Origin of the sequence: Rathayibacter sp. AY1C1, from assembly GCF_002932105.1 — a bacterium.
Lineage (GTDB): Bacteria > Actinomycetota > Actinomycetes > Actinomycetales > Microbacteriaceae > Rathayibacter.
The window spans coordinates 1-115,343 of record NZ_PSWH01000008.1 but is presented as its reverse complement, the minus strand read 5'-3'; the positions used below and the strand labels follow the sequence as shown (position 1 = coordinate 115,343).

The window sequence follows — 115,343 nt, the reverse complement described above, 5'->3', positions numbered from 1 at the left end:
AGGATCGCCTTGAAGTCGGAGACGTCGTAGCCGCCGTCGCGCAGAGGCGACATGTAGAACGGCGGGAGCCAGAGGGCGTCGATCCCGAGCCACTGCAGGTAGTCGAGCTTGGAGGCGAGCCCGTTGATGTCGCCGGCGCCGTCGCCGTTGGAGTCGTAGTACGACCGGATCATCACCTCGTAGAACACCGCCCGGCGGTACCACTGGGGGTCGAGGGCGAGTCCGGGGAGTTGGATCGGCGACGTGAAGCTCACGGTGCTCCTTCTGCTGCTGCCTGAGCGGATGACCGTCTCGCGAGACGGGTGGGCGGTGCGCCGTGTTGCGAGCGCGTGATCATGCTCCCGGCTCGGATCGAGGCCACGCAAGGCGTTGCGGCCAGATCTTCGACGGGCTTTCCCTACGATAAGGAACGCGATGACCACTCCCTCCCCCTACGCCTCCGATCTCGGCCGTGTCCCCGTCCGCGAGGCCGCGGTGGACGTCGCCGGATCCCGCACCGCCTACTGGACCTACGGCGCTCCGGACGCCTCGAGCGTCCTCGTGCTGGTGCACGGGTTCCGCGGCGAGCACCACGGCCTCGAGCCCGTCGTCGCCCGTCTGCTCGCCGGGGGAGCGGACGTGCGGGTCGTCGCTCCCGACCTGCCCGGCTTCGGCGCCTCGACCCCCATGACGCGCCTGCCGCACGACGTGGACGGCTACGCCTCCTGGCTCGGCTCCTTCCTCGACGCGCTGGGGCTCCGCGGTGAGGCGGCCGTCCTCGGCCACTCCTTCGGCTCGATAGTCGCGGCCGCGGCCGTCGCGGACGGGCTGCCCGCTCCGCTCCTGGTGCTGGTCAACCCGATCGGCGCGCCCGCCCTGCAGGGTCCCCGCGGCGTCCTGACCAGGCTCGCCGTCCTCTACTACCGGCTCGGCGCGCTCCTGCCGGGGCCCCTCGGACGCCGCCTGCTCAGCGACCCGTTGATCGTGCGGGTGATGAGCCTGGCGATGGTGAAGACGAAGGAGCCGGCGCTGCGACGCTTCGTGCACGACCAGCACGACCGCTACTTCAGCGCCTTCGCCTCCCGCGACACGGTCCTCGAGGCGTTCCGCGCCTCCGTCTCGCACGACGTCGGCGAGTACGCCTCCCGGATCGGCGTGCCGACCCAGCTGATCGCCGCGGCGCAGGACGACATCACTCCGCTCCCGGCGCAGTACCGCCTGCTCGAGAGGCTGCCGCACGCCCGCCTGCACGTCATCGACGGAGTCGGCCACCTGATCCACTACGAGACGCCGGACGAGGCCGCCGCCGTGCTGCGGACGGCCCTCGAGGAGGGGATCGACCGATGAGGATCGTCGTCGACTGCCGGTACACCCGGCTCGAGCGGCACGACGGGATCAGCCGCTACACCGCGGAGCTCGTCCGCGAGCTCGCGAAGCTGCACGACGTGACCATGCTGATCAGCGACCGCCGCCAGCTCGCGATGCTCCCGTCGCTCCCGTGGGAGCGCGTGACCGGGCCGACCAGCCCGTTCGAGCCGTTCGTCGCGCTGCTGGTGAACCGGCTGCGGCCCGACGTGGTCTTCTCGCCGATGCAGACCATGGGCTCGCTCGGCCGCCGCTACCGGCTCGTCCTGACCGTGCACGACCTCATCTACTACCGCCACCGCACTCCGCCGCGCGACCTGGCCGCTCCCGTGCGCGCGCTCTGGCGGCTCTACCACCTCGCCTGGTGGCCGCAGCGGAGGCTCCTCCAGCGCGCCGACGCGGTCGTCACCGTTTCGGAGACGACCCGCCACTTGATCCGCTCCCACCGCCTCACCACCCGGCCGGTGGTCGTCGTCCCGAACGCGGCGACCGAGCCCGACGAGGCGAGCGCCGCTCTGGCGGGATCGCTGCCCGACCGGTCGGCCGCGCGCTCGCTCGTCTACATGGGCTCGTTCATGCCCTACAAGAACGTCGAGACGCTCGCGCGCGCGATGCGGCTGCTGCCCGACTACGAGCTGCACCTGATGAGTCGGGCGAGCGACGAGACCGTCGAGACGCTCCGGGCCCTGGCGCCGACCGCGAAGCTGGTGTTCCACCAGGGGGCGCCGGACGCGGAGTACCGCGCGGTGCTCGCGCGGGCGACCGCTCTCGTGACGGCGAGCAGGGACGAGGGCTTCGGGATCCCGCTGGTCGAGGCGATGGCGCTCGGGACGCCGGTCGTGGTGAGCGACATCCCGATCTTCCGCGAGATCGCCCAGGACGCCGCCGTGTACGTCGACCCGTCGAGCGCGAAGGGCATCGCGGACGGTGTGCGGTCGCTCGAGGACGGCGCCGTGTGGCGGACGCACTCGGCCCGGGCGAGGGAGCGGGCCGCGGCCTTCTCCTGGCGCGACTCCGCCCGGGTGCTCTTCGGGCTCCTGCAGGACCTCGGCCGGCGCTGACGCGGTCCGGCGATCGGACCGCCTCCGGGAGGCGGGCCGTCAGGCTCCCGGGGCCGGGCTGAGCACGTCGTCGAGGTCGACGTCCGCCACGACCACGTCGCCGGAGTCGTCGACGCCGACGATGCGCAGTGCCCCGTCGACGATCGCGAAGTCGTGCCGGGAGCCGTTGCCGACCGAGACGCCGTGCACGGGGAGGTCCTCGCTGCTGAGCGCGCGGATCAGGCTGCCGATGACCGCACCGTGCGTGGCGACGACGACGGACGCGTCGGGGAAGCGCTCGGCCACCTCGAGCAGCGCGGCGGTCGCCCGCTCGACGACCTCGGCGCGGGTCTCGCAGCCGGGGATCGGCGCGCGCTCGATGCCTCCGGGGAAGCGCTCGGCGAGCTCGGGACCGGTCATCCCCTCCGCCTCGCCGTAGGCGCGCTCGGCCAGGCCCGGCACCGCCAGCGGCTCGTCGAGGCCGAGACCGCGCGCGATGATCGCTCCGGTGTCGAAGGCGCGCTGCAGCGGACTGGCGACCACCGCGTCGAAGCGCCGGTCGGCGAGCAGCCGCGCCGCCGCCCGCGCCTGGGCGCGCCCGGTCGCGTTGAGCGGGATGTCGCTCCTGCCCTGGATGCGCCGGGCGGCGTTCCAGTCGGTCTGGCCGTGGCGGACGAGGGTGAGCTGGGTCACAGGGGCCTCTCGGGAGGTCGGGTGCGGAGCGGGCGGGAGCTCAGAGGGCGGCGGTGCGGCGCGCGGGCAGGCGCTCGGCGAGCTCGCGGAGCACCTCGCTGGTGCCGCCGTCGATCTTGATGCTCGCGCGCGAGTCGCCCTTGGTGGTGCCGCGGTTGACGATCACGATCGGCATCCGGGCGCGACGGGCGATCTCGAGGAAGCGGATGCCGGAGTTGACCACGAGCGACGAGCCGGCGACGAGCAGGGCGTCGGCGCCCGCGACGATGGCGCGCGCCTCCTCGAACCGCTCGGTCGGGATGAACTCGCCGAAGAAGACGATGTCCGGCTTCAGGATCCCGCCGCAGACCGTGCACTCGGGGACGGTCATCGCCGAGACGTCGTGGACCTCGGCGTCGCCGTCGGGGTTGAGGGAGGAGACGTCGGGGTCGTCGAGCCAGGGGTTGAGCGCCTCGATCCGCTCGGCCACCGCGTCGCGGGCGAAGTACTGGCCGCAGGTCATGCAGCGCACACGGTCCGCCGAGCCGTGCAGATCCACCACGCGGCGCGAACCGGCTCGGACGTGCAGGCCGTCGACGTTCTGCGTGACGACGCCCGTGAGCAGGCCGCGCTCCTCGAGCCGGGCCAGGGCCCGGTGGCCGTCGTTGGGGCGCGTGCTGGTGAAGCGGCGCCAGCCGAGCTGGCTGCCGGCCCAGTACCGGCGGCGGTAGTCGGGATCGGCGACGAACTGGGAGTAGGTCATCGGGCTGCGCACCGGTGCCCCGGCTCCGCGGTAGTCGGGGATGCCCGAGTCGGTGCTCATGCCCGCGCCGGTGACGGCGGCGATGCGGCGCCCGCTGAGGAGTTCGACGGCCTGCTCGACCGCGAGCGCCTCGGGGCCCTCGGCGACCGGTGTCGGACTCGACTCCATCCGCGCCTCCTTCGAGGGCCGTTCGAGCGGCCCCTGGACGAGTTTAGTCCGCGCCGTGCCCTAGATTGCCGGGATGCCGATCGTGCACATCACCGACCTCGACCACCCGCTCCTCGCCGACTACCACCGCCTCACCGACGTGGCGCTGCGGCGGGTGCTGGAGCCGGAGGGCGGTCTGTACATCGCCGAGTCGGCCAAGGTGATCGAGCGGGCGCTAGACGCCGGGCACCGTCCCCGCTCGGTCCTGGTGCAGGAGAAGCGGCTGCCGGACGCGGCCGGGGTGCTCGAGCGTCATTCCGAGGTGCCGGTCTTCGTGGCGCCGGATCCGCTGATCGAGGAGCTGACCGGGTTCCACCTCCACCGCGGAGCGCTCGCCTCGATGCACCGTCCGCCGCTGCGGCCGATGGCCGAGCTGCTGGAGGGCGCGCGCCTCGTCGTGATCCTGGAGGACCTGGTCGACCACACCAACGTCGGCGCCGTCTTCCGCGCCGCGGCCGGCATGGGCGCGGACGCGGTCCTCGTGACGCCGCGCTGCGCGGACCCCCTGTACCGTCGCAGCGTCCGGGTGAGCATGGGCACGGTCCTGCAGGTGCCGTGGACGCGCACCCCTGAGTGGGCACCGGCTCGCCGCGCTCTGGAGGAGGCCGGGTTCTCGGTCGCCGCGCTGGCGCTCGCTCCGGACGCGGTGCCGCTCGACGAGTACGCGGCGGCTCGCCCCGAGCGCGTCGCGATCGTCCTGGGCGCCGAGGGGGACGGCCTCAGCCGCGCGGCGCTGGACGCATCGGACACCGTCGTCACCATCCCGATGCTGCACGGCGTCGACTCGCTCAACGTGGCCTCGGCGAGCGCCGTCGCACTGTGGGCGCTGACCCGCGGGCGTTGACCGCCCGGCTCCGGCGCTCGGCGGCCCCGCGGTGACCTGCTGCTGACGCTCCCGCCGCTGGATCGGGGTCGGTGCCGCGCGTCACCCGCCGCGTCCGACGACGGGGCGGCGTCCGGGACGGGGGAGAGGCCCGCCCGTACGATGACGGGGTGACCTCCCCGACCCGATCCGACGACGCCCTCGACCTGTTCGGGGAGCCCGCCGCGCCGGAGCCGCGACCGCGTCGACGGCGCGGGGCAGTCGTCGCCGGTCTCGTCGCCGCGACCGTGCTGGTCGGTGGAGGCGGTGCCTACGCGACCAACGCGGCGACCGCGGAGCTGCCGACGGCGAGCGCCGTCGCGGTGGACCCCGTCTCGAGCACCGTCGACGCGCCCGCTCTGGCCTGGCCGGCCTACGGCTCCGGCGCCGTGGCGGCCGTGGGCATCGACGGGACGGAGGAGGACGGGCTGCTCGCCCGCTACGGCTCCACCGGAACCGTGCCGACGGGGAGCATCGCCAAGGTCGTCACCGCTCTCGTCGTCCTCGCGGCGAAGCCGATCGCAGAGGGGACGGACGGGGAGACCATCACCTTCACGAGCGCGGACGTGCAGTACTACAACGACACCCTGGCCGAGAACGGCTCGAACGCTCCGGTCACCGCGGGTCTGCAGCTGACCGAGCGGGAGGCGCTGACCGCCATGATGCTCCCGTCCGCGAACAACTACGCGAAGTCCCTCGCGATCTGGGCGTACGGCTCGGAGGACGCCTTCCTCGCCGCGGCGCGCGGCTGGCTCGACGGGCAGGGGCTCGAGCGGACCTCCCTCGCCGACACCAGCGGGCTCTCGCCGGCGACGGTCAGCACGACGGCCGAGATGGTGCGCCTGGGCGAGCTGCTGATCGCGGACCCGGTGCTCGCTCCGATCGTCGCGATGCCGACCGCGGTCATCCCGGGGGTCGGCGAGGTCGACAACACCAACTCGCTCCTCGGCCGCTCGGGAGTGGACGGGATCAAGACGGGGACGACCGACGAGGCGGGGTCGTGCCTGCTGTTCTCGCTCGACTCGACCGTCGAGGGCCGGCCGGTCACCCTGGTCGGCGTGGTGGTGGGCGCGCGTACGCACCCGCAGCTCGCCGCGGACGTGCTGACCCTCGTCCCGACCGTCGAGGCGGGCTTCCGGACCGTCCCGCTGACCGTCGAGGGCCAGGACTACGGCACCCTCACGAGCGCCTGGGGGGAGACGGCGACGGCCGAGACCGCGGAGGCGCGGTCCGTGCTGGTGTGGGGCGCGGTCTCGACGACGACCACGGTCGCCCTCGATCCGCTCGAGACCGTCGCCGACGGCGAGCGCGTGGGGACCGCGACCGTCGACGTCAACGGCACCCCGTACGAGCTTCCCCTCGTCGCCGACGGGTCGATCGAGGACCCGGGCTTCGCCTGGCGCCTCGGCCACCCGGCCGAGCTGTTCGGCTGAGCGCGGGGCGAGCCGCCGCCTCCCGGGAGCGGATCAGGCCAGGGGATCCGCGGCCCGGTCGCCGACGATCCGCACGCCGGCGGTCGCGATGTCCTCGGCGACCTCCTCCGGCGTCGCGTTACCCGGCACGACCGAGCCCGGCTCCGAGGCCCCGGGATCGGTGCTCCAGCGCTCGGCGGAGGGCCGCTTGGCGGTGATGAAGTCGCCGGAGGACTGGTGGCGGACTCGGCGCAGCACCCACGGCACGAGGTACTCCCGCGCCCACTGGATGTCCTCCGTGCGGGCGGCACGCCAGGTGCGGGCGTGCAGCGGCTCCGGGGCGAGGGGGCGCAGGTCGTTCTCGACGTTCAGCGACTCGAGGACCATGCGCGCGACCTCGTGGTGGCCGTGCGGGTTGAGGTGCAGGCGGTCCGGCGCCCACATCCGCACGTCCTGGATCTCCTGGAGGGACCACTGGTCGGCGACGATGCAGTCGTACCGCTTGGCCAGCGCCCGCAGGTTCTCGTTGTAGATCGCGACCTTCCCGCGGATCCGCCCGAACACGGGGGAGAAGCCCACGTCCACTCCGGTGAAGAGGACGACGGTCGCCCCGTCGGAGCGGAGCCGGGCGAGGCCCGACTCGAAGCGGGACGCGATGTCGTCGGGGTCGGTCCCCGGGCGGATGACGTCGTTCCCGCCCGCGGAGATGGTGATGAGATCGGGGCGCAGCTCCAGGGCGGGCTCGACCTGCTCGTCGACGATCTGCTGCAGGAGGCGGCCGCGCACCGCCAGGTTGGCGTAGGCGAAGTCCTCGTTCTGGCTGCCCAGGACCTCCGCCACGCGGTCCGCCCAGCCGCGGTGCCCGCCGGGGCTGCCGGGCTCCGGATCGCCGATCCCCTCGGTGAAGGAGTCGCCCAGGGCGACGTAGCGGGACCACGGATGACGCTGCTCGACCATCCCTCCATCATGCTCCGCACCCGGCCGTCGGTGGCACGGCGCGACACGCCGTGCGCCTCCCGGCGGGCCGCGGAGACCGAGCCGCTGTCGGAGGCGTCGGCTAGATTCGGTCCACGTGAACAGTCCCTCGAGCTTCGGTCATCAGGTCGGCACCTCCGCCGCTGAGCACCTGTCCCCGTCCTTCCCGGGCAGGGCACCGTGGGGTACCGCGAACAAGCTCCGCGCCTGGCAGGCGGAGGCGCTCGAGGCCTACTTCCAGCACGAGCCGCGCGACTTCCTGGCCGCCGCGACCCCGGGCGCGGGCAAGACCACCTTCGCGCTGCGGCTGGCCGCCGAGCTGCTGCACAACCGCACGGTCGACCGGATCACCGTGGTCGCACCGACGGAGCACCTCAAGCGCCAGTGGGCCGAGGCCGCGCACCGCGTCGGCATCCGCCTGGACCCGACCTTCACCAACCGCATGGGCCGCCACGCCCGCCACTACCACGGCGTCGCCGTCACCTACGCGCAGGTCGCCGTCCGCGCCGAGCTCCACCGCGAGCTCACCCTGTCCGGCCGCACCCTCGTCATCCTCGACGAGGTGCACCACGCCGGCGACGCCCTCAGCTGGGGCGACGCGGTGCGCGAGGCCTTCGAGCCCGCCGTCCGCCGGCTCTCGCTGACCGGGACGCCGTTCCGCTCGGACACGGCGGCGATCCCGTTCGTCAGCTACCTGCCGGACGAGGAGGGCATCCGCACCTCGCTCACCGACTACGCCTACGGCTACGGCCGCGCGCTCGCGGACGGCGTCGTCCGGCCGGTGCTGTTCATGGTCTACGCCGGGCAGATGCGCTGGAAGTCGAAGGCCGGCGACGAGATGGAGGCGCGGCTCGGCGAGGGCAACACCAAGGACATCACCTCGCAGGCCTGGCGGACCGCGCTGGACCCGAAGGGCGACTGGATCCCCTCGGTCCTCCGCGCCGCCAACACCCGCCTCACCGAGGTGCGGCGCGCCGTGCCCGACGCCGGCGGCCTGGTCATCGCGACCGACCACTACACCGCGCGCGCCTACGCCGCCATGCTCCGCGAGATCAGCGGCGAGACCGTCACCGTCGTGCTCTCCGACGAGAAGGAGGCGAGCGACCGGATCGAGGAGTTCGCGAAGGACACCAGTCGCTGGATGGTCGCGGTCCGCATGGTCTCCGAGGGCGTCGACGTGCCGAGGCTCGCCGTCGGCGTGTACGCGACATCGGCGTCGACTCCTCTGTTCTTCGCCCAGGCGATCGGCCGCTTCGTGCGCGCGCGGCGCCGCGGCGAGACCGCCTCGGTGTTCCTCCCGAACGTGCCCGGCCTGCTCGCGCTGGCGGGCTCGATGGAGCTGCAGCGCGATCACGCGCTCGACCGCAGGACCTCCGACGACGAGGAGTACCCCGAGGCCGATCTGATGGCCGACGCCGAGCGCAGCGAGAAGGCGTCCTCGGATCTCCTGGAGGAGGGCCGCTTCGAGTCGATCGGCTCGGCCGCCACCTTCGACCGCGTCGTCTACGAGGGCGCCGAGTTCGGGATGGAGGTCGAGGTCGAGAGCGAGGAGGAGCTCGACTTCATCGGACTGCCGGGGCTCCTGGAGCCCGACCAGGTGCGGGAGCTGCTCCAGCACCGGCAGCAGCGGCAGGCCAAGCGCGCCGGCAGCCGCGCGGGCGCGGCGGCCCCGGCCGAGCCGGCGAGCGAGATCCCGGCGCCGCTCTACCGCACGCTCAAGGAGCAGCGCAGCCTGCTCAACTCCCTGGTCGGCCTGTGGGCACGGGGGACGGGCGAGTCGCACGGCCAGGTGCACACCGAGCTGCGCCGGCTCTGCGGCGGACCCGCGGTGGCGCAGGCGAGCGTGACCCAGCTGCAGGCGCGGATCGACCTCCTGCGGCGCAGGCTCGGCTCGCACTGATCGCGGTGCGGCGCCCCGGTCCGTGGTGACGTGGCCCTGACGACGGGGCCGATCGCTGCTCCCGCCCAGCCCGGCCGGCCCCTCCGCGTGGGCCGGACAGCCCCTCCGGCGCGTTCTAGCCGATGCACCCGGCGCGGCGCCAGCCCTCCCCGGCGGACCGGGCGCGACCGTACTGTTCGAGCGTGACCCACCGGAACGACCTGCCCGCTCACGCGCCCGCAGGACGAACCGGACGGCGGTTCCGGCCGCCGGTCGTGACCACCGGAGGAGGACCGCGCGATGAGCGCTGACCGTCAGGGGAATGCTCGAGACACGCTCGCTAAGCTGAGCAGTCGGTCCGTCGCGGAAGTGACGGACCATCACCCCCGACGTCGGGCATCCGCAGACCGCACATCGGCGTCTCCCGGACTGCCCGAGAACAATCCCCTGAGGAGTCTCGTGGAGACCTGGCCCGGAACCGCCTACCCGTTGGGCGCGACGTTCGACGGAAGCGGCACGAACTTCGCCCTGTTCAGTGAGATCGCCGAGCGCGTCGAGCTGTGCCTCTTCGAGGAGGACGGCACCGAGACGCGCGTCGAGATCCAGGAGTCGGACGCCTACGTCTGGCACTGCTACCTTCCGCAGGTCCAGCCGGGCCAGCGCTACGGCTTCCGCATCCACGGACCGTACGACCCCGATGCCGGCCACCGCTGCAACCCGAACAAGCTGCTGCTGGACCCCTACGCGAAGGCGATCTCGGGGGAGATCGACTGGGACCAGTCCCTCTTCTCGTACACCTTCGGCGACCCGGACTCGACGAACGACGAGGACTCGGCGCCGCACATGATGATGGGCGTCGTCATCAACCCCTTCTTCGACTGGGCCGGTGACCGCCGCCCGCGCACCTCCTACGACAGCACCGTGATCTACGAGGCGCACGTGAAGGGGCTCACCAAGACGCATCCCGACGTGCCGGAGGAGCTCCGCGGCACCTACGCCGGAGTCGCCCACCCCGCGGTGATCGACCACCTCAAGCACCTGGGCGTCTCGGCGATCGAGCTCATGCCCGTGCACCAGTTCGTGAACGATTCGACGCTGATGGACAAGGGCCTCTCGAACTACTGGGGCTACAACACGATCGGCTTCTTCGCACCGCAGAACACCTACTCCTCCACGGGCGACCAGGGCCAGCAGGTCCAGGAGTTCAAGAGCATGGTGAAGGCGCTCCACGCGGCCGGCATCGAGGTCATCCTCGACGTGGTCTACAACCACACGGCGGAGGGCAACCACCTCGGCCCCACCCTGTCGTTCCGCGGCATCGACAACGAGGCGTACTACCGCCTCGTCGACGACGACAAGCGCTACTACATGGACTACACCGGCACCGGGAACACCCTGAACGTGCGACACCCGCACTCGCTCCAGCTGATCATGGACTCGCTGCGCTACTGGGTGACGGAGATGCGCGTCGACGGCTTCCGCTTCGACCTCGCCTCGGCGCTGGCACGCGAGTTCTACGACGTCGACCGGCTCTCCACCTTCTTCGAGCTCGTCCAGCAGGACCCGGTGGTCTCGCAGGTGAAGCTGATCGCCGAGCCGTGGGACGTCGGGCCCGGCGGCTACCAGGTGGGAAACTTCCCGCCCCAGTGGACGGAGTGGAACGGCAAGTACCGCGACACGGTCCGCGACTTCTGGCGCGGCGAGCCGTCGACGCTGGGGGAGTTCGCCTCGCGCCTCACCGGCTCGGCCGACCTCTACGCGCACTCGGGCCGCTACCCGGTCGCCTCGATCAACTTCGTCACGGCGCACGACGGCTTCACCCTCCGGGACCTGGTCTCGTACAACGAGAAGCACAACGACGCCAACGGCGAGGACGGCAACGACGGGGAGTCGCACAACCGCTCCTGGAACCACGGCGTGGAGGGGCCCACGGACGACCCGCGGGTGCTCGCGCTCCGGGCACGCCAGCAGCGGAACTTCCTCGCGACGATGCTGATCTCCCAGGGCGTCCCGATGATCCTCCACGGCGACGAGCTGGGCCGGACCCAGAACGGCAACAACAACACCTACGCCCAGGACAGCGAGCTGACCTGGATCGACTGGGCGCACGCCGACCGGCCGCTGCTCGAGTTCACCGCGGCGCTCATCCGCCTGCGCGCCGAGCATCCGACCTTCCGACGCATGCGCTTCTTCGACGGCCGCCCCGTCCTGCGCGGCGACGGCGAGCCCCTGCCCGACATCGTCTGGTTCACCGCTGCCGGCACCGAGATGTCCCCGTCCGACTGGGACTCCGGTCTCGGCCGATCGGTGGGCATCTACCTCAACGGCAACGGGATCCGCGAGCGCGACCAGCGCGGGCGCCCCGTCACCGACGACAGCTTCCTCCTGTACTTCAACGCCGACGACGTCGACGTCGAGTTCGCGATCCCGAGCGACGAGTACGCGCTCGAGTGGAGCGTCCTCGTCGACACCGCCGGCGCCGAGGCGGACTCGATCCCGCGTCCGGCGGGGGCGATGCTCACCGTCCAGGCGAAGTCGCTCGTCATCCTCCAGGAGCACAGCACGCCCGAGCCCGAGGTCGACCACTCGGTCGCCGCTTCGCTCGCGTCCCTGGCCGCCACCTCGGCCATCCCGATCGTCTCCTCGACGGGACCCACCAGCCCCCACGCCGAGTCGACCGACTCCGCGACCGCACCCTCGACAGGAGCCTGACGTGCGTCTGCCCGCCTCCACCTACCGCCTCCAGATCCGGTCGGCGTTCGACCTCGACGACGCCGCCCGGGTCGCCGACTACGTGCGCGCGCTCGGAGCGGACTGGCTGTACTTCTCGCCGCTGCTGAAGGCCGAGCCCGGCTCGGACCACGGCTACGACGTGGTGGACCACACCGAGGTCGATCCCGACCGCGGTGGCGCGGCCGGCCTGGCGAACGCCTCGGCCGCGGCGCGGGCGGAGGGCCTCGGCGTCCTCATCGACATCGTCCCCAACCACATGGGCGTCGCGACCCCGAGCGAGAACTCGTGGTGGTGGGACCTGCTGAGGAACGGGAAGTCCTCCCGCTACGCCACCGCCTTCGACATCGACTGGGAGGCGGGGGGCGGGAAGCTGCGCGTGCCGATCCTCGGCGACGGTGCGAGCGAGGGCGACAGCGACAGCGAACTCGACGCGCTCGAGGTCGTCGGCGACGAGCTGCACTACTACGAGAACCGCCTGCCGATCGCGCCCGGCACCGCCGAGCCCGGCGACTCCGGCCGCACGGTGCACGCGCGCCAGAGCTACGAGCTCGTGAACTGGCGCCGCGCCGACGCCGAGCTGAACTACCGCCGCTTCTTCGCGGTGAACACCCTCGCCGCCATCACGGTCGAGCGGCCCGAGGTGTTCGACGCCTCGCACGCCGAGATCGTCCGCTGGTTCACCGAGGGGCTCGCTGACGGCCTGCGCGTCGACCACCCGGACGGCCTGGCCGACCCGGGCGGATACCTCGACGACCTGGCCCGCGCGATCGGCGGCGCCCCGGTCTGGGTCGAGAAGATCCTCGAGGGCGACGAGGAGCTCCCGCCGCACTGGGCGACCGTCGGCACCACGGGCTACGACGCCCTGGCCGACGTCGACCGCATCCTGGTCGACCCCGACGCCCGCCCCGTGTTGGAGGGCCTCGACGCCGAGCTCACGGGGAAGGGCTCCCCGCTGCAGTGGGCCGACCTCATCCACGACACCAAGCGCGGCATCGCCGACGGCATCCTCCGCTCCGAGGTCCTGCGGCTGGCCCGCCTGATCCCCGGTATCGAGGGAGCGGACGACGCGCTGGCGGAGCTCCTGGCGACCTACCCGGTCTACCGCAGCTACCTCCCCTACGGAGCGGAGCACCTCGAGCACGCCCGCGTCGACGCCGTGCGCCGCCGTCCCGAGATCCGCGCGACCATCGACGAGGTCGCCGCGGCGCTCGGCGAGACCGGCACTCCGGTGTCCGTGCGCTTCCAGCAGACCTCCGGCATGGTGATGGCGAAGGGCGTCGAGGACACGGCGTTCTACCGCTTCAGCCGCCTCACCTCGCTGAACGAGGTCGGAGCGGACCCGGACGAGTTCGCGATCGACCTGGTCGAGTTCCACCGCCGCCAGGCCGTGCGCCAGGCCTCGTTCCCCGCCTCGCTCACCACGCTTTCGACCCACGACACGAAGCGCGGCGAGGACACCCGTGCCCGCATCACCGCACTGGCCGAGGACCCGGAGGCGTGGGCGGCGACGCTCCGCGAGCTCCACGCCCTCGTCGGCTTCGGCGACGGCCCGATCGAGCACCTGCTCTGGGAGGCCGTCGTGGGGACCTGGCCCGCGAGCCGCGAGCGCCTGCACGCCTACGCCGAGAAGGCGTCGCGCGAGGCCGACGACTCGACGCACTGGACCGCTCCTGACGAGCAGTTCGAGAAGCGGATGCACGCGGCGATCGACGCGGCGTTCGACGAGCCCGCCGTCCGCCGGCTGGTCGAGCAGACCGTCGAGCGGGTGTCGGTTGCCGGCTGGTCGAACGGTCTCGCCGCGAAGCTCGTGCAGATCACCGCCCCGGGCATCCCGGACGTCTACCAGGGCAGCGAGCTCTGGGAGACCTCCCTCGTCGACCCGGACAACCGCCGCGAGGTCGACTTCGGGCAGCGTCGAGCGCTGCTGGAGCGGATCGACGGCGGCTGGAAGCCCGCGATCGACGCCGAGGGAGCCGCGAAGCTCCTCGTCACCTCGCGCGCCCTCCGGCTCCGCCGCGACCGCCCCGAGCTGTTCACCCGCTACGCCGCCGTCCCTGCGATCGGGCCCGCCGCCGAGCACGCGATCGCCTTCGACCGCGGCGGCGCGCTGACCGTCGCGACCCGGCTCCCCGAGGGCCTCGCCGCTTCGGGCGGGTGGAACGGCACGGTCGTGGTCCTGCCCGGGCACCCGATGGAGGACGTCCTCACCGGCCGCACCTTCGCGGGAGGAGTGACTCCGGTCGCCGAGATCCTCGCCGACTACCCCGTGGCACTGCTCGCCCCGGTCTCCTGACCGGTTCCGCACCGCACCGCAGACCGATCCGACCCCTCCTGGAGACAGCAGTGATCAGCACGACTCCCTACCGCTACGCACTCCCGACGACCGGGCCCGAGCGGTTCGACGTCTGGGCCCCCGAGGCCTCGACGGTCGAGCTCCTTCTCGGCGACGACTCGTCGCTGACGATGACCCGCCACGGAGACGACGGATGGTGGCGGGCGCCCGCGTCGGCCCCGGCCACCGGCGGGGTCGACTACGGGTACCGGGTGGACGGCAGTGGTCCGCTGCCGGATCCCCGCTCGCGCCGCCAGCCGAAGGGCGTGCACGAGCTCTCGCGCACGTTCGACCCCTCGGCGCACGAGTGGGGCGACTCCGCCTGGACCGGGCGCGAGCTCGCCGGCGCCGTCATCTACGAGCTGCACCTCGGCACGTTCACACCCGAGGGCACCCTGGACGCGGCGGCGGAGCGCTTCGAGCACCTGCGCTCGATCGGCGTGGACTTCATCGAGCTGCTGCCGGTCAACGCGGTGAACGGAACGCACAACTGGGGCTACGACGGCGTCCTCTGGTACGCCGTGCACGAGCCGTACGGCGGACCCGAGGCGTACCAGCGCTTCGTGGACGCCGCCCACCGTGCCGGCCTCGGCGTGGTCCAGGACGTCGTCTACAACCACCTCGGCCCGAGCGGCAACTACCTGCCGGAGTTCGGCCCGTACCTCAAGAACGAGAAGGCCAACACCTGGGGCAGCTCGATCAACCTGGACGGCGAGGGTTCGGACACCGTCCGCGGGTACATCATCGACAACGCTCTGATGTGGCTGCGCGACTACCACGTCGACGCCCTGCGCCTGGACGCGGTGCACGCCCTCTCGGACGAGCGGGCCGTGCACGTGCTCGAGGAGATGGCGAGCGAGGTGGCCGTGCTGTCGGCCCACGTCGGGCGCCCTCTGACGCTGATCGCCGAGTCCGACCTCAACGACCCGACGCTGATCACTCCGCGGGAGGCGCACGGCTACGGGCTCGACGCGCAGTGGAGCGACGACTTCCACCACGCGGTCCACGTCGCGCTGACCGGGGAGACCACGGGCTACTACGAGGACTTCGCGCCGCTCGGCGCCCTCGCGAAGGTGCTGACGCGGGGCTTCTTCCACGACGGCACCCTCTCGACTTTCCGCGCCCGCCACCACGGCCGTCCGGTGGACACCGAGCACATGCCGACCTGGCGCCTGGTGGTCTGCAGCCAGAACCACGACCAGATCGGCAACCGGGCGGTCGGCGACCGTCTGACGGCGACCCTCGACGAGGGGCGCCTCGCGATCGCCGCGGCTCTGACGCTGCTGGGCCCTTTCACTCCCATGCTGTTCATGGGCGAGGAGTGGGCGGCGTCGACCCCGTGGCAGTTCTTCACCTCGCACCCGGAGAAGGATCTGGGCGAGGCGACGGCGAAGGGCCGCATCGAGGAGTTCGCGAAGATGGGCTGGGACCCGGAGGTCGTGCCCGATCCGCAGGACCCGGAGACGTTCCTGCGCTCGCGGCTCGACTGGTCCGAGGTCGGGGAGGGGCGTCACGCCCGCACCCTCGAGGTGTACCGCGAGCTGGCGGCGATCCGCCGCCGCTACCCCGAGCTGACGGACCCGCGCTTCGGTTCGCTCCGCGTGGAGTTCGACGAGGATGCCCGCTGGCTGACTCTCGGCCGCGGTCGGGTGACCGTGGCGATCAACGTCGGCGAGTCCGCCGCCCGCATCGCCCTGCCGGAGGTGGCGGAGACGCTGCTCGGCGTCGGGGAGTACGCGGTGCAGCCCGGGGACACCGAGGTGGATCTCGGCGCCTCCTCGCTGCTGGTGACGCTGAGCGCCTGAGCTCCGTGGCGGCCGGCTGTTCAGGTGGCCGGCCGCCGCTGTCCTGAACGGCCGCCTCGGGCCCGAGCGCTCAGAGCGCGACCGCGGCGTACTCCGTCGCCGTCACGACCCGCACTCCCTCGTCGTGGACGAGCAGGAGCGCGCGGAGGGGGATGGCCCGCTTGTGGCACGCCGCCGCCAGGTGACGGGCGAGGACCCGATCGGTCTCGCCGAGGAAGGCGCGCCCGGGACGTTCCAGGGCGAAGGCGAGCGAGCCCACGTCCTGGTGCGCCACGGCCTTGGCGAGGGTGGCGACGATCCGCTCGGTCTTCTCCTCGTCGGGGTGCACGGGGAGCCCGTCCACCGGGTAGAGGATCGGCAGCTGCACGCCGTCGCGGTCGAGGAAGATCGGCCACAGGGCCCGGCGGTAGGCCGGTCCGATCAGCGAGGAGACGCGCTCGCGCAGCTCGCGGTCGTTCAGGAGCGGCGCATCGAGGTGCGGAGCGGGAGCGGCGTGGTCGAGAGTGGTCATGGTGTCGCTTTCTCGTGGGGCGAGCGGGCGGTGCCGCTGAGGGGTCATCGGAAGTTGCGGGAGGTGGTGCGAGCGCCGACCGTGAGGGTCTCGAACCTGTCGGCGAGGAGGTTCGTCACCCCCTCGTCGGAGCGCTCGAGGATCCCCCTGACCAGCAGGGCGGGTGCCTCGCGGGCCACGCGGCGGTAGCGGTTCCATACTCCGACGGAGCAGATCACGTTGAGGATCCCGTGCTCGTCCTCGAGGTTGAGGAAGGTCACTCCACCGGCTGTGGAGGGACGTTGGCGGTGGATCACGACCCCGCCGACCTCGATCCGGGTCCCCGAGGGGATGGCGGGGAGATCGGCCGAGGAGCGGGCGCCGCGGCGAGCGAGTCCCTCGCGGAGGTGGCGCAGCGGATGGTCGTCGGGCGAGATGCCGGTGGCCCAGAAGTCGAAGACCACGCGCTCCTGAGGGGAGAGCATCGGCAGGAGCGGGGGCTGCACGACGACCGTGGAGCCGGCGAGGAACTCCTCGCGGTCGCCTGCGGCGGTGCCGGCCTCCCAGAGCGCCTGCCGACGCTGCAGACCGAGCGAGTCGAAGGCGCCCGCGGCGCCGAGGGCCTCCAGCTGAGCCGCGGTCGTGCCGACCCGACGCGAGAGGTCGGCCATGCTCGCGTAGGGTCCGCCGCGTTCGCGCTCGGCGACGATGTGCTCGGCGAGCGCGGTGCCGATGCCCTTCACCCCTGCCAGCCCGAGCCGGATCAGGAAGCCGCTGTCGCGCCTGTGGTCGTCCGTGTGGAAGTGCTCCGTGCGGTCGAACAGTCCCGTGGGCGGCTGATCGGCGCGGAGGCAGTCGTCGCTCCCGTAGGCGGCGCCGCCCCTCCGGCGTGCGGGGGCGTCCTCCTTCGCCTCGAGCCCGGGAGGCGCCAGGGAGCGGTTGACGTCGGGCGAGACGACCTCCACTCCGTGACGCCGGGCATCGGCGACCAGGGTGTGCGGGGCGTAGAAGCCCATGGGCTGCGCCCTCAGCAGCGCGGCGGTGAACGCGGCGGGGTAGTGCAGGCGGAGCCAGGCGCTCGCGTAGACCAGCAGGGCGAAGCTGATCGCATGGCTCTCGGCGAAGCCGAAGTTCGCGAAGGCCTGGATCCGGAGGTAGATGTCGTCCGCGACCTCGCCCGTGATGCCGTTGCGGGCCATCCCCTGGTAGAGCCGCTCGCGGAGGGTCTCGATCTTCTCGGTCCCGCGCTTGGACCCCATCGCCCGGCGCAGCAGGTCGGCGTCCTCCGCGTTGCAGTCGCCGACGGCCACGGCCACCTGCATGAGCTGCTCCTGGAAGAGCGGCACGCCGAGGGTGCGCTTGAGCGGCGTCACGAGGAGGGGGTGCTGGTACGTCACCGGCTCCTCGCCGAGCTTGCGGCGGATGTAGGGGTGGACCGCACCGCCCTGGATGGGGCCGGGGCGGATGAGCGCTACCTCGATCACCAGATCGTAGAAGCGGCGCGGCTGCAGCCGGGGGAGGGTGCCCATCTGCGCCCGGCTCTCGACCTGGAACACCCCGATCGAATCGGCGCGGCAGAGCTGGTCGTAGACGCCCTTCTCCTCCCGGGGGAGGGTGGAGAGGTCCCACTGCTCGCCGACGTGCTCGGCGACGAGGTCGAACGTGTACTGCAGGGCAGCGAGCATCCCGAGCCCGAGGAGGTCGAACTTGACCAGGCCCATCCAGGCGCAGTCGTCCTTGTCCCACTGCAGGACGGTGCGGTCCTCCATCCGGGCGGGCTCGATCGGGCAGACCTCGCCCACGGGCCGGTCTGTCAGCACCATGCCGCCGGAGTGGATGCCCAGGTGCCGGGGCGTGCCCAGCACTCGGGTGGTCAGGGCGACCACGTCCTCGGGGATGTCGTGGTCGGTGCTCTCGGTGACGGACCCCCACCGCTCGACCTGCTTCGACCAGCCGTCCTGCTGCCCGGCGCTGTATCCGAGGGCCTTGGCCATGTCGCGCACGGCGAACTTGGGCCGGTAGGTGATGACGTTGGCGACCTGGGCCGCGTTCAGACGTCCGTACTTCCGGTAGACGTACTGGATCACCTCCTCGCGTCGCTCCGAGTCGAAGTCGACGTCGATGTCGGGCTCCTCGTCGCGGATGCTGGAGAGGAACCGCTCGAACGGCAGGTCGTAGAAGATCGAGTCGACCGCCGTGATGCCCAGGACGTAGCAGACCGCCGAGTTGGCGGCCGAGCCGCGTCCCTGGCAGAGGATGCCGTTCCGCTTGGCGTAGTGGACGATGTCGTGGACGATCAGGAAGTAGCCCGGGAAGTCCTTCTGCTCGATCACCGCGAGCTCCTTCTCGAGGCGCGCGAGGACGTCGGCGTCGGCGCGGGGGTACTTGGCCGGCACGGCCTCGCGCACGAGCTCGCGCAGCCAGCTCATCGGGGTGTGCCCCTCGGGGACCTCCTGGCGCGGCAGCCGGGGCCGGACTCGGCCGAGCTCGAAGGCGATCTCGTCGGCGACGCGTACCGTGTTCTCCACGGAGCCGGGGTAGCGGCCGAAGCGCTCGGCCATCTCGGCGCCGGAGCGCAGGTGGGCGCCGCCCGCTGCGGGGAGCCAGCCGTCCATCTCGTCGAGGCTCCGGCGTGCTCTGACCGCGGCGAGGGCCGTCTGGAGGGGGCGCTCCTCCGGCCGGGCGTAGTGCACGTTCCCGGTGGCGACCGTCCGCAGCCGGAGCTTCTCGGCGATCGCCGCCAGCTGGTCGTTGGCGCGCGAGGCTAGGGGATCCCCGTGGTCGTACAGCTCCACGAGGACGTTGGCGGGACCGAAGAGCCGGACGAGCTCGCGGACCTCCTGCTCGGCCGCGGCCACTCCTGCGGCGGCGAGCGCTTGACGGACCGCTCCCTTGCGGCAGCCCGTCAGCACGATCCAGTGGCCGTCGGCGGCGCGCGCGAGCTTCTCGAGGTCGTAGCTCGGCTTGCCCTTCTCGGCTCCGGCGAGCTGAGCAGTGGTGATCGCACGGGCGAGGCGGTGGTAGCCCTCCTCGCGGCGCGCGAGGACGAGCAGGTGGGTCCCCTCCGGATCGGCGACCCCGTTCTGAGGCGAGGTGAGCCCGATCGAGAGCTCGGCTCCGAAGGCCGTGCGGACGGCGTGCCCCTGCGCGGCCTCGGCCATCCTCACGATGCCGTAGAGGCCGTCGTGGTCGGTGAGCGCGAGAGTGTCGATGCCGAGCCGGACCGCCTCCTCGACCAGCTGCTCCGGCTTGCTCGCCCCGTCGAGGAAGCTGAAGTGGGAGTGGGCGTGCAGCTCGGCGTAGGGCACCGGATGAGCCGGCGGCCGGACGTCGTCCCCTGCCACGTAGGCGGGGCGCTTGTGCGACCAGGCCGGACTGTCGCCGCCGTCGCCCCGGACGACCGTGCCGTCGGCGCGCTTGCCGCTGGAGAGGCGGCGCTCGAACTCCGACCAGGGGATCGGCGGGTTGTTCCAGCCCATCGGGGCTCCTTCGGTGCTCGTTCGCGGTGGTGGAGGGATGCTCCGGTTCAGTCGTAGCGGGCCTCTGCGGCCCAGACCCCGTCGAGGCAGAGCAGCAGCCAGGCGACACCGGCGGCGTCGACCACCTGGAAGCGGTCGTAGCGGACGGCGGTGCTCGGATCCCACCAGCGCTCGTCGATCGGCCAGGGACCCGCCCATCCGGCGAGGGGCTCCAGGCGTGCCTGAGAGGTCCCGGGGGTGAAGTAGGCGGGCACGGAGCTGAGGGCGCCGCGCTTGTCGACCGCGACGGGTTCGCCCCTCGGTCCGCGGACCAGCACGGCCGCGGGCTCCGCGAAGACCGTCGGCGGGAGGGGCGGCGGCAGGGAGCCGGGCCAGGGCAGGGTCCTCGGCCGTGCGTCGCCCGGCTCCCGGTCGCCCCAGGGGATCAGGTGCTGGCGGTCGCGGAGGGATCGACCCCCTCCGATCGACGCGGTCATCACGGCCTCGTGCCCGAGCATGCTCTGCACGCGGCTCAGCCCGTGGTGGACGCGCTCCTCCGGAGCGGTGCCCCAGAGACCCTGCTCATGGTTGCCGATCGCGTCGACCGCCTCGGGCTCGACGCACAGCCGCGAGATCGGAGCTCCGAGACCGGTGTCGATCTCCCCGCTGCCCTGCAGCTGCCAGCGGACCCGGTCGAGCACGTCGCCCGGGGTGAACCATCTCGGGTGCAGCCAGCTCCTGGAGGAGACCTCACCGCGCTCGCTGACGACCTCGATGCGGATAGCGGTCGCGACCAGCTGTGCGCGGGTGAGCCCGGCGACGAACTGCTCCGCGGGGACGCGGAAGGCGAAGGCGGCCTGGTCGATGCGGTCCAGAGGGGGCTCGAACTCCATCGCCCGGTCGAGACGCTCCGGGGGGAGCCGGGGCACCACCGTCTCCGACTCCGCACCGGCGGCGAGGAGGTGCGCGTGGGCGCCCTCCGGTCCGAACCGGGCGGCGACGTCCTCGCGAGGGAGGGCGGCGAAGGCGCCGAGGGTGCGGACGCCGAGTCTGAGCAGGAGCGCCACCAGGTCGTCCCCCCGGCGGGGAGCACGGGCAGGGGCTGCGACGGACTCGGTCTCGAGGGCGTCGAGCGGGAGAGGAGCGAGGAAGCCTGCCGCTGCTCCTGGGGGCACGACGGCGACGAGGCGGCCGGAGTGCTTCGCGGCGAGCTCGGAGGCGAAGAGCCCGTCGGCGATCCCGATGCGGGCGTCGGGGAGACCCAGCTCGGCCAGCCGCTGCAGGATCGCCTCGGCCGCGCTCTGCTCGCTCCCGTAGTAGCGGCGCGGACCGCGGGCGCGGATCGCGCACAGACCGGGCCTGATCAGCTGGACGCCCGGGGTGATCTCCTCGAGCGCCTGGATGATCGGCTCGAACGCCCGGTGGTCGAGCACCGGGTCGTACGGGAGGACGGCGAGACCCGTGCAACGGGACTGCGCCTCGCGCACGCGCATGCCCCGCCGGACCCCCTCCGCCCGGGCAGCGGGGGAGGAGGCGAAGACCAGGCTCTTCTCCGTGAGGGCCAGGGGGTGCTCGTCGCCGAGGCCGGCGTCGGCGGCGGCCGCGAGGAGGGGCCAGTCGGGGCACCAGACGAGGATCGTCCGCCGCAGCTCGGGTGCGCTCGCCATCTCAGACCGCCCGCTCGTGCAGGCGGCCGTGCTCGACCCGGGAGCCGAAGGCGCTCTCGACGCCGGGCATGCTCATCCGCACCGTGCGCACCCGGGTGCCGGCCCGGCCGACCACATCGACCATCGCCTCCCGGGAGCGCAGGTAGCCGTGGCCGTCGCCGAGCCCCTCCCAGCGGCTGCTGCGGATTCTGAGCCGCGCCTCGGCCTGGGGCCACTCGCCGAGGACCACGAGCGCGGCACCCCGCTGGCGCAGTCGTGCTCCCAGACGCGAGACGTCGGCCGAGGAGACGGAGGCGGGCGGACGGGTGAGCACGACGGTCAGCACATCGACCAGAGCTGCGGTGACGGTGAGCCAGTGCTCGGCCGGTGCGGGCACGAGCACCAGGCGCTCGAGGTCGATCCCCATGCCGGCCGCGGCCTCGGCCCCGAACTCCGGGACGCCCACCACGCCGCACCACGAGCCCTCGGCGGACGGGCCGGCGAGCAGCCCCATCGCCAGACTCATCGAGCCCTCCACCGAGTAGGCGGCACCCTGCTTGAGCGAGCCGCCCGGGAGCACGGAGGAGAAGGCCGGCAGGGTGGCGAGGCTCCTGGTCTCGAGAGTGGTCGCCTGCATGTCCCGGATGCGGGACTGCAGCTCCTTCACCGACGCGAGCTGCCGCAGAAGGGGCTCTGTGGCCTCGGCCGTCTCCGCGGAGACGAGGGGTGAAGGGGGGCTCATCTGCCCATGTTCGAACATGTGTTCGAGTATGTCAATCGCCACCGACATCCACCGGCGAGCCGCTCGGACCCTTCCGCGACCGCCCGGCGAGGCGCACTGAGGAGGAGGTTCCAGACGTCCCGGGCAGTCTCGCATCCGCCTCCGACATCCCCGTCCGGGGGCGTTCTCCACCGGGTCTCGGCGAGGGAGGGCCTCCTGCCGCGCCTCTACCATGGGAGCCATGTCCGACGCCCTGCTCGACCCCGCCGACTCCGACGCCACCGCCCCGGCCGCCCCGCGCAGAAGGACCCTCGTGGTCAAGATGGGGTCCAGCTCGGTCACCAAGCAGTCGGGTCCGGATCCCGTTCTCCTGGCCAGCGCGCTCGAGAGCGCCTTCGCCGCCCGCGCGCTGGGCTGGGACGTCGTGCTGGTCTCCTCCGGCGCCGTCTCCTCGGGCCGGGCGCTCTTCGCCCGCTCGCAGGAGGAGCCGATCAGCGCCCGCCTGGCGGCAGCGGTGGGCCAGACCGTCCTGATGGGCTTCTACCGCTCGGTGGCCGAGCTCTCGGGCGCCCTGGTCGCGCAGATCCTCATCGGCGAGTCCGACCTCGCCTCTCCCCGGCAGATGGCGCACGTGGCCGAGGCGATCCGCCACGCCCTCGACGCCGGAGTCGTGCCCGTGGTCAACGGCAACGACACGATCGACTCCGCCGGCTCGGACAACGACGGCGTCGCCGGCGGACTAGCGATGCTCCTCGGGGCGGACCTTCTGCTGCTGCTCACCGACGTCCCCGGCGTCTTCGCCGGCAGCATCGCCGAGGGCGTGCACCTCGAGGAGCTGGGCATCTCGGAGCTGCGCCGCATCGGCGTGCAGAAGGGCGGTACCGGCCGAGGGGGCATCCGCTCCAAGCTGCGGGCCGCCGAGCTCGCCGCGCACAACGGCGTCTCGACCAGGATCGCCGGGGCGCGCACCCCCGAGGTCATCCTGGGCGCCCTGGGAGGGCCGGGCCCGGGCACCCTCGTCCGCGCCGTGCACGCGCATCCGCCCGTGGAGCAGCGCTGGATCTCCGGAGTGGCCACCGGCCGCGGCCGCGTCGAGATCAACCTCGAGGCCGAGCGGAGCATCGGAGCCGGCTCGAGCCTGTTCGCCTCGGGCATCAAGCGCGTCTCCGGCGAGTTCGGCGGCGGCGACGTGATCGAGGTGCGCGCCCTCAGCGGAGAGCTCCTCGCGCGCGGCGTCTCCCGCGTCTCCTCGCGTCTGCTGACCCTGGTCCGCGCACTCCGGGTCGACGAGATCGCCCGCGTCTTCGTGGCGGTCCTCGGCCATGCCGCCACGACGGCGCCGTCGGCGAGTCCGGAGGGGGAGGAGAGGCCGCAGCTGACCCGCGCTCTGGAGTACGCGCGCACTCTCTCCTCCGAGCACGCGCGGGCCGTCGCGATGGAGATCGTCTCCCTCTTCCCCGCCGAGAGCATCTCGGCCCTGCTGGGGCAGGGCGCGGGGGAGGGCGAGCTCGTCGAGCGCTACACCCGCCTCGTCCGCACCCTCGCCATCGTGGAGAACGAGAACCTGGCCGTCTTCCGCTCCTGACCGCCGGTGGCGCGCCACGTCTCAGTGCATTTCGCGCCTTCGCGTCATGATCGCCGTTCTCCGGTGTCTTCCTGGTGATGGCGCCGCTCCTGGGCGCCCCCGACGGAACGGATCATCGATGAGCGTCCCCACTTCCACAGCCGGCCACTTCCGCGAGTCCGACATCACGCCCGAGAGCTTCGAGATCGAGCGGCTCGAGCGGCGGCTCGCCCTGCTCGAGGCCTCGATCGCCCAGGGGGAGCGGGCACTGCTGGGCCGGGTCGACCCGAGCACCGGAGATCCCCTCCCAGGCGCCTGCGGGGGGCACCGAGCCCAGCTGGTCAGCAACCTGACGACGGAGCGGGCCCTCGCCGACCGCATCCGGGAGATGCTCGCCGCTCGGAGCTGACGGGGTGCGTACGGCACCATGGGGCCATGGTCACCATCACCGTCGCCGGTCTCGCCCAGCACTTCCACCCCGCCGAGCGGGGCACCGTCCGCCTCGAGATCCGGCGCGAGTCGCGATCCCGACCCCAGGCGCTCGCCGAGGTCACCGCCCTGCACGCGCGGGTCCGTGAGGAGGCGGCCGCCGAGCAGGCGTCCGGCGCCGCCACCTGGTGGTCCTCCGATCAGATCTCGGTCTCCTCGATCCGCCGGTACATCAAGGACTCGGACGTCACGCAGCTGTTCCATGTCGCTGCCGCCGGGGTCCGGGTGAAGTACCGGGACTTCGCGGCTCTCGGGCGCTGGGTCGGCTCGATCTCGGAGGTGCCGGGGATCCAGATCTCGGGGGTCGACTGGGACGTGACGGCGGCACGACGTGCGGGCATCGAGCGCGAGGTCCGCACCGCTGCCGTCCGCGACGCGCGCGAGCGGGCCGAGGCCTATGCTGCGGCCCTCGGCCTGACCGAGGTGCGGGTGCTGACCCTCTTCGAGCCGGGACTGCGGCCGCACACGCGCATCGAGGGCGGCTCGGCGATGATGAGCCGCGCCAAGGCGTTCTCCTCTCCTGAGGAGCCGTTGGCCCTCAAGCCGGAGGACATCGAGGTCACCGCCTCGGTCTCCGCCGACTTCGAGGCGCACTGACGCGGAGACGCGACCGGGCGACCGTTTCCGCTGCGGACGGAGAGCGCCTGCCTGCACCTGCGACCCGCTTATCGTCTGCATGGCAACCCCGAGAGTCGCCCCGAGGCGACCGACCATCGGCTCCACGACGACCCCTCTCCGCCCCGATCAGCGGGCACGCGACCACCATACGTGTATTGAGTACTCCTCGGGAGCGCTGTCGCGGTTCGGCGACCGCCGTGCACACCCTCGGGGAATAGCGGGGGACCCCCGGGCGCTGAGGCAGGCATGGTCTCGCGCATCGGCTTCCTCTCCTTCGGCCACTACCAGTCCGTCCCCGGGTCTCAGACCCGCTCTGCTCGCGACGTCCTCCTCCAGACGATCGAGCTCGCGGAGGCGGCGGAGGAGATCGGCATCGACGGCGCCTACGTCCGCGTGCACCACTTCGCGCCGCAGCTCGCCTCGCCGTTCCCGCTGCTGGCGGCGATCGCCGCGCGCACCCGCCGCATCGAGATCGGCACCGGGGTCATCGACATGCGCTACGAGAACCCGCTCTACATGGCGGAGGAGGCGGCCGCCACCGACCTGATCTCCGACGGCCGGCTCGAGCTCGGGGTCAGCCGGGGATCGCCCGAGACCGCCCTGCGCGGGTCCGAGGCGTTCGGCTTCGTCCCCCCGGAGGGGATGACCGAGGCCGACCTCGCCCGGCAGAAGGTGCGCATCCTCCGGGAGGCGCTCGCCGGAGCGCCGGTCGCGCAGTCGGATCCGGCGATGACGCGCCAGTCGCTCCCGCTCTCGATCGAGCCGCGCTCGCCCGGCCTCGAGGACCGGATCTGGTGGGGTGCCGGCAGCTTCGCGACCGCGCGCTGGGCGGCCGAGCAGGGCATGAACCTGCAGTCGTCGACCCTGCTCCTGGAGGAGGAGGGCGTGCCCTTCGACGAGCTGCAGGCCCGCCAGATCCGCGAGTACCGCGCCGCGTGGAGCGAGGCGGGCTGGGAGCGCACCCCGCGCGTCTCCGTCTCGCGCAGCGTCCTCCCGATCACGAGCGATCTCGACCGCCTGTACTTCGGCGGCCGCGGTGAGCAGGACCAGGTCGCCACCCTCGAGGGCGTCCGCGCCCGCTTCGGCCGCAGCTACACGGGCGAGCCGGACGCCGTCGCCGCCGAGCTCGCTGCGGACGCCGCCGTGCAGGAGGCGGACACGCTGCTGCTCACCGTTCCCAACCAGCTCGGGGTCGAGTACAACGCGCGGCTCCTGCGCACTGTCGTGGAATCGATCGCTCCGGCTCTCGGCTGGTCTCCGGCAGCAGTGGGCGTCTGACACCGAGGCTCGGTCCGTGCGGGAGGGCCCTGCGGTGCAGGAGCGCCCGTCCGCTGCAGAAGCGCCGTCCGATGCAGCAGCCGCCCCGTCTCCTCGTGAGGAGCCGGGGCGTCTGCACTCTCCGCCCACAGCATCCCTCCCGCCGGCGCGAGGAGCGGACGGTGCCGGGAACGACGGAACCCCCCGCCTCTCCGAGGAGAGACGAGGGGTTCCGATCAGTGTGTCCGAGGGGGGACTTGAACCCCCACGCCCTATACGGGCACTAGCACCTCAAGCTAGCGCGTCTGCCATTTCCGCCACCCGGACGAGTGTTTCCTTCGACCTGCGTTTCCGCGGCCGAAGAAGACATTAGCACGGTTCCGGAGCCTCTCACGCCACCTCGTGGCCCACCGGCCTCCGCGCGCCGTCGAGCCCGCGCCGGTACCGTTGCCCGCATGTCCGACAGCATCGACAGCGCGCCCGTGACCGACAGCACCCTCGATGAGACGGCGCTCATCGCGCGCGATCTCATCCGCTTCGACACCAGCAACTACGGCGACGGGAAGGCGGAGCCGGAGCGCCCGGCCGCGGAGTACGTCGCGGCGAAGCTGCGTGACCTCGGCCTCGAGCCGGAGCTGATCGACTCCGACCCGGGACGCACGAGCGTCGTGGCGCGGGTTGCGGGGGAGGACCGCGAGCGCGGCGCCCTCGTCGTCCACGGGCACCTCGACGTGGTGCCCGCCATCGCCGACAACTGGAGCGTCGACCCGTTCGGCGGCGAGATCAAGGACGGCATGCTCTGGGGCCGCGGCGCGGTCGACATGAAGAACATGGACGCGATGATCCTCGCCTCGCTCGGCGACATCCTCCGCGAGGGGAGGCGCCCCTCCCGCGACCTCGTCATCGCCTTCTTCGCCGACGAGGAGGCGGGCGGCGTGCGGGGGTCGGGATTCCTGGCCCGTGAGCGGCCCGAGCTGTTCGCCGGAGCGACCGAGGCGATCAGCGAGGTCGGCGGCTACTCGATCGAGCTGGCCGGCAAGCGCGCCTATCTCGTGCAGACGGGCGAGAAGGCGCTGATGTGGCTGACCCTCCGCGCGCACGGCACGGCGGGGCACGGCTCGCAGGTCAACTCCGAGAACGCCGTCACCCGGCTGGCGCAGGCGATCGCCCGCATCGGAAGCGAGGAGTGGCCCACCCGCCTCACCGACACCACGCGCGAGCTGCTCGACGAGGTCGCCCGCCTGCTCGGCCACGACCCCCAGCGCAGCACTCCGGAGGAGCTGGCACTCGCCACCGGCACCGCCTCGCGCTTCATCGCCGCGACGCTGCGCACCACCGCCAATCCGTCGATGCTGTCGGCCGGCTACAAGGCCAACGTCATCCCGGACACCGCGGACGCCACCATCGACGTGCGCGTCCTCCCCGGCGAGGAGGATGCGGTGCTCGAGCGCCTGAAGGTCCTCGCGGGCGAGCACGTCGAGATCCTCGTCCAGCACCGCGACATCGGACTCGAGGTGCCCTTCGCCGGCCCCCTCGTCGAGAGCATGGCCGCCTCGATCCGCCGGTTCGATCCGGGCGCCGAGGTCCTCCCGTACCTGCTCTCCGGAGGCACCGACAACAAGGCGCTCTCGACGCTCGGCATCACCGGATACGGGTTCGCGCCGCTCCAGCTGCCGTCGTCTCTGGACTTCCCGGCGCTGTTCCACGGGGTCGACGAGCGCGTTCCACTGGACGCACTAGTGTTTGGCAGGAAGGTCCTGACCGATCTCCTGCTGAGCTCCTGACGGCGCCGCGGACCGGGTCAGCACCGACCGATCCCGACCGACTGCTGGCCGACGACGCCCCAGCCCTCCTCGAAAGTGACGCATGGGCCTGCTCGACGCGCTGATCCTGGGACTCGTCCAGGGTCTGACCGAATTCCTCCCCATCTCCTCCAGCGCCCACCTCCGGATCGTCAGCGAGCTGCTGCCCGGTCTCGGCGGCCGCGACACCGGAGCCGCTTTCACCGCGATCACGCAGCTGGGCACCGAGACCGCCGTCATCATCTACTTCTGGCGCGACATCGTGCGGATCGTGTCGCACTGGGCGCGCTCCCTCGTCGGCCGGATCCCGCGCTCGGACCCGGACGCACGGATGGGCTGGCTCATCATCCTGGGCAGCCTTCCGATCATCGTCCTCGGCCTCGTCTTCCAGGACGCGATCGAGACGACCCTCCGCTCTCTGTGGGTGGTGGCCACCACCCTCATCCTCTTCGGCATCCTGCTCGGCATCGCCGACGCGGTCGGCGCGAAGAAGCGCCGCCTGCGCGACCTGGGCGTCCGCGACGGCCTGATCTTCGGAGGCGCGCAGGCACTCGCCCTGATCCCCGGCGTCTCGCGCTCGGGAGGCACCATCACCGCGGGCCTCTTCCTCGGCTACGAGCGCAAGGCGGCGGCGCGCTACTCCTTCCTCCTCGCGATCCCCGCGGTGTTCGGCAGCGGTCTCTACCAGCTGTACAAGAGCATCAGCGACCCGGTCGTGCTCCCGAACCAGGTCCAGGTCGGCGGGCTCGAGACTCTCGTGGCGACCATCGTCGCGTTCGTGGTCGGCTTCGTCGTGATCGCGTTCTTCATGAGCTACATCTCCCGCCGCAGCTTCCTCCCGTTCGTCGTGTACCGCATCGTCCTCGGCGTCGTCCTCATGGTCGCGCTCGCCACCGGCCTGATCGCCGCCTAGATGCGCGCCTGGACCGCCGCCGACGTCCCCGCCCTGCCCGGCCGGGGGAGCGCACCGCGCCTGCACGACACCGCGACCGCCGGCCCCGTCGAGCTCGACGCGCCCAGCGGAGTCGCGAGCCTCTACGTCTGCGGCATCACGCCCTACGACGCCACCCACCTCGGGCACGCGTCGACCTACCTCGCCTTCGACACGGTCCAGCGCGTCTGGCTCGACGCGGGCTACACGGTCGAGTACGCCCAGAACGTGACCGACGTCGACGACCCGCTGCTCGAGCGTGCGACGGCCACCGGTGTCGACTGGCGCGACCTCGCCGAGGAGCAGGTCGAGCTGTTCCGCGGCGACATGGCCGCCCTGCGCGTCCTGCCTCCGCAGCACTACGTCGGAGTCACCGAGACCGTGGATCCCATCGCGGAGGCGGTCGCCCGCCTGGAGCGCGACGGCGTCGCCTACCGCGTCGCTGCTCCGGACGCGGCGGAGGAGGGCGCGAGCGACCTCTACTACGACATCGCCGCGGCCGAGAGCGCCGTCTGGCACCTGGGCAGCGAGAGCCGGCTCGACGCGGAGTCGATGGCCCGCTTCTCGGCGCTGCGCGGGGGCGACCCGGAGCGCGCCGGCAAGCGCGACCCCCTCGATCCGCTGCTCTGGCGGGCCGAGCGCGCCGGCGAGCCCGCCTGGGACGCCGAGGTCGGCCGCGGCCGTCCGGGCTGGCACATCGAGTGCTCGGTGATCGCCCTCGACCGGCTCGGACCCGAGTTCACCCTGCAGGGCGGCGGGAGCGACCTGGTCTTCCCGCACCACGAGTTCAGCGCCGGCCACGCCGCGTCGCTGTCCGGCCGTCCTCTGGCCCGCGCCTACGCGCACGCCGGGATGGTCGCCTACCAGGGCGAGAAGATGAGCAAGTCGCTCGGGAACCTGGTGCTGGTCTCACGTCTGCGGAGCGAGGGCGCGGACCCGCGGGCGATCCGCCTCGCGCTCCTCGCGCACCACTACCGCTCCGACTGGGAGTGGCTGCCCGAGGACCTGCCGTCGGCCGAGGCGCGCCTGGCGCGCTGGGAGGCGGCCCTCGCCGCCGTCGGACCGCGCTCGGCGCTCGAGGTGCTGGCGCAGCTGCGCGAGGCGCTGGCCGACGACCTCGGCACTCCGGCCGCCCTCGCCGTCGTCGACGCCGCACTGACCGAGGGCGTGGACGACCCGTCGCTCCTGCGCGACGCGGTCGACGCCCTGCTCGGGGTGCGCCCGGCCTGAACCCCGTCAGGCTCGAGTCCCGTAAGGCTCGAGTCCCGTCGTGGGCGAGTCCCGTCAGGGCGGCCGGGAGCGGTCCCGTGATCGACGACCGTCTCGGACGAGCGGGCGCCGGCGGAGGCTACGGGCGCCAGGGCTCCTCGCCGGAGCGGCCGTCGCCGCGGCGGCGCAGGTAGCGCTCGAACTCCTGGGCGATCGCCTCGCCGCTCGCCTCGGGCGAGTCGACGGTGTCGCGCGCCTGCTCGAGCTGGGCGATGTACGACGCCATCTCCTCGTCCTCGGCGGCGAGGGCGTCGATGCCGCGCTCCCACTCCTCCGCCTCCTCGACGAGGTCGCCGCGGGGGATCGCCAGGCCGACGACCTCCTCGAGCTTCTCGAGCAGCGCCAGCATCGCCTTGGGCGAGGGCGCGTTGTGCACGTAGTGCGGGACGGAGGCCCAGATCGAGACGGCGGGGATGCCGACCTTCTGTGCGGCCTCGCCGATCACGCTGAGGATGCCGACCGGCCCCTCGTAGCTGGAGCGCTCGAGCTCGAACGAGCTCCGCAGCTCCGCGTTCTCGCTCGAGGCGAAGATGGAGATCGGCCGGGTGTGCGGGACGTCGGCGAGCATCGCGCCGAGGAAGACGACGGCGGAGATGTCTATCGCGAGCATGGCGTCGACGACCTCGGCCGCGAAGCTCTTCCAGCTGCGCGAGGGCTCGGTGCCGATCATGAGGTACAGCGCGCTCTCGGCGTCGACCGAGGTGTCGGCCGGGCCGAAGATCTGGGTGCCGGGCCAGGCGAGGTTGCGGCGGCCGTCCTCGCCGATCGAGAGCATGGGGCGGGTGTACTGGAAGTCGTAGTACTGCTCGGCGTCGACGGCGAAGAGGGGCACGTACTCCCCGGCGTCCTTGACCAGCCGCAGCGCGCCGCTGGCGGCGTCCCCGGCGTCGTTCCAGCCCTCGAAGGCCACGACCAGGACGTTCCCCGTGATCACGTTCATAGGCAGGATCTCCGCGTTCGGCTCGATGTGCGGGGAGCGCACACCGCGCCTGTCCCTCCGTCCAGGATAGGACCGCCCCCGGCCCCGCCCGTCCCGTCCGGCGGGATCGGCCGCGCTGTTCGCTCTCGGCCCGCGGCCGGGGAGGGGCGCGGCCCTGCCGGTACCATGGTCGCTCGTGACTCCCGAGACCTCCGCCCGGCCGCTGTCCTCCGAGCCGCTCGGAGGAGCGTCCGCCCCCGCCGCCGTCCTCTGGGACATGGACGGGACGCTCGTCGACACCGAGCCGTACTGGATGGCGTCGGAGCACGCGCTCGTCTCCTCCTTCGGCGGAGTGTGGACCCACGAGGACGCGATGGGACTCGTCGGCTCGGGCCTGCCCGCCGCCGCCCGCATCCTGCAGGGCAAGGGCGTCGACCTCTCCGTCGACGCGATCATCGACCGGATGACCGACGAGGTCGTCGACCAGCTGGCCGTGAGCATCCCGTGGCGACCGGGCGCGCTCGAGCTGCTGCGCGCGGTGTCCGAGGCGGGAGTGCCGCAGGCGCTGGTCACGATGTCGATCTCGCGGATGGCCGCGGCCGTCGTGGACCGGATCCCGTTCCCCGCCTTCGCCGCCGTCGTCAGCGGCGACATGGTCGAACGCAGCAAGCCCCACCCCGAGGCGTACCTCCTCGCCGCGAGCACCCTCGGCGTCGACATCGCCGCCTGCGTCGCGATCGAGGACTCCCTCACGGGCCTCGGCGCGGCCGTCGCCTCCGGAGCCGCGGCGATCGGCGTCCCGCACCAGCTGGAGCTGGACCCCGCCGCCCCCTACGCCCTCTGGCCCACTCTCGCGGGCCGCACCGTCGCGGACCTCGCGACGGTGTCCTCCGAGCACCGCGGCTCCGGCCCGGCCACGACCGAGACGGAGGCCCGCCGATGACCGGTGAGGCACTGCAGCATTCCGGACCCTTCCGCGCGGGGGACCGCGTCCAGCTGACGGGACCCAAGGGGCGGATGAACACCATCACGCTCGTTCCCGGCAAGGTGTTCCACACGCACCGGGGCGGCATCGAGCACGACACGGTGATCGGGCTGCCCGACGGCTCGGTGGTGACCAACACCGTCGGCGTCGAGCACCTCGCGCTGCGCCCTCTCCTCGCCGACTTCGTGATGTCGATGCCCCGCGGCGCGGCGATCGTGTACCCGAAGGACGCGGCCCAGATCCTCGCCCTCGCCGACGTCTTCCCCGGCGCCCGCGTGGTCGAGGCCGGTGTCGGCTCCGGCGCGCTCTCGCTCTGGCTGCTGCGGGCGGTCGGTCCGACCGGCCGGCTGTCGTCGTTCGAGCGGCGCGAGGAGTTCGCGGATGTCGCACGGGCGAACATCGAGACCTTCCTCGGCTACACGCCCGACAACTGGAGCGTCACCGTCGGCGACCTCGTCGAGGCGCTGCCCGGCACGGTCCCGTCCGGCGAGGCCGACCGCGTCGTGCTCGACATGCTCGCGCCCTGGGAGTGCCTCGACGTCGCCGCCGAGGCTCTCACGCCCGGGGGAGTGCTCCTCTGCTACGTGGCCACCGTCACGCAGCTCTCGCGGACGGCGGAGGCGATCCGCGCCTCGGGCCTGTTCACGAACCCGTCGTCGAACGAGACCATGGTCCGCGGCTGGCACGTCGAGGGCCTCGCGGTCCGGCCGGACCACCGGATGATCGGCCACACCGGCTTCCTCATCACCGCTCGCCGGCTCGCTCCGGACACCGTGCTCCCCGAGCTCAAGCGTCGCCCGTCGAAGACGGACTTCAGCGACGAGGACGTGGAGGCCTGGACCCCCGGCGCGCTCGGCGAGCGCGCCGTGAGCCCCAAGAGCCTGCGCAAGCGGGTCCGCGAGTCCGCCACCAGCGCCGAGCTCTCCCGGGCCCGCGGGTTCGGCGAGGAGACCGCGGAGCCCGACGACGAGGGCATCCTCTAAGCTGTTCCCGGCCTCCGGGCCGTCTCCACCTCGGGCGTCACCGCTCCCCTTCTCTCGAATCGAGGACCCGTGCGCAGGACCACCGCGCTCATCGCCGGCATCGGCATCGTCGCCGCTCTCACCGGATGCACCGCGTCCTCCTCGCAGGCGGACTGCGACGCTCCGTTCTCCTCCGGCGACTCCTCGGCGGCGGTCAGCGCCACGGGCGACTTCGGAGCGAAGCCGGACGTCAGCGTCCCGACGCCGCTGAAGGCGGACGGCACGCAGGTCAGCACCCTCATCGAGGGCTCGGGCGCACCGCTCGAGAAGGGCCAGCTCGTCACCATCGACTACACCCTGGTCAACGGAGCGGACGGCACGGTCCTCGAGACCTCGCCCTACGACGGGTCGAGCACCGCCCGCTTCGGCGTCGGCGGAGCCGGGCTCGTGGGCCTGAACGAGGGCCTCCTCTGCACGCAGGTCGGCTCGCGCGTCGCCATCGCGATCGCCCCCGAGGACGGCTTCGGCCAGTCCTCGTCGCAGCTCGGCATCTCGGAGGACGACACGCTCGTGCTCGTCGCGGACGTCCGCGAGGCCTCGCTGGCCCGCGCGAACGGCGCCGCCCAGCCCGCGCCCGACGGCTTCCCGACGGTGACGCTCGGCGACGACGGACGCCCGGGGCTCGCGAAGCCCTCCGGTGACGCGCCGACCGACCTCCGCATCGCCCAGCTCAAGAAGGGCGACGGCGACGTCGTCGCCGAGGGCGACCAGGTCGTCGTGGCCTACACAGGCTGGCAGTGGAGCGACGGGAAGGTGTTCGACTCCAGCTGGGAGAAGGGCGCTCCCGCCGTCTTCACGGCCGCCGACGGCTCGACCACCCAGGGCGGAGTCATCGCCGGATTCGCCGACGCCCTCATCGGCCAGCCCGTCGGATCCCAGGTCATCGCGGTCATCCCGCCGGACCAGGGCTACGGCGACCAGGGCTCCCCTCAGGGCGGGATCCCCGGCGGCGCGACGCTGATCTTCGTCGCCGACATCCTCGGAAAGGTCTGACCGGGCCCGGCCCTAGACTGGAGGGCGTGCCTTCCGACGCCCCGTCCTCGAGCCGCGTCCCGGCCGAGGAGCGTCTGTTCAACCTCGTGCTCGCGCTCGTCGCGGCCGAGAACGGACTGACGAAGGCCGATGTCCTCTCCACGGTGCAGGGCTACCGGCAGCGGGTCGGCCGAGGCGACCGGACCTCGCTCGAGCGCCAGTTCGAGCGCGACAAGGACGACCTGCGCGAGCTGGGCATCCCGATCGAGACGGTCGACGCCCCGGGCGACCCGGGCAACACCCAGACCGTCCGGTACCGCATCGCGAAGCGCAGCTACGACCTCCCTGCCGACCTGACCTTCGATCCGGAGGAGCTCGCGCTGCTCCGCCTGGCCGGGGCGGTCTGGCGCGAGGGGACGCTCTCGGCGGAGTCGCGGCGCGCGCTGATCAAGCTGCGCTCGATCGGGGTCGAGTCCGTCGACCCCGTCATCGGCATCAGCCCCTCGATCCGGGTCCGCGAGGCCTCGTTCGAGCCGCTCAACGCCGCGCTCGACCGCGGCCAGGTCGTCCGCTTCCCCTACCTGAAGCCCGGCGGCGAGGAGCCGCGCGTGCGCACCGTGCAGCCCCGCGCCCTGGTGAACCACCAGGGGCGCTGGCACCTCCACGGCTGGGACGAGGGCGCCGAGGGCACGCGGACCTTCCTCCTGTCGCGGATCGTCGGGCCGGTCGCGTCCACCGGCCGCACCGCGCCTCCCGCGGAGGGGGACCACGCGGCGACCGCTCTCGCCCAGCTCGACGAGATCCTGCAGCGCAACAGCGCGCTCCTGCGCGTCGCCCCCGACTCCGACGCCGCCCTCCGTCTCGGCGGGCGTGCCGAGGCCGAGGGCGAGGGCCAGGGCCTGCTGCGCCTGCACTACACCGACCCGGACGTGCTCGCGGACGAGCTCGCCGGTCACGGTCCCGAGGTGCGGGTGCTCGAGCCGGAGGAGCTCCGCCGACGCGTCCTCGACCGCCTCCGCCGCACCCTCGACGACCATGGAGGGGATTCTCGTGGCTAGACCCCGCTCCCTGCAGGCGCGCGACCGCCTGGCCGTCCTCCTCTCCCTCGTTCCCTACCTCCTCGACCGGGGCCGCGTCTCCGTCGCCGAGGTCGCCGCGCACTTCGAGATCCCGGAGGAGGAGGTGCGCCGCGCGGTGCGCCTCATCGCCGTCTCGGGCATCCCCGGCGAGACCGCGCAGTACCAGGCGAACGACCTCTTCGACATCGGCTGGGACGACTTCGAGGAGAACGACCACGTCGTCCTCACCCACCAGGTCGCGATCGACGAGTCGCCGAGGTTCTCGGCGCGGGAGGCCGCCGCCCTCATCGCCGGCATGCAGTACCTCGCAGCGCTGCCCGAGAACCAGGGCAACGACCGGATCGCCTCGCTGATGGGGAAGCTCGCGCGCGGCGCCTCCTCGGCCCCGAGCGCGGTCGCGGTCTCGCGCGGCACGGGCGCGGACAGCGCTGTGGCGCTCCTGCGGACAGCGATGGGCTCGGCGACGCAGGTCGCTTTCGACTACCGCAGCGCCCGCGGCGAGACCGAGTCCCGGCTCGTCGACCCCTTCGTGCTCGAATCGGTCGACCGGGACTGGTACCTGCGCGGATGGGACCACCTCCGCGAGGGCGTCAGGACGTTCCGGGTCGACAGGATGCGCTCCCTCCGCGACACGGGGACGCCGATCGTCCGGCGCCGCAACGAGGTGACCCTCTCGGAACGGCTCTTCGAGGCCTCCGCCTCCGATCTCGTCGTGGACCTGCGCGTCGCTCCCAGCGCCGTCGTGCTGCTGGGCGACTACGCGGCCGACGCCGAGTTCCCCGATCCCGTGCCGGGGGAGGAGGACCACGGTGTCCTCGTCCGTCTCCGCGTCGCCCATCTGGAGGGACTGACGCGCCTGGTGGCGTCGTTGGCGGGTCTCGTCACCGTGGTGGCACCCCCCGAGGCGCGCACCGCGGTCGCGCACTGGGCGGCCTCCGCGCTCGCCGCGAACGAGGGGGAGCCGTCGTGACCTGGTGGTCGTGGATCCTGATCTGGCTCGGCCTCGCGCTGGGCGCTCTGGCGATGCTGGTCCTCTTCGCCCTCTCCTACTGGCGCAAGGGGAAGATGCTCCTCGGACAGCTGTCCGAGGTCACCGCGAAACTCGAGACACTGAGTCCTGGAGTGACGGACGACCTGCCGCCCCGGCCGTCCTCGTCGCTGTTCGCCGATCGCGACGACGTGAGGCGTGCGCACGAGGGCCGGCGTGACACACGTCGCGACAGGATCGATCTCCGCCGGTCAGAACGGGTCGAACGGGGTAAGCTCCTCGTACACCGCAACCGACAAGTGAAGTGAGTCTGCAATGTTCGCTGGCCTCCAGGGGTGGCACCTCCTCATCATCCTCGCCGTGATCCTCCTCCTGTTCGGTGCGCCCAAGCTCCCGCAGCTGGCCCGCAGTGTCGGGCAGTCGATGCGGATCTTCAAGAGCGAGGTCAAGACCATGAAGGACGAGGACGGCACCGAGCGCCGTGAGTCGACCGAGGGGACCACCGGCACCGTCGCCGGATCCACCGGCACGACCACCGGCACCGGCACCACCACGCCGCCCGAGTCCCCGCTCAAGTAATGACGTCCGTGGCACCGAAGAAGCCACGGACGAAGCGGACGAAGAACCCCGACGGGCGCATGTCGCTCGGGGCGCACCTCGTCGAGCTTCGCAACAGGCTCTTCAAGTCGGCGATCGCGATCGTCATCGCGTGCGTCGCGGGGTGGTTCGTCTCGGAGTGGGTCTTCGAGGCCCTCAAGGCTCCGATCTCCGAGGTGGCCTCCACCCAGGGCAAGGAGGCGATCCTCAACTTCCCGACGATCGCCGGTGCCTTCGACCTGCGGCTGCAGATCGCCATCACGGTGGGCATCGTCCTGGCGAGCCCGGTCTGGCTCTACCAGATCTGGGCGTTCCTCGTCCCGGGCCTGACCCGCAAGGAGATGCGGTACGGCCTCGGCTTCATCCTCACCGCCATCCCGCTGTTCTTCGCGGGCTGCGCGGCCGGCTGGTTCGTGTTCCCGCACATCGTGGAGCTCCTGACGAGCTTCACCGGCAGCAACGCGGCGAGCTTCCTCGACGCCAAGATCTACTACGAGTTCGTTCTCAAGCTCGTGCTGGTCGTCGGCATCGCGTTCGTGCTGCCCGTCTTCCTGGTGCTCCTCAACTTCCTCGGCGTCCTCCCCGGCATGCTGATCCTCAAGTCGTGGCGCATCGCGATCATGGCGATCGTGCTCTTCACGGCGATCGCGACCCCCGCGGCCGACCCGATCTCGATGTTCCTCCTGGCCATCCCGATCATCTTCCTGTTCTTCCTCGCCTGCGGGATCGCGATCCTGCACGACCGGCGCGCCGCCAAGCGCCAGCTGGTGTTCGACGGCAGCCCCTCCGACCTGCCCGCGTGACCGGACCGTCTCCCGCCGAGCGGTTCGCCGCGTTCCGGACGCGCCAGGGCCACGCGAGGGTCGAGGCGTTCCGCTCGACCCTCGCGTTCGACCTCGACCCCTTCCAGTACGAGGCCTGCAGCGCGCTCGACGACGGCCACAGCGTCCTCGTCGCCGCGCCCACCGGTGCCGGCAAGACCGCGGTGGCCGAGTTCGCGATCCACCTGGCCATGCAGGACCCGACGGCCAAGGTCTTCTACACGACGCCGATGAAGGCGCTGAGCAACCAGAAGTTCCAGGAGTTCGTCGAGGACTACGGAGCCTCCGAGGTCGGCCTGCTGACCGGCGACTCCAACGTCAACGCGCGCGCCCGCATCGTCGTGATGACGACCGAGGTGCTGCGCAACATGCTGTACGCCGACTCGGACCTCCTGCGCGACCTCGCCTACGTCGTGATGGACGAGGTGCACTACCTCGCCGACCGCTTCCGCGGCGCCGTCTGGGAGGAGGTCATCATCCACCTCCCGCAGCGCGTGCGGCTGGTCTCGCTCAGCGCGACCGTGTCGAACGCCGAGGAGTTCGGCGACTGGCTCCAGACCGTCCGGGGCGAGACCGAGGTCATCGTCTCCGAGGAGCGCCCCGTCCCGCTCGACCAGCACGTCCTGGTGGGCGGCAAGCTGGTCGACCTCTTCGACTCCTCCGGTCGGGCGGCGACGAACCGGGTGAACCCCGAGCTCGCCCGCATGGCCCAGGGCGGCTCCCGGGTCGAGCGCGGCGGCAGGGGCGGCCGCAACGGCCGAGGCGGTCGCGGCCGCTACCCGGAGCAGCGCACCGAGGAGCTCGTGCTGCGCTCGGAGGTCGTCGAGATCCTCCGCGGCAAGAACCTCCTCCCCGCGATCTTCTTCGTCTTCAGCCGTGCGGGCTGCGACCAGGCCGTGCGCCAGGTGCTGCGGTCGGGCGTGCGCCTCACCGAGCGCCACGAGCGCGACGAGATCCGCGCGATCGTCGAGGAGCGGTGCCGGACGATCCGCGACGAGGACCTCGCGGTGCTCGGCTACTGGGAGTGGCTCGACGGACTCCAGCGGGGCGTCGCCGCGCACCATGCCGGGATGCTCCCCGCCTTCAAGGAGGTCGTGGAGGAGCTGTTCCTGCGCCGGCTCGTGCGCGTGGTCTTCGCGACCGAGACGCTCGCGCTCGGCATCAACATGCCCGCCCGCACGGTCGTCCTCGAGAAGCTCGAGAAGTTCAACGGCGAGGCGCGCGTCCCGATCACACCGGGGGAGTACACCCAGCTCACCGGCCGGGCGGGCCGACGCGGCATCGACGTGGAGGGCCACTCGGTGATCCAGTGGCGCGGCGGGATGGACCCCCAGGCGGTCGCGTCCCTCGCCTCCCGGCGGACCTACCCGCTCAATTCCAGCTTCCGCCCCAGCTACAACATGGCCGCGAACCTGATCGAGCAGTTCGGGCGGGTGCGCACGCGCGAGATCCTCGAGTCGTCGTTCGCGCAGTTCCAGGCCGACCGGTCCGTCGTCGATCTCGCCCGCCGGGTCCGCCAGCAGGAGGAGTCGATGGCGGGCTACGTCACGGCGATGCAGTGCCACCTGGGCGACTTCGAGCAGTACGCGGCGATCCGCCGTGAGATCGGCGACCTCGAGCGCCGGGGCGCGGTGCGCGGCGAGTCGGCCTCCCACGCCGAGCGCGAGAAGCGCCAGGGACAGCTCACGAGCCTGCGGCGTCGGATGAAGGCGCACCCGTGCCACGCCTGCTCCGACCGCGAGCAGCACGCGCGCTGGGCCGAGCGCTGGTGGAAGCTGCGCCGCGAGACCGACGAGATCGAGCGCCAGATCCGCTCGCGCACCGGCGCCGTCGCCCGCATCTTCGACCACATCACGGACGTGCTGCTCGAGCTCGGCTACTTCCGCCGGGACGAGGTCGGCGAGCTCTCGCTGACGCCCAACGGTCGCACGCTCCGCCGGATCTACGGGGAGCGGGACCTGCTCGTCGCCGAGTGCCTCCGGAAGCAGGCGTGGACGGAGCTCGATCCGGCCGGCCTCGCGGCGATGGCGTGCTGCCTGGTCTTCGAGCCGCGACGCGAGGAGGGGACGCTCGGCGAGCAGTTCCTGCCCCGCGGCGCGTTCCCCGAGGCGCTGGAGAGGACCCAGCTTCTGTGGGCCCGGCTCGACGACGTCGAGCGGGAGCACCGCCTGCCGGGCAGCAACCCGATCTCGACGAGCCTGGCGCTGTCGATGAACATGTGGGCCAAGGGCATGCCGCTCGACATGGTGCTCCGCGAGTCCGACATGGCCGCCGGCGACTTCGTGCGCTGGGCGAAGCAGACCATCGACCTCCTCGACCAGCTCTCCGTCGTCGCCGAGGGCAAGGTCGGCCGCGCGGCCCGGACCGCCCTCGACCTGGTCCGCCGCGGCATCGTCGCGTACTCGACGGTCGCATGACGCCGATCGCTCCTCCGCCCGACGGGCGGACCGTTCCGCTGTGGGTGGCGCTGCCCCTCGCCGCCCTCGGCGGCGCCGTGCTCGACCGCGGCTTCCCCGACTCCGACGTCTGGCCGCTGGCGATCGTGGGCGCCGCGGCGATCCTGTTCGCGCTGGCGGGGCGCGGCTTCTGGAGCGGGAGCCTCGTCGGCCTCGTCGGCGGAGCGGTCTTCTGGGGCGTCCACATCGAGTGGCTGACCCTCTACCTCGGCCCGGTCCCGTGGGCGGCCCTCGCCGGCCTGCAGGCGATCTTCTTCGCGCTCTCCGCGGGGCTGATGGCGGTCGTCTCCACGCGCGGCCACCGCGTCTGGACGGGACCGCTCGGCCGGATGGTCGGCCTCCCCGCCCTCCTGGGGGCGCTCTGGATCGGGCGCGAGTCGATCACCAGCGTCTGGCCCTACGGCGGTTTCGCCTGGGGCCGCCTCGCGATCTCGCAGTCCCTCGGCCCGCTCGCCGGTCTCGCGGCGTGGATCGGCTTCGCCGGCCTCGGCTTCGTGGTGGCGTTCCTCGCGGCCGTGCTCGCGCAGGCCGTCCGCGAGATGTCCGTCACGGCCTCCTCTCGCGTCAGCGCTCTCGCGGGCTTCGCGATCGTGGCGCTGGTGTTCCCCGCCTGGCCGGCACCGACGGAGGGCACGACCCGGATCGCCGCCGTCCAGGGCGACTCCGATGCGGGCCTGTTCTCACAGAGCTACCGCGGGCAGATCCTCGAGGACCACACCTCGGCGACGCTGCCGATCCTCGACCAGGACGTCGACATGGTGGTGTGGCCCGAGAACGGCGTCGACATCGATCCGACCCGGAACGCCCAGTCGGCCGCCGTCCTCGACTACCTCAGCCGGACGATGGACGCGCCGTTCGTCGTGGGCACGATCACGAACCCCTCGGATGACGTCTTCTACAACAGCTCGCTGCTCTGGAAGGCGGGGGAGGGAGCGACGCAGGTCTACGACAAGGTGCATCCCGTCCCGTTCGCCGAGTACATGCCGGACCGGGCGTTCTGGCGGATGTTCGCTCCGGACCTGGTCGACCTGGTGAGCCGCGACTACTCGATCGGCACCCGTCCCAACGTCTTCGACGTGAACGGCGTGCTCGCAGGCATCGCGATCTGCTTCGACATCTCGGACGACGCGCTGACGAACGCGATGGTCGACGGGGGTGCCCAGGTCATCCTCGGGCAGACCAACAACGCCGACTTCGGCCGGACCGACGAGAGCGTCCAGCAGCTCGCGATCGCTCGCCTGCGGGCGATCGAGACCGGGCGCAGCGTGGTCAACATCTCGACCGTCGGGACGAGTGCGATCATCGGGCCGGACGGCGCGACGATCGACTCCCTGACATGGTTCGAGCCGGGTGCCATGGTGGACGAGGTCCCCCTCAGCTCCACCACGACCCCGGCTCTGGTGTGGGCGCGAGACCTCGGCTGGTACTTCCTGGCCGCCGGTCTCATCGGCATGGTCTCGTTCGTCCTCAGGACGCGCGAGCCGCGACGCCGTTACCGCTGACCGGCGCTACGCGCCGATCTTGTGCTCGCCGCGCCTGGCGCGCAGATAGGCGAGCCGCTCCTCGAGCAGCTCCTCCAGCTCCGCGCGGGTCCGACGCTCGAGCAGCATGTCCCAGTGGGTGCGCGGAGCCTTCTGCTCGCCCTTGTCCACGACGACCGGCTTCGAGTCCACCATCAGAGTGGCCTCGTGACCGCAGGAGCGGCACTCCCAGGTCTCCGGTGCTTCCGCATCGGCCGAGAACACCATGTCGGTGTCGTGGCCGCAGTTCGCGCAGTGGTACTCGTACGTCGATCGCGGGGAGAAGACGACGCCTTCTTCGCTCTGCAGGCTCTGGGATCCGAGCCGCATTCCTCGCAAGCTTCGATCTGCCATTGTGTGGTCTCCTCTCGCTGTGCTTCCCCAGTGTCAACGTCGTACCTGGAGGTGGTCTTCCCGTCCCTGCCATTGCCAGAGAATCCTCAGGTCGGAGGCGTATTCCGCGGTTCCTGAGGGCGTGGCTGACGGGCGCTGAGGAAGGCGTCGACGGCCGCTCGGGCGAGGTCGGTGCGGTCGGTCACGAGTCCGTCGATCCCGAGCGCGAGGAGCTGCTCCATCCGCTCCGGATCGTCGATGGTCCAGAGGTGGATCTCGCAGCCGGTCACCCGCAGCCGGGCGAGGATCCGCGGCTCGGCGACGCGGAGGCCGAGCGCGCGCTCGGGCACCTGGAGCGCGTCGATGCCGCGGAGAGCGAGACGCACGGGGAGGGCGGCGCCGAGGTGGGCGGCGACCAGGGCGACGACGAAGCGGACCGCCGACGCCGAGGTCGCGGCGCCGGGAAGACGGCGGAGGGCCGCTGCTCGACGGATCTCGGAGAACGAGGTGATCAGGACGCGCTCCGCGGCGGCGGCGCCGGACACCGCCGCGACGACCGGGTCGATCGCGTCCCGCGACTTCACGTCGATGTTGAAGCGCGCGCGGGGGAGTGCGGCGAGGGCCTGCTCGAGAGAGGCGAGCCGGGCGCCGCCCGCCAGTCGAAGGTCGGCGAGCTCCTCCCACCGGGTGGCGGCGACGACGTGGCGGCGGCCGGAGCGGTCGATCACCTCGGCGTCGTGGACGAGCACGGCGACCCCGTCGAGGGAGGCGCGCGCGTCCGTCTCGAGGAGGTCCGCACCCGCGGCGAGGGCGCGCTCGAAGGCGGCGAGCGCGTTGCCCTCGGCCTGCGGGCCGAACCCGCGATGCGCGATCACCCGGGGGGTCGGCCCGCTCAGGGCGAGGGGGCGCTCAGGGGTGCGCATCGCGGGCCGGGTCCGCGGCTAGACGGCCAGCGGCGGGGGAGTGGGCGCCGAGCCGGGGGCTCCATCGGTCGTCGCGGGCGCCACGGGGGCGGACGTGTCGGATCCGGGCTCGACAGGAGTGGAGCCGACGGACCCGGATGCGGCAGGCGCGGACGCCGCAGGCGCCGACGGGGGTGCCGCGTCCTGCGGGCGGACCGCCGGGGCGGACTGGCCGCGCTGGCCGAGCGCGCCTCCGATGCCCTTCAGCGCCTCGGTGAGCTCGCTCGGAATGACCCAGAGCTTGTTCGCGCTGCCCTCAGCGATCTTGGGGAGTGTCTGGAGGTACTGGTAGGCGAGGAGCTCGCTGTCGGGGCGGCCCTCGTGGATGGCGTGGAAGACGGTGGTGATCGCCTTGGCCTCACCCTCGGCCCGCAGGACCGCCGCCTTCGCCTGGCCCTCCGCAGCGAGGATCGCGGCCTGGCGCTGACCCTCGGCGTTCAGGATCTGGGACTGCTTGGTGCCCTCGGCGGTGAGGATCACGGCTCGACGGTCGCGCTCGGCGCGCATCTGCTTCTCCATCGAGTCCTGGATGGAGAGGGGCGGGTCGATGGCCTTGAGCTCCACGCGTCCGACGCGGATGCCCCACTTGCCGGTGGCCTCGTCGAGGACGATGCGCAGCTGCCCGTTGATGTTGTCGCGGGAGGTCAGCGCCTCCTCGAGGTTCAGGCCGCCGACGACGTTGCGGAGCGTGGTGGTGGTCAGCTGCTCGACCGCGCCGAGGTAGTTGGCGATCTCGTAGGTCGCCGCGCGGGCGTCCGTCACCTGGAAGTAGACGACCGTGTCGATCGAGACGACGAGGTTGTCCTCCGTGATCACGGGCTGGGGCGGGAACGAGACGACCTGCTCGCGCAGATCGATCAGCGGGCGGACCCGGTCGATGAACGGCACGACGAGATTGAGGCCCGGCAGCAGGGTCTTGTGGTACTTGCCGAGGCGCTCCACGACCCCGGCGGTGGCCTGGGGGATGATGCGGACCGCTCGGAAGAGGACGACCAGGGCGAAGAGGACGACGGCGGCGACGACGACGATCGTCACGACGGAGGACGGTGTCACGGTGTGCTCCTTTCGGCGGGGACGACGACCGCGGTCGCGCCCTCGATGGCGGTGACGACGACTCTCTCGCCGACTCCGAGTGTGCGGTCCTCGACGAGCGGGGACAGGCGGACGGTCCAGGTCTCGCCGTTGGCGAGCCTGACCTGGCCGGCTCCGGGGCCGGCGAGGACGACGCTGCCGGAGAGCCCGAGGAGAGCGTCCGCTCCGGTGGGGGTGGGATCGCCGCCCCGTTTCAGCAGCCGCAGCAGCGGCGGCCGGACGGTGAACAGCAGGAGGGCGGCGAGGACGGCCGCTACGGGGACCTGGACCCAGAAGGGAGCCCCGACCAGCCCGGTCAGCAGTCCGCCGATGCTGCCGACGGCGAGCATCAGGAACGTGAACTCGAGAGTGATCATCTCGACGATCACGAAGATGAGGATCAGCGCGAGCCAGAGGATCCACGCGTACTGGGTGACAGCGTCCATGCTGTGTGCTCCTTCCCCTCGACGAGCATTCCCAGGCTATCAACGCCCCCCGGACGAGGGCTGGGAGAGGGGGTGCGCCGACGGTCTCGAGGCCCTTGGTAGACTCCTCCGTCGGGCCGTGGCCCGTCATCGTGCCCGATCCGGTCTCCGAGCCGGCGTTCTGGAGGAATACCCGTGTCCAATCCCCTCGCCCCCGGCTCCTTCGACGGCAAGCGCGCTCTCGTCACCGGGTCGTCCCGCGGCATCGGCGCCGACACGGTCCGCTACCTGGCCGAGGCCGGAGCCCGCGTCGTCGTCAACTACCGCTCGAAGGCGCCGCGCGCCGACAAGCTCGTCGCGCAGATCGTCGAGGCCGGCGGCACCGCCGTCGCCGTCGGCGCCGATCTCACCGACGCCGACTCGCGCGCCGAGCTCTTCTCCCGCATCGAGAAGGAGTACGGAGGACTGGACGTGCTCGTCCTGAACGCCTCCGGCGGCATGGAGAGCAACATGGGGGAGGACTACGCGATGGTCCTCAACCGCGACTCGCAGGTCGCCGTGCTCGACGCGGCGCTGCCGCTGCTCTCCGAGGGCTCCCGTGTCGTGTTCGTCACGAGCCACCAGGCGCACTTCATCCGGACCACGCCCACGATGCCCGAGTACGAGCCCGTCGCGCTCTCCAAGCGCGCCGGCGAGGACGCCCTGCGCGAGCGGATCGGTGAGCTCGCCGAGCGCGGGATCGAGTTCGTCGTCGTCTCGGGCGACATGATCGAGGGCACCATCACCGCGACCCTGCTGGAGCGCGCGAACCCGGGCGCGATCAGCTCGCGTCGCGAGTCGGCCGGCAAGCTCTACAACGTGCAGGAGTTCGCGGCCGAGGTCGCTCTGGCGGCCGTCGAGCCGATCCCCGCGGACAACACCCGCCTCGTCGGCGACATCTCCGACTTCGCCTGATCCTCGCCAGGGGCTGACGCCGGCGCACGGGTCTGGGCTCCTCGACGGATGGCCCCGGTGGACGGCAATGGACCGGCATCGGGGGAGTCCGACGCCGTCGTGGGCGCAGTCCGTTCGTCGCCGGATGCCGGGCGGCGTGAGCATCCTTCTCGTGCCGTCGCGGTGATGGTGAACCGGCGGGAGCGCTCGCAGGAAAGCTGACGCGCGTTGCGGCGGGCGCCCGGGAGGATCGAGGCGACGGCCGCGTCCGCGGCACGATGACCGTCGATCCGCGGCTGCGGCTGGTCACGCGCTTCGACACTCCGACCGAGACGTGCGGGTACGAGGACGTCGAGTGGGTGGAGCATTCGCCTCCGCTGATGACGTGCCGGACCGTCGGGCGGCCTCGGTCCCGGTTCGTCCGGCCCTTCCGCCGTTATCCGATAATGCACATTATGTCAGTTCGACCGAAGTCCCGTTCTGCAGGGATGGCGATCGGCTCCCCTCAACGCTCCTGCGACAGGACGTCATCGATCGCCGCCGCGCTCCGATGGCAGACCGGGCGCTTCGACGGTGAGGCCTCGGATCACCGCGGCGACGACCATGCGCTGCGTGAGTTCGGCGCTGGTGTCCACGGGCCACTGGCTCACCGACCCGACGTGCGCCGCGACGACCGCCTTCGCCAGGACAGCGGACTCGACGGCGGGGACGCGGCCGTGCACGGCGGCGAGGGCGGCGAAGCGCTCGCCCAGCTCGCGCGAGACGCGGTCGTCGTCGATCATCATCCGCTCGGCGAACTCCGGGTCCGCGGCAGCGCGTGCCAGGAGCACCGACCGCAGGGAGAACCACTCGCGGCTGGACGGGAGCGCGTCGAGGAGAGAGCGTACGGCGCCGTCGAGGGTCGCCGCGCGGTGCTCCTCCTGCAGCTGGACGTCGAGGGCCTCCTGCAGGCTCCCCCACACTCTCGCGGCCTGCTCCTCGTGGAGTGCGAGGAAGAGCTGGTCGACACCGGCGAAGTTCGAGTAGAACGCGCCGCGGGTGAAGCCCGCCTGCGCGCAGATGTCCTCGACGCGCTGGCCGATGGTGCCCGTGCTCTCGAAGAGCTCGGCGGCCGCGGCGAGGAGACGTCGTCGCGTCTCGCTCCTCCGCCGGACCGGAGCCTGCTCGCCTGTGACCACGCCCCCAGCCTATTCGGATCCTTGCGCTGGATGGGCCTTTTCAGTACGTTTCGTTTCCAATGCATACCGTATCGAGAACTGGAACGCCCGAACCTCGACGGCGACGGTCCCCGTGGCTGCCGGCCGCGACCGTCGTGCTCATCGGGGCGGTCCTCGCCTGGCTGAACCGGCTGGAGTGGTGGGGGTGGCTCGTCGTCGCGGCGGCCGCGGTCCTGATCGCGGCCGTCTCGAGGAGCTGGCGGCACCGGCACTGGATGCTGCGTACGGCGGCCTGGGTCGCGTCCGCAGGGCTCGTCGGAGCCGTCGCCCTCGCCGCGGGTCCTCTCCCGGCGACGCGGACGCTCGCCGGTCCGCACACCGCCCCGGTCACGACCCGGCAGGGCGACGTCGTCGGTGTGCACGACGCCGCGGCCGGGGTCGACGCCTTCGCGGGGATCCCCTACGCCGCTCCCCCGGTCGGCCCGCTGCGCTGGGAGGCGCCCCGCCCGGCCCCGCAGCGGTCGGCGACCCTCGTGGCCGACGACTTCGGCCCCTCCGCCGTTCAGCCGGAGCCGACGTTCCTCTCCCGAGCGGCGACCCGCGTGCTCGACCTGCCGCTGGAGGAGACGCTCCTCGGCGGGTACGCGACGGACGAGGACAGCCTCCGCCTGAACATCTGGACGCCGGCCGGCGGGGCGGGCGACTCCAGCCCGGTCCTCGTCTACCTCCACGGCGGCGCGTTCGTCTCGGGGTCCGGCGCCCTCCCCGCCTACGACGGCGCGGCGCTCGCCTCCCGGGGCGCGGTGGTCGTCACCGTCGCCTACCGTCTGGGGGTCCTCGGTTTCCTCGCCGGTGATGTGCTCGGCGGCGGCACCCCGGGGAATCAGGGACTGCTCGACCAGGTCGCCGCTCTGCAGTGGGTGCAGGACAACATCGCCGCTTTCGGCGGGGACCCGGGGCGGGTGACGGTCGCCGGCCAGTCCGCCGGCTCCGGCAGCGCCTGCATCCTCGGGGCCTCGCCCCTCGCGGCCGGCCTCCTCCACGGGATCATCGGGGAGAGCGGAGGATGCCTGGGGTCGGCGGGAGACCGCGAGGCCGGCGACCTCTACGACGACGCCGCCACCGCACGGGAGGCGGCTGCGCGCCTGAGCGAGGCCCTCGGCGGGGCGAGCCTCGCCGAGATGAGAGCCCTGCCGGCCGAGCGCGTCGTCGCGGCCGCCGCGGGCCTCTCGCAGCACTGGTGGCCCTCGATCGACGGCGTCGTCCTCCCCGACACGCCGCTCGCCGTCTACGAGGCCGGTCGGCAGAACGACGTCCCCCTCCTGCTCGGCAGCAACTCCGACGAGACCTCGCTCGATCTGCTGGGAGGCGTCGACCCGGATCCGAACGCCTACGAGCAGGAGGTGCGCCGGGAGCACGGAGACGACGCGGACCGATTCCTCGCGCTGTACCCGGGTGCCGTCGAGGACCAGGTCGTCGACTCCCGGCTGCGCGCCGGCAGCGACCGGACGATGACCGCCCCGATGCGGCTCTGGGCGCTGACGGCCGCCCGGACCGGGCGGGCGGGCGTCCACGCCTACATCTTCACGCGCACTCCCCCGGAGAGCGGACTCGAGCGGTTCGGCGCGTACCACGGCGCCGAGGTGATGTACGCGTACGGGAACCTCGGGGCGGACGGCGACGCCGACTACACGGACGTCGACCGCCGGCTCGAGCAGGAGATGACCGCGCGCTGGCTCGCATTCGTCTCCCACGGCGATCCGGACGCCGCCGGCCGCGAGCGGTGGCCGGCCGTCCAGGAGGATCCGGACAGCGTGCTCGAGTTTGGCGACGTCGTCCGGGTCGCCGAACGCCCGTCCCCCGACGCGGTCGACTTCTGGCTCGAGGGGACGGGCTGACGCGGGGGAGCTCCTCGCGGCGGAACCTCCGGACAGCGGGGAGCCTTCGCTCAGAGCTGCCCGACGAGGTGCGCCTGCCGACCGTCGCGCGCGAAGACCGGGATGACGGCCAGGGGCGCGTCGGCGACGATCCACTGCCCGCCCTCGTGCTCGGCGCCCGTCGAGAGCTCCGTCCACCGCGCCCCGGCGGGCAGGTAGACCCGACGGGAGACGGCTCCGGCGTGCGTGACCGGAGCTACGAGCAGGTCCGAGCCGAAGAGGTACTGGTCGGCCAGATCCCAGGCCTCCGGGTCCCCCGGGAACTCGTGGAACACCGCTCGCAGCACCGGCTGGCCCAGCTCGTGCGCCTCCCGCATCGCCGCGCGCGTGTACGGGCGCAGGGTCTCGCGAAGATGCAGCAGGCGGGTGAGGATCGGCGTGGCCTCCTCGCCGAAGCTCCACACCTCGTTCCCGGCTCCGGTCGCGGCGCGGCGGCTCCCGTCGGCGGCCGTGACCGGGGCCGACGGCGCGCGGTCGCCGTGCAAGCGCATCACGGGGCTGAACGCGCCGAACTGGAACCAGCGCACGAGGAGCTCACGGAACTCCGGATCCGACGGGTCTCCCCCGGCGAATCCTCCGATGTCGGTCGTGAACCACGGGATCCCCGCGACGCCCATGTGGATGCCGGCCGTGATCTGGTGGCGCAGGTCCGCGAAGGTCGAGTGGATGTCGCCCGACCACACGAGCGCGCCGTAGCGCTGACTGCCCGCCCACGCGGTGCGGACGAGGTTGACGATCGCGGTCTCCCCGCCCTCGCTCTGCCCCTCGAAGAAGCCGCGGGAGAACGCCTGCGGGTAGAGGTTGCCGACTTGGACGGCGGGGCCGGCGGCGTAGCGGTAGTTGTCGAAGTCGTAGACGCCGTACTCGGGCTCGGCCTCGTCGAGCCAGAAGAGCCGGATCCCGTGCTCGCCGTAGTTGCGCCGGCACGCCTCCCAGACGAACCTCCGGGCGGCGGGGCTCGTCGCGTCGTAGAACGCGCTCGGACCCTCGAACTGCATGTGCAGGTCCAGGCCCCGCTCGGCCTTGACGAGGAGGTTCCCCTTCTTCATCGCGATGTAGTTCTCGGACTCGACCGACACCTGCGGCCAGACCGAGACCATCAGCTCGATCCCGAGCTCGCGCAGCTCGGCGACCATGGCGGACGGATCCGGCCAGAACTCCTCCTCGAAGCGGAAGTCGCCCATGTGCGGCCAGTGGAAGAAGTCGGCCACGATGACGTCCATCGGCAGGCCGCGGCGCCGGTGCTCGCGGGCGACCTCGAGCAGCTGCTCCTGGTTCCAGTAGCGCAGCTTGCACTGCCAGAAGCCGAGGCCGTGCTCGGGCATCATCGGGACGTGCCCGGTCGCGTCGGCGTAGGCCCGGGTGATGTCGGCCGGGGTCTCCCCCGCGGTCACCCAGTAGTCGAGCTGCTGGGAGGACTCGGCGGACCACTCCGTGCGGTTGGCTGCGAAAGTCGCGCGGCCGATCGCGGGGTTGTGCCAGAGGAACCCGTAGCCGCGGCTCGACAGCACGAACGGGACGCTCGACTGGGAGTTGCGGTGCGCGAGCTCGAGCGTGCAGCCCTTCAGATCGAGGATGTCCTGCTGGTACTGCCCCATCCCGTACAGCTTCTCGTCGGGGGACGTCTCGAACAGCGCGGTCAGCCGGAAGTCGCCGCCCAGGTGCGGACGCTGCTCGCGGGCGCGCAGCTTGAGCGCTCCCCCGCTCCCGAGCTCTCGGAAGAGCAGCTCCCCCCGACGGTCGTAGAAGGAGAGGGAGCAGGAGAGCTCGTGGTAGCCGGTCTGGTACCCGTAGCCCTCCTGCTGCTCGAGGACGACGGTGATGCCGCCGGCGCGCAGCGTCGCCCGCGGTCCCTCGATCGAGACCTCCGGCGCGTGGCGCTCGGGGGCGATCAGCGCCCAGTCGGTGTCGAGGACCTCCCCGGACCGGCGGGCGCGGACCCGGACGCTGTCCCTCCCCCACGGCTCGACGACGACGGTCTCGCCGTCGCCGCGCCAGACGAGGCGGTCCCCCTCGAGCGCGAACGCGTCGGTGTCCATGTGCTCCTGCTTCCTCGAGTCGGGCACGGCGCTCAGTCCTTGACCGCGCCGGCGGTGACCCCGGCGGCGACGTAGCGCTGGGCCACGATCAGCAGCACGGCGGCCGGGATGGAGGCGATCACGGCGGTCGCCATGATCCCGTTCCAGTTGGTGGTGGTCGATCCGATGTAGCGGTAGAGGCCGAGGGTGAACGGCACGATGCTGTTGCCCGAGGTGAGCGAGTTCGCGTTGAGGAAGTCGGCCCAGGCGAACAGGAACGAGAACAGGCCCGCGGTCACGATCGAGTTCCGGCTCAGCGGGATGACGATCGAGACGAAGGAGCGCCAGTTGCTCGCACCGTCGATCCGCGCGGCCTCGATCAGCTCGTCGGGGATGCCGAGCATGAAGGCCCGGAGGATGATCACCGCGAACGGCACGGAGGCGGTCGCGTCGGCGAGGATCAGGCCCGGATAGGTGTTGAGCAGCCCCAGCGCGTTGTAGATCGCGAACAGCGCGGTGACCAGGACGATCCCGGGGATCATCTGGGCGAGGAGGAACACGAACATCACGACGCCGGTCCCCCGCACCCGGAACTTCGCCATCGCGAAAGCGGCGGGCAGAGCGATCGCCAGGGTCAGGATCACGCAGCCGATCGAGATCACGAGGCTCGTGATGAGGTTCGGCAGCTGCGTCGAGAACGCCTGCACGTACCCGTCGAGCGTCGGGTCGCCGGGGAACAGGCTCGGCGGGGTCTGGATCAGGTTCTGCGGCTTGGTCAGCGAGACGTTGACCATCCAGTAGAGCGGGAAGAGGAGGAAGCCGCAGAGCACGATCGCGATGACCACGTCGATCCCGCGGCGCAGCCCTGTGGTGTGCCGGTTCATCCGAGGTCCTCCTTGCGCTGGGCGCGGATGTAGATCACGCCGAAGACGAGGGCGACGATCACGAGGATCTGGCCGGCCGCCGCTCCGACTCCGAACTGCAGGTCGGTGAAGGACTGCTCGTAGGCCCAGGTCGCGAGGGTGTGCGAGCTGTTGGCCGGGCCTCCCTTGGTGAGGATCCAGATGACGTCGAACACCTTGATCGTGTAGACGAGGCCGAGGAGGAGCGTGACGGAGGTCACCGGTCGCAGCAGCGGCCAGGTGATGCTCCAGAAGGACCGCCAGCGCGAGGCGCCGTCCAGTGCCGCGGCCTCGTAGAGGCTCTCGGGGATGCCCTGCAGGCCTCCGTGCAGCAGCACCATGTTGAACGGGATGCCCAGCCAGATGTTGGCGATGATGATTGCCCACAGCGAGACGGACGGATCGGTCAGCCAGCCGACCGGCGTGCCGATTGCGGCGTTCAGGATGCCGAACTGCTGGTCGAAGATCCAGCGCCAGGCCGTCGCCGAGACGATCAGCGGCAGGAGCCACGGCAGCAGGATGAGGGAGCGGAACGTCGCCGAGAGCGGGAACCGGCGGCTGAAGAACAGCGCCAGGGCCATGCCGATCGTGAACTGGCCCACCAGCGAGACCACGGTGAAGACCACGGTGTGCCAGGCGATGCTCGCGAAGATCGGATCGGTGACGACCGTGACGTAGTTGTCGAAGCCGACGAAGGGGGCGATCCCGGTCACGAAGGACGACGGTCCGAAGTCCTGGAGGCTGAGGACGACGCCGCGGATGATCGGGTAGACGAAGAAGACGGCGAGGAAGATCACCACGGGCGCCATGAAGGCGGCGGCGGCGGGCGGGCGGCCTGGTGGCCGCCCCGCCCGCGACCGGCGCCGTGAGCACGGCGGGGTCGGTCATGCGGCCGCTACTTCAGGCTCGCCGCGGCGTCGTCGAGGGCCGCCTGCGGCGTCTTTGAGCCGGTCAGCGACTCCTGGATCGCGGTCCAGAGCGCCTTCGAGGTGTCGGGGTAGGCGACGCCGAGGTCGCTGGTGCGTCCCTGCGCGACCGAGATGGCCTCCACCCACGGCTGGAGCGCGGGGTCCTCGGTCGCCTGTTCGGCGGCCGCGTCGGCGTACGGCATGATGTACGACTGGCCGGCCGCCCAGGCCTTCAGGCTGTCGGGCTGGATGACGCACTGCGCGAACTCCGTGGCGAGGGTCTGCTTCGCGGCGTCGGAGGCGACCACCTCGACGAACTCGCCGCCGAGCGGGCTCGGTGCCGCTCCCCCGTCCTTCGCCGGGATCGGCACGACGCCGTAGTCGATGCCCGCCTCGTCGAGGGCGGAGAGCTGCCAGGTGCCGTTGACCATCATCCCGAGCTTGCCCGCGAGGAACTGGTCGCGGACGTCCTGCTGGTTGGCGTTGACGTTCGCCTGCGAGGCCGAGCCGCTCTTCACCAGGTCGGTCCAGAGCGCGAGCGCCGAGACGGCGTCGTCGGAGGAGATGTCCTCGAGGGTCGCACCGGAGCCCCAGAAGAAGGGCAGGAACTGGAAGGTGCCCTCCTCGGTGCCGACCGCGGAGAAGCCGAGCCCGGTGACGTCGCCCGCGGTGAGGGCCTTCGCGGCGGTGGTCAGCTCGTCCCAGGTCGTCGGCGGAGTGACGCCGGCTGCCTCGAAGAGCGCCTTGTTGTAGAAGAGCGCGAGGGTGTTCGAGCCGATCGACGAGCCGTAGGTCTTCCCGTCCAGCTGGCCGGCGGCGAGCACGTTCGGGAGGACGTCGCTGGTGTCGAGCCCGGAGGCGGCGTTGTCGACGAGCAGGCCGGTGTCGGCGAACTTCGCGACGTTGGGGTTGTCGAGGACGACCAGGTTCGGCGTGGTCTTCGACGCGGCCGACTGCAGGAGCTTGGTGGTGAGGTCGGGGTCGGAGGTGCGCTCGAGGGTGATCCCGGTCGAGGCCTCGCAGCCGGCCAGGAGCTGGCCGTAGGGGGAGGACGCGTCGTACTGGGTGAAGCTGTCCCAGAGGGTGAGCGACTTCGACGAGTCGTCGCCCGCTCCCTGTGCGCTGCACGCGCTGAGGGCGACTCCGGCGATGAGGACGAGGGAGGCGGCGCCTGCGGCTCGTCGGATGCTGTTCTTCACGGTATTCCTCTCTGAATACGGTCGGAACGAGCGGAGCGCTCGCGCCGGGAAGACCCTCCGGGGGCGCCCGCTGGGGCGGTCCGTCCGGAAGTCGTGGCGAGCCTAACCGAGTCGGAGAACCGGTTCAATAGATTTCGGAGAACCGGTTCACCGATCGCCCGGGGAACGCTCCGGACGACCCGGCGACGTCAGCCGCGCGCCCGCCGCCACGAGGGGACGACGCCCCGGCTGGTGCCCGGCGAGAAGGGCGCGGTGGTGCCGAGTTCCACGACCACCGCGGGCAGCAGCTCCGTCACTCCCGGAGTCGCGGTGCCGGCGAGCTCGTCGAGCACCAGGTCGACCGCCCGCGAGACCATCTCGTCGCCGGGCAGGTCCACCACGGTGACCGGCTGGTCGGCGTGCCGCATCACCGCCTCCGGGGCGATGGTCATGATCGAGCAGTCCTCCGGGACGCGCAGGCCCAGGCCGCTGAGGCGCTGCAGGAACGGCTCGAGCACGCCCGGCCCGTGCGTGACCACGGCGCTCAGGCCGGGGAGCTGCTCCTGCGCCTGCTCGAACCAGTCGTCGACGTCGTCGGTGCTGGGGATGACGGCGCCCCGCACGCCGCGCAGGCGGCACTGGTCGAGGAAGCCCTCGCGGAACCGCAGGGCGAAGGCGTAGCCGCTCTCGTAGGCGTCGGGGCCCATCCCGAGGACCGCGATCTCGACGTGCCCGAGGTCGGCGAGGTGGTCGACGGCGACCCGCGCCGCGCCGTCGAAGTCGAGGTCGATCGCGCTGAACGGGCTGCCCTCGCCCGGGTAGCCGACCAGCGCGGTCGGCAGGCCGATGCTCGCGAGGACCGGCAGCCGGGGGTCGTCCCGGCGGATGTCCATCACGACGAGCGCATCGGCGAGGACGTCGCGCGCGAGCTCCCCCTCGCCCGTGCCCATCATCAGCAGGTCGAAGCCGCGGGCGCGGGCCGCGTACATCGCCGCCCGCACGAAGCGCATGAAGACGTCGACATCGGTCTGCCGCGACTCCGGATCGACGGAGGCGAAGAAGCCGAGGATGTTCGTGCGCCGCAGCGCCAGGGCCCGCGCCATCGGGTCGGGCCGGTAGCCGAGCCGCTCCACGCTCGCGAGCACGCGCAGGCGGGTCGCCTCCGGGAGCTTCTTGTTGCCGGAGAGCACGTAGGACACCGTGCTGCGGGCCACCCCCGCATCGGCCGCGACGTCGCGAATGGTCACCATGGGCTCAGCGTAGTGAGGGCCCGGCGACGGGAGGGCCCGCCGGCGACCCCCTCGACCGGTGGGCAGCAGCGTGCATACCAGGGCGGTCCGGCCGTTCCGCCGTGGGGGGAGAGCCGTCCGCCGCGAGCCGCGCGACGGCGCCGACGGACGCAGGCGGCGGACGAGCAGTCGGTCACGGTTGCGCGTGTATCGACGGGCACGTACGGTCGTCGGGTACCTCGTCGCGAGCCGCGACGTCGGTGCGGCCGCCACACCGGCCGATCCAGCGGCTCGCGGTCACGGGGGCTCCCCGCACGGAAGACGGACTCTTGCGCTCCAGCACCGGTACTGCGTCCACGACGCAGCAGCTGCTCTCGCACTGACGTCCCCCGTGCCCGCCCCTCAGGGGCGAGCCGTTGCTCCCTCGGAGTCCGGTGGTCGTCGTGCGCCGACACCGACCCCTGGAGCACCGTGCCCTCCACTTCCAGCACCACCCCGCCCGCCGTCGTCCTCCACGACTGCACGTTCGCCTGGCCCGACGGCTCCGTCGTCCTCGACCGCGTCACCGCTGCGTTCGGACGCGGGCGCACCGGTCTCGTCGGCGCGAACGGCGCCGGCAAGTCGACCCTCGTCCGCCTCGTCACCGGCGGCCTCTCCCCCACCGCCGGGAGCGTCTCGACGACGGGACCCGTCGACCTGCTGCCCCAGCGCCTCCGGCGAGGGCCCGACGACACCGTCGCCGATCTCCTCGGGATCCGGCATCGCCTGGACGCTCTGCACGCGATCCTCCGCGGCGACGCGGATCCGCGGCACTTCGAGATGCTCGCGGACGACTGGGACCTCGAGGCCCGAGCGCTCGCCGCACTCGGCGACGCCGGTCTCGACCTGGAGGAGGCGGACCTGCTGCGGCCGGTCGCGACCCTCTCCGGAGGGCAGGCCGTCCTCACGGCCGTGACCGGCGTCCGGCTGCGCGGTCGGCCGATCGCCGTGCTCGACGAGCCGACGAACGACCTCGACCGGCGCTCCCGAGGGCTTCTGCTCGACCTGGTCGACCGGTGGCGCGGGACGCTCGTGCTCGTCAGCCACGACCGGGAGCTGCTCGAGCACGTCGACGAGATCGCGGAGCTGCGCGACGGGGCGGTCCGCACCTCGGGCGGGACGCTCTCGGCGTTCGAGGAGCGGCTCGCCCTCGAGCAGGCGGCCGCGGAGCGCGATCTGCGCGACGCCGACCGGCTTCTCCGCGCCGAGCGGCGGCAGCGCATCGCGGCCGAGACGACCATCGCCCGCCGGGCGCGGGCGGGGGCGCGATCGGCGGAGTCGATGCCCGCGATCCTCGCGAACGCGCGGAGAGGACGAGCCGAGGCGACCGCGGGACGGCTGCGCTCCGGGCACGGGGCCGCGGAGGCGCGGGCGCGCGAGCAGGTCGACGCAGCGTCGCGAGCAGTCCGGGACGACGACCGGGTCCGCCTCGACCTGCCGGACCCCGGGGTCGCGGCCAGGCGCCGTCTGGCGGAGGTGACGGTGCGCGGCCGGACGACGGTGCTCCAGGGGCCGGAGCGGATCGCCGTGGTCGGCGCGAACGGGACGGGGAAGACCACCCTGCTCGAGCACCTCGTCGGGGCGCCGGGTGCGCGGGAGCATCCGCTCGCCGGCACCACGGCCCGAGCGCTGACGGAGCGGGTCCGCTGGCTCCCCCAGCGCCGCGAGGGACTCCTCGACGAGGAGGCCACCGTGCGGGAGCACGTCTCCCGGGCCGCGCCGGATCGTCCGGCGGTCGAGCTGCGGAACGCCCTCGCGCGGCTCCTGGTGCGCGGCGACGTGGTCGATCGGAGGATCGCGTCGCTCTCGGGCGGCGAGCGGTTCCGCGTCGCGCTCGCCGGGCTCGTGCTGGCGCAGCCCGCTCCGCAGCTGCTCGTGCTCGACGAGCCGACGAACGATCTCGATCTCGCCACGACCGACCACCTCGTCGACGTTCTCGCCGCCTGGCGGGGCGGCCTGGTCGTCGTCAGCCACGACGAGGCGTTCCTCGACCGGCTCGGACTCCACTCCCGAGTGGTGCTCGACGCGGAGTGACGGCTGGTCCCCCGGCCCCCGGCGGTTCTGGCCTCGACCGGGCCCCTGCCGCCGGGGAGACTGGCCGGGCCCCTCCCGCCCCCAGCGAGCGGACCGACGTGCTCACCGGACTCAGCGCCTTCCCCCTCACTCCGCTCCGCGACGACAGCATCGACGAGCGGTCGTTCGCCGCTCTCGTCGAGCGGCTCGCGCGGGCGGGAGTCGACTCGATCGGCGCACTGGGCTCGACCGGCTCGGCTCCGTACCTGGACCGCGGCGAGCGCCGGCGCGCCGCCGAGATCGCCGTCCGCAGCGCCGGTCCGGTGCCGGTCGTGGTCGGGATCGGGGCGCTGCGCACCTCGCAGGTGCTGGCGCTCGCCGAGGACGCGCAGAGCGCCGGGGCGAGCGCGGTGCTCCTGGCGCCGCTCGGCTACCAGCCGCTGACGGACGAGGACGTGCTCGGGCTCTACGAGGACGTGACGGCTCAGCTCTCGGTGCCGCTCGTCGTGTACGACAACCCCGGGACGACGCGCTTCTCCTTCTCCGACGACCTCTACGGGGCCGTCGCCCGGCTGCCGCAGGTCGCCTCCCTCAAGATCCCCGGCGTGCCGGAGGGACCGGGCGCCGCGGCGGCGCGCGTCCGCGAGATCCGGGCGCGGGTGCCGGAGGGGGTCACTGTCGGGGTCTCGGGGGACGCCGCGGGTGCGCGCGGGCTGCTCGGCGGCTGCGACGCCTGGTACTCGGTGATCGGCGGCCTCTTCCCGCGGACGGCGCTGTCGATCGCCCGGGCGGCGCAGTCGGGCGACGAGGCGGCGGCGATCGCGGGATCGGCGCGCCTGCAGCCCGTCTGGGACCTCTTCGCGGAGCACGGCGGCAGCTACCGCGTGGTCGCGGCGATGGCGGAGCAGCTCGGTCTCGCCGAGGCGCGCTGCCTCCCGCGTCCGGTCCGCGGGCTGGATGCACGGGCGCGGGCCCGGGTCGCGGAGGTCCTGGCGGAGCTGGGGCCTGTGCTGGAGTGATCCGCGGGCGGGTCGGCGGGAGGACGGCTCGGACGGCGTGGTCGTTCCGGACAGCCGGAGGGGCGGGCCGGGGATGTCCCCGACCCGCCCCTCCGGCGGAGCACGCGAGCTCAGCAGGCCTTGGACGCGCGGTAGGTGTTGCGTCCCGCCGCCACGAACAGCGCGTCGAGGACTCGGGCCTTGCCCGGCGCCACGGAGTAGCAGCTGCCGTCGAAGTCGGCGATGATGTCGGCCTTGCGCTCGACCGTGCTCGACCCGCAGTTGCGGAAGACGAGAGCGCGCTGGCGCAGGACGCCCTCGGGTCCGAGGGTGGCGCCGGTGGCCACCTCCTGGGCTCCGCACGCGTAGTTCCCGGCGTTCACGTACTGTCCGTTCGCGACCTCGGCCGCGGAGGCGGGCGTCGCGACAGCGACGACGCCGACGGAGGCGATGGCGCCCGTGAGGGCGAGGGTGGCAAGAGTTCGTCGAAGAGTCATGGACGTTTCTCCTTCTGCTTCTCGGTCCCTTCACGCTGGCACCGGTCCGCCGACGAGCGCGAGGAACCTGGGAGCCTTCACACCGGGGGGCCAGACCGGTGCGGGGAAGTGCTCCCAAACGGGGCGAAAGGGTCGGAACCGGCGGGGCGGACGATCAGGAACGGGCCTCTCCTTCGCCTCCTGAGCGCCTCGATCCGCCGCCGATGCGGTCGCCGAGCCGCCGACCGTTCCGTCCGTGCGGCGTCGTCCCTCCGCCGTCCCGCGACTGGCGCGCATCGACGGGTCGTCCGGCCGGTCCTCCGGCTAGCGTTGCAGGCACACCCCCCGCCCACCCGGACCGCTCCGCCGACCTCGTCGGTTCGCGGTCCCTGCACGAGGAGCCCCCGTGTCCCCCGACGATTCCGCAGGACCCCCCTCTCGAACTCCCGGCCTCCGGCGGCGCACCGTCGTCGGCGGCGCCCTCACGGGTGCTCTCGCTCTGGGCGCGGCGACGCTCCCGGCCGCCTCCGCCGCCGCCTCCCCCGTGCCGGGCCTGCCCGGGGAGAAGACCCGCACGATCAACGTCCGGACGAAGAACCGCGGCGTGCTCTACGACGTCCTCACGGTCTCGATCGCGGGCGACCTCGCGCGGATCTTCGTGCCGCAGACGGTGAAGCCGCGGCAGGCCGCGGCGGTACCGGTGATCTGGTTCATCCACTCCGCGCAGGCCGACCACACCTCGCTGTCCAGCGTCTTCGCGTACCCGGCCGAGCTCGCCGTCGAGCGGGGCGCCATCGCGATCTGTCAGACGCTCGGCGGAACGATCTGGACCAACGACACCGCGCAGAAGCACCAGCGGAACGGCTACGCCTACCTCTCCGGCCAGTTCCCGATCGCCGCCAGCTACCTCTGGGCGATGTCGGCCGGCGGCGCGCTCGCGTGCGAGGACTACGGCGCGCGAGTCTTCCCCGGCATCAACGGCGTCTACCTGGTCAACGGCGTCTACGACCTCCGCGACACCCACGACCGCACGACGCGGGGCCGCTTCTCGATCGGCGGTGCCTTCGGCGGCAGCACCGCTCAGATCGACTCCCACAACCCGAAGCGGCTGCCCGCCTCCGCCTGGGCCGGCGCGAACATCCGCGCGGTGGTGTCCGACACGGCCCACCCGGACCCGAGCGTGCCGCCGGCACTGCACGGGCTCGCCCTCGTGAAGAAGGCGACGGCCACGGCCAGGGAGGCGACCGTCCGGACGCACGCGCTCGGCCACAACGCACCGTCGTGGGTGAACCAGGACGGCATCGATGCGATCTTCCGCTGGCACGCCGGGCTGGCCGCCGCGCCGGCGCCGTCGGCGACGCCGACCCCGACGAAGACCCCCGTCGTCCGCCCGTCCACCGCGGGCCGCTGGGACTTCGACCAGGCGGACGCTCCGTACGCGGGAGGGTCGGGGTCCCCGTTCCGACCCCGCTGAGCGGTCAGGACGCGACGGCGTCCCTCGGGATGCGCTGACCGTCACGGGCCCGCGGCGGGAGCGCTCGGCCGCAGTGAGACCGGGCCTACGTCCCCTCCGCGGAGCTCCGCGGCGCCCTCTTCCGGACAGGGCCGCTAGAGGACATTGTCAGCGGCGGGACGGCCGTGCCACGGTTCGAGGACGGCCGATGAGGGCCGTCCCGATCGAAGGCAGCACATGCGCTCCAGCACCGTCCCTCGTCCGCCCGCCGTCGAGGACGGCACGTCGCAGCCGCGGGATCCAGGAGCGGCGCGGCGGCTCCGGCGGGGTCTGCTCGGGCTGATCGCGGCCGTCGCGCTCCTCGTCGGCACCGCCGTTCCTCTCGCGGCGGTCGCCGCTCCGTCCGCCCCGGTCCTCGGGGTGGCGGCCTGGGGAAGCAGCACCGACGGGAAGACCACGGTCCCGGCCGGGGTCGAGGGCGTCCTCTCCCTCGCCGCGGGCCGGACCCACAGCCTCGCCGCGAACGGCGACGGCGGGGTCGTCGCCTGGGGCCGCGGGTCGTACGGGCAGACCAGCGTCCCCGACGGTCTCACGGGGGTCGTCGCGGTCTCCGCCGGCGACTACAGCAGCCATGCGCTGAAGAGCGACGGGACCGTCGTCTCCTGGGGCTACGACGGCGACGGGCAGGTCTCGAGGAGTGCCGCGCTGACCGGGATCGTCGCGATCTCGTCCTCCCGCGACAACAGCCTCGCGCTCGGCAACGACGGCACCGTCACGTCGTGGGGCAGCAACGGGCTGGGCGAGGGCCTGGTCCCGGCCGGCCTCGGAGGCGTCACGGCCATCGCCGCGGGCCAGCGCCACAGCCTCGCCGTGTCCGGCGGGAGGGTGATCGCCTGGGGCTGGGACCTCTACGGGCAGACCGACGTCCCCGCGGGGCTCGAGGGCGTGGTGGCCGTCGCGGCGGGAGAGACCCACAGCCTCGCGCTGAAGGAGGACGGCACCGTCGTCGCCTGGGGCGCGAGCTCCGACTCGGTCGTCGTCGACTACGGCCAGACCACGGTGCCGGAAGGCCTGTCCGGGGTCGTGGCGATCGCCGCCGCGTCCGACTACAGCCTCGCGCTGAAGGGCGACGGCACGATCGTCGGCTGGGGCCGGAGCTCGGCCGGGCAGTTGCAGTTCCCCGCCGGCCTCGCCGGCACGACGGCTCTCGCAGCCGGACCCGATCACGTGCTCGCCCGGGGCCCGCGTCCGGTCCTGACGGCGGATGCTCCTCCCGCGTCCGGGCCGCTCGGAGCGGCCGCCTCGTACACCTTCGCGGCCGACCGCCCCGCCTCGTTCGCGGTCGCCTCCGGCTCCCTCCCCGACGGCCTGTCCCTCAGCGCGTCCGGGGTCCTCTCCGGCACGCCGACGACCGCGGGCACGTCCACCTTCGCCGTCTCCGCGCGGAACCCCTTCGGCGCCACCGTCGGGGCCCCGCACACGTTCGCCGTGGCGGAGACGACGGTCGCGCCGACCCTGGCCGGCGACCCGCCCGCCGCGACGGTGGGCACCCCGTACGACTTCGACTACAGCGTGACGGGCACACCGGCGCCGACGGTCTCGCTCGTCTCCGGAACGCTCCCCGCCGGCCTGAGCCTCGATGATCGTGGCGGCCTGACCGGGACGCCGACGACCGCCGGACGCTCCACCTTCACCCTGCGGGCCTCGAGCGCTGCGGGGAGCGCGGAGACCACCAGCACCGTCGTCGTCTCCCCCGCCGCCGCTGCACCGGGGATCTCCGGTACCCCCGGGCCGGGCGTCGTCGGCACCCCCTACGACTTCGGCTACACCGTCTCGGGCTTCCCCGCGCCGTCGGTGGCCGTCTCCTCCGGTGCGCTCCCGTCCGGCCTCACCCTGACTCCGGCCGGGCGCCTGACCGGGACTCCGTCCGCGCCAGGCACCTTCACGTTCACGCTGGCGGCCCGCGCCGGCACCGCCTCCGCGGAGACCACCAGCACCGTCACCGTGTCGTCGCCGACGGTCGCGCCGACCCTCTCCGGGACGGTCGCGGCCGGCGTCGTCGGCTCGGCCTACGACTTCCGCTACGCGGTGAGCGGCACGCCCGCTCCATCGGTCTCCCTGGTCTCCGGCGCACTGCCCGCCGGACTCACCCTCGACGCGACCGGGCGCCTCTCCGGGACGCCGACCACGGCCGGGACCACCACCTTCAGCATCCAGGCCGCGAACTCGGCGGGCACGGCTCGGGCGACGAGCACGCTGACGGTCTCGCCGAAGCAGGTCGCGACGAAGGCCGATCTGCGCGTCGACCTCTCCGGGCCGGCCTCGGCGGTGAAGGGGAGGACGCTCACCTACACCCTCATCACGACGAACGCCGGTCCGGCTGCGTCTGGGTCGGTCTTCTCGCAGGTCGTCCTGCCCGCGGGTGTGCAGTTCGTCTCGGCGACAGGCTCGTACACCAGGGTCGGGAACGTCGTGGGGTTCCAGCGGGCCGGCCTGGCGGACGGGCGGACCGTGTCGGAGAAGATCACGGTGAGGGCGGCCGTCTCGGGCACGGCGACCGCGCTGGCGGCGGCGTTCTCGACGAAGACGCCCGACCCGTCCATCCGCAGCAACGCGGACACGGCGAGCACGACGATCCGCTGACCGCGGGAGCGTGACGGCGGGCGGTCCCTCGCGGGCCGCCCGCCGTTCTCGATGCGGGAGCGTCGAGGTCCGCCGCGTCCGCGCCTCGTCTTCGACCGCTAGCCGGCCCGAGGGCGGTAGAAGCGCACGACCGGGAGGGCAGCCGTCGGAGCCTCGCGCACGACGATCTCGAGGCGCTGGATCAGGGCCGGGACGGTCGGCGTGGTCTCGAGCCGGCACTCGAGCTCTCCGTCGCGGCCCGGCAGGAGGAAGGCCGCCTGCGCCGCGGAGGCGCTCCAGAGCAGCCGCTCCACCAGCGGCCTCGCGGTCGGGTCCTCGGCGAGCCCGCCGATCTCCGCGATCGCCGTGGCGAGGCGGCGGGCGCGCACGTCGGCCGGCACATCGCTCAGCAGGTTTGGGCTGAACAGGGCGCCGCTGCCCGGCTCCCCCGCCCGGGTGAGGTCTCCCGCGACGATCGCGGCCTCGACGGCGGCGGCCGCGGCGAGCGTCCACGGGAGGAGGGTGATGGTCCGCGCCGGAGGAGCGGTGTCCTCGAGGGCGGCGCGGAGGAGTCCCGTCGCGGCGGCGGCGAGCTTCGCCCCGTTCGCGGTCGCGAAGACCACGGCCCCCAGGCCCGACTCCAGATGCCACCGCATGTTCGACGACCAGCCCGGCAGGCCGCCGGAGTGGTGGGCGATCCCGCCGAAGCGGACGTCGTGCTCGACGACGAGGCCGAACCCGTACGCGGAGCCGTCGAGCGTGCTCTCGACGGCGCGAGGGCTCAGCGCGGGGACCGGCGTCCAGCCGCGCTGCATCTCGCGGCGGGAGGCACGGCTCAGCACCGGGTCGTCGTCCGCGCCGTCCTCGCCCTCGAACGCGGAGGAGAGCCAGCCGCTCCAGCGGGCGATGTCGCCGACCGTGCTGAACATGCTCGCGGCGCAGGCGCCCGCTCCGGTGCCGGTCACGGGGCGGGGCACCCAGGTCGCTCCGTCGTCGAAGGTGCTGAAGCCGGCCGCCAGGTCGGTGCCGTCGGGGTAGTCGCCGCTGTCGTAGCGGGTGTCGTGGAGGCCGAGCGGCTCGAGGATCGTCCGCGTCGCGAAGGACGGGAAGTCCTCCCCGGTCACGTTCTCGACGAGCACGCCGAGCAGCCAGAAGCCGATGTTCGAGTACTGGTAGACCTCACCCGGCCGCTCCGTGAAGGTCAGCCCGCGGCCGACGACCTCGAGGAACTCCTCCCGCGTCAGAGCCATGACGTCGTCGGCCCAGCCGTTGTCCTCCGGGAGACCCGAGCAGTTGCTGAGGAGCATCCTGACCGTCACGGGCAGCGGTCGGCCCGCGGAGTCGAGCGGGTCGGTGAACTCCGGCACGTGGTCGGCGACGCGGTCGTCGAGGCGGAGCAGCCCGCGGTCGCGCAGGATCAGCACCGCCGCCGCCTCGAAGCTCTTCGACATGGAGGCGATGCGGTGCACGGTCCCGGGCCCGGGAGCGGCCCCGTCGAGGCGGTGCTCGCCGCGGCCGTGGTGGACAAGGAGCCCGCTGCGGTCGAACAGGGCCCAGCTCACCGAGGGGGCCGGCGGCGCCTTCTCGTCGAACCACCGGGCCAGCCGGTCCTGGAGCGGCGGGGAGAGGAGCGTCGGCGGAGGGAGCGTCATGCCCTCATCCTCCCGCACGCGGCACAGGCCGCCGCGGTCCCGCGGGTCACCGCGGGAGGACGCCGTCGGGGCTCAGCCAGTCCGGGCGGCTCCCCTCGACCGCGTCCAGGACGTACTCCTGCGTGCCGGTAGCTGTTCTCCGCGGCGACGATGATCCGGTCGTCGACGGGAGCGGAGGGACCCGCCGTGCATCCGGCGAGCATCCCGATCAGCAGCACTTCCCCGGCGATGCGCGCCCGTCCGCTCACCGTCGAGCGTCGCGGCGACGGCCGCTCCGGCGGGCTGACGGGTCCCGGCGAGAGCCCGGAGCGACCGCCGTCACCTGCGAGCCGGACGAGGAACTTCTCAGGTCCTCTTGCGTGTCGCAGGCGCGGAACCTAGTTTTGTCGAACCGGTTCGAAGCACTGTTGCTCCGACCTCGGACCGACGCCCGCCGTCGTCCGGCCGGCTGTCCCCACAGAAAGTGACCAGCGTGACAACGATGTCCTCCCCGAGGCGCGGCACCCGCTCCCTCGCCCTCGCGCTGAGTGCCGCGACACTCGCCGCCCTCGCCGTCGCTCTCCCGAGCGCCGAGTCCGCCTCCGCGGCCGACACCTCCGTCCCCGCCGACGCGCTCATCCTCCAGTACGACTTCGAGCAGGGGCAGGTGTCCGGATCCACGGTCGCCGACCTCTCGTCGAAGAAGCTCGACGGCACCGTCGTCAACAGCGCGAGAGCGACGTACGTCGCGGGTCGGAAGGCCGGTACGACCGCGATCGACCTTCCCGGGGGCGCGGCGGACTCGACCTCCGCGCCGTACCTGACCGTGCCGAACGGGCTCTTCCAGGGCGTGACGCAGACCACCGTCTCCGCCTGGACGAAGTGGTCCGGCACCGGAGGCTTCCAGTGGCTGTGGTGCCTGGGCATCAGCCCCGACGCCGCGTCGGCCTTCGCTCCGTCGTTCGACGGCGGCAGCGCCCGCGCGATCATCAAGCAGCTGAAGGACGGCGGCGAGACCGGTGTCTCCAGCTCCTCGCCGCTGCAGAAGGACCAGTGGGTCAACGTCACCGCGACGATGGACGGCACGACCGTGACCCTGTACCTCAACGGTCTGCAGGTCGCGACGGCTCCCGCCTCCGTCGATCTCGCGAAGCAGCTCTACTCCGCCTCCGCCTCCAAGAGCGGCAACATCGGCCGGGCGCTCTGGAACGTGCACCCCTACTTCGATGGAGCGATCGACGACTTCCGCGTCTACGACCGGGCTCTGACCGCCGCTCAGGTCCGGGGTCTGGCGGGGGACGCCGCGCCGGCCGTCACCGGCGTTCTCTCGACGAGCGTCGCGGTCACCACCGGCATCGGCGTCGCGCCGGCCCTGCCGGGGGTCCCCGCCACCTACTCCGACGGCGTGAACCGCGACGCCCCGGTCACCTGGGAGAGCGTCCCCGCCTCCGCGTACGCGAAGCGCGGCACCTTCACCGTGAAGGGCACCGTCACCGGCCTCGGCACCGCGGTCACGGCGACCGTCACGGTGCGCGCACTCGACGAGATGACCATCGACCTCGGCACGAGCACCGGGGAGTTCATGGGCGGCGCGTCCGGCACCCTCTACGGGGTCTACGGCGAGGGCCTCCCCTCCGACAACCTCCTCGAGGGGATCGACCTGCGCACGGTCTCGACCAAGGCGCAGGACGGGCCGCAGCATCCGGGCGCCGACGCGCTCAGCGTCGCGAAGGCCGTCGCCGACACCTCGGACGGCGACACCTACATCTACATGACGGACATCTACCGCGGCTTCCCCTACGAGTGGCCGGGCAGCACTCCCCAGGAGAAGCTGGCCGACTACCAGGCGAAGATCGCCACGCAGGTCGACCAGGTGCTCGCGCTCCCCGAGGAGTACCAGGACAACATCGTGTTCGTGCCGTTCAACGAGCCCGAGGGCAACATGTTCGGCAACGGGAAGTGGAGCTACGACGGGAAGAGCTGGCTGGAGGACCCGACCGCGTTCTTCGCGGCCTGGGACAGCACCTACGCGCTGATCCGCGACAGGATGCCCGACGCCCGCATCGCCGGACCGAACACCAGCGTCCTCTACGACCAGGTCCGCGGGTTCATGACCCACACGCTCGAGCAGGACACCGTCCCCGACGTGATGACCTGGCACGAGCTGAGCGCCCCGGGTGAGATCCGCACCAACGTCGACCGCTTCCGGGCCTGGGAGGACGAGCTGTACGCGGGCACGTCCTACGCCGGGAAGCACCTGCCGGTGAACCTCAACGAGTACGCCTTCAACTACCACACCTCCGTGCCCGGCCAGATGGTCCAGTGGATCAGCGCGCTCGAGGACAAGAAGGTCGACGGCGACATCGCCTACTGGAACATCGACGGCAACCTCTCCGACTCCGCGGTGCAGGCCAACCGCGCCAACGGCCAGTGGTGGCTCCTCAACGCCTACGCCTCGATGACCGGCGACACCGTCGCGGTCACGCCGCCCAAGCCCGGCCAGAGCTACACCCTCCAGGGCGTCGCGACCCTCGACACCGCGGCCAAGCAGGCGAGAGCCCTCTTCGGAGGCGTCGGCGGCTCGCAGAAGGTCGCGTTCGAGCGCATCCCGGCCGCCACCTTCGGCTCGAAGGTCCACGTGGAGGTCAGCGAGATCCGCTGGACCGGCCAGGTCGGCGACTCGGGAGCCCCGCAGACGGTCAAGGAGTTCGACGCGTCCGTCGTGGACGGCGCCCTCTCGCTGGACTTCGGCGGATCCCTCCCCGCGCTCGACATCGACTCCGCCTACGAAGTCGTCCTGACCCCGGGCGCCAACGCGTCGTCGCCGTCCGCCTCGCCCGTCGACTTCCGCCAGAAGTACGAGGCCGAGGACGCCCGCTACACCGGATCGCGGAACCTCAACGGACCCGAGGGCTCGCCGACCAACGTCGGCGGCTTCTACACCTCGGGCGGACGCAACGTGGGCGGGATCCGCACCGGCGGTGACCTGAAGCTCGACTTCGCGGTCACCGTCCCGAAGGACGGCGAGTACGACCTCAGCGTCTTCGCCAACTCCCTCAACACCTACGCCGCCAACGCCCAGCAGGGTCCGATCAACGCGTTCCTGAGCGTCGACGGCGCTGCGGAGCAGGAGATCCTCCTTCCGCTGGCCTACAAGTTCGTGGTCTGGGACCACGCGGACACGAAGGTGAAGCTGACCGCCGGCACCCACACGATCTCGCTCGCCGCGAAGAACCTCGCCGGCACGAAGTCGACCGTGGGCGACGCGATCGTCGACAAGATCGAGCTCTCCCTCCCCAGCGCGGCCGCCGCGACCTCGATCCACGAGGCCGAGACCGGCACGCTCGAGAACGGCGCGACGGCCGACTACTCCCGCGCCGGGGTCTCCGGATCGGGCACGGCGACGCTCACCAGCGGCGCCTCCACCACCGTCTGGGGCTACTCCGCGAAGGACGCGCCGTCCTCCGTGACGGTGGACACCCTGGGCGGCGGCACCGGCGACCTCTACGTCAACGACGTGAAGGTCGGGCCGGTGGGCGCGAGCTCGACCCGCCAGGTCTTCCTCTCGGGCGGCGTGAACAAGATCGAGGTCGTCGGCACGAGCGGCACGCTCCTCGTCGATCGGATCGTCGTCGGAGCGAGCGCGAACCCGCCCTCGACGACGAGCTACGAGGCGGAGGCGGCCACGATCACCGGCCCCGCCACGGTCCGCGACCTGTCCTTCGCGTCGGGCGGCAAGGCCGTCGGGAACATCGGCGGCGGACGCGACGGCGACTCGACCCTGACCTTCGGCGACGTGAAGGCCGAGCAGGACGGGACCTACGCGCTCACGCTGCGCTACTCCAACGAGGAGCAGTCCCCCGCGACGCACTACAACCCCGACCCGCTCGCCCGCCACGCGGACATCACGGTCAACGGAGTGACGCAGCGCGTGCTCTTCCCGCACACGTTCCACCAGAACCAGCTGTGGGACCTGAGCGTGCCGGTCACGCTCAGGAAGGGCTCGAACACCATCGCGATCACCTCGAAGGAGCTCCCGGGGTTCGACGGGACGACCTACCTCTCCGACACCTTCCCCGGCGTCCTGCTCACCTCGCAGTACGCGCCCAACATCGACAGGATCTCGGTCACGCCCTTCGTCGGGCGGACCACGGGCCTGACGGTGAGCGGCACGGCGGCCTCGCGCTGCACCGCGGGGAAGGTCACGATCACGGGGACGGCGACCAACACCAGCGCGGTCGCCGCTGACGTCACGATCGGCTCGGCCTGGGGCACGAAGACCTTCACCGGGGTCGCTCCCGGCAAGACGGTCTCGGCCGCCTTCAGCACCCGCGCTGCGAGCGTCGGAGCCGGCGCTCTCGACGTGCGGATCGCGGGGACGGTCGACGGCGCTGCGGCGAGCGGATCCACGGCACCGGCCTACGGTGCGGCGCGCTGCGGCTGATCCGTCGAGAACGCCCTGACGCGGCCGGGCACCTCGTGCGCCCGGCCGCGTCGGCGTGTGGTCGGGACCGGACGTTCCCCGACGGGGACGGCCGCGCCGTGGACGAGCAGAGCGCCGGAGCCGCAGCGTCCGGTCCTCGCTCCGGGGACGCGGCGCCCGAGTTGCGTGCGCCGCGCCGCACTGCCACTCTCGACACGGTTCGAGCGGGGGTGGAGATGGCCACGATCGGAGACGTCGCGAAAGCGGCAGGGGTCTCTCGCAGCACTGTGTCGTACGTCCTCTCCGGCAAGCGCAGCATCTCCGCCGAGACGCGCAAGCGCATCGAGGACGCGATCGCCGAGCTCGACTTCACGGTCAACGCCGGAGCACGGGCGCTCGCGACGCGCCGCACCATGGCGCTCGGCCTGCTCGTCCACTTCGACCCGGACGAGTTCGCGCCCGCGATGGTCGAGTACGTGCTCCCCATCACGGCCCGCGCCCGCGAGCTCGGCTACGACGTGCTGCTGGCCACCGAGGCCGACGGGGCGGCTGCCGTCCGCCGACTCACGCGCTCCGGCCAGGTCGACGGACTGATCCTCCTGAGCGTCGCGGACGACGACGACCGGCTGCCCGTCCTGCGCGCCTCGCGGCGGCCCGGTGCCGCCCTCGGCGTGCCCGCGGACGCCTCCGGGGTGGACGTCTTCGACCTCGACTTCGGCGACGCGGCCCGCCTGCTGATCGAGCACCTGGGCGCCCTCGGGCATCGGAGCATCGGTCTCGTCACCCCTCCTGAGCGCGTCTTCGACCGCGGAGGGACCTACGGGCTCCGGTTCCGCGAGTCGGCTCTCGAGACCGCCGGTCGGCTCGGGATCGAGCTGGTGATGCGCCCGGCCGCCACCGCCGCCGACGCCGTCGAGCCGATGATCACGGCGTTCCTCGACGACAACCCCGGACTCACGGCGCTGGTCGTCCACAGCGACCGGACCATCGCGATGCTTCCCGCGATCCTGGGCCGACGCGCTGTCGCCGTGCCCGGGCAGCTGTCCGTCGTGAGCCTGTACTCGGCCGAGTTCGCCCGCGACTTCTCGCTCCCCTACAGCTACGTCGAGACGGGTGCCGCCGAGCTCGGCGCGCACCTGGTCGACACGCTCGTCGAGCGGATCGAGCAGCCGTCCCGCGGCGAGGAGCCGTCGATCCGCCTCCTGCCCGCGCGTCTCGTCGACCGCGGGAGCGCCCGCGCGGTCTGAGGACCGCTCCGGAGCCCCTAGGCCCGGTCAGAATCGCGAGGCGACCTCGTAGAGGACCTCGTCGTCGCCCGCGTAGACGCCGTCGCGCCGCGGCCAGTGCGCGATCACGTCCGTGAAGCCGAGCTCCTCCGCCCGGCCGGCCATGTCCTCGAACCGGGCGACGCTCTCGAGGGAGTAGTCGCCCCCGGAGTCGAGCGAGAGGTGGCGCTCGACGGTGCGCGGGTCGCGCCCGGCCGCCTCGAGCGCCGCATCGAGCCGCCGGGAGAGGGACGCGACCGCCCGCCACCACTCCTCGCTCGACACTCCCTCCGGGCCGGTCGTGACCCAGCCCTGCCCGCGCTCGGCGACGAGCGCGAGGCCCTTCGGCCCGTTCGCGGCGAGGACGAACGGGACGCGGGGGCGCTGCACGGGCTCGCCCACCATCCGCGCCGAGCGGGCGGTGAACCACTCCCCCTCGAGGTCCACTCCGCCCGAGCCGGGCTCCTCGAAGCGCAGCAGCGCGTCAAGGGCCGTGACGAACTCGGTGAAGCGCTCGTGCCGCTGCCGGGGCGAGTAGTCGGGCTGCCCGAGCACGCGCGCGTCGAAGCCCGTGCCGCCCGAGCCGACCCCGAGGATCGTCCGACCGCCCGAGATCTCGTCCAGCGTCGCGATCTCCTTCGCGAACGGCACCGGGTGGCGGAAGTTCGGGGAGGCCACGAACGTGCCCAGGCGGAGCGTCTCGGTCACCATCGCGGCAGCGGTGAGGGTGGGGACGGTCGCGTGCCACGGCTGGTCGGCGAGGGAGCGCCAGGAGAGGTGGTCGTAGGTCCACGCGTGGTCGAAGCCCAGGCCCTCGGCCGACTGCCACTTCCGGCGGGCCTCGGCCCACGGGTCCTGCGGGAGGATGACGATGCCGTGTCGCATCGTCCGAGTGTACGAGCGCCGTCGGGTCAGAGCGCGGCGGGCGGCACCGGGGGCGGATCGGGCACCTCGTCCACGACCGAGCGCGGGACCATCAGGGTCGGCATCCGCACGCGCAGGCGCAGCGGTTCCCGCTCCGACGCGCCGAGCAGCTCGCGGGCGGCGCTCCGCACCTGCCGCGCCAGCGCCGGGTGCACGGCCCCCGGATCCTCGAACGCGGCGACCAGCTCGCGCAGCACTTGGGTGGTGCTCCGCGGGTCGCCGTCCTGCCTGGGCATCGGATCGGCCCCTCACTCTCGGCACGGCCGTCAGGGTCCCGGCGGTGCAGCGGATGTCTCGCGCCGACGGTAGGGCCGGGACGGCGCCGTGGCACTGAGGTTGACAACGGGAGGACCCGGCCGATCGCGGTGCGCGGGGTGCGATCCGCGCGAGGGCGGTCCTGCTGGGGATCGACGGCCACCGCCGGGAGAACCCGCTTCCCACGATCGCGCCCGTCCGGTCGCGGCTGCTCTCGGGGCGTGATCACGACGACGGAGCGGGTGGACGACTGGGTCGAGGGCTGGTGCCGGGCACGCGGCGTGCAGCGCGTCCGCGAGGACGGGGCATGGCTGGTCGATGTCGGAGCGGAGTCGCGCACGCGGGAGCGGATCCTGGTCGATCCGTCGCCCTCCGCGCTGCAGGCGGGCGCCGAGCGGGTGGCCGGGCCCCAGGAGTGGCTGACGGTCATCGGCCTGGGCGAAGACGCCCGCCTCGCGCCCGCCGCCGGGCTGGAGCTCGTCGCGGGCGACGAGAGCCTGATGGCGGCGCTCCTCGGCCCGGGCCGCACCGCCGAGGGTGCCCTGCTCGCGGGAGCCGTGCTCGAGGCCGCCGACGGAGTGGCGAGCGTCCGGCTGCTGGTCGACGGAGTCGTCGCCGCTCAGGGCACCGCCGCCGTGCACGGGACGGTCGCGGTCCTGGACCGGATCGAGACCGATGCGCGGTTCCGCCGACGCGGGCTGGGACGGCGGGTCGTCGACGCCCTCACCGCCTGGGCCCGGTCCGAGGGTGCACGGAGCGGTCTCCTCGTCGCCAGCACGGACGGCCGCCCCCTCTACCTCACCCTCGGCTGGGAGGTGGTCGCGCCGGTGCGCATCTGGCGCGGGGCCGCACTCCGAGATCCGGGACAGGGCTGCGCGGCCGCCGGGCGATGATCCCCCGCCGTACGGCCCTCCGGGAGCGCACGTCCGCCTGGGTACGGAATCCCGCGCAACGGATACAGGCGGCGGAGAACGGCGAAGCAGCCGTGAAGCGGCCGCCCGCCGATCTGTATTCAGCCGATAACACCACCCTCGAAAGAGGGACGCCCGCTATCGCTCGAACGGCCTTGTCCGAGAAGCGGATCATCCGCTTCTCGGACTCGTGTCACCGCCCTCGGGTCGTCACCCGAGAGCGCCCTTCTCGGCCGAGTAGAGCTGCTTCACCTGCTCCGCGGTCAGCGCCCGGTCCCACACCCGCAGTCGGGCGAGGGAGCCGGCGAAGCGGTTGATCATCGTGCCGTCCCGGCCGACCGCTCCGACCACGAAGTCGCCGGGAGCCGCGTTGAGGCCGTCGGAGTAGACGTAGGGGTTCTTGGCGTAGGTCGCGCCGAGCTTGTCGGTGTACACCGGGTACGCGGTGGCGGCGCCGTCGAGGTACGAGACCGCGACTGCGCCGTCGTACGTCCCGACGTGCAGCTGCCACACGCCGCGCGTGATCCGGCGGGGCTCCACCGAGTAGTCGCGCGAGTACGGGTAGCCGGGCGTCGGCCCGCCGAGCTTCGAGACGTGCATGCACACGCGCTCCCAGCCGCCGTACTCGGGGAGGTTGTTGAACAGCGCGTAGGAGCGCAGCGGCCCGACCGTCGACTCCTCCCAGACGCCCGCGATGCAGGCGCCGTCCGCGGCGGAGTTGAGCACCCACACCGCGATCGTCACCTGGCCGGTCGAGGCGCCCAGGTTGAGCGGGCCGACCTCGTCCTTGGGGACGACCAGGTGGTCCGTCGTCCCGTTGAGGGCGACTCCGGTGCCGAACGGCGTGGCGACGGCGCGGGCGGAGGAGCCCGCGCCCTGCCGGAGCGCCGGAGCGCCCGCGGCGGCCGAGGCGAAGGGGGCGGCGCTCTCGGCGAAGGACCACTCCGCGATCGGCGTGGGCACGGTGACCGTGGGGACCGGAGCGGCGTCGCCGACCACGAACGCGTCGAGGATCAGGTTGGTGCCGCTCGAGGCCGGGTTGCGGCCGCTCCCGCGGCGGATGGTCACCGTGTGCGGCCCGGCCGCGAGCTGTCCGCTGCTCCAGACCGTCTGCTTCGACCGCGTCGCGGCGCTGTAGCGGTCGACGGACGCGACCTTGACTCCGTCGAGCTCGACCTCGTTGATGCCGGACGAGCCGGTGAGGCGGCTGATCCAGCTCACGCTGGTGCCCGTGAAGGCGAGGGTGGCGGAGGCGCCCGCGGTGGTCGAGTAGGCGATGCTGCCGCCGCTGTCCGTGCTCGCCTTCAACGTCGACCAGGTGCCGGTCGTGACGATCGGGGCGGCGCCGTTCTCGTAGGTGCCCGCTCCGGGCAGCGTCGTCGCCGGCGGAGGCGTCGCGTCGCCGACCACGAAGGAGTCGAGCAGCAGGTTGGTCCCGGTCGAGGCCGGATTGCGGCCGCTCCCCCGGCGGATCGTCAGCGTGTGCGGCCCGGCGGCGAGCTGTCCGCTGCTCCACACCGTCTGCTTCGAGCGGGTGGACGCGCTGTAGCGGTCGACGGAGGCGACCTTCACACCGTCGAGCTCGACGTCGTTGATCCCGGAGGACGACGTGAGTCGGCTGATCCAGGCGATGCTCGTGCCGGTGAAGGCGAGCGTCGCGGAGGCGCCGGAGCTGGTCGAGTAGGCGATGCTCCCGCCGCTGTCCGCGGTGGCCTTCAGCGTCGTCCAGGTGCCGGTGGTGACGATCTGCGCGGCGCCGTTCTCGTAGGTGCCCGCGCCGGGCAGCGTGGACACGGGCGGCGTCTCGGGCTCGGGCTCCGTCTGCGGCACGGGGCCCTCGGCGATCCAGCGCTGGAAGGTGTCGAGCATCTCCTTGTTGGTGAAGCTCGGGACCTTGTGCCCGTCGGTGCCCTCCCCCGGGTGGGTGCGGACCGTCGCCTCCTTCGCCAGGGGCAGGGCCGCGGCGTGGAGGGCGGCGCCGTGCAGGGCGAACGGCACGACCTTGTCGTCGGGCGATCCGGTGATCCTCAGCCGCGCACCGCGCCACACCGACGCGGGCAGCCGCGCCGGGTTGGTGGCGGCGATGGCCGCGGCGTCGGCGTACTCGGGGCCGATCCGGTCCGGTTCGCTCGCCGCCCGCTCCTCCATGTCGTAGGAGCTGTTGCAGAGGTACGCGCCCCGGATGTTCGGCACCATCCGCTTCCCGTAGGCCCAGGTCAGAAGCGGCCCGCCCCCGGAGTCGGAGCGCAGGAGGCTCGCGTCGATCCGCCACACCGACGAGGCCCAGGCGACGACAGCGGCCTGGATCTCGATCGCTCGCGGGCTCGACCAGATGCTGCCGCCGTAGGTCGGGCAGATGCTGACGATGCCGCGGTCCACGGCGAGGTCGGCCGAGTACGCGAAGGCGCTCGAGAGCGCCGTGTGGGTGCCGTTGCGGGCGTGGTAGTACCAGAGCATCGATGCGCCCCTGGTCTGCGACGGAGGCGTCGCGTGCGGCACGAACAGGCGCGCCCGGTCCCCCGCGACGACGACGTCGATGATCTCGTAGCGCTTCCCGCCCGTCTTCGACGTGGCGGTGGACAGGCGCGAGACCTCGCCGGGCAGTCGGGGCACCGCGGTGAGGTCGCCGGCCGCGAGGGCCGGCGTCGCGAAGGCGATCGCGCCCGCGCCGGCGACGGATCCGGCGAGGATCGTGCGGCGGGAGAGAGCGGAGAGGGCCTTGACGCCCGATCGGGAGCCGGTGCGGGAGGAGTCGGCGGAGTCGCCGACGGCAGTGTCCTGAGGAGTCACGGAAGAGAGAGCCTTTCCGATCGTCACCGTTCCGGGTACACCGATCGAAAGAGGAGGAGAAGGCGTTCAGTGAACGAGCGGCAGCGCTCGCGCTACTGATGCGGATCACCTTCTCCTCGAGAAGGAAAGGGAAGCCGGATCAGGCTAACAGAGGGGATGAGAAGGGGTTCAGTATTTCTACCCACCGTTTTATCGACCGGAGGAGAATGGGCGAGGAATCGCTTATCCGGCCGCTTATCGTCCCTTTTCCGGTGACACGACGCGTGCTGGACACCGCCGTCTGGCAGGATGCCCCCGTGTCGGAGACGGGTCGGCTGCAGCGGGGCGGCGCCCTCCCCGTGCTCCTCGTGTTCCTCCGCCTCGGGCTGACCTCGTTCGGCGGGCCGATCGCGCACCTCGGCTACTTCCGCGAGGAGTTCGTGGTGCGCCGCGGCTGGCTGACCGATCGCGCGTACGCCGACCTCGTCGCGCTGTGCCAGTTCCTCCCCGGACCCGCGTCCAGCCAGGTCGGGATGGCGGTCGGCCTGCAGCGCGCGGGACTCGCCGGACTGGTCGCCGCGTGGTGCGGATTCACGCTCCCCTCGGCGATCGCCCTGGTCCTCGTCGCCGGGCTCGTCGCCGGTACGGGCGATGTCGCCTCCGCCGGCTGGCTCCTGGGCCTCCAGGCGGCGGCGGCCGCGGTCGTCGCACAGGCCGTGCTCGGGATGGCGCGCTCGCTCGCACCGGACCGCCGACGCGCGACGATCGCCGGTGCGGCGGCCGTCGCCGTGCTCCTCGCCCCGGAGCCCGCGCTGCAAGTGGCGGTGATCGCGGCGGCGGGCCTGGCCGGCGTCCTGTGGCTCCGCCGTGAGGAGGCGGCTCCAGACGACGGCCCGGGCTTCGCGGTCCGAATCCCGACGGCGCTCGCGGTCTCGGCGCTCGCCCTCTGGGGACTCCTCCTGGCCGGCCTCCCCCTGCTGGACGCTCTCACGGGCGAGGGAGCGGCGGGTCTCGCCTCCGTCTTCTACCGCGCGGGCGCTCTGGTGTTCGGGGGCGGCCACGTCGTGCTGCCTCTGCTGGAGGCGCAGACGGTCGGCGCCGGCACGGTCGGGCAGAGCGAGTTCCTGGCCGGATACGGGGCGGCGCAGGCGGTGCCCGGCCCGCTCTTCACCTTCTCCGCGTTCCTCGGCGCGGTGGGCGCGGGGACGCCGGACGGTGTCGCGGGGGCGGCGATCGCGCTGGTCGCGATCTTCCTGCCGGGCGCTCTGCTCGTGGTCGGCGTGCTCCCGTTCTGGCAGCGGCTGCGGCACCTGCCGGTCGCGCAGAGGGCGCTGGCCGGCGTGAACGCCGGCGTGGTGGGACTGCTCGGCGGCGCCCTCTACGACCCGGTGCTGACCGAGGGCATCGGCTCGACCGGCGCTCTGGCGCTCGCGATCGGCGCCTTCGTGGCGCTGACGCGCTGGACCGTGCCCCCGTGGATCGTCGTCCTCGCCGCCGCGGGCCTCGGCGCCCTGCTCCTCTGACTCCCTCCGGGGACGACGATCCGGACCAGCCCTGGCAGTCTGGACGCATGAGGGCTCGGGGGACGACAGCAGCAGTGGCGACGACGGCAGCGGCGGGGCTCCTGCTGCTGGGCGGGTGCACCGCCGGCGGCGGGGCCGAGGCGGGCGCCACGGCGTCCGCGCCCGCCTCGCGGACGCCGAGACCCGCCATCACCGACCTGATCACTCCGAGCCCGACCCCCTCCGCTCCGGCGACCGCCGAGCCGGTCGGAACCGTCGTCGACGCCGGGCCGGTCGGCGAGGGAGTCCCCGCCACCGTCTCGGGCACCGGCCCGGCCGACGTGTCGTTCCAGCGGCAGGGCGAGTTCGCGGTCGTCCTGAGCCTGGACTGCTCGGCCTGCACCGGCACGGCGATCGTCACCGCCGCGGGCCGGATGACGCCCTTCGGCGAGGCCGCCGCCCCGATGACGGGGTCGTTCCTGACCGGGATCTTCCGCGACGACCCCGTCGAGCAGCAGGTGATCGTCCGAGCCGACGGGCCGTGGACGCTCGGCCTGCAGAGCTGGAACGACCTCGCGACGGTGAGCGGTGCGCAGTCCGGCACCGGCCCGGCCGTCCTGTTCTTCTCCGACGACGTCCCGCGCGTGACGGTCGACTACACGCCCGCGGGTCCGGACGACTCGTTCTCCGGCCGCGTGTTCACGACCTCCGATCAGCCGCAGCTGTTCGGCGACTCCGTCGCCTTCTCCGAGGTGTTCGAGGCCGACCTGCCCGGCGTCATGGCCGTCCAGACCGAGGGGACCTGGACCGTCACGCCGACGCCCTGACCCGGGGTCGCGTCGCGCCGGCCGCGGAGTCGGGGAACGGGCGCCCCTCGGCCCAGACCCGCTGCACGCGGAGCGATGCGTCGAGCAGGACGACGTCGGCGCGGTACCCGGGGGCCAGCAGGCCGAGGTCGCCACGGCCGAGCACGCGGGCGGGAACGGCGGTGAGGGCGGCGACGGACGCCTCCAGCCCGAGCCGACCGGGCCCGACGGCGCGCCGCAGGGCCTCGTCCTGCGTGAGCGTGGATCCGGCGAGCACAGCGGTGCCCGCGAGCCGGGCGACTCCGCCGAGCACCTCGACGTCGAGCGGGCCGAGGCGGTGCGCTCCGTCGCCCGCCCCGGCCGCCGCCATCGCGTCGGTGACGAGCGCGATCCGCCCGGGAGCCGCCGCGAACGCGAGCCGCACCACCTCGACGTCCACGTGCCGGCCGTCGAGGATCAGCTCGAGCGCGACCCTCTCGTCTCCCAGGGCCACCGGGATCGGGCCCGGGGAGCGGTGGCCGATCCCGGGCATGGCGTTGAACGCGTGCGTGACCAGCCGGGCTCCGCGGTCGAACGCTGCCCGCGCCTGGTCGGCGTCCGCCTCGGTGTGGCCCACCGCGACCACCGTGCCGGCGCCGGCGAGCCGCTCCACCGCGGCGAGGGCTCCCGGCAGCTCGGGCGCGAGCGTGATCTGCGCGAGGCGTCCGCGGGCGGCGTCCAGCAGCCGGCCGACCGCGCCGGAGGAGGGGTGCACGAGAGCCGCGGGGTCGTGCGCTCCCCTGCGCGAGGGCGCGAGGAACGGGCCCTCGAGGTGCGCGCCGAGCACGAGCGGGTCGGTGGCCGCGAGGGCCGAGACCGCGTCCAGAGAGGACTCCAGCTGCTCCAGCGGCGCCGAGACCAGGCTGACCAGCGAGCGCGTGGTGCCACGGGAGCGGTGCAGCGCGAGGCCCGCGCGGATCGCCTCCGCTCCTCCGTCGAAGCCGTGACCGCCCCCTCCGTGCACATGGAGGTCGAGGAAGCCCGGGACAGCGGTGAGGCCCCGCGCGTCGTGCAGCTCCGCCCCCTCCGCCTGCGCCTGCCAGCCGGTGCCGGTGCCGGTCGCCGTGATCGCGCCGTCCCGCGCGCGGAGCCAGTGGTGCTCCACCGTCCCGGCCGCGTCGACCTTCCGTGCGCTGTGGATGATCAGCGCGGCGTGCGCCATGCGGTCGTCTCCTGGGTGTCGGTTCCGGATCGGCGGGGACTCCGCCCCCTCCCGACGATGGCACAGCCCCTGCCGGTCGAGCCGGTCCGACACCGATCACTGCGCCACCCGAACGCATTCCGCGCCTCCGCGTCACGAACAGGGACCTCGCGCGTCTCCTGTGCATGCCTCCCCTGGACACCCGAACCCCCACCCCTCGCCTAGCCGCCTCCCGCCGGCCGCTCGACGTCGTCGCCATCGCGGCGGCCGCCCTCGTCAACGAGCGCTACCTGGATCGGCGCTTCACCGTCCACCACCTCGCCGCCGAGCTGCGGATGCCCGCCCTGCTGCTGCGGCTGCGGTTCCGCCGCTGCTACGGGCTCGGCCTCGACGAGCACCTCGCCCTCCGCCGACTCGAGCTGGCCGCCGTCCTGATGGCGAGCACCCCCGTCGCTCTCGGCGGCCTCGACCGCATCGCCCGGGGTTCCGGCTACCGGGGCACCGCCGAGCTGGACCGCGACCACCGGAGGCACCGCCGGTCCTCCGCGCTGGCCGCCTGGTTCCGGGCCGCCCCGCGTCCCGAGCGCGAGCACCGGCCCGGCATCCGGCCCGAGGAGGAGCTGCTCGCCGCAGCGCCGGGTGCCGCGACGCCGGCCCGCCCCAGCAGCATCCGCTCGGCACCGGTCACCCCGCTGAGGCGCCGCGCCTGAGCCCGGCCGCGGAGCGGTAAAGTGCCACGATGCGCACCTCCGGAACCCGCCGATGACGGCCGTCCGCTACGTCGCGATCGGCGATTCCTTCACCGAGGGCGTCGGCGACGAGCGGCCGGACGGCACCCCGCGCGGCTGGGCCGATCTGGCGGCCGCGGGATGGGCGGCGGCCACGGGTGAGCGGATCGAGTACGCCAACCTCGCGATCCGGGGCCGGCTCATCGCGCCGATCCTCGCCGAGCAGCTCGAGCCCGCGCTCGCCCTCGGCCCGACCCACCTCTCCTTCAACGGAGGCGGCAACGACATGCTGCGCCCGCGGGCCGACATCGAGCGGATCGCCGACGCCTACCTCCGTGTGCTCGAGCGCTGCGACGAGCAGGGCGTCGTGCTGATCGCCCTGGCCGGCGCCGACCCGTCGCCGCGGCTCCCGCTCGGCTCGCTCATCCGCCGCCGCGGGGACGCGCTGACCGACGCCGTCCTGCGTCGGACGAGCCACCGGACCGACGTGGTCGTCGCCGACAACTGGCACGACCCCGCTTTCGCCGATCCGGAGCTGTGGTCGGAGGACCGCCTGCACCTCGGCCCGCGGGGGCACCGGCGGGTGGCCGACCGGGTCCTGCGGGCGCTCGGGCTCACGCCGCCCGCCGCGCTGCCCGACGCTCCCGAGGCCGCACTCCGGCGCGGCGGAACCGTGCAGTACTACCGGCAGCACGTCGCGCCGTGGGTGCAGCGGAGGCTCACCGGCACGTCCTCCGGGGACGGCCGCGCCGCGAAGTACGCGGGCTTCGTGCCGATCGACCCGGTCTGACGCCTCCTCCGAGGAGCACGGCCCTCGTTCGACGGGCAGGGATCTCCCGTGAGGCGCTCAGCGGCGACCACTCATGGCCGCTCGACGGCGTCGAGCGCTCAGTGCCAGCCGTACCGCGCCGAGAGCACCCGGGCGACGGCGTCGTACCGAGCACGCTCCAGAGATGCTCCTTCGCGGCGCATCCCGGCGGGGTGCACGCGGAACACGCGCTCCGGGTCGACCCAGCTGGGGCGCCCGTCCGGGTCCCAGCCGCCGGTGCCGACGGCCAGGTAGTCGGAGTGCTCCTTCGAGCTCAGCCGCACGGCGAGAACCGTCCCCGACTTCTCGACCGCGAGCACGAGCACCGGGCGGTCCTTGCCGCGGCCGTCGTCCTCCTCGTACGGCACCCAGGTCCAGACGACCTCGCCCGGGTCCGGGTCGCCGTCGGGCGTGGGCGCGTAGCCCAGGCGGACCCCGCGGAGCCGCGACGGGTCGACCTCGACGGTGCGGCCCACTCCGCTCGCGCCCGGCGTCGGCGCCGTCGTGCTCAGGTACGGGCGCTGCGGGCGGGGCCCGGCGTCCGGCCGCGGGGCGACCGCGCGGCCGAGGAGTCGGAGGAGCAGGGACACGACCGAGCGCGAGGAGGGCACCCCGGAACCCTAGCCCGGATCCGCGGCCGCCCGCCTGCGGGGGCGCGCCCGGCGGTCGCCCGGCCCGGACGCGCCGACGGGGTGCCGGCTCCGGAGAGCCGGCACCCCGTCGGGTGCTGCGGAGGAGGGGGTCAGTCCGCCAGGACGTAGCCCGCCTCGCCGTGGATGGCCGTGTCGATGCCGGCGATCTCGTCCTCGTTCTTCACGCGGAAGCCCATCGTCTTCTGGATGATCCAGCCGATGAGGAGCGTCATGACGAAGGAGTAGGCGAGGACGGTGAAGGCCGCGAGGGCCTGCTTGCCGAGCTGGCTCGCGTCGCCGGTGAGGAACAGGCCCACGCCGGTGCCGAAGAAGCCGATGTAGAGCGTTCCGATGAGGCCGCCGACCAGGTGCACGCCGACCACGTCGAGCGAGTCGTCGTAGCCGAGGCGGTACTTCAGGTCGATCGCCAGGGCGCAGACGGCGCCGGTGATGACGCCCAGGACGATCGCCCAGAACGGCGACAGGCTGGCGCAGGCCGGGGTGATCGCGACGAGGCCCGCGACCGCGCCCGAGGCGGCGCCGATCGAGGTGGGCTTGCCGTCCTTGATCTTCTCGACGACGAGCCAGCCGAGGATCGCGGCGGCCGGAGCGGCGATGGTGTTCAGGAAGGCGACGGCCGCGATGCCGTCGGCGGCGAGCTCGGAGCCGGCGTTGAACCCGAACCAGCCGAACCACAGCAGTCCGGCGCCCAGGAGCACGAACGGCGGGTTGTGCGGCTGGTGCGCGCCCTTGGTGAAGTTGACGCGCTTGCCGAGCACCAGGGCGAGAGCGAGGGCCGCCGCTCCGGCGTTGATGTGGACGGCGGTGCCGCCCGCGAAGTCGATCGCGCCGACGCCGTAGGCGATCCAGCCGCCGTCGACGACGGTGGCGTCGTCGCCGAGGGTGAAGTTGAAGACCCACGAGGCGACCGGGAAGTAGACGACGGTGGCCCAGACGCCGGCGAAGACCATCCAGGCGCCGAACTTCGCCCGGTCCGCGATGGCGCCGGAGATGAGCGCGACGGTGATGATCGCGAACGTCGCCTGGAACGCGGCGAAGGCCAGCGTCGGGTAGGCCGACGTCTGCTCGCCGAGCGCGTCGTTGTAGATGCCCTGCAGGCCGATCTGGGCGGTGTCGATGCCGAGGACGCCGTCGATGCCGACGAAGGTGTCGGTCCCCGCCGGGCCGGACGGGCCGTTGCCGAACGCGATCGCGTAGCCGTACAGGACCCAGAGGACCCCGATGAGGCCCATGGCTCCGAAGCTGAGCATCATCATGCTGATGACGCTCTTCGCACGCACCAGGCCGCCGTAGAAGAAGGCGAGCCCGGGGGTCATGAGCAGGACCAGCGCGGCTGCGATGAGCAGGAACGCGGTATTGCCTTGATCCATTGTTGAACCTCTCGTGAGTGTGCAGAGAAAAGCCCGGAGCGAGGACGCTGCGTCGGAGCACGGCCTGGAGACACGCGGGTGTCGGGTCACCTCGGGTAGCCGACAGTCTGGTGGCGCGAGGTTTCGTCCCGTGAGGCACCGCGTTTCGCGGAGGTTACGGCCGAGGCCCCTGTGTAAAAAGCGCGTTACGGCGCACTGGCGGACGGCACGACGACGAACCCGGGACCGCCGGGAGGAGAGCGGATCCGCCCCTAGGAGCGGGGCGCCATCGAGGTGAGCGCGATGAGGCGCGACATCGAGCGCAGGTACTTCTTGCGGTAGCCGCCGCTCAGCATGTCGCCGCCGAAGACCTCGTCGAGGGGCGTCCCGGAGGCGAGGACCGGGATCTGCGCGTCGTAGACCCGGTCGATGAAGGCCACGAGGCGCAGGGCGTCGGTCTGATCGGTCAGAGCGGTGACACCCCGGAGCACGATGGTGTCGACGCCGTCGATCACCTTGATGTAGCGGGAGGGGTGCACGGTGCCCAGGTGGTGCACGGCGTCCGCGAACGGGTCGTCGGTGACGACGGAGCCGGCGGGGGCGGCCCCGACGAGAGCGTCGATCTCCTCGTCGGTGCGCACCACGGCGTGGCCCTCGATGTCGCGGCGCCGGTAGTCGGTGCCGTCGATCCGCATCGTCTCGAAGTGGGCGGCCATCGACTGGATCTCGCGGAGGAAGTCCGCTGCGGCGAAGCGCCCCTCGCCCAGCGCGTTGGGCGGGGTGTTCGAGGTCGCGGCGATGCGGGTCCCGGAGGCGACCAGCTCGCCGAGGAGCCGCGTCATCAGCATCGTGTCGCCCGGGTCGTCCAGCTCGAACTCGTCGATGCACAGGAGCGCCGAGCCCTTGAGGAGCGAGACGGTCGCCGCGTAGCCGAGCGCGCCGACGAGCGCGGTGTACTCGATGAACGTCCCGAAGTAGGTGCGGCCCGGCACCGCGTGCCAGATCGCCGCGAGCAGGTGGGTCTTGCCGACGCCGAAGCCGCCGTCGAGGTACACGCCCGGCTTGACCGCGGGGGCCTTCTTCCGGCCGAAGCCCAGGAAGCCGCCTCCGCCTCCCTTGGATCCGCCGCCGGCGGCGAACGCGCGGAGAGCCTCCACCGCGTCGGCCTGCGAGGGGTACTCCGGGTCGGGACGGTAGCTCTCGAAGGTGGCGCCCTCGAACTGGCGCGGGGGCACCAGCGTCGACGCGATCTCGTGCCCGCTGATCAGGGGCGAGCGGGCGGTCAGGCTGCTCGTCGATCGGACGTCGTCGGGGCTCACTCGCGTCTCGCATCCTGCGCACGGCGGGGGTCAGTGCGCTCAGTGGCGGCGGCCGCACCGGGCACGGAGCCGCCGCGGTTCTGTGTCGAACTCTTACGGCGCCCTCCGTGCGGCGTCGTCCGCGGACGCGTACTGTCGCTGAAGGGCGGGCTCCAGCGTAGCCCGCCGTGGAATCACGCCCGCGCTCCGCGCACCATCCTGGAGGTCCTCCTTGTCCGTCGAAACCGATCCGTCGCCGAAGTTCGCCTCCTACGCGCACCCCGAACGGCTCGTCAGCGCCGACTGGCTCGAGCAGCGCCTCGGCACTCCCGGTCTCGTCGTCGTCGAGTCCGACGAGGACGTCCTGCTCTACGAGACCGGCCACATCCCCGGCTCCGTCAAGATCGACTGGCACACCGACCTCAACGACCCGGTGCAGCGCGACTACATCCACGGTGCCGCGTTCGCCGCGCTCGTCGGCGGCAAGGGCATCGCCCGCGACACCACCGTCGTCGTCTACGGCGACAAGAACAACTGGTGGGCCGCCTACGCGCTCTGGGTCTTCACCCTCTTCGGCCACGAGGACGTCCGTCTGCTCGACGGCGGTCGCGACAAGTGGCTCGCGGAGGGCCGCCCGACGACCACGGACGCCTCCTCCCCGGAGCCCGCCGAGTACCCCGTCGTCGAGCGCAGCGACGCCGAGATCCGCGCCTTCAAGGACGACGTCCTCGCGCACTTCGGCAACCCGCTGATCGACGTCCGCTCCCCGGAGGAGTTCACCGGGCAGCGCACCACGGCGCCGGCCTACCCGGAGGAGGGCGCCCTGCGCGCCGGTCACATCCCCAGCGCGCAGAACGTGCCCTGGGGCAGGGCCGCCGCCGAGGACGGCACCTTCCGCCCCCTCGACGAGCTGAACGGCATCTACCGCGAGGGCGCGGGGCTGAAGGACGGCGACTCCGTCATCGCCTACTGCCGGATCGGCGAGCGCTCCGCCCACACCTGGTTCGTGCTGACCCACCTCCTCGGCTTCGAGGGCGTCCGCAACTACGACGGCTCCTGGACCGAGTGGGGCAGCGCCGTCCGCGTCCCGATCGTGCAGGGCGCCGAGCCCGGCGAGGCCCCCGCGGCCCGCTGACGCGTCACGACGGAGGCCGGGAGCGCCGATCCGCCCGTCGACGGGCCGGATCCGGGCTCCCGGCCTCCGCTGCGACCGCCCGCCGCCCCTCCCCCGATGAGACACTGGACCGGATGACCGACACCACGCTCCCCGACGCTCTGCGCGACATCCGCGAGGAGTTCCTCGCCCTCGAGAAGCCGGAGCGCCTGCAGCTCCTGCTCGAGTTCTCGAACGAGCTCCCCGACCTGCCCGAGCGCTACCGCGACCACCCGGACCTCTTCGAGCGCGTGGAGGAGTGCCAGGCGCCCGTCTTCATCGTCGTCGACGTCGAGGGCGGGATCGTGCACCTGCACGCCACGGCTCCCCGCGAGGCGCCCACGACGCGCGGCTTCGCGTCGATCCTGGCGCAGGGCCTGGCCGGGCTCACCCCCGAGCAGGTGCTCGCCGTTCCCGACGACTTCCCGCAGACCATCGGCCTCTCGGAGGCGGTCTCGCCGTTGCGCCTGCGCGGCATGACCGCGCTGCTCGGCCGTACCAAGCGGCAGGTCCGCGCGCACCTGGCCGCATGATCCTCCGGCCGCTCGTCCCCGCCGGTCCGCCGATCGTGATCGGCGAGGAGGGCGCGCGAGCGGCGGTCGCGGACGCCTGGCGTCCCGACGAGGCGGTGCGCGTGCGCCTGAACATGATCGCGAGCGTCACCGGCTCCAGCACCGGCTCCGACGGCACCAGCGAGACGCTGACCAACCGCGTCGACCGCACGATCCTCGGAGTCGTCCGCGAGCAGGCCGACGTCGTCCTCGTCGGAGCCGCGAGCGTCCGCGCCGAGGGCTACCGCGTCCCCCGGCGGGTCCCGCTCGCCGTCGTCTCCGCCTCGGGCGATCTCGCCGGGCACCGCCTGGAGCTGCAGGAGGGCTCCCGGGTCCTGCTGCTGGTGCCGGAGTCGCGCGGCGCGGTGGAGGGGCTCCCCGCCGGCGTCGAGGTCGTCCCGGTCACGTCCTCCTCGGAGCGGATCGGCGTCGACGAGCTCCTGGAGGCTCTCGCCGGGCTCGGCCTGCACCGCGTCGTCTGCGAGGGCGGCGCCTCGCTCTCGGGCCAGTTCCTCGCCTCGGGCCGGGTCGACGAGCTGTGCCTCACCACCTCGCCGCGCGTGGTCCTCCCGGGCCTCCCGGTCGCGACGGGCACGGCCGTCGTCGACGACGCGTACGCCCTGACGCTCCTGGCCGCGGACGATTCCGGGGCCGTCTACGCCCGCTGGAGCCGCACGCGCTGAGAGCCGCCCACCCGGCGTGCCTCCGCGTCCCGGGCGCGTCGGAACCCTAGTCTGCGACCGTGCCCGAATTCCCAGCGTCGTCCCAGCTCCCCGAGGAGTTCCGGGTCGCGACGGAGTCGATCCGCGCCGCTGCCACGCGCGCCGAGCTCACCGTGTCCGAGATCGCCTCGCCGTCGGGTCTCGCGCCCTGGGCCCTCGCCCTGTCGGGCGACGTCGCGCCGCACGCGCACGGACGCGACTCCGAGCTGGGCACGGGGCGCTTCATCCTGCTCTACGACCCCGAGGAGCCCGAGCAGTGGGGCGGCCCCTTCCGTGTCGTCTGCTTCGCCCAGGCCCCGCTCGAGGTCGAGATCGGCACCGATCCGTTCCTCGCCGAGGTCGCCTGGTCCTGGCTCATCGACGCCCTCGGGGCGCGGGGCGCCTCCTATTCCGCCGCGTCCGGCACAGCCACCAAGGTGCTCTCCACCGGTTTCGGCGAGCTGGCCGCTCAGGGGGACGGTGCGCAGATCGAGATCCGCGCCTCCTGGAGCCCGGATGATGCGCAGCTCGCCGCTCACGTGGAAGGGTGGGGGGAGCTGTTGTGCATGCTCGCGGGTCTCCCGCCCGTATCGAGCGACGGTGTGACCCCGCTCGCCTTCCGACGGAACAACCGTGACTGATTACCGTGTCCTCTCCACGCCCGACGAGTTCCTCGCCGCGGTCGACGCCCTCGCCGCCGGCGAGGGCCCCGTCGCCGTCGACGCCGAGCGCGCCTCCGGCTTCACCTACTCGCAGCGCGCGTACCTGATCCAGGTCTACCGGCGCGGCGCCGGCGCGTTCCTCTTCGATCCCCCCGCCATCGGCCGGATGGACGCCCTGCAGGCGGTCATCGGCCAGGAGGAGTGGGTCCTCCACGCCGCCAGCCAGGATCTCGCCTGCCTGCGCGAGGTGGGCCTGGACCCGGTGCGGATCTTCGACACCGAGCTCGCCGCCCGGCTCCTCGGACTGCCCAAGGTGGGCCTCGGCGCCGTCGTCGAGGACCTCCTCGGCATCCACCTGGCCAAGGAGCACTCGGCCGCCGACTGGTCGACCCGCCCCCTCCCCCAGAGCTGGCTCGTCTACGCCGCGAAGGACGTGGAGCTCCTCGTGGACCTCCGCGACCGCATGGAGGAGATGCTCATCGCCGCGCGGAAGACGCGCATCGCCCGCGAGGAGTTCGAGGCGACGCTCGCGCGCGCTCCGAAGGCGGTCCCGCCGGACCCGTGGCGCCGCCTCTCCGGCATGCACTCGCTCCGCGGCCCGCGCCCCCTCGCCGTGGCGCGCGAGCTCTGGCTGGCCCGGGACGCGTTCGCCCGCGAGCGCGACATCGCTCCCGGCCGCCTGATCCCCGACTCCTCGATCATCGCGGTCGCCCGCAACATCCCGACCAGCATCGGCCAGCTCTCGGGCCGCCGCGACTTCACCGGCCGCGCCAGCCGCGGCGAGGTGGAGCGCTGGTGGGCCGCGATCGAGCGCGGGACGACGACCGAGGACCTGCCGAGCCCGACCCGCCCGGCCGCCGACACGCTCCCCCCTCCGCGGGCGTGGGGCGATCGCAACCCGGCCGCCGACGCGCGCCTGAAGGCGGGACGCGCCGTGGTCACCGAGATCGCCGAGCTGCTCTCGCTCCCGGTCGAGAACCTGCTCACGCCGGAGCTGCTGCGCCGGGTGGCCTGGAACCCGCCCGAGCCGCTGACCGCGGAGTCGGTCGCCGCGGAGCTCACCCGCGCCGGCGCCCGCGCCTGGCAGGTCGAGGCCACATCGGGCTCGATCGCCACCGCGTTTGTCGAAGCGGCCCAAGCGCCGGCCGAGGGCACCGAAACCCCTTCGTAGGAAGCGGCAAAGGATTCCGGCTGCGCGGTGCCGGTTCCTACGATCGACGGCGACCGTGAGTTCCTGGGAGGCATTGTGGCCGAGAGATCCGAAGTCGTGTTCGTCGACGGAGTCCGTACTCCGTTCGGGCGTGCCGGCGAGAAGGGCATGTACTGGCAGACCCGAGCCGACGACCTCGTCGTCAAGGCGATGATCGGTCTGCTGGAGCGCAACGGCGCGCTGCCGAAGGAGCGGGTGGACGAGGTGGCGATCGCCGCCACCACCCAGCAGGGCGACCAGGGCCTGACCCTCGGCCGCACGGCGGCGCTGCTCGCAGGGCTGCCGAAGTCGGTGCCCGGCTTCGCCATCGACCGCATGTGCGCCGGAGCGATGACCTCGGTCACCGCGACCGCGGGCGGCATCGCGTTCGGCGCCTACGACGTGGTCCTCGCCGGCGGCGTGGAGCACATGGGCCGGCACCCGATGGGCTTCGGCGCCGACCCCAACCCGCGCTTCCTCTCCGAGCGCCTCGTCGGCGAGGACGCGCTCAACATGGGCCGCACGGCGGAGCGGATCCACGACCGCTTCCCGCACCTGACGAAGGAGCGCGCCGACCACTACGCCCTGCGGAGCCAGCAGAAGCTCGCCGCCGCGTACGCCGCCGGCAGCATCCAGCCGGACCTCGTCCCCGTCGCCACGCGCAGCGCCGCGGGCTGGGGCCTCGCGACCGCCGATGAGGCACCGCGCCCCGAGACGACCCTCGAGGGCCTCGCGGGCCTGCGGACCCCGTTCCGCCCCCACGGCCGGGTGACCGCGGGCAACTCCTCCGGGCTCAACGACGGAGCGACGGTGTCGCTCCTGGCCAGCGCCGAGGCCGCACAGGAGCTGGGCCTGTCCGCGAAGATGCGGATGGTGAGCTTCGCGTACGCCGGCGTCGAGCCCGAGATCATGGGCATCGGCCCGGTCCCCTCGACCGAGAAGGCGCTCCGCAAGGCGGGCCTGACCATCGAGGACATCGGGCTCTTCGAGCTCAACGAGGCGTTCGCCGTGCAGGTGCTCTCCTTCCTCGACCACTTCGGCCTCGACGACGACGACCCGCGCGTCAACGAGTACGGCGGAGCGATCGCGATCGGCCACCCGCTCGCCTCCTCCGGGGTCCGGCTGATGATCCAGCTGGCCCGGCAGTTCGAGTCGCACCCCGAGGTCCGCTACGGCGTGACGGCCCTCTGCGTCGGCCTCGGCCAGGGCGGCACGGTGATCTGGGAGAACCCGCACTACGACGGCAAGCGCGGACGACGGAAGGGACGCTGACCCATGCTCGACGGATTCGAGAACCTCGTGGACCTCGCCGAGGGCGAGGTCGTCACCCACTCCTACGTCCGCGACGTGCCGCTGCCCAGCGGCCGCACGCTCGCCCTGATCACGCTCGACAACGACCGCGACCACACCCGCCCCAACACCTTCGGACCGGCGTCGCTCTTCGAGCTGGCGGACGTCCTCCTCACGCAGAAGGAGCGCGCCTCGCGCGGCGAGATCCAGGCGGTCGGCATCACCGGCAAGCCGTTCATCCTCGCCGCGGGAGCCGACCTCAGCAAGGTCGGGGCCATCCCGAGCCGTGAGCTCGGCCGCCAGCTGGCGCGCTTGGGCCATCGCACGCTGGGGATGCTGGCCGAGCTGGGCGTGCCGTCCTTCGCCTTCATCAACGGCCTCGCCCTGGGCGGCGGCACCGAGATCGGCCTGAACGCCGACTACCGCACCGTCGACTCCTCCATCCCCGCGCTCGGGCTCCCCGAGGTCTTCCTCGGCATCATCCCCGGCTGGGGCGGCGCGTGGCTCCTGCCGAACCTGATCGGCATCGAGAACGCCCTCAAGGTCGTCGTCGAGAACCCGCTGAAGAACAACCGCACGCTCAAGGGCCAGGAGGTGTTCGACCTCGGCATCGCCGACGCGATCTTCCCGCCCGCCGCCTTCCTCGAGGACTCGCTCCGCTGGGCCGACGGTGTGATCGGCGGCTCCGTGAAGGTGGAGCGGCCGAACGCGCCCGGCAAGCTGGAGCGGCTGGTCAAGTGGGACGTCGCGATCTCGATCGCGCGCAAGCAGGTGGAGTCGCGGATCGGCACGGTCGCGGCGTCTCCGTACCGCGCGCTGGAGCTGCTCAAGGCCGCGAAGAACACCACGCGCGAGGAGGGCTTCGCCGCCGAGGACGAGGCGCTGGCCGACCTGATCTCGGGCGACCAGTTCCGCGCGAGCATCTACGCGTTCGATCTGGTGCAGAAGCGCGCCAAGCGTCCTGCGGGAGCGCCCGACAGGGCGCTGGCCAAGCCCGTCACCAAGGTCGGGGTCGTCGGCGCGGGCCTCATGGCCTCGCAGTTCGCGCTGCTCTTCCTCCGCCGCCTCCAGGTGCCGGTGGTCATCACCGACCTCGACCAGGAGCGGGTCGACAAGGGCGTCGCGGGCATCCGCGCCGAGATAGACGCGCTGCTGGCGAAGGGACGCGTCTCCCCCGACGACGCGAACCGCCTCCGCGCGCTGATCACCGGCACGACCGACCGCTCCGACTTCGCCGACGCCGACTGGGTGATCGAGGCGGTCTTCGAGGAGCTGTCGGTGAAGCAGGACGTGTTCGCCGACATCGAGCGCTACGTCTCGCCCACGGCGGTGCTCGCGACCAACACCTCGTCCCTCTCCGTCGAGCGCATCGGCGAGCGGCTGGAGCACCCCGAGCGCCTCGTCGGCTTCCACTTCTTCAACCCGGTCGCGGTCATGCCGCTGATCGAGGTGGTCCGGACGCCGCACACCGACGACGAGACCCTCTCGACGGCGATGGTCACCGCCGCGAAGCTCAAGAAGAACGCCGTCATCACGCGCGACACCCCGGGCTTCGTGGTGAACCGCGTGCTGGCGAAGGTCCTGGGCGAGGCGATGCACGCGGTCGACACGGGCACTCCCTTCGAGGTCGTCGAGCAGTCGCTGGCTCCGTTCGGCCTGCCGATGACCCCGTTCGAGCTGCTCGAGCTGGTGGGCCTCAAGGTCGGCGCGCACGTGCTCGACACCCACCACGCCGCGTTCCCCGACCGCTTCTTCGACAGCCCCAACCTGCACCGCCTCGCCGAGCTCGGCCGCGTCTTCGAGCGCGACGCGAAGGGGCGTGTGAAGGGCGTCGACAAGCGCGCGGTCGCGATCGTCGCCGGGGGCACGGAGCCGATGACGGCCGAGCAGCTGCGGCTGCGCGTCGAGACGGGTCTCGCGGACGAGGTCAAGCGGATGCTGGACGACGACGTCGTGCACGCCGCGGAGGACATCGACCTCTGCCTGATCCTCGGCGCGGGCTACCCGTTCCAGATGGGCGGGCTCACGCCCTACCTCGACCGGGTCGGCGCGAGCGAGCGGGCGTTCGGGGACACGTTCCACCACCCCGCGATCCGCGGCGTCGACTGACGCGGAGTGCAGTGACGCGGAAGGGGCGCCGGATCTGATCCGGCGCCCCTTCCGCGCGTCGCCTGAGGGACGTCCCGACGGCCGATCAGTCGCTGCGGGCGTCGTCCCGGGCCTCGACCTCGTCCGGGAGCGGACGGGCGACCGGGATCTTGCTGCCCAGCACCTGCGCGACGACGTCGCGAGCGATGTGCTGGGGAGTGAGTCCGACGTCCTCGAGGATCTCCTCGCGCTTGGCGTGGTCGAGGAACTGGTCGGGCAGCCCGAGCTCGGTCACCGCGGTGTCCACGCCGGCCTCGCGCAGGTCCTGGCGGATGCGTGTGCCGATCCCACCGACGCGCACCCCGTCCTCGATCGAGACGACGATGCGGTGCTCGCGGGCGAGCTCGATGATGCTGGTGGGCACGGGCACGACCCAGCGGGGGTCCACGACGGTGGCTCCGATGCCCTGGGCCGCGAGCCGCTCAGCGACCTCGAGACCCATCGCGGCCATCGGCCCGACCGTGACCAGCAGCACGTCCTTGCGCTCGGCGCGGGCGAGCACGTCTACCCCGTCGCCGAGACGCTCGACGGCGTCGATCTCGTCACCGACGCTCCCCTTCGAGAAGCGCACCACGGTCGGCGCGTCGGTGACGCCCACGGCCTCGCGCAGCTCCTCGCGCAGACGCACGGAGTCTCGCGGAGCGGCGAGGCGGATGTTCGGGACGACCTGCAGGATCGCCAGATCCCACATGCCGTGGTGGCTCGGACCGTCGGGCCCGGTGACTCCGGCGCGGTCCAGTACGAAGGTGACGCCCGCGCGGTGCAGTGCGACGTCCATCAGCACCTGGTCGAAGGCGCGGTTCACGAAGGTGGCGTACAGCGCGACGACCGGATGCAGCCCGCCGAAGGCGAGACCGGCGGCCGAGGTCACGGCGTGCTGCTCCGCGATGCCGACGTCGAAGACGCGCTCCGGGTACTTCTCCGCGAGGCGGTCGAGACCGACGGGCCGGAGCATGGCGGCCGTGATGCCGACGATCGTCGGGTCCTCGTCGGCCAGGGTGACGATCTCCTCGGCGAACACCGAGGTCCACGAGCGGGCCCCGGCCGCGCTCAGCGGCTCGCCCGTCTCGGGGTCGATCTGCCCGACGGCGTGGAACTGGTCGGCGAGGTCGTGCACGGCCGGACCGAAGCCCTTGCCCTTCTGGGTGATCGCGTGGACGATGACCGGCTGGCCGTAGTCCTTCGCCTGCTGGAGGGCCTCCTCCATCGCCGTCAGGTCGTGTCCGTCGATCGGCCCCAGGTACTTGATGTCGAGGTTGGAGTAGAGCGCCTCGTTGTTGATGAAGCGGCTGAGGAAGCCGTGGAGCCCGCCGCGCATGCCGCGGTAGACGGCGGCGGCGGGGCCGCCCAGCCGCTCCGAGACGGCCCGGGAGCCGCGGTGCATCGTGCGGTAGGTCGGCCGCGTGCGGACGCCGTTGAGGAAGCGGGCCATGCCGCCGATGGTCGGGGCGTAGGAGCGCCCGTTGTCGTTGACCACGATGACGAGCCCGCGGGAGTTGTCGTCGCTGATGTTGTTCAGCGCCTCCCAGGTCATGCCGCCGGTGAGGGCGCCGTCGCCCACGACCGCGACGACGTGGCGGTCGGTCTGACCGGTCATCGTGAAGGCGCGGGAGATGCCGTCCGCCCAGGACAGCGAGCTGGAGGCGTGCGAGCTCTCGACGATGTCGTGCGGCGACTCCCTCCGCTGCGGGTAGCCGGCGAGGCCGCCGCGCTGCCGGAGCTTCGAGAAGTCCTGGCGACCGGTGAGCAGCTTGTGGACGTAGGACTGGTGGCCGGTGTCGAACACGATCGCGTCGTGCGGCGAGTCGAAGACCCGGTGGATCGCGATGGTCGTCTCGACGACGCCGAGATTCGGCCCCAGGTGGCCGCCGGTCTTCGAGACCTCGCGCACGAGGAAGTCGCGGATCTCCTGCGCCAGCGTCTCGAGCTCGGCCGCGGTCAGGCGATCGAGATCGCGAGGACCGCCGATGGTCTCGAGAACAGCCATGCGCGCCGCCTTCCGGGGTCGTGAGCGAGGTGGGGACGTCTCCCGAGTCTACGCACGGGGCCCCCGGGAACGCGTGTGCGCCTCCCCCGCAGGGAAGGCGCACACGCTCTGCGGCTGATCTAGACGAGCGAGCGCAGCACGTACTGCAGGATGCCGCCGTTGCGGTAGTAGTCCGCCTCACCGGGGGTGTCGATGCGGACGACCGCGTCGAACTCGACGGTCTGCTTGCCCTCGGCCGAGTGCTCGGTCGGCTCGGCGACGACGTGGACCGTCTTGGGGGTGACGCCCTCGTTCAGCTCCTCGATGCCCGAGATGCTGATCGACTCGGTGCCGTCGAGGCCCAGCGACTCCCAGCTCTCGCCCGCGGGGAACTGCAGCGGGACGACGCCCATGCCGATGAGGTTCGAGCGGTGGATCCGCTCGAAGCTCTCGACGATGACCGCCTTGACGCCCAGCAGGCTCGTGCCCTTGGCCGCCCAGTCGCGCGACGAGCCGGAGCCGTACTCCTTGCCGCCCAGGATGACGAGCGGGGTTCCCTCGGCCTGGTAGTTCTGCGACGCGTCGTAGATGAACGACTGCGGGGCGTCCGGCTGAGTGAAGTCGCGGGTGTAGCCGCCCTCCACGCCGTCGAGCAGCTGGTTGCGCAGGCGGATGTTCGCGAACGTGCCGCGGATCATCACCTCGTGGTTGCCGCGGCGCGAGCCGTAGGAGTTGTAGTCCTTGCGGTCGATGCCGTGCTCGTCGAGGTAGCGGCCGGCGGGGCTGTCGGCCTTGATCGAGCCGGCGGGGCTGATGTGGTCGGTCGTGACGGAGTCGCCGAGCTTGGCGAGCACGCGGGCACCGGCGATGTCGGTGACCGGGGTCGTCTCCATCGTCATGCCGTCGAAGTACGGGGGCTTCCGCACGTAGGTCGACGACTCGTCCCACTCGAAGATCGAGCCCTCGGGGGTCTGCAGCGCGCGCCAGCGCTCGTCGCCGTCGAACACGCCCGCGTACTGCGTGTCGAACATCGACTTGTCGATCGACGAGTCGATCGTCGCCTGCACCTCGGCCGCGTCGGGCCAGATGTCCTTGAGGAACACGTCGTTGCCGTCGGAGTCGGTGCCGAGCGCGTCGACCTCGAAGTCGAAGTTCATCGAGCCGGCGAGCGCGTAGGCGATGACGAGCGGGGGGCTCGCCAGGTAGTTCATCTTCACGTCCGGGTTGATGCGGCCCTCGAAGTTGCGGTTGCCCGAGAGCACGGCGGTCACGGCGAGGTCGTTGTCCTGCACCGCGGCCGAGATCTCCTCGAGCAGCGGGCCGGAGTTGCCGATGCAGGTCGTGCAGCCGTAGCCGACCGTGTAGAAGCCGAGAGCCTCGAGCGACTCGGTCAGGCCGGCCTTCTCGTAGTAGTCGGTGACGACCTTCGATCCGGGCGCCAGCGTGGTCTTGACCCACGGCTTGGCCTTCAGGCCCTTCTGCGCCGCGTTGCGGGCCAGCAGGCCGGCCGCGAGCATGACGGACGGGTTCGACGTGTTCGTGCACGAGGTGATCGCCGCGATCGCGACGGCGCCGTGATCGATCGTGAAGGTCCCGCCCTCGCCGAGCTCGACCGTGGTCGGCTTGGAGGCGGTCGCCGGCGCGTGCGAGCGGTGGGTGTGCTCGTGGCTGCTGTGCTCGTCCTGCGGCTGCAGCTCTCCGGGGTCGGAGGCGGGGAACGACTCCGCGATGGTCAGGTCGACGATGTCGTGCGAGACGTCCGCGTAGTTGGTGAGGTCCGACTCGAACTGCGTCTTGGCGGACGAGAGCTCGATCCGGTCCTGCGGGCGCTTCGGGCCGGCGATCGAGGGGACGACGGTGCCGAGGTCGAGCTCGAGGTACTCGCTGAAGACCGGCTCGACCGCGGGGTCGTGCCAGAGCTTCTGCAGCTTGGAGTACTGCTCGACGAGGGCGATCTGCTCGTCGCTGCGGCCGGTGAGGCGCAGGTAGTCGAGGGTCACGTCGTCGATGGGGAACATCGCGGCGGTGGAGCCGAACTCGGGGCTCATGTTGCCGATGGTGGCGCGGTTCGCGAGCGGCACCGCGGCGACGCCGGCCCCGTAGAACTCGACGAACTTGCCGACCACGCCGTGCTTGCGCAGCATCTGCGTGATGGTGAGCACGACGTCCGTCGCGGTCACGCCGGTCGGGATCGAGCCGGTGAGCTTGAAGCCGACGACCTTCGGGATGAGCATCGAGACGGGCTGGCCGAGCATCGCGGCCTCGGCCTCGATGCCGCCGACGCCCCAGCCGAGCACGCCGAGGCCGTTGACCATCGTCGTGTGCGAGTCGGTGCCGACGCAGGTGTCGGGGTAGGCGCGCAGCGCACCGCCCACCTCGCGGGTCATGGTGACGCGGGCCAGGTACTCGATGTTGACCTGGTGCACGATGCCGGTTCCGGGCGGGACGACCTTGAAGTCGTCGAATGCGGTCTGGCCCCAGCGGAGGAACTGGTACCGCTCGCCGTTGCGCTCGTACTCGAGCTCGACGTTGCGCTCGAGCGCGTCCTCGGTGCCGAAGAGGTCGGCGATGACGGAGTGGTCGATCACCATCTCGGCGGGCGCGAGCGGGTTGATCCGGTTCGCGTCGCCGCCCAGGGCAGCGACGGCCTCGCGCATCGTGGCGAGGTCGACGATGCAGGGCACGCCGGTGAAGTCCTGCATGACCACGCGGGCCGGCGTGAACTGGATCTCGGTGTCGGGCTCCGACTCCGGGACCCACTCGCCGAGGGCGCGGATGTGGTCGGCGGTGATGTTCGCGCCGTCCTCCGTGCGGAGGAGGTTCTCGAGCAGCACCTTGAGGCTGAACGGGAGCTTCTCGTGACCGGGGACCCGGTCGATGCGGAACACCTCGTAGTCGGTCGAGCCGACCTTCAGGGTGTCTTTCGATCCAAAGCTGTCTACCGCGGACACGTCGCCCTCTCCTTCGCTGACTGCAGCGTCCGCCGACGGGCGGCGCCGCTCTCCGTCCTCATCTTGACGACCGCGCACAGCGGCCTGCCACCAAGGAGGACCTAACTCCTCGACGCCGAGGCGCCCGGTCGACCTCGCCGCGACGGTGCGGGGAGGCGAGCGCTATTTATCTCGACGTCGAGACAATTCTACGCACGATCCGGAGCATCGCCCGCATCGGCGCGCTCGCCGGCTCCGCGGTACTCGGCCCGGACGGCGAGCACGGTGAGCACCAGCAGCGGCGCGTACAGGGGCAGGCCCAGCGCCAGCTTCCAGATGCCCAGCGCCGTGGTGTCCTCGGCGAGGAACAGCGGGTACTGCACGGCCAGGCGCAGGAGGAAGAGCCCCGCCCACGCGAGGGTCAGGGCGCCGAAGAGGCGGCGCTTGCGCCGATCGGATCGCCAGGCGGTGCCGTCCCCCATCAGGAAGCCGGCGGCGACGCCGATCAGGGGCCAGCGCACGAGGACGGAGAGGAGGAAGACGAGCCCGTAGACGAGGTTGGTGAGCAGCCCCAGGGCGAAGTTGTCGACGCCCCGCCCGGTGAACAGCGCCAGTGCGGCCGAGACCACCACGGCGAGCAGTCCGCCGACGGCCTGGATCACCGGCGTCCGGCCGAGCACCCGCGCCACCGTGAACGCCACGGCGAGCCCGACGGATGCGACCAGCGAGAGCACGAGCTCCGAGGTGACCGTGTAGAGCAGGACGAAGGCTATACCGGGCACGACGGCCTCGAGGATCCCCCGGACGCCGCCCATGGTGCGCAGCAGCGCCTTCCCGTCGAACGGCTCGCCGTCGGCGACCGCGCCGAGTCCCGAGCGGCGGGCGGCCTGCGCGATCGCGTCGCCCACCTCGGGCCGGACCGGCTCCTCCGATCGGGCCGGGTCCTCGGGCCGCACCGGCTCCATGCCGGTCAGCTCGCGCTCTGCTGGGTCTGGCTGCCGGTCGGCACCTTCAGCGGGATCAGGTCGCGCGGAGGCATCGGGCCGCTGCCGCGGACCACGACGATGCTGCGGAAGAGCTCCTCGACCGAGGCGGCCGCCTGCTCGTCGACGGCTCCGGCTCCGGCGATCACGCCGCGGAGGAACCAGCGCGGACCGTCGACGCCGACGAACCGGGCGACGCGGGTCTGGCCGCCGGCGATCGGGAGCTCGGCGACGAGCTCCGGACCGAAGACGCCGTCGCGCTCCGTCGTCGATCCGCCCTGACGGCCGATCTGCTCGGCGATCTGGCCGCGGATCTCGTGCCAGAGGCCCGAGGAGCGCGGCGCGGAGAAGGGCTGCACCTGCAGCGTCGACCCGGCGTAGTCGAGGCCGACGGCGATGACGCGCTTGGTCCCCTCCTCGACCTCGAGGCGGATGTGCATGCCCTCGCGGGGAAGCACCTTCACCCCGCCGAGGTCGATGTAGGGGCGGACCGGGTTGGCCTCGCGCTCGTCCAGGGGCCCGGCCTCCGCGCGGTCCTCCGGCGCCGACTTCTCGAAGTCCTGCTGGACGGGCTCGGCGGCCTCGCCGGCCGTGGGCTGGATGTCGCTCATGCGCTCTCCTCGTGGATTCTGGTCTCCTGGGCGCCGGCGGCGTACCCGGTGGATCCGAAGCCGCCCGTGCCGCGGACCGACTCGGGAAGCTCGTCGACGGCCGTGAACCTCGCCTGGACGACGGGGACGATCACGAGCTGCGCGATCCGGTCCCCCGCCGAGACGCGGTACGTCTCGCGGCCGTCGGTGTTCAGCAGCGCCACCCGGATCTCGCCGCGGTAGCCCGCGTCGATCGTTCCGGGGGCGTTGACGACGGTGATGCCGTGCCTGAAGGCCAGCCCGCTGCGGGGGACGACGAAGCCGGCGTGGCCCTCCGGGAGGGCGACGGCCACCCCGGTGCCGACGGAGGCGCGCTCACCGGGGGCGAGCACCACGTCCTCCGTCGAGTGGAGATCGGCTCCCGCGTCGCCCGGACGGGCGTAGGAGGGGAGCCGGTCCGCGGTGATCGGGACGTCGACGGTTGCAGGCACGTGACGAGGGTAGACCAAACGTCTGATCCAATAGGGTCATGCCGTCCTACCGAGAGAGGCTGTGGCCAGCGCCCTGGCTCTTCGTCGCCACCGCCCTCGTGATCCCCGCCAGCATCCTGGTGTTCGCGCCCATCGACCTCGCGGTGGGGGTGATCGTCGCGGTCGTTCTGTACGCGGGCTGCGTGCTGTCGCTGCTGGCCCTCTCCCCCGTGATCGAGGTGGCGGAGGGGGAGCTGCGCGCCGGCCGCGCGCACATCCCGCTGGACCTCGTGGGCGAGCCGTCCTCCTACTCGGGGGACCAGGCGTTCGCCGAGCGCGGGACGCGCCTGGACGCGCGGGCGTACCTGGTCATCCGCGGCTGGGTGAAGGAGGTGGTGCGGGTCCCGATCGAGGATCCGGCCGACCCGACGCCGTACTGGCTGGTCTCCACCCGCCGCCCGGACGACATCGTCGCCGCGATCCGGGGATCACGGCGACGGAGCGGTCCTCCTTCGGAGCCGGGAGGCGCTTAAGCGGCGCACTCCAGGCAGATCGGTCCGAGCTTCTCCTCGTGGTCGATCTGCGAGCGGTGCTTCACGAGGAAGCAGCTCACGCACGTGAACTCGTCCGCCTGGGGCGGAAGGACCACGACGTCCAGATCGAGGTCGGACAGATCGGCACCGGGCAGTTCGAATCCGCCCGGGTTGTCGGCGTCATCGACGTCGACGACTCCGGACATCTTGTCGGGGACTCGCTCCTTCAGGGCCTCGATCGACTCGGAGTCGTCATCGGTCTTGCGGGGGGCGTCGTAGTCCGTAGCCATTCCCATCCACTTCTTATTTCTGCTGTTCAACAAATCGGCGGGGTCAGTGTGCATCACGACGCATCGATTCGCAAACCACCTCGAACGGCTCTTGACACCCGCTCGCCCCGCCTCCTTCCGCACCAACTTTCGACCCGCCCGGGGTATTCCCGGCCGATCGCCCGGGCGCGTGGCATCCTTGCCCGGTCCGCGTCCAGAAGGAGGGTCCCCACGATGATGGAACTGAAGGTGATCGGCGTCGAGGGCGGATCGCTCGTCCTCGTGTCCGAGGGCGGCGAGCGCTTCTCGGTCCGCATCGACGAGACGCTGCAGAGCCAGCTGCGGCCGCGGGTCCACACCCTCCCGCCGCGCGAGAAGCGCGTCTCCCCCCGCGAGATCCAGGCCCACATCCGCTCCGGGCTCTCCGCCGAGGAGGTCGCCGAGCTCACGGGCGCCGACCTGGGCTACGTCCAGCGCTTCGAGGGACCCGTCACGGCCGAGCGCGAGCACATCGTCGCGTCCGCCCTCGCCGTGCGCGTCTACACGACCACCGACCCCGATCCCCTCGAGGAGGGCACGCCCTTCGGCGACGTCATCCGCGACCGCCTCGCGTCGCTCGGCGCCGAGGGCGAGCAGTGGTCGAGCTGGAAGGAGGAGGAGGGCTGGGTCGTCAAGCTCCTCTTCCGCTCGGACGAGATCGACCACGACGCCCGCTGGCGCTTCGACCCGCGGAAGGCGCTGCTGTCGCCGCTGACCTCCGAGGCGATCACGCTCTCGCAGCAGGGCGAGATCCGGCCGACCCTCATCCCGCGCCTGCGCGCCGTCATCCCCGCCGCCGTCGACGAGCTCGCCACGCGCTTCGACCCGGAGTCCGCGGAGGCGCCGAGCCGCTCCGCCTGGGCCGACCACCCCACCGCCGGCCGCCCCGCCGCGATGCCGCACGCCCGACCGGCCGCCGTCCGCCCCTCCGACACGGAGCCGCAGCCGGCCCTCTCCGAGACCCCGCGCCCGATCTCGACGCTCCCCCGCCCCATCACGAGCACGACGGAGCAGCGCGAGCGCAACCTCAACGACACCGCCGACCTGCTCGACGCCCTGCGGCGCCGCCGGGGCGAGCGCGATCACGCCTCGAGCCTCCGCGTCCGCGAGGAGCCGGAGCCCGAGGCCGAGGCCGCTCCTCCGGTCGAGAAGGCACCGGAGCCGCCGCGCACCGCTCCCCCGGTCCCCGAGCAGCCGTCGGGCGTGCGCGGGAGCCTCCGCCGGGGGCGGGCGTCGATGCCGAGCTGGGACGAGATCGTCTTCGGAGCGCGCAGCGACGACTGAACCTCCGCCGGCGCGGCTCCGCCGGGGTGGACGGTGCCCCCGTGCACTCGGCCCGGCTCAGGCCAGCGCGCCGAAGCGGAGGAGCGGCACCTGCGTCTCCTCCGGGGTGAGCGACCCGTGCTGCCCGATCATGGAGCGGCCGGAGGAGTCGTCCGCCGCGTAGTAGGCGATGGTCCTCCGCGCCGCGACGAACACGTCGCCCATCCGCTCGGCCGCCGCCGGAGAGACCTCGCCGAACCAGCCGCTCGCGGCGACCTCGTCGCGCGTCGCGATCCAGGCGCGTGCGCCCTCCGCCTCGGTCCAGCGCCGCGCCACCTCGTCGGGGTCCACACCCGGCTCGAGGTGCAGCTGCAGGCAGCGGGGCTCTCCGCCGAGGTGCCGGACGCCCTCGAGCAGCGGTCCCCGCTCGACGAGCACGTGCGAGGACGCCGGAACGTCCACGATGCCGTGGTCGGCGGTGACCAGCACGCTCTCCCGGGCGGAGAGCCCGCGGACCGCTCCGCCGACCTCCCCGTCCAGGAGCTCGAGCGCTGCCGTCCACTCCGGCGACTCCCAGCCGCGCGCATGCGCCGCCTGGTCGAGCTCGGGGACGTAGAGGTACACGAGCTGCCGGCCGCCCTCGTCGAGCAGGGCGCGCGCCGCCGTGAAGCGCTCGGCGACGCCGCCGGCGGAGTGGTACTCGGCGCCGCGCAGGATCGCCCGCGTGAGACCGGAGCGGGCGTACCGCGCGGGGCCGATCACTCCGGCCCGGACACCGGCGGCCGAGGCCTGCTCGAAGACCGTGGGGTGGGGCTGCCACGTCTCGGGCACCATGCGCTCGTCCCAGCCGGAGAGCTGGTTGACCAGGCGGTCGGAGGCGCGGTCGAGCACGCGGTAGCCGACCATCCCGTGCCCGCCCGGGCGCAGGCCCGTCGTCAGGCTCGCCAGGGCCGCCGCGGTTGTCGTCGGGAAGCCCGAGACGAGCGTGGTGCCGCGGTTGAGGGCCGGAGCGAGCGTGCGCGAGTGGCCCCCGCGCTGGCGGAGGTTCGCGGCACCCAGGCCGTCGACGAGGACGACCACGATCCGCTCGACGCGGGGCGAGCCGAAGAGGCCGGGGCGGCCCAGGAGCGCGTCGAGGGCGCCCGGCAGGACGTCGGCGAGGCTCCGCCGCCCGTCGGGGGCTGGCGGTAGCATGTGGGTCATCGCGCCCAGTTTCGCACAGCGCCGCCGTCCCCGCCGGGCCGGTGCGGCGGAGCGTCCGCGTGAACGGGAGGGCCGGTCCCGTCCGCGAGGCGCCGTCTCCGCTCCGCCCGTCCCGTCGAGCGCCGCAGGGCGGTGCAGTCCCCCGCCGCCGCCCCGCGCCCGCCACCGAATCGAGTCATGAACGCTGCAGCCCCCTCCTCCGGATCCTCGCTCACCGAGCGCATCGAGGACGTCGACGTCTCGGCCGAGATGGAGGGGTCCTTCCTCGAGTACGCGTACTCGGTCATCTACTCGCGGGCCCTGCCCGACGCCCGCGACGGCCTCAAGCCGGTGCAGCGCCGGATCCTCTACATGATGAGCGAGATGGGGCTGCGGCCCGATCACGGCCACGTGAAGTCGGCCCGCGTGGTCGGCGAGGTGATGGGCAAGCTGCACCCGCACGGCGACGCCTCGATCTACGACTCGCTCGTCCGCCTCGCCCAGCCGTTCACGATGAGGGTCGCCCTCGTCGACGGGCACGGCAACTTCGGCTCCCTCGACGACGGCCCGGCCGCGGCCCGCTACACCGAGGCCCGCCTCGCCCCGGCCGCCACGGCCATGACCGAGCACCTCGGCGAGGACGTCGTCGACTTCGTCCCGAACTACGACAACTCGCACGACCAGCCCGAGGTCCTCCCCTCCGCGTTCCCGAACCTGCTGGTCAACGGGGCCAGCGGCATCGCCGTCGGCATGGCGACGAACATGGCGCCCCACAACCTCGTGGAGGTGATCGGGGCGGCCCGGCACCTGATCGCCCATCCCGACGCGTCCCTGGACGACCTGATGTCGTTCGTCCCGGGACCGGACTTCCCGAGCGGTGGCACGATCGTCGGCCTCGCCGGCGTGCGCGACGCCTACGCGACCGGCCGGGGCGGCTTCAAGACCCGCGCGCGCGTCTCGGTCGAGAGCATCACCGCGCGCAAGTCCGGCCTGGTCGTCACCGAGCTGCCCTACCTCGTCGGCGCCGAGAAGGTCATCGACAAGATCAAGGACGGCGTCCAGAACAAGAAGCTCAGCGGCATCTCGGACGTCACCGACCTGACGGACCGGGACAACGGCCTCCGGCTCGTCATCGGGATCAAGACCGGCTTCAGCCCGGAGGCCGTCCTCGAGCAGCTCTACCGCTACACGCCCCTCGAGGACGCGTTCTCGATCAACAACGTCGCGCTGGTCGACGGCGGCCCGCGCACCCTCGGCCTGAAGGAGCTGCTGCAGGTCTACATCGGCCACCGGGTGCAGGTCGTCACCCGGCGGACCCGCTACCGACTGCGCAAGCGCCAGGAGCGGCTGCACCTGGTCGAGGGCCTGCTCATCGCGATCCTCGACATCGACGAGGTCATCCAGCTGATCCGCGGGAGCGACGACACCGCGGCGGCGCGGGCCCGGCTGATCGAGGTCTTCGACCTCAGCACCCTGCAGGCCGACTACATCCTCGAGCTCCAGCTCCGCCGCCTCACGAAGTTCTCGCGCATCGAGCTCGAGACCGAGCGCGACACCCTCCTCGCCGAGATCGCCGCGCTCGAGGCCCTCCTCGCCAGCCGATCACGGATCGACGAGCTGGTCTCGGACGAGCTCGACGAGGTCGCCCAGCGCCTCGGGACCCCGCGGCGCACCCTGCTCACCGAGGCGCGCCCCTCCGTCGCCACCACCGGGCGGAAGGCCGCCGCGGTGCTCGAGATCGCGGACGTGCCCTGCCGGGTGCTGCTGAGCACCACCGGCCGCATGGTGCGGGTCGACCGCGACCCCGAGGCCGCTCCCCACCCCGAGCGCGCCACGCGCCGCTCGAAGCACGACGCCGTCCTCAGCGTGCTCGACACGACCAGCCGGACGGAGATCGGCGCGGTCACCAGCGCCGGTCGGCTCCTCCGCTTCTCGCCGGTCGACGTGCCCGCCGTCCCCTCCTCCTCGGTGCAGCTGGGCGCGGGCGTGCGCATGAGCGACTACCTCCCGCACCTGGCGAAGGACGAGCGGGTGCTCGCGCTCGTCGCCCTCGACGACGAGCGGCCGATCGCGCTCGGCACCCAGCAGGGCGTCGTCAAGCGCGTCGCGCCGGGCGAGCTGCCCAACCGCCCGGACATCGAGCTCATCGCCCTGAAGCCGAAGGACGCCGTCGTGGGCGCGGCCGCGTCGGCGGAGGAGGACGAGCTGGTCTTCGTCACCGGCGAGGCCCAGCTGCTGCGCTTCCCCGCGTCCGCCGTCCGCCCTCAGGGCCGGACCGCCGCGGGGATGGCCGGGGTCAAGCTGGCCGAGACCGACGACGTCGTGCACTTCGCCGTCGTCGCCGCCGAGGACCGGGACGAGGCCGTCGTCGCGACGGTCGCCGTCGACAGCTGGGCCCTCTCGGGGACCGACACCGGCAGTGCGAAGGTCTCGCCGTTCTCGGAGTTCCCCGCCAAGGGCAGGGCCACCGGCGGAGTCCGCGCGCAGCGCTTCCTCAAGGGAGAGACCGCCCTCGGAGTGGCGTGGGTCGGCCCCGGTCCCGCGCACGCCCTCGAGGCCGACGGCTCGGTGGCCGCGCTGCCCGACTCCGGGATGAAGCGCGACGGCTCCGGCGTGGCGCTCGCGGCGCCGATCGCGACGATCGGAGCGGCGCCCGAGGTGTTCTGAGCCCCGCGGCTCAGACGTCGATGCGGTCCCGCGACAGCGACTCGGACCCGCGGACGATGAACTCCTTGCGGGGCGCCACGTCGTTGCCCATCAGCAGCTCGAACACCCGGCCGGCGTTCTCGGCGTCGGCGACCCGCACCCGGCGGAGGGTGCGGCGGGAGCGGTCCATGGTCGTCGTGGCCAGCTGGTCCGCGTCCATCTCGCCGAGCCCCTTGTAGCGCTGGATCGGGTCCTGGTAGCGGCGGCCCGCCTTGCCGAGGGCCGCGAGGACGCTCTGCAGCTCCTTCTCCGAGTAGGTGTAGATCGTCTCGTTCGGCTTCTTCCCCGCGTTCATCACCACGAGCCGGTGCAGCGGAGGCACGGCGGCGAAGACGCGCCCCGCCTCGACGAGCGGCCGCATGTAGCGGAAGAAGAGCGTGAGCAGCAGGGTGCGGATGTGGGCGCCGTCGACGTCGGCGTCGCTCATCAGGATGATCTTCCCGTAGCGGGCGGCCGAGAGGTCGAAGGAGCGGCCGGAGCCGGCTCCGATCACCTGGATCATCGAGGCGCACTCGGCGTTCGAGAGCATGTCGGCGATGCTCGCCTTCTGCGTGTTGAGGATCTTCCCCCGGATCGGCAGCAGGGCCTGGTACTCGCTGTTGCGGGCGAGCTTGGCGGTGCCGAGGGCGGAGTCACCCTCGACGATGAAGAGCTCGCTGTTCTCGACGTCGCTGCTGCGGCAGTCGACCAGCTTCGCCGGAAGGGAGGAGGACTCCAGCGCGTTCTTGCGGCGCTGGGTCTCCTTGTGCGCGCGGGCCGAGATCCGCGACTTCATCTCGGCGACGACCTTCTCGAGGAGCTGGGAGGTCTGCGCCTTGTCCTCGCGGCGCGTCGAGGAGAACACCGCGCCCAGCGTCGAGGCGATGGTGGAGGCGACGATCGCGCGGACGGCGGGCGTGCCCAGCACCTCCTTCGTCTGGCCTTCGAACTGCGGCTCCGGGAGCCGCACGGTCAGCACGGCGCTGAGCCCGGCGAGGACGTCGTCCTTCTCGAGCTTGTCCGAGCCGACCTTGAGGCGGCGGGCGTTCGCCTCCACCTGGGAGCGGAGCAGCTTCAGCAGGCCCTGCTCGAAGCCGGTCTGGTGCGTCCCGCCCTTGGGCGTCGAGATGATGTTCACGAAGCTGCGCATCACCGTCTCGTAGCCGGTGCCCCAGCGCAGGGCGATGTCGACCTCGCAGGTGCGCTCCACCTCGGTGGGCACCATGGCGCCGCCGGGGGTCAGCACCGGCACGGTCTCGGTGAAGGTGCCGGAGCCGGTGAGGCGCAGCACCTCGGTCACGGGTGCGTCGGGGGCGAGGAACTCGACGAACTCCGAGATGCCGCCGTCGTAGCGGAACATCTCGGCGCGGCGCTCGTCCGCCCGGTCGTCGACGATGTCGATCGTCAGGCCGGGGACGAGGAACGCGGTCTGCCGGGCGCGCGTCACCAGGTCGTCCGTCTGGAACGAGGCGCCCTTCGTGAAGATCTGGCGGTCGGCCCAGTAGCGCACGCGCGTTCCGGTGACGCCCTTGGCGACCTTCCCGACGACCGTCAGCTCCGACCCGTTCTCGAACGGCGTGAACGGAGCGTCGGGGGTGGGCTCGCCCGCGTCGGCGAAGCGCCCGGGCTCCCCCCGGTGGAACGACATCCGGTAGGTGCGGCCGTTGCGGTCGACCTCGACGTCCAGGCGCTCCGAGAGCGCGTTGACCACGGAGGCGCCGACGCCGTGCAGACCGCCGGACGCCGCGTAGGATCCCGAGCCGAACTTGCCGCCCGCGTGCAGCTTCGTGAACACGACCTCGACTCCGGAGAGCCCCGTCTTCGGCTCGATGTCGACCGGGATCCCGCGCGCGCGGTCGCGCACCTCGACGCTGCCGTCGGCGTGCAGGAGCACGCTGATCTCGGTCCCGTGCCCGGCCAGCGCCTCGTCGACGGAGTTGTCGATGACCTCCCAGAGGCAGTGCATGAGGCCGCGCGAGTCGGTCGATCCGATGTACATGCCGGGCCGCTTCCGGACCGCCTCGAGACCCTCGAGGACGGAGAGGTGGCGGGCGTTGTAGTCGGTGGAGGCCATCCGCCCAGTCTACTTTCGAGAACCGCTCCGGCCCCGGTGGCGCGGCACCCGACGACAGCACGATGGCCGCTCGGCGCGGGGCCCCTACGCGCAGAGCGAAATGCCGATCGATCGACGCCGTGCGGAAACAATCGCGTGCTTGGATGGGTTCCACTAAGCAGAGATCGAAGACCGAGTGCAGGAGGCCAAGTCATGTCGACCACAGCAACCCAGAACGGCGTGGACGAGCTCGCCGGTGCCCACCAGCTCTCCGCCGCCGACCGCTGCGACAGCTGCGGTGCGCAGGCGTACATCCGAGTGGTCGTGAACAACGGAGAACTGCTGTTCTGCGCGCACCACGGGAAGAAGTACCAGGAGAAGCTCTCCAGCATCGCGCAGAGCTGGCACGACGAGTCCGCCCGACTCTTCGAGGAGCAGCGCCCCTAGCGTGTCCCCGATCAGCCCGGACGGCGCGTCAGCGCCCTACCGACCGACACCGAGCCGCTTCGCGATCACTTCGCGAGCGGCTCGTGCCGTTTCATCGACCAGGCGGAGACGCTCGTCCGACGGGGAGTAGGCGTCGCCGAGGGCGCGCCGCAGGATCGCGTCCGCGAGCGAGGGGTTCTTCGCGAGGACGGGGCCGTGAAGGTGCGTGCCCAGAAGGCCTCCCACCGCGTAGCCCTCGTGGCCGGCGCCGTCGCCGGTGCCGTGCAGCACTCGGCCGAGCGCGTGCTCGAGCGGGATCCCGGTCATCCGGCGCTCGTGGTTCTCGAAGCCGACGAGGACACCGCTCGGCGTCTCGACGAGGAGGTCGTCGGTCGCGCGCTCGCCCGTGACCGAGTCTCCGGGGAACAGTCCGATCCCCCGGGCGCCGCCATCGGCCGTGCTGATCGAACCGGCCAGCATCTCCCAGCCGGCCCCGACCGCGACCACCTGGGTGCCCTGGTCGACCCAGGCCCGCAGCGTCGGCGCGATCTCGTGGAGTAGGGCCAGGACGCCCGGGAGGTCCTCGTCCGCTCCCGTCCCGGCGACCAGGACGTCCGGACGGACCTCGGCGTCGGAGGCGGTCGCCAGCGGCACCACCTCCGCCTCGACGCCCGACCAGCGCGCCCGAGCCGCGAGGACCCGGGCGTTCGCCGCGTCGCCGTTGCTGTCCAGGACGTCGGGAGCGAGCACGGCGATGCGGAGGGTGGTCACGCGGTCTCCTCGCGGTTGGTGACGAGCTGCAGGTGCGCACGGGTGCGGCGCATCGAATCGGCCGAGAAGACGATGGTCTTCCGGCCGGAGGCGGGGGTCGGCAGAGCGAGGAACGCGTCGAGCGCGCGGCCCAGGTCCTCGTCGACGGAGTCGACGCGGACACCGTCGTAGCGCAGGTGCAGCGCCGCCTCGTGCGCCTTCGACCCCGAGACGACTCTGACGTGCCCGAGCACGGAGGTGTCCACGGGCCAGAAGTAGGAGGGGTCTCGGACGTCGGAGCCGATCGCGAGCATGATCTGCTCGGTCCCCTCGGGGATCTCCGCGATGTTCAGGCGGTAGCTCGCCGGGTTCTGAACCAGGACGAACTCGACCTCGTGGCCGCGCACGGTGACGATCTCGCCCCGCCCGAAGACGGGGTCGATGCTCGAGAGCGCGGAGGCGGCGAGGGCCGGGTCGAAGCGCTCGGCGAGCACGGCGCGGGCCGTGGAGACGGCCGCCGCGGCGTCGACCGCGTAGTGGACGCCCCGCGCGGGGAGCCGGACCTCGAGCGGGTCGCCGTCGCTGACGATGCGCGCGGCCGCTCCCGTCGTGCTCTCGACGACGGTGGTGGCACGGTCGGTCCCGGCCTCCGCCTCCGCGGCGTAGCCGAGACCGCCGGACGCGGAGTCGCGGACGGAGGAGGAGACGCCGTACCAGCGGATCCGCTCGTCGGGGAGGGAGGTCGCGACATCGGCGACGTGGCGGTCGTCGGCGTTCAGCACGACGGGACCGGTCGCGCGGGAGGCGATGGTGCCGAGCATCCGGGCGACCATGGCCGGATCGAAGAAGCGGTCGATCTGGTCGACCACCACGTTCGTCAGCAGGACGACGCGGGGGCGCATCCGGGGTGCGAGGCGCGCGCCGTGACCCTCGTCCATCTCGAGGACGGCGATGTCCGCGTCGATCCGCCCGCGGAGGTCCGCCCTCTCCAGGAGCGCGGAGGTCAGCCCCTGGGCGATGTTGGCCGTCGACGGGTTGGTGAAGACCCGGAGCCCGTGCGCGCGGAGCACCGCGACCAGCATCTTGGTCGTGGTCGACTTGCCCGCCGATCCCGTGACGACCACGAGGCCGTCCCGGAATCCGTCGAGCACCGCGGGCAGGAATCCGGGCGCGACACGGTTCACCACGAGTCCGGGCACGGCGGATCCCCCGCCGGGCTTCCGGACCCGCGCGGCGAACCGGGCGGCCCTCCCGAGGAGGACCGCCGGCGCGTAGCGGATCACCGGCCTACTCGAGGTAGTCGCGGAGCGACTGCGAGCGGGACGGGTGGCGGAGCTTGGCCATCGTCTTGGACTCGATCTGACGGATGCGCTCGCGCGTCACGCCGAAGGTGTCGCCGATCTGGTCGAGCGTCTTCGGCATGCCGTCGCCGAGGCCGAAGCGCATGCGGATCACGCCGGCCTCGCGCTCCGAGAGCGAGTCGAGCAGCGACTCCAGCTGCTTCTGCAGCATGGTGAAGCCCACGGCGTCGGCCGGGACGACCGCCTCGGTGTCCTCGATGAGGTCGCCGAACTCGCTGTCGCCGTCCTCGCCCAGGGGCGTGTGCAGCGAGATCGGCTCGCGCCCGTACTTCTGCACCTCGATGACCTTCTCGGGGGTCATGTCGAGCTCGCGCGAGAGCTCCTCGGGCGTGGGCTCGCGGCCCAGGTCCTGGAGCATCTGGCGCTGCACGCGGGCCAGCTTGTTGATGACCTCGACCATGTGCACCGGGATGCGGATGGTGCGGGCCTGGTCGGCCATCGCGCGGGTGATCGCCTGGCGGATCCACCACGTGGCGTAGGTCGAGAACTTGAAGCCCTTGGTGTAGTCGAACTTCTCGACCGCACGGATGAGGCCCAGGTTGCCCTCCTGGATGAGGTCGAGGAACTGCATCCCGCGACCGGTGTAGCGCTTCGCGAGGCTGACGACGAGCCGGAGGTTCGCTCCGAGCAGGTGGCTCTTCGCGCGCTGGCCGTCCTTCGCGACCCAGCGCAGCTCGCGGACGAGCTCCGGGCTGAGGTCGGTCGAGTTGGCGAGCTTGTCCTCGGCGAACAGGCCGGCCTCGATGCGCATCGCGAGCTCGACCTCCTCGGCCGCGTTCAGGAGCGCGACCTTGCCGATCTGCTTCAGGTAGTCCTTGACCGGGTCGGCGGTGGCACCGGTGATCGCGGTCGAGTAGACCGGGACCTCGTCGTCCTCTCCGCCGAACGACAGGACGAGCGCACCACTCGGGAGCGGCTCGGCCGGAGCGGCGACGGCAGCGGCGGCCGGGGCCTCCGGCGTCTCCGCGTCGTCCTTCGCGTCGGTCTCGGTGTCCTCGGCGACGACCTCGGTCTCCTCCTCCTCCGCCGCCTCGTCGGGCTCGACGGCGTCGGTCGGCTCCTCCTCGGTGTCCGCGGGTGCGGCGGCCTTGGTCGTGGCGCGCGAGCGGGTCGTCTTGGCCGCGGTGGTCTTGGCCGCCGTGGTCTTCGCCGCAGGCTTGCGCGCCGCGGGCTTCTTGGTGGTCGTCGTCACGTCGTCGTCGACGGCGTCGAGCGTTGCGGTCTTGGTAGCTCTGGTGGCCATGGCGGCACCTCTCCATCCGTTGCGTCCCGGGGGCGGGCGGCGCGGGAAGGCGTCGTCCGTCGGTGGGCATTACGAGGACCCATGTCAAGTCGAGGACGTCGCACGCCCGACGTGGGCCTGGTGCTCCTCGACCCGAACGGGTCCTATTGACAATTATTGCACGTCTGAGTAGTGCAGCCGTGCGGTGCGGTGCGAGTGGGGCTCGATCCGGCGGGATCCGGGCCGTTCCGCTGGGACATCGCGTCTGCAGAAGGGCGGATCGACGGACGACCGTCAGCGCCCCGCGCGGCCGCGGCGCATCCGGTCACTCAGTGCAACCCAGAGAGGGGCCACGGTTATTCCCTCGTCCTCGGCCAGGCGGCGGCGGGTCCGGCGGCGCGCGACGACGAGTCCGACGACTCCGGCGCCGACCACCACGTACTGCACGCACCACGCCAGGCGGAAGTGCTCGAGCGAGTAGGTCTGCTCGGAGGAGGCACCGGGACCGGCCAGTGCGTCGAGGATCAGGCCGATCGCGAACATCATCGTGAAGCTGGCCAGGAACCCGCCCACGTTGACGACTCCGTTCGCCGCGCCGAGGCTCCGCGAGGGGTTGAACGTGCGGGCGAAGTCGAACCCGATCATGGAGCCGGGGCCGCCCGCTCCGACGACGATCAGGAGCAGCACCACGAGCCAGTACGGCGGGACGCCGGGCCAGAGCAGCACGACGGTCCAGGCGACCGCCATCGCCGAGACGATCCCGAGCACGAGGTTGCTGCGGCGCATGGGGTGGCGAGCGGTCAGGACGCCGAGCACCGGCCCGACGACGATCCCCGCGATCACGACGATCGTGAGGGTCGGCGCGGCGACGGTCGGCGGCAGGCCGATCGCGTGGACGAGGAAGGGGTAGCCCCAGAGCAGCGTGAACACCGTGCCGGAGGACTGCGTGACGAAGTGCGACCAGAAGCCGAGCTGCGTCCCCGGCCGGCGCAGGCTCACTCCGAGCTGCGCGATCGTCGCCCGGAGCGTCGGAGGCACCACCGTGATCGGCTCGGTGCGCGGCGGGACGTCGGCGACCAGGAGGAGCACGCCGAGGAAGGACACGGCCCCGAGGCCGGCGGCGCTGAGGAACGCGGGCTCCCAGCCGAACGTGTGGAGGATCGCCGCGAACGGGAGTGCGGAGAGGATCTGGCCCACCTGGCCGATGTTGCCGATCCACTGCGAGAGCTGCGGCACGATCGGTCCGCTGAACCAGGTCACCGTGAGGCGGATCACGGAGGTGAAGATCGCGGCGTCCCCGGCTCCCAGCAGGATCCGCCCGACGATCGCGACGCCGATGCCCGGCGCGATCGCGACTACGACCTGGCCCGCCATCATCAGGGCCGTGCCCGAGAGGATCAGGGTCCGCGGGCCGAACCGGTCGATGAGGATCCCGACCGGGATCTGCATCCCGGCGTAGACGATCAGCTGGACGACGGCGAGCGACGAGAGGACGGCGGCGGCCACCCCGAACCGCTCCGCGGCGTCCACTCCTGCGACGCCCAGCGTCGTGCGGTCCAGGACCGCGACGAGGTAGGCGAACGCTCCGGCACCGAAGACGAACCAGGCTCGAAGATCACGCACTCGTCCGATCCTACGGCCGCTCAGGAGGCGGTGGGCTCCTCGCCCGGGCGGCGGATCGCGAGGAACTTCTCGAGCTCGGCGGCGATCGCGTCGGCGCTGGGCACGAAGCCGTCCTCGTCGGTGAGCGGCGAGCGGAGGCTCGTCCCCTCCATGTAGGTGTCGTGCCGCGCCTCGAGGGCCGAGACCAGCTTCTGCAGCTCGTCGTTGCCGCCGACCTGCTCGTCGACCTTGCCGAGGAACTCCCGCCCGCTCTCGCGCAGGCGGTCCGTCGGGAAGATGAGGCCGGTCGACGCCGAGATGCTCTCGAGCGCCGCGACCGCCGCCTGCGGGTACTCGGTGTCCGACAGGTAGTGGGGGATGAGCAGCGCGAAGCCGACCACGGTCAGACCGCGCTCGTAGAGACGCAGCTCGAGCAGGTGGAGGACGTTCGAGGGCACCTGCGTGTGCGGCTTCCAGACCGACATCGCCTCGATCAGGTCCTCGCGGTTGCCGCTCACGGTGACGCCGACGGGCCGGGTGTGCGGCACGGGCATCGGGATCGCCTGGACCCACGTGGTCGAGGCGACGTCGAGCCGCTCGAGGAGGGAGACCACCGCGCGGGTGAACCGCTCCCACTGGAAGTCGGGCTCGAAGCCGGTGAGCAGGAGGAACGGCTGGTGCAGCTCGTCGTGCGCGAGCGAGAGCCGGAGCATCGCAGGACGGTAGTCCGTCAGGTGGTCCTGGTCGAAGGTGATGATGGGGCGGCGGGCCCGGTAGTCGAGCAGCTGATCCTGGTCGAAGACCGCGACCCCGCGGTGCTCGAGGGTCTCGAAGAGGTACTCCCCCAGCTGCCCCACCGCTCCCCCGGCGTCGGCCGAGCCGGTCAGGCCCGCGACGAGGTGCAGCCCGCGCGGGATCTCGGAGAGGTCGCCCTCGATCTCGAACAGGTCTTCCGGATCCAGCATGCGTCCAGTCTAAACGGGGCTCCCGGCGCCCCGGCCGGGTCCGCTGAGCCCTCAGCGAACAGCGCCTAGCATTGCCGCCATGCCCCTCTCCTCTCTCGAGTACTCGACCGTTCCCGCCTCCGACATCGACACCGACGCCCTCGTCCTCGGCGTCGCCCCGGGACCCGACGGTCCCCGGCTCGTCGGCGCGGAGGGCTTCGAGGAGCTGGCCCCCGCGCTGAGCGCGCTCGGCGCGACCGGCGCGGCCGAGACGCTCGTGCGCGTGCCGTCCTCGGTCCGTGCCGGAGTGATCGTGCTCGTCGGACTCGGCTCGGCGGAGCCCGACGACACCGCGCTGCGGAACGCCGCGGGCGCCGCCGTCCGCCTGCTCGCGGGGTCCGCCTCCGTGGCACTCTCCTTCCCCGCCGGCTCCGACGGCACGCTCGCCGCGGTCGCCGAGGGCGCCGCGCTCGGCTCCTACTCCTTCACCGCCTTCCGCGGCAGCACCGCCGCCGCGGCGAAGGCGCCCGTCGAGCACGTCGTCCTGCTGGGCGGCGGCGAGTCGGCCGACCCCGCCGTCCTGGACCGGGCGCTCGTGCTCGGCCGCGCGGTCGGCACGGTGAAGGACCTCGTCAACACTCCCCCGTCGCACCTCTACCCGCAGACGCTGGCCGAGGCCGTGCAGACCGGCGCAGAGGGACTGCCCCTCGAGGTCACCGTCTGGGACGAGGAGGCCCTCGCGGAGGAGGGGTTCGGCGGCATCCTCGGAGTCGGCAGCGGCTCCTCCCGCCCGCCCCGCCTCGTGAAGGTCGCCTACGCGCCCGAGGGCGCGAGCACCCACCTCGCCCTGGTCGGCAAGGGCATCACCTTCGACAGCGGCGGACTCTCGCTCAAGCCGCCGGCCTCGATGATCGGGATGAAGACCGACATGGCGGGCGCGGCGACCGTGTACGCCGTCGTGCGCGCCATCGCGGAGCTCGGCCTCCCGCTCCGCGCGACCGCCTGGCTCTGCATCGCCGAGAACCTCCCCTCCGGGACCGCGATCCGCCCGGACGACGTGCTCACCGTGCGCGGCGGGACCACGGTGGAGGTGCTGAACACCGACGCCGAGGGCCGACTGGTGCTCGCCGACGGCCTCGTCGCCGCCAGCGAGGAGCAGCCCGATGCGATCATCGACGTCGCGACGCTGACCGGCGCCTCCGTGGTCGCCCTCGGCAACCGGACCGTCGGCGCTCTGGGCGACGACGAGCTGGTCTCCCGCGTCCTCGACGCCGCCCGCGCGGCGGGAGAGCCCTTCTGGCAGATGCCCCTCCCCGCGGAGCTGCGACCGCTGCTGAACTCGGACATCGCCGACATCGCGAACGTCAAGCCGGGCAACACCGCCGGCGGCATGCTCCTCGCCGGCCACTTCCTCCGCGAGTTCGTCGGGAAGCGCGGCGAGGGCGAGGACGCGACCACGATCCCGTGGGCGCACCTCGACATCGCCGGCCCCTCGAGCAACGGAGGCGGCGGCTACGGCTTCACCGGAGCCGGCGCCACGGGGGTCTCGGTGCGCGCGCTGATCGCCCTGGCCGAGGGCTTCGCGAGCGCGTAGTAGGGTCGACGGGGCGGGAGATCCCGCCTAGTCCCCCCTCCCGATCCGCTCGGCGCTCAGCGCCGGAGCCGGTCGGCCGGGAAGCGGGACCGCACGTCGCGAGGGAGTCACTGGGTGTCGGAAGAGCGCTACGACCTGGTCGTGCTCGGAGGTGGCAGCGGCGGGTACGCGGCGGCCCTCCGGGCGACGCAGCTCGGGATGAGCGTCGCGCTCGTGGAGCGCGACAAGCTCGGCGGCACCTGCCTGCACCGGGGATGCGTGCCCACCAAGGCCCTGCTGCACGCCGCCGAGCTGGCGGACGGCGCCCGCGAGGGAGAGAAGTACGGCGTGCTCTCGAGCTTCACCGGGATCGACATGGCGGGCGTCACGCGCTACCGCGAGGGCGTCGTCGCCGGCAAGTACAAGGGGCTCCAGAGCCTCGTGTCCTCGCGCGGCATCACGGTCGTCACGGGCGAGGGCCGTCTCACCGCGCCCGGCACGGTGACCGTCGGCGAGCACGTGCTCCACGGCGCGTCGGTCGTCGTCGCCACCGGGTCCGCCTCCCGCACCCTCCCCGGCATTGAGATCGGCGGCCGGATCCTGACGAGCGACCAGGCTCTCGAGCTCGACCACGTGCCCGCGAGCGTCGTCGTCCTGGGCGGCGGAGTGATCGGCGTCGAGTTCGCGAGCGTCTGGCGCTCGTTCGGCGCCGAGGTCACGATCGTCGAGGCCCTCCCCCACCTCGTTCCCAACGAGGACGAGAGCGTCAGCAAGCAGCTGGAGCGCGCCTTCCGCAAGCGGGGCATCGCCTTCCAGCTGGGATCCCGCGTCGCGTCGGTCTCGCAGAGCGAGGGCGGCGTCTCCGTGTCGCTCGAGAGCGGCGCCACGGTGGAGGGCGAGATCCTGCTGGTCGCCGTCGGCCGCGGCCCGGTGACCGCGGGCATCGGCCTCGAGGAGGCCGGGGTCCGCCTCGACCGCGGCTACGTGCTGACCGACGAGCGCCTGCAGACCTCCGTCCCCGGCGTGTACGCCGTGGGCGACATCGTGCCGGGGCTCCAGCTCGCGCACCGGAGCTTCCAGCAGGGGATCTTCGTCGCGGAGGAGATCGCCGGTCTGGGCCCGCAGGTCGTCTCGGACGTCAACGTCCCGAAGGTGACCTACAGCGACCCCGAAGTGGCCTCCGTCGGCCTCGGCGAGGCCCGCGCGATCGCCGAGTACGGCGCCGAGCGCGTCGCCGTGTACGACTACGGCCTCGGCGGCAACGCCCGGAGCACGATCATCGGGACCACCGGCTCCGTGAAGGTCGTGCGCCTGGTCGACGGCCCCGTCGTCGGCGTGCACATGGTCGGAGCCCGCGTCGGCGAGCTGATCGGCGAGGCTCAGCTCATCGTGAACTGGGAGGCGCACCCCGAGGACGTCGCGCCCCTCGTGCACGCGCACCCCACCCAGAACGAGGCGCTCGGCGAGGCGCACCTCGCTCTGGCGGGGAAGCCGTTGCACGCCCTGTAGAACCACTGCGGTGCGGCGATCCGCCGCTTCCGCATCAGTAAGCTGGACATCGAAACACAAGCGTCTTAAGGAGACAGGCTCATGAGCGAATCCGTCAGCCTCCCGGCACTCGGAGAGAGTGTCACGGAAGGAACGGTCACCCGCTGGCTGAAGAACGTCGGGGACCGCGTCGAGGTGGACGAGCCCCTGCTCGAGGTCTCGACCGACAAGGTCGACACCGAGATCCCGTCGCCCGTCGCGGGAGTGATCGAGGAGATCCTCGTCCAGGAGGACGAGACCGTCGAGGTCGGCGCCGAGCTGGTGCGCATCGGAGACGGCTCCGGAGCCGCGTCGGCGTCCGAGCCCGAGGCTCCCGCCGAGGAGGCCCCCGAGGTCCAGGCCGCCGAGACCGAGGCCACTGACGAGGCGACCCCGTCGGTGGACGCCGAGAGCGACGCCGAGGCTCCCGCCCCGGCCGAGCCCGAGCCCGCCCCGGCCGCCGAGAAGCCCGCCGCCCCCGAGGCCGCGGCTCCCGC

At 72.5% G+C, this 115,343-nt stretch carries 93 protein-coding genes and 1 tRNA gene (1 of these 94 running past the window's edge); 52 read left to right on the top strand and 42 right to left on the bottom strand.

The window, feature by feature from the left end:
* Positions 1–254 carry the start of a maltose alpha-D-glucosyltransferase gene (gene treS / locus C5C71_RS06000; RefSeq protein WP_104221970.1) on the bottom strand. It extends 1,462 nt beyond the left edge of the window, so 254 of the gene's 1,716 nt are visible here — the first part of the coding sequence; the start codon lies at positions 252–254; its stop codon lies off the left edge, out of view.
* Positions 255–414: 160 nt separating this feature from the next.
* On the opposite strand from treS, the gene C5C71_RS05995 reads away from it, so the two are divergent.
* Both C5C71_RS05995 and C5C71_RS05990 read left to right on the top strand, forming a co-directional pair.
* Complete coding sequence (locus tag C5C71_RS05995; protein WP_104221972.1) at positions 415–1,326, top strand: alpha/beta fold hydrolase; 912 nt, start codon at positions 415–417, stop codon at positions 1,324–1,326.
* A complete protein-coding gene (locus C5C71_RS05990; RefSeq protein ID WP_104337313.1) occupies positions 1,323–2,405 on the top strand; it encodes a glycosyltransferase family 1 protein in 1,083 nt (360 codons plus the stop codon). The genes C5C71_RS05995 and C5C71_RS05990 overlap by 4 nt, the downstream gene beginning before the upstream one ends.
* A 39-nt stretch (positions 2,406–2,444) precedes the next feature.
* Here the strand turns inward: C5C71_RS05990 and C5C71_RS05985 are convergent, their stop codons facing one another.
* Positions 2,445–3,077, bottom strand: coding sequence for a histidine phosphatase family protein (locus C5C71_RS05985; protein WP_104232621.1), 633 nt, complete (start codon positions 3,075–3,077; stop codon positions 2,445–2,447).
* 40 nt (positions 3,078–3,117) lie between these two features.
* Positions 3,118–3,987 carry a Sir2 family NAD-dependent protein deacetylase gene (locus tag C5C71_RS05980; protein WP_104221978.1) on the bottom strand — a complete coding sequence of 290 codons (870 nt, stop codon included), beginning with the start codon at positions 3,985–3,987 and terminating at the stop codon, positions 3,118–3,120.
* Between the two features lie 73 nt (positions 3,988–4,060).
* Here C5C71_RS05980 and C5C71_RS05975 point away from each other — a divergent pair, with 73 nt between their 5' ends.
* Positions 4,061–4,870, top strand: a complete 810-nt coding sequence (locus C5C71_RS05975) for an RNA methyltransferase (RefSeq protein WP_104225277.1) — start codon at positions 4,061–4,063, stop codon at positions 4,868–4,870.
* A 149-nt stretch (positions 4,871–5,019) separates the two neighbouring features.
* Positions 5,020–6,321, top strand: coding sequence for a D-alanyl-D-alanine carboxypeptidase family protein (locus C5C71_RS05970; protein WP_181065652.1), 1,302 nt, complete (start codon positions 5,020–5,022; stop codon positions 6,319–6,321).
* Between the two features lie 33 nt (positions 6,322–6,354).
* Here the strand turns inward: C5C71_RS05970 and C5C71_RS05965 are convergent, their stop codons facing one another.
* Entirely contained in the window at positions 6,355–7,257 is a 903-nt protein-coding gene (locus tag C5C71_RS05965) for an SGNH/GDSL hydrolase family protein (protein ID WP_104267332.1), read from the bottom strand.
* Positions 7,258–7,372: 115 nt separating this feature from the next.
* Between C5C71_RS05965 and C5C71_RS05960 the strand changes: the two genes are divergently transcribed.
* The 4 genes from C5C71_RS05960 to treZ all read left to right on the top strand — a co-directional run bounded on the left by C5C71_RS05960 (position 7,373) and on the right by treZ (position 16,024).
* Positions 7,373–9,175: a DEAD/DEAH box helicase gene (locus tag C5C71_RS05960; RefSeq protein ID WP_104254993.1), complete on the top strand. Its 1,803-nt coding sequence runs from the start codon at positions 7,373–7,375 to the stop codon at positions 9,173–9,175.
* A gap of 438 nt (positions 9,176–9,613) precedes the next feature.
* A complete protein-coding gene (glgX, locus tag C5C71_RS05955) occupies positions 9,614–11,866 on the top strand; it encodes a glycogen debranching protein GlgX (RefSeq protein WP_104237465.1) in 2,253 nt (750 codons plus the stop codon).
* Between the two features lies 1 nt (position 11,867).
* Entirely contained in the window at positions 11,868–14,180 is a 2,313-nt protein-coding gene (gene treY, locus C5C71_RS05950) for a malto-oligosyltrehalose synthase (protein ID WP_104337312.1), read from the top strand.
* 50 nt (positions 14,181–14,230) lie between these two features.
* Positions 14,231–16,024: a malto-oligosyltrehalose trehalohydrolase gene (gene treZ, locus C5C71_RS05945; protein WP_258068657.1), complete on the top strand. Its 1,794-nt coding sequence runs from the start codon at positions 14,231–14,233 to the stop codon at positions 16,022–16,024.
* A 70-nt stretch (positions 16,025–16,094) separates the two neighbouring features.
* Here treZ and C5C71_RS05940 read toward each other — a convergent pair whose 3' ends face one another.
* The 4 genes from C5C71_RS05940 to C5C71_RS05925 are packed head-to-tail and all read right to left on the bottom strand — an operon-like array spanning position 16,095 to position 22,360.
* Complete coding sequence (locus C5C71_RS05940) at positions 16,095–16,535, bottom strand: hypothetical protein (RefSeq protein WP_104232613.1); 441 nt, start codon at positions 16,533–16,535, stop codon at positions 16,095–16,097.
* A 44-nt stretch (positions 16,536–16,579) separates the two neighbouring features.
* Positions 16,580–19,993, bottom strand: a complete 3,414-nt coding sequence (locus C5C71_RS05935; protein WP_104337311.1) for an error-prone DNA polymerase — start codon at positions 19,991–19,993, stop codon at positions 16,580–16,582.
* Between the two features lie 47 nt (positions 19,994–20,040).
* A complete protein-coding gene (locus tag C5C71_RS05930; RefSeq protein ID WP_104337310.1) occupies positions 20,041–21,639 on the bottom strand; it encodes a DNA polymerase Y family protein in 1,599 nt (532 codons plus the stop codon).
* A gap of 1 nt (position 21,640) precedes the next feature.
* The gene (locus tag C5C71_RS05925) at positions 21,641–22,360 is read right to left on the bottom strand and encodes a hypothetical protein (protein WP_104337309.1); all 720 of its coding nucleotides are present in this window, start codon (positions 22,358–22,360) and stop codon (positions 21,641–21,643) included.
* 220 nt (positions 22,361–22,580) lie between these two features.
* Between C5C71_RS05925 and proB the strand changes: the two genes are divergently transcribed.
* The 4 genes from proB to C5C71_RS05905 all read left to right on the top strand — a co-directional run bounded on the left by proB (position 22,581) and on the right by C5C71_RS05905 (position 26,288).
* Positions 22,581–23,924, top strand: coding sequence for a glutamate 5-kinase (proB, locus tag C5C71_RS05920; protein WP_181065651.1), 1,344 nt, complete (start codon positions 22,581–22,583; stop codon positions 23,922–23,924).
* A 118-nt stretch (positions 23,925–24,042) separates the two neighbouring features.
* Positions 24,043–24,312 (top strand): hypothetical protein, encoded by a 270-nt coding sequence (locus tag C5C71_RS05915; protein WP_104222002.1) that lies wholly within the window; start codon positions 24,043–24,045, stop codon positions 24,310–24,312.
* Positions 24,313–24,338: 26 nt separating this feature from the next.
* Positions 24,339–24,989 (top strand): SIMPL domain-containing protein, encoded by a 651-nt coding sequence (locus C5C71_RS05910; RefSeq protein ID WP_104225267.1) that lies wholly within the window; start codon positions 24,339–24,341, stop codon positions 24,987–24,989.
* A 267-nt stretch (positions 24,990–25,256) separates the two neighbouring features.
* Positions 25,257–26,288, top strand: a complete 1,032-nt coding sequence (locus C5C71_RS05905) for an LLM class flavin-dependent oxidoreductase (protein WP_104337308.1) — start codon at positions 25,257–25,259, stop codon at positions 26,286–26,288.
* A gap of 221 nt (positions 26,289–26,509) precedes the next feature.
* Here the strand turns inward: C5C71_RS05905 and C5C71_RS05900 are convergent.
* Positions 26,510–26,594: transfer RNA gene (locus C5C71_RS05900), tRNA-Leu, on the bottom strand.
* Between the two features lie 128 nt (positions 26,595–26,722).
* Here C5C71_RS05900 and C5C71_RS05895 point away from each other — a divergent pair.
* The 3 genes from C5C71_RS05895 to mshC all read left to right on the top strand — a co-directional run bounded on the left by C5C71_RS05895 (position 26,723) and on the right by mshC (position 30,230).
* Positions 26,723–28,051 carry a M20/M25/M40 family metallo-hydrolase gene (locus C5C71_RS05895; protein WP_181065650.1) on the top strand — a complete coding sequence of 443 codons (1,329 nt, stop codon included), beginning with the start codon at positions 26,723–26,725 and terminating at the stop codon, positions 28,049–28,051.
* A gap of 82 nt (positions 28,052–28,133) precedes the next feature.
* Positions 28,134–28,982: an undecaprenyl-diphosphate phosphatase gene (locus C5C71_RS05890; protein ID WP_104222008.1), complete on the top strand. Its 849-nt coding sequence runs from the start codon at positions 28,134–28,136 to the stop codon at positions 28,980–28,982.
* A complete protein-coding gene (gene mshC / locus C5C71_RS05885) occupies positions 28,983–30,230 on the top strand; it encodes a cysteine--1-D-myo-inosityl 2-amino-2-deoxy-alpha-D-glucopyranoside ligase (protein WP_104225264.1) in 1,248 nt (415 codons plus the stop codon).
* A 118-nt stretch (positions 30,231–30,348) separates the two neighbouring features.
* On the opposite strand, the gene C5C71_RS05880 is transcribed toward mshC, so the two are convergent.
* Positions 30,349–31,209 carry a proteasome assembly chaperone family protein gene (locus tag C5C71_RS05880; protein ID WP_104246850.1) on the bottom strand — a complete coding sequence of 287 codons (861 nt, stop codon included), beginning with the start codon at positions 31,207–31,209 and terminating at the stop codon, positions 30,349–30,351.
* A 175-nt stretch (positions 31,210–31,384) separates the two neighbouring features.
* Here C5C71_RS05880 and C5C71_RS05875 point away from each other — a divergent pair, with 175 nt between their 5' ends.
* The 10 genes from C5C71_RS05875 (at position 31,385) to lnt (ending at position 41,610) form a co-directional block, all read left to right on the top strand.
* Positions 31,385–32,131: an HAD family phosphatase gene (locus C5C71_RS05875; protein ID WP_258060432.1), complete on the top strand. Its 747-nt coding sequence runs from the start codon at positions 31,385–31,387 to the stop codon at positions 32,129–32,131.
* Positions 32,128–33,156: a tRNA (adenine-N1)-methyltransferase gene (locus C5C71_RS05870; protein ID WP_104222012.1), complete on the top strand. Its 1,029-nt coding sequence runs from the start codon at positions 32,128–32,130 to the stop codon at positions 33,154–33,156. Before C5C71_RS05875 ends, C5C71_RS05870 begins: the two co-directional genes overlap by 4 nt.
* A 69-nt stretch (positions 33,157–33,225) precedes the next feature.
* Positions 33,226–34,188 carry an FKBP-type peptidyl-prolyl cis-trans isomerase gene (locus tag C5C71_RS05865; RefSeq protein ID WP_104222014.1) on the top strand — a complete coding sequence of 321 codons (963 nt, stop codon included), beginning with the start codon at positions 33,226–33,228 and terminating at the stop codon, positions 34,186–34,188.
* Positions 34,189–34,214: 26 nt separating this feature from the next.
* A complete protein-coding gene (locus C5C71_RS05860) occupies positions 34,215–35,225 on the top strand; it encodes a YafY family protein (RefSeq protein ID WP_104337307.1) in 1,011 nt (336 codons plus the stop codon).
* Positions 35,218–36,216: a YafY family protein gene (locus C5C71_RS05855; protein WP_258059823.1), complete on the top strand. Its 999-nt coding sequence runs from the start codon at positions 35,218–35,220 to the stop codon at positions 36,214–36,216. The genes C5C71_RS05860 and C5C71_RS05855 overlap by 8 nt, the downstream gene beginning before the upstream one ends.
* The gene (locus tag C5C71_RS05850) at positions 36,213–36,542 is read left to right on the top strand and encodes a hypothetical protein (protein WP_104337305.1); all 330 of its coding nucleotides are present in this window, start codon (positions 36,213–36,215) and stop codon (positions 36,540–36,542) included. The genes C5C71_RS05855 and C5C71_RS05850 overlap by 4 nt, the downstream gene beginning before the upstream one ends.
* A gap of 7 nt (positions 36,543–36,549) precedes the next feature.
* Positions 36,550–36,813 carry a Sec-independent protein translocase subunit TatA gene (tatA, locus tag C5C71_RS05845; RefSeq protein WP_104222022.1) on the top strand — a complete coding sequence of 88 codons (264 nt, stop codon included), beginning with the start codon at positions 36,550–36,552 and terminating at the stop codon, positions 36,811–36,813.
* A 59-nt stretch (positions 36,814–36,872) separates the two neighbouring features.
* The gene (tatC, locus tag C5C71_RS05840; protein WP_104222024.1) at positions 36,873–37,634 is read left to right on the top strand and encodes a twin-arginine translocase subunit TatC; all 762 of its coding nucleotides are present in this window, start codon (positions 36,873–36,875) and stop codon (positions 37,632–37,634) included.
* On the top strand, positions 37,631–40,069 hold the full coding sequence (locus C5C71_RS05835) for an RNA helicase (protein ID WP_104222026.1): 2,439 nt from the start codon (positions 37,631–37,633) through the stop codon (positions 40,067–40,069). Before tatC ends, C5C71_RS05835 begins: the two co-directional genes overlap by 4 nt.
* A complete protein-coding gene (gene lnt / locus C5C71_RS05830; RefSeq protein WP_104337304.1) occupies positions 40,066–41,610 on the top strand; it encodes an apolipoprotein N-acyltransferase in 1,545 nt (514 codons plus the stop codon). The genes C5C71_RS05835 and lnt overlap by 4 nt, the downstream gene beginning before the upstream one ends.
* Before the next feature lie 6 nt (positions 41,611–41,616).
* Here the strand turns inward: lnt and C5C71_RS05825 are convergent, their stop codons facing one another.
* The 4 genes from C5C71_RS05825 to C5C71_RS05810 form a co-directional block, all read right to left on the bottom strand.
* Entirely contained in the window at positions 41,617–41,982 is a 366-nt protein-coding gene (locus C5C71_RS05825) for an RNA polymerase-binding protein RbpA (protein ID WP_068207052.1), read from the bottom strand.
* 86 nt (positions 41,983–42,068) lie between these two features.
* Complete coding sequence (locus tag C5C71_RS05820; protein WP_104337303.1) at positions 42,069–42,884, bottom strand: glycerophosphodiester phosphodiesterase family protein; 816 nt, start codon at positions 42,882–42,884, stop codon at positions 42,069–42,071.
* Between the two features lie 18 nt (positions 42,885–42,902).
* Complete coding sequence (locus tag C5C71_RS05815) at positions 42,903–43,958, bottom strand: SPFH domain-containing protein (protein ID WP_374954251.1); 1,056 nt, start codon at positions 43,956–43,958, stop codon at positions 42,903–42,905.
* A 14-nt stretch (positions 43,959–43,972) separates the two neighbouring features.
* On the bottom strand, positions 43,973–44,440 hold the full coding sequence (locus C5C71_RS05810; protein ID WP_104337301.1) for an NfeD family protein: 468 nt from the start codon (positions 44,438–44,440) through the stop codon (positions 43,973–43,975).
* A 174-nt stretch (positions 44,441–44,614) separates the two neighbouring features.
* Here C5C71_RS05810 and C5C71_RS05805 point away from each other — a divergent pair, with 174 nt between their 5' ends.
* A complete protein-coding gene (locus C5C71_RS05805) occupies positions 44,615–45,373 on the top strand; it encodes an SDR family oxidoreductase (protein WP_104250337.1) in 759 nt (252 codons plus the stop codon).
* A 506-nt stretch (positions 45,374–45,879) separates the two neighbouring features.
* On the opposite strand, the gene C5C71_RS05800 is transcribed toward C5C71_RS05805, so the two are convergent.
* Complete coding sequence (locus C5C71_RS05800) at positions 45,880–46,530, bottom strand: TetR/AcrR family transcriptional regulator (protein ID WP_104283647.1); 651 nt, start codon at positions 46,528–46,530, stop codon at positions 45,880–45,882.
* Between the two features lie 134 nt (positions 46,531–46,664).
* Between C5C71_RS05800 and C5C71_RS05795 the strand changes: the two genes are divergently transcribed.
* Positions 46,665–48,407 (top strand): carboxylesterase/lipase family protein, encoded by a 1,743-nt coding sequence (locus C5C71_RS05795; RefSeq protein ID WP_219813822.1) that lies wholly within the window; start codon positions 46,665–46,667, stop codon positions 48,405–48,407.
* A gap of 50 nt (positions 48,408–48,457) precedes the next feature.
* Here C5C71_RS05795 and C5C71_RS05790 read toward each other — a convergent pair whose 3' ends face one another.
* The 5 genes from C5C71_RS05790 to C5C71_RS05770 all read right to left on the bottom strand — a co-directional run bounded on the left by C5C71_RS05790 (position 48,458) and on the right by C5C71_RS05770 (position 54,702).
* A complete protein-coding gene (locus tag C5C71_RS05790; protein ID WP_104292088.1) occupies positions 48,458–50,485 on the bottom strand; it encodes a TIM-barrel domain-containing protein in 2,028 nt (675 codons plus the stop codon).
* 32 nt (positions 50,486–50,517) lie between these two features.
* Entirely contained in the window at positions 50,518–51,348 is an 831-nt protein-coding gene (locus C5C71_RS05785) for a carbohydrate ABC transporter permease (RefSeq protein ID WP_104222044.1), read from the bottom strand.
* Positions 51,345–52,175 (bottom strand): carbohydrate ABC transporter permease, encoded by an 831-nt coding sequence (locus tag C5C71_RS05780; protein ID WP_104337300.1) that lies wholly within the window; start codon positions 52,173–52,175, stop codon positions 51,345–51,347. Before C5C71_RS05780 ends, C5C71_RS05785 begins: the two co-directional genes overlap by 4 nt.
* 86 nt (positions 52,176–52,261) lie before the next feature.
* Positions 52,262–53,473 (bottom strand): extracellular solute-binding protein, encoded by a 1,212-nt coding sequence (locus tag C5C71_RS05775; protein WP_104232593.1) that lies wholly within the window; start codon positions 53,471–53,473, stop codon positions 52,262–52,264.
* A gap of 188 nt (positions 53,474–53,661) precedes the next feature.
* Complete coding sequence (locus C5C71_RS05770) at positions 53,662–54,702, bottom strand: LacI family DNA-binding transcriptional regulator (RefSeq protein WP_104317098.1); 1,041 nt, start codon at positions 54,700–54,702, stop codon at positions 53,662–53,664.
* 450 nt (positions 54,703–55,152) lie between these two features.
* Here C5C71_RS05770 and C5C71_RS05765 point away from each other — a divergent pair, with 450 nt between their 5' ends.
* Positions 55,153–56,754, top strand: coding sequence for an ATP-binding cassette domain-containing protein (locus tag C5C71_RS05765; protein WP_104337299.1), 1,602 nt, complete (start codon positions 55,153–55,155; stop codon positions 56,752–56,754).
* Between the two features lie 98 nt (positions 56,755–56,852).
* The gene (locus C5C71_RS05760) at positions 56,853–57,752 is read left to right on the top strand and encodes a dihydrodipicolinate synthase family protein (protein WP_104232591.1); all 900 of its coding nucleotides are present in this window, start codon (positions 56,853–56,855) and stop codon (positions 57,750–57,752) included.
* Between the two features lie 110 nt (positions 57,753–57,862).
* Here the strand turns inward: C5C71_RS05760 and C5C71_RS05755 are convergent, their stop codons facing one another.
* The gene (locus tag C5C71_RS05755) at positions 57,863–58,228 is read right to left on the bottom strand and encodes a hypothetical protein (protein WP_104232590.1); all 366 of its coding nucleotides are present in this window, start codon (positions 58,226–58,228) and stop codon (positions 57,863–57,865) included.
* Positions 58,229–58,613: 385 nt separating this feature from the next.
* Between C5C71_RS05755 and C5C71_RS05750 the strand changes: the two genes are divergently transcribed.
* A complete protein-coding gene (locus C5C71_RS05750; RefSeq protein WP_104337298.1) occupies positions 58,614–59,681 on the top strand; it encodes a hypothetical protein in 1,068 nt (355 codons plus the stop codon).
* Positions 59,682–59,897: 216 nt separating this feature from the next.
* The gene (locus tag C5C71_RS05745; RefSeq protein WP_104337297.1) at positions 59,898–62,303 is read left to right on the top strand and encodes a putative Ig domain-containing protein; all 2,406 of its coding nucleotides are present in this window, start codon (positions 59,898–59,900) and stop codon (positions 62,301–62,303) included.
* Positions 62,304–62,401: 98 nt separating this feature from the next.
* Here C5C71_RS05745 and C5C71_RS05740 read toward each other — a convergent pair whose 3' ends face one another.
* On the bottom strand, positions 62,402–63,934 hold the full coding sequence (locus tag C5C71_RS05740; RefSeq protein WP_104267352.1) for a serine hydrolase: 1,533 nt from the start codon (positions 63,932–63,934) through the stop codon (positions 62,402–62,404).
* A gap of 481 nt (positions 63,935–64,415) precedes the next feature.
* On the opposite strand from C5C71_RS05740, the gene C5C71_RS05735 reads away from it, so the two are divergent.
* Positions 64,416–68,357: a LamG-like jellyroll fold domain-containing protein gene (locus C5C71_RS05735; RefSeq protein ID WP_104257532.1), complete on the top strand. Its 3,942-nt coding sequence runs from the start codon at positions 64,416–64,418 to the stop codon at positions 68,355–68,357.
* A gap of 215 nt (positions 68,358–68,572) precedes the next feature.
* Positions 68,573–69,583: a LacI family DNA-binding transcriptional regulator gene (locus C5C71_RS05730; protein WP_104337317.1), complete on the top strand. Its 1,011-nt coding sequence runs from the start codon at positions 68,573–68,575 to the stop codon at positions 69,581–69,583.
* Between the two features lie 27 nt (positions 69,584–69,610).
* Here the strand turns inward: C5C71_RS05730 and C5C71_RS05725 are convergent, their stop codons facing one another.
* On the bottom strand, positions 69,611–70,486 hold the full coding sequence (locus C5C71_RS05725) for an LLM class flavin-dependent oxidoreductase (protein WP_104257531.1): 876 nt from the start codon (positions 70,484–70,486) through the stop codon (positions 69,611–69,613).
* Positions 70,487–70,512: 26 nt separating this feature from the next.
* Positions 70,513–70,761 carry a hypothetical protein gene (locus C5C71_RS05720; protein ID WP_146084430.1) on the bottom strand — a complete coding sequence of 83 codons (249 nt, stop codon included), beginning with the start codon at positions 70,759–70,761 and terminating at the stop codon, positions 70,513–70,515.
* Between the two features lie 240 nt (positions 70,762–71,001).
* Between C5C71_RS05720 and C5C71_RS17750 the strand changes: the two genes are divergently transcribed.
* Positions 71,002–71,673: a GNAT family N-acetyltransferase gene (locus C5C71_RS17750; RefSeq protein ID WP_219813969.1), complete on the top strand. Its 672-nt coding sequence runs from the start codon at positions 71,002–71,004 to the stop codon at positions 71,671–71,673.
* 228 nt (positions 71,674–71,901) lie between these two features.
* Here C5C71_RS17750 and C5C71_RS05710 read toward each other — a convergent pair whose 3' ends face one another.
* A complete protein-coding gene (locus C5C71_RS05710) occupies positions 71,902–74,481 on the bottom strand; it encodes a LamG-like jellyroll fold domain-containing protein (protein ID WP_104337296.1) in 2,580 nt (859 codons plus the stop codon).
* A gap of 296 nt (positions 74,482–74,777) precedes the next feature.
* On the opposite strand from C5C71_RS05710, the gene chrA reads away from it, so the two are divergent.
* Both chrA and C5C71_RS05700 read left to right on the top strand, forming a co-directional pair.
* A complete protein-coding gene (gene chrA, locus C5C71_RS05705) occupies positions 74,778–75,983 on the top strand; it encodes a chromate efflux transporter (protein WP_258059829.1) in 1,206 nt (401 codons plus the stop codon).
* A gap of 47 nt (positions 75,984–76,030) precedes the next feature.
* Positions 76,031–76,789, top strand: a complete 759-nt coding sequence (locus tag C5C71_RS05700) for a hypothetical protein (RefSeq protein WP_146076890.1) — start codon at positions 76,031–76,033, stop codon at positions 76,787–76,789.
* Here C5C71_RS05700 and C5C71_RS05695 read toward each other — a convergent pair.
* A complete protein-coding gene (locus tag C5C71_RS05695) occupies positions 76,773–77,969 on the bottom strand; it encodes an N-acetylglucosamine-6-phosphate deacetylase (RefSeq protein WP_104337294.1) in 1,197 nt (398 codons plus the stop codon). The genes C5C71_RS05700 and C5C71_RS05695 overlap by 17 nt on opposite strands.
* 164 nt (positions 77,970–78,133) lie before the next feature.
* Here C5C71_RS05695 and C5C71_RS05690 point away from each other — a divergent pair, with 164 nt between their 5' ends.
* Both C5C71_RS05690 and C5C71_RS05685 read left to right on the top strand, forming a co-directional pair.
* Positions 78,134–78,658, top strand: coding sequence for a hypothetical protein (locus C5C71_RS05690; protein ID WP_104328701.1), 525 nt, complete (start codon positions 78,134–78,136; stop codon positions 78,656–78,658).
* 52 nt (positions 78,659–78,710) lie between these two features.
* Positions 78,711–79,466, top strand: a complete 756-nt coding sequence (locus tag C5C71_RS05685) for an SGNH/GDSL hydrolase family protein (protein ID WP_104262912.1) — start codon at positions 78,711–78,713, stop codon at positions 79,464–79,466.
* Between the two features lie 98 nt (positions 79,467–79,564).
* On the opposite strand, the gene C5C71_RS05680 is transcribed toward C5C71_RS05685, so the two are convergent.
* From C5C71_RS05680 to zapE, 3 genes are all read right to left on the bottom strand, one after another.
* A complete protein-coding gene (locus C5C71_RS05680) occupies positions 79,565–80,095 on the bottom strand; it encodes a type II toxin-antitoxin system PemK/MazF family toxin (protein WP_219813824.1) in 531 nt (176 codons plus the stop codon).
* A 131-nt stretch (positions 80,096–80,226) separates the two neighbouring features.
* Complete coding sequence (locus C5C71_RS05675) at positions 80,227–81,507, bottom strand: ammonium transporter (RefSeq protein ID WP_104222080.1); 1,281 nt, start codon at positions 81,505–81,507, stop codon at positions 80,227–80,229.
* Positions 81,508–81,758: 251 nt separating this feature from the next.
* Positions 81,759–82,805: a cell division protein ZapE gene (gene zapE, locus C5C71_RS05670; protein ID WP_104337293.1), complete on the bottom strand. Its 1,047-nt coding sequence runs from the start codon at positions 82,803–82,805 to the stop codon at positions 81,759–81,761.
* 211 nt (positions 82,806–83,016) lie between these two features.
* Here zapE and C5C71_RS05665 point away from each other — a divergent pair, with 211 nt between their 5' ends.
* The 7 genes from C5C71_RS05665 to C5C71_RS05635 all read left to right on the top strand — a co-directional run bounded on the left by C5C71_RS05665 (position 83,017) and on the right by C5C71_RS05635 (position 90,439).
* The gene (locus C5C71_RS05665) at positions 83,017–83,919 is read left to right on the top strand and encodes a sulfurtransferase (RefSeq protein WP_104225237.1); all 903 of its coding nucleotides are present in this window, start codon (positions 83,017–83,019) and stop codon (positions 83,917–83,919) included.
* A gap of 113 nt (positions 83,920–84,032) precedes the next feature.
* Positions 84,033–84,470 (top strand): SufE family protein, encoded by a 438-nt coding sequence (locus C5C71_RS05660; RefSeq protein WP_104222086.1) that lies wholly within the window; start codon positions 84,033–84,035, stop codon positions 84,468–84,470.
* Positions 84,467–85,171, top strand: coding sequence for a dihydrofolate reductase family protein (locus tag C5C71_RS05655; RefSeq protein ID WP_104337292.1), 705 nt, complete (start codon positions 84,467–84,469; stop codon positions 85,169–85,171). The genes C5C71_RS05660 and C5C71_RS05655 overlap by 4 nt, the downstream gene beginning before the upstream one ends.
* Before the next feature lie 59 nt (positions 85,172–85,230).
* Positions 85,231–85,830 (top strand): DUF3000 domain-containing protein, encoded by a 600-nt coding sequence (locus C5C71_RS05650; protein WP_104222090.1) that lies wholly within the window; start codon positions 85,231–85,233, stop codon positions 85,828–85,830.
* Entirely contained in the window at positions 85,823–87,022 is a 1,200-nt protein-coding gene (locus C5C71_RS05645; protein ID WP_104222092.1) for a ribonuclease D, read from the top strand. The genes C5C71_RS05650 and C5C71_RS05645 overlap by 8 nt, the downstream gene beginning before the upstream one ends.
* Before the next feature lie 75 nt (positions 87,023–87,097).
* Positions 87,098–88,312, top strand: coding sequence for a thiolase family protein (locus C5C71_RS05640; protein WP_104324739.1), 1,215 nt, complete (start codon positions 87,098–87,100; stop codon positions 88,310–88,312).
* A 3-nt stretch (positions 88,313–88,315) separates the two neighbouring features.
* A complete protein-coding gene (locus C5C71_RS05635) occupies positions 88,316–90,439 on the top strand; it encodes a 3-hydroxyacyl-CoA dehydrogenase NAD-binding domain-containing protein (RefSeq protein WP_104267880.1) in 2,124 nt (707 codons plus the stop codon).
* A gap of 85 nt (positions 90,440–90,524) precedes the next feature.
* On the opposite strand, the gene dxs is transcribed toward C5C71_RS05635, so the two are convergent.
* The 5 genes from dxs to dut all read right to left on the bottom strand — a co-directional run bounded on the left by dxs (position 90,525) and on the right by dut (position 97,438).
* Positions 90,525–92,465 (bottom strand): 1-deoxy-D-xylulose-5-phosphate synthase, encoded by a 1,941-nt coding sequence (gene dxs, locus C5C71_RS05630; protein WP_104267881.1) that lies wholly within the window; start codon positions 92,463–92,465, stop codon positions 90,525–90,527.
* Between the two features lie 119 nt (positions 92,466–92,584).
* Positions 92,585–95,395: an aconitate hydratase AcnA gene (gene acnA / locus C5C71_RS05625; RefSeq protein ID WP_104267882.1), complete on the bottom strand. Its 2,811-nt coding sequence runs from the start codon at positions 95,393–95,395 to the stop codon at positions 92,585–92,587.
* A gap of 188 nt (positions 95,396–95,583) precedes the next feature.
* The gene (locus tag C5C71_RS05620) at positions 95,584–96,339 is read right to left on the bottom strand and encodes a DUF3159 domain-containing protein (protein ID WP_104222101.1); all 756 of its coding nucleotides are present in this window, start codon (positions 96,337–96,339) and stop codon (positions 95,584–95,586) included.
* Between the two features lie 5 nt (positions 96,340–96,344).
* Positions 96,345–96,968: a DUF3710 domain-containing protein gene (locus tag C5C71_RS05615; RefSeq protein WP_104248032.1), complete on the bottom strand. Its 624-nt coding sequence runs from the start codon at positions 96,966–96,968 to the stop codon at positions 96,345–96,347.
* A complete protein-coding gene (gene dut, locus C5C71_RS05610) occupies positions 96,965–97,438 on the bottom strand; it encodes a dUTP diphosphatase (RefSeq protein ID WP_104267884.1) in 474 nt (157 codons plus the stop codon). The genes C5C71_RS05615 and dut overlap by 4 nt, the downstream gene beginning before the upstream one ends.
* Before the next feature lie 38 nt (positions 97,439–97,476).
* Between dut and C5C71_RS05605 the strand changes: the two genes are divergently transcribed.
* Positions 97,477–97,950, top strand: coding sequence for a DUF3093 domain-containing protein (locus C5C71_RS05605; protein ID WP_104267885.1), 474 nt, complete (start codon positions 97,477–97,479; stop codon positions 97,948–97,950).
* Here C5C71_RS05605 and C5C71_RS05600 read toward each other — a convergent pair.
* Positions 97,947–98,240 carry a DUF4193 domain-containing protein gene (locus C5C71_RS05600; RefSeq protein ID WP_055792269.1) on the bottom strand — a complete coding sequence of 98 codons (294 nt, stop codon included), beginning with the start codon at positions 98,238–98,240 and terminating at the stop codon, positions 97,947–97,949. The genes C5C71_RS05605 and C5C71_RS05600 overlap by 4 nt on opposite strands.
* Before the next feature lie 213 nt (positions 98,241–98,453).
* Between C5C71_RS05600 and sepH the strand changes: the two genes are divergently transcribed.
* The gene (sepH, locus tag C5C71_RS05595; RefSeq protein WP_104337291.1) at positions 98,454–99,542 is read left to right on the top strand and encodes a septation protein SepH; all 1,089 of its coding nucleotides are present in this window, start codon (positions 98,454–98,456) and stop codon (positions 99,540–99,542) included.
* A 57-nt stretch (positions 99,543–99,599) separates the two neighbouring features.
* Here the strand turns inward: sepH and C5C71_RS05590 are convergent, their stop codons facing one another.
* Positions 99,600–100,724, bottom strand: coding sequence for an alkaline phosphatase family protein (locus C5C71_RS05590; RefSeq protein WP_258068164.1), 1,125 nt, complete (start codon positions 100,722–100,724; stop codon positions 99,600–99,602).
* 177 nt (positions 100,725–100,901) lie between these two features.
* Here C5C71_RS05590 and C5C71_RS05585 point away from each other — a divergent pair, with 177 nt between their 5' ends.
* Positions 100,902–103,370 carry a DNA topoisomerase (ATP-hydrolyzing) subunit A gene (locus C5C71_RS05585; protein WP_104267887.1) on the top strand — a complete coding sequence of 823 codons (2,469 nt, stop codon included), beginning with the start codon at positions 100,902–100,904 and terminating at the stop codon, positions 103,368–103,370.
* Between the two features lie 10 nt (positions 103,371–103,380).
* Here C5C71_RS05585 and C5C71_RS05580 read toward each other — a convergent pair whose 3' ends face one another.
* Positions 103,381–105,462 carry a type IIA DNA topoisomerase subunit B gene (locus C5C71_RS05580; protein WP_104225230.1) on the bottom strand — a complete coding sequence of 694 codons (2,082 nt, stop codon included), beginning with the start codon at positions 105,460–105,462 and terminating at the stop codon, positions 103,381–103,383.
* Between the two features lie 192 nt (positions 105,463–105,654).
* Between C5C71_RS05580 and C5C71_RS05575 the strand changes: the two genes are divergently transcribed.
* Positions 105,655–105,888, top strand: a complete 234-nt coding sequence (locus C5C71_RS05575; protein WP_068212876.1) for a hypothetical protein — start codon at positions 105,655–105,657, stop codon at positions 105,886–105,888.
* Between the two features lie 36 nt (positions 105,889–105,924).
* Here C5C71_RS05575 and C5C71_RS05570 read toward each other — a convergent pair whose 3' ends face one another.
* From C5C71_RS05570 to C5C71_RS05550, 5 genes are all read right to left on the bottom strand, one after another.
* Positions 105,925–106,638 carry a type 1 glutamine amidotransferase gene (locus C5C71_RS05570; RefSeq protein WP_146084429.1) on the bottom strand — a complete coding sequence of 238 codons (714 nt, stop codon included), beginning with the start codon at positions 106,636–106,638 and terminating at the stop codon, positions 105,925–105,927.
* Positions 106,635–107,900 carry a Mur ligase family protein gene (locus C5C71_RS05565; protein ID WP_104273654.1) on the bottom strand — a complete coding sequence of 422 codons (1,266 nt, stop codon included), beginning with the start codon at positions 107,898–107,900 and terminating at the stop codon, positions 106,635–106,637. The genes C5C71_RS05570 and C5C71_RS05565 overlap by 4 nt, the downstream gene beginning before the upstream one ends.
* Before the next feature lie 4 nt (positions 107,901–107,904).
* Entirely contained in the window at positions 107,905–109,221 is a 1,317-nt protein-coding gene (locus C5C71_RS05560) for an RNA polymerase sigma factor (protein WP_104261523.1), read from the bottom strand.
* A gap of 273 nt (positions 109,222–109,494) precedes the next feature.
* Entirely contained in the window at positions 109,495–110,823 is a 1,329-nt protein-coding gene (locus tag C5C71_RS05555) for a nitrate/nitrite transporter (RefSeq protein WP_104337289.1), read from the bottom strand.
* Between the two features lie 20 nt (positions 110,824–110,843).
* On the bottom strand, positions 110,844–111,767 hold the full coding sequence (locus C5C71_RS05550) for a proteasome assembly chaperone family protein (RefSeq protein ID WP_104225227.1): 924 nt from the start codon (positions 111,765–111,767) through the stop codon (positions 110,844–110,846).
* 79 nt (positions 111,768–111,846) lie between these two features.
* On the opposite strand from C5C71_RS05550, the gene C5C71_RS05545 reads away from it, so the two are divergent.
* From C5C71_RS05545 to C5C71_RS05535, 3 genes are all read left to right on the top strand, one after another.
* Positions 111,847–113,340, top strand: a complete 1,494-nt coding sequence (locus C5C71_RS05545) for a leucyl aminopeptidase (protein WP_104337288.1) — start codon at positions 111,847–111,849, stop codon at positions 113,338–113,340.
* A gap of 114 nt (positions 113,341–113,454) precedes the next feature.
* Positions 113,455–114,828: a dihydrolipoyl dehydrogenase gene (gene lpdA / locus C5C71_RS05540; RefSeq protein WP_104232557.1), complete on the top strand. Its 1,374-nt coding sequence runs from the start codon at positions 113,455–113,457 to the stop codon at positions 114,826–114,828.
* 81 nt (positions 114,829–114,909) lie between these two features.
* A partial coding sequence (locus C5C71_RS05535) for a biotin/lipoyl-containing protein (protein ID WP_308471739.1) occupies positions 114,910–115,343 on the top strand: 434 nt, incomplete at its 3' end.

Excerpts from the sequence above, each read along its gene's own strand:
- C5C71_RS05995 (WP_104221972.1), top strand. The coding sequence starts at position 415 with ATGACCACTCCCTCCCCCTACGCCTCCGATCTCGGCCGTGTCCCCGTC.
- C5C71_RS05990 (WP_104337313.1), top strand. The coding sequence starts at position 1,323 with ATGAGGATCGTCGTCGACTGCCGGTACACCCGGCTCGAGCGGCACGAC.
- C5C71_RS05980 (WP_104221978.1), bottom strand. The coding sequence starts at position 3,987 with ATGGAGTCGAGTCCGACACCGGTCGCCGAGGGCCCCGAGGCGCTCGCG.
- C5C71_RS05975 (WP_104225277.1), top strand. The coding sequence starts at position 4,061 with ATGCCGATCGTGCACATCACCGACCTCGACCACCCGCTCCTCGCCGAC.
- C5C71_RS05965 (WP_104267332.1), bottom strand. The coding sequence starts at position 7,257 with ATGGTCGAGCAGCGTCATCCGTGGTCCCGCTACGTCGCCCTGGGCGAC.
- C5C71_RS05940 (WP_104232613.1), bottom strand. The coding sequence starts at position 16,535 with ATGACCACTCTCGACCACGCCGCTCCCGCTCCGCACCTCGATGCGCCG.
- C5C71_RS05935 (WP_104337311.1), bottom strand. The coding sequence starts at position 19,993 with ATGGGCTGGAACAACCCGCCGATCCCCTGGTCGGAGTTCGAGCGCCGC.
- C5C71_RS05930 (WP_104337310.1), bottom strand. The coding sequence starts at position 21,639 with ATGGCGAGCGCACCCGAGCTGCGGCGGACGATCCTCGTCTGGTGCCCC.
- C5C71_RS05925 (WP_104337309.1), bottom strand. The coding sequence starts at position 22,360 with ATGAGCCCCCCTTCACCCCTCGTCTCCGCGGAGACGGCCGAGGCCACA.
- proB (WP_181065651.1), top strand. The coding sequence starts at position 22,581 with ATGTCCGACGCCCTGCTCGACCCCGCCGACTCCGACGCCACCGCCCCG.
- C5C71_RS05915 (WP_104222002.1), top strand. The coding sequence starts at position 24,043 with ATGAGCGTCCCCACTTCCACAGCCGGCCACTTCCGCGAGTCCGACATC.
- C5C71_RS05910 (WP_104225267.1), top strand. The coding sequence starts at position 24,339 with ATGGTCACCATCACCGTCGCCGGTCTCGCCCAGCACTTCCACCCCGCC.
- C5C71_RS05905 (WP_104337308.1), top strand. The coding sequence starts at position 25,257 with ATGGTCTCGCGCATCGGCTTCCTCTCCTTCGGCCACTACCAGTCCGTC.
- C5C71_RS05895 (WP_181065650.1), top strand. The coding sequence starts at position 26,723 with ATGTCCGACAGCATCGACAGCGCGCCCGTGACCGACAGCACCCTCGAT.
- C5C71_RS05890 (WP_104222008.1), top strand. The coding sequence starts at position 28,134 with ATGGGCCTGCTCGACGCGCTGATCCTGGGACTCGTCCAGGGTCTGACC.
- mshC (WP_104225264.1), top strand. The coding sequence starts at position 28,983 with ATGCGCGCCTGGACCGCCGCCGACGTCCCCGCCCTGCCCGGCCGGGGG.
- C5C71_RS05880 (WP_104246850.1), bottom strand. The coding sequence starts at position 31,209 with ATGAACGTGATCACGGGGAACGTCCTGGTCGTGGCCTTCGAGGGCTGG.
- C5C71_RS05870 (WP_104222012.1), top strand. The coding sequence starts at position 32,128 with ATGACCGGTGAGGCACTGCAGCATTCCGGACCCTTCCGCGCGGGGGAC.
- tatA (WP_104222022.1), top strand. The coding sequence starts at position 36,550 with ATGTTCGCTGGCCTCCAGGGGTGGCACCTCCTCATCATCCTCGCCGTG.
- tatC (WP_104222024.1), top strand. The coding sequence starts at position 36,873 with ATGTCGCTCGGGGCGCACCTCGTCGAGCTTCGCAACAGGCTCTTCAAG.
- lnt (WP_104337304.1), top strand. The coding sequence starts at position 40,066 with ATGACGCCGATCGCTCCTCCGCCCGACGGGCGGACCGTTCCGCTGTGG.
- C5C71_RS05825 (WP_068207052.1), bottom strand. The coding sequence starts at position 41,982 with ATGGCAGATCGAAGCTTGCGAGGAATGCGGCTCGGATCCCAGAGCCTG.
- C5C71_RS05820 (WP_104337303.1), bottom strand. The coding sequence starts at position 42,884 with ATGCGCACCCCTGAGCGCCCCCTCGCCCTGAGCGGGCCGACCCCCCGG.
- C5C71_RS05810 (WP_104337301.1), bottom strand. The coding sequence starts at position 44,440 with ATGGACGCTGTCACCCAGTACGCGTGGATCCTCTGGCTCGCGCTGATC.
- C5C71_RS05790 (WP_104292088.1), bottom strand. The coding sequence starts at position 50,485 with ATGGACACCGACGCGTTCGCGCTCGAGGGGGACCGCCTCGTCTGGCGC.
- C5C71_RS05785 (WP_104222044.1), bottom strand. The coding sequence starts at position 51,348 with ATGAACCGGCACACCACAGGGCTGCGCCGCGGGATCGACGTGGTCATC.
- C5C71_RS05780 (WP_104337300.1), bottom strand. The coding sequence starts at position 52,175 with ATGGCGCCCGTGGTGATCTTCCTCGCCGTCTTCTTCGTCTACCCGATC.
- C5C71_RS05770 (WP_104317098.1), bottom strand. The coding sequence starts at position 54,702 with ATGGTGACCATTCGCGACGTCGCGGCCGATGCGGGGGTGGCCCGCAGC.
- C5C71_RS05755 (WP_104232590.1), bottom strand. The coding sequence starts at position 58,228 with ATGACTCTTCGACGAACTCTTGCCACCCTCGCCCTCACGGGCGCCATC.
- C5C71_RS05745 (WP_104337297.1), top strand. The coding sequence starts at position 59,898 with ATGCGCTCCAGCACCGTCCCTCGTCCGCCCGCCGTCGAGGACGGCACG.
- C5C71_RS05740 (WP_104267352.1), bottom strand. The coding sequence starts at position 63,934 with ATGACGCTCCCTCCGCCGACGCTCCTCTCCCCGCCGCTCCAGGACCGG.
- C5C71_RS05735 (WP_104257532.1), top strand. The coding sequence starts at position 64,416 with ATGTCCTCCCCGAGGCGCGGCACCCGCTCCCTCGCCCTCGCGCTGAGT.
- C5C71_RS05730 (WP_104337317.1), top strand. The coding sequence starts at position 68,573 with ATGGCCACGATCGGAGACGTCGCGAAAGCGGCAGGGGTCTCTCGCAGC.
- C5C71_RS05725 (WP_104257531.1), bottom strand. The coding sequence starts at position 70,486 with ATGCGACACGGCATCGTCATCCTCCCGCAGGACCCGTGGGCCGAGGCC.
- C5C71_RS05720 (WP_146084430.1), bottom strand. The coding sequence starts at position 70,761 with ATGCCCAGGCAGGACGGCGACCCGCGGAGCACCACCCAAGTGCTGCGC.
- C5C71_RS05700 (WP_146076890.1), top strand. The coding sequence starts at position 76,031 with ATGAGGGCTCGGGGGACGACAGCAGCAGTGGCGACGACGGCAGCGGCG.
- C5C71_RS05695 (WP_104337294.1), bottom strand. The coding sequence starts at position 77,969 with ATGGCGCACGCCGCGCTGATCATCCACAGCGCACGGAAGGTCGACGCG.
- C5C71_RS05690 (WP_104328701.1), top strand. The coding sequence starts at position 78,134 with ATGCCTCCCCTGGACACCCGAACCCCCACCCCTCGCCTAGCCGCCTCC.
- C5C71_RS05685 (WP_104262912.1), top strand. The coding sequence starts at position 78,711 with ATGACGGCCGTCCGCTACGTCGCGATCGGCGATTCCTTCACCGAGGGC.
- C5C71_RS05675 (WP_104222080.1), bottom strand. The coding sequence starts at position 81,507 with ATGGATCAAGGCAATACCGCGTTCCTGCTCATCGCAGCCGCGCTGGTC.
- C5C71_RS05660 (WP_104222086.1), top strand. The coding sequence starts at position 84,033 with ATGACCGACACCACGCTCCCCGACGCTCTGCGCGACATCCGCGAGGAG.
- C5C71_RS05655 (WP_104337292.1), top strand. The coding sequence starts at position 84,467 with ATGATCCTCCGGCCGCTCGTCCCCGCCGGTCCGCCGATCGTGATCGGC.
- C5C71_RS05635 (WP_104267880.1), top strand. The coding sequence starts at position 88,316 with ATGCTCGACGGATTCGAGAACCTCGTGGACCTCGCCGAGGGCGAGGTC.
- dxs (WP_104267881.1), bottom strand. The coding sequence starts at position 92,465 with ATGGCTGTTCTCGAGACCATCGGCGGTCCTCGCGATCTCGATCGCCTG.
- C5C71_RS05620 (WP_104222101.1), bottom strand. The coding sequence starts at position 96,339 with ATGGAGCCGGTGCGGCCCGAGGACCCGGCCCGATCGGAGGAGCCGGTC.
- C5C71_RS05615 (WP_104248032.1), bottom strand. The coding sequence starts at position 96,968 with ATGAGCGACATCCAGCCCACGGCCGGCGAGGCCGCCGAGCCCGTCCAG.
- C5C71_RS05605 (WP_104267885.1), top strand. The coding sequence starts at position 97,477 with ATGCCGTCCTACCGAGAGAGGCTGTGGCCAGCGCCCTGGCTCTTCGTC.
- C5C71_RS05600 (WP_055792269.1), bottom strand. The coding sequence starts at position 98,240 with ATGGCTACGGACTACGACGCCCCCCGCAAGACCGATGACGACTCCGAG.
- sepH (WP_104337291.1), top strand. The coding sequence starts at position 98,454 with ATGATGGAACTGAAGGTGATCGGCGTCGAGGGCGGATCGCTCGTCCTC.
- C5C71_RS05590 (WP_258068164.1), bottom strand. The coding sequence starts at position 100,724 with ATGACCCACATGCTACCGCCAGCCCCCGACGGGCGGCGGAGCCTCGCC.
- C5C71_RS05585 (WP_104267887.1), top strand. The coding sequence starts at position 100,902 with ATGAACGCTGCAGCCCCCTCCTCCGGATCCTCGCTCACCGAGCGCATC.
- C5C71_RS05580 (WP_104225230.1), bottom strand. The coding sequence starts at position 105,462 with ATGGCCTCCACCGACTACAACGCCCGCCACCTCTCCGTCCTCGAGGGT.
- C5C71_RS05575 (WP_068212876.1), top strand. The coding sequence starts at position 105,655 with ATGTCGACCACAGCAACCCAGAACGGCGTGGACGAGCTCGCCGGTGCC.
- C5C71_RS05560 (WP_104261523.1), bottom strand. The coding sequence starts at position 109,221 with ATGGCCACCAGAGCTACCAAGACCGCAACGCTCGACGCCGTCGACGAC.
- C5C71_RS05550 (WP_104225227.1), bottom strand. The coding sequence starts at position 111,767 with ATGCTGGATCCGGAAGACCTGTTCGAGATCGAGGGCGACCTCTCCGAG.
- C5C71_RS05545 (WP_104337288.1), top strand. The coding sequence starts at position 111,847 with ATGCCCCTCTCCTCTCTCGAGTACTCGACCGTTCCCGCCTCCGACATC.